At 60.3% G+C, this 92,012-nt stretch carries 75 protein-coding genes, 4 tRNA genes and 1 pseudogene; 19 read left to right on the top strand and 61 right to left on the bottom strand.

Going from position 1 to position 92,012, the window contains the following annotated elements; genetic code table 11:
- Positions 1–54: 54 nt before the first annotated feature.
- Genes hemG through pepQ form a run of 4 tightly spaced genes read right to left on the bottom strand, consistent with a single transcriptional unit; the run spans position 55 to position 4,035 of the window.
- Positions 55–591 (bottom strand): menaquinone-dependent protoporphyrinogen IX dehydrogenase, encoded by a 537-nt coding sequence (hemG, locus tag HA46_RS12290; protein ID WP_084884547.1) that lies wholly within the window; start codon positions 589–591, stop codon positions 55–57.
- 18 nt (positions 592–609) lie between these two features.
- Entirely contained in the window at positions 610–2,061 is a 1,452-nt protein-coding gene (trkH, locus tag HA46_RS12295; protein ID WP_033793138.1) for a Trk system potassium transporter TrkH, read from the bottom strand.
- Positions 2,062–2,086: 25 nt separating this feature from the next.
- Positions 2,087–2,704, bottom strand: a complete 618-nt coding sequence (locus HA46_RS12300) for an IMPACT family protein (RefSeq protein WP_033793137.1) — start codon at positions 2,702–2,704, stop codon at positions 2,087–2,089.
- Entirely contained in the window at positions 2,704–4,035 is a 1,332-nt protein-coding gene (pepQ, locus tag HA46_RS12305) for a Xaa-Pro dipeptidase (RefSeq protein WP_084884549.1), read from the bottom strand. Before pepQ ends, HA46_RS12300 begins: the two co-directional genes overlap by 1 nt.
- Positions 4,036–4,219: 184 nt before the next feature.
- On the opposite strand from pepQ, the gene fadB reads away from it, so the two are divergent.
- Both fadB and fadA read left to right on the top strand, forming a co-directional pair.
- Complete coding sequence (gene fadB / locus HA46_RS12310; RefSeq protein ID WP_084884551.1) at positions 4,220–6,403, top strand: fatty acid oxidation complex subunit alpha FadB; 2,184 nt, start codon at positions 4,220–4,222, stop codon at positions 6,401–6,403.
- Positions 6,404–6,412: 9 nt separating this feature from the next.
- On the top strand, positions 6,413–7,576 hold the full coding sequence (fadA, locus tag HA46_RS12315) for an acetyl-CoA C-acyltransferase FadA (protein WP_033793134.1): 1,164 nt from the start codon (positions 6,413–6,415) through the stop codon (positions 7,574–7,576).
- Positions 7,577–7,642: 66 nt separating this feature from the next.
- Here the strand turns inward: fadA and fre are convergent, their stop codons facing one another.
- From fre to pepE, 3 genes are all read right to left on the bottom strand, one after another.
- Positions 7,643–8,344 (bottom strand): NAD(P)H-flavin reductase, encoded by a 702-nt coding sequence (fre, locus tag HA46_RS12320; RefSeq protein WP_084884553.1) that lies wholly within the window; start codon positions 8,342–8,344, stop codon positions 7,643–7,645.
- A 41-nt stretch (positions 8,345–8,385) separates the two neighbouring features.
- Positions 8,386–9,870, bottom strand: a complete 1,485-nt coding sequence (gene ubiD / locus HA46_RS12325; RefSeq protein WP_033793132.1) for a 4-hydroxy-3-polyprenylbenzoate decarboxylase — start codon at positions 9,868–9,870, stop codon at positions 8,386–8,388.
- A 79-nt stretch (positions 9,871–9,949) separates the two neighbouring features.
- On the bottom strand, positions 9,950–10,675 hold the full coding sequence (gene pepE, locus HA46_RS12330; protein WP_084884554.1) for a dipeptidase PepE: 726 nt from the start codon (positions 10,673–10,675) through the stop codon (positions 9,950–9,952).
- Positions 10,676–10,872: 197 nt separating this feature from the next.
- Between pepE and rfaH the strand changes: the two genes are divergently transcribed.
- On the top strand, positions 10,873–11,361 hold the full coding sequence (gene rfaH / locus HA46_RS12335; protein ID WP_033754660.1) for a transcription/translation regulatory transformer protein RfaH: 489 nt from the start codon (positions 10,873–10,875) through the stop codon (positions 11,359–11,361).
- On the opposite strand, the gene tatD is transcribed toward rfaH, so the two are convergent.
- The 10 genes from tatD to udp all read right to left on the bottom strand — a co-directional run bounded on the left by tatD (position 11,358) and on the right by udp (position 20,678).
- The gene (gene tatD / locus HA46_RS12340) at positions 11,358–12,140 is read right to left on the bottom strand and encodes a 3'-5' ssDNA/RNA exonuclease TatD (protein ID WP_084884556.1); all 783 of its coding nucleotides are present in this window, start codon (positions 12,138–12,140) and stop codon (positions 11,358–11,360) included. The genes rfaH and tatD overlap by 4 nt on opposite strands.
- Before the next feature lie 95 nt (positions 12,141–12,235).
- A complete protein-coding gene (tatC, locus tag HA46_RS12345) occupies positions 12,236–12,994 on the bottom strand; it encodes a Sec-independent protein translocase subunit TatC (protein ID WP_033754655.1) in 759 nt (252 codons plus the stop codon).
- A gap of 2 nt (positions 12,995–12,996) precedes the next feature.
- The gene (tatB, locus tag HA46_RS12350; protein ID WP_033793129.1) at positions 12,997–13,539 is read right to left on the bottom strand and encodes a Sec-independent protein translocase protein TatB; all 543 of its coding nucleotides are present in this window, start codon (positions 13,537–13,539) and stop codon (positions 12,997–12,999) included.
- A 3-nt stretch (positions 13,540–13,542) separates the two neighbouring features.
- A complete protein-coding gene (tatA, locus tag HA46_RS12355; RefSeq protein ID WP_033793128.1) occupies positions 13,543–13,797 on the bottom strand; it encodes a Sec-independent protein translocase subunit TatA in 255 nt (84 codons plus the stop codon).
- Between the two features lie 112 nt (positions 13,798–13,909).
- Entirely contained in the window at positions 13,910–15,547 is a 1,638-nt protein-coding gene (gene ubiB / locus HA46_RS12360) for a ubiquinone biosynthesis regulatory protein kinase UbiB (RefSeq protein WP_033793127.1), read from the bottom strand.
- Entirely contained in the window at positions 15,544–16,149 is a 606-nt protein-coding gene (gene ubiJ / locus HA46_RS12365; RefSeq protein WP_033793126.1) for a ubiquinone biosynthesis protein UbiJ, read from the bottom strand. Before ubiJ ends, ubiB begins: the two co-directional genes overlap by 4 nt.
- Positions 16,150–16,161: 12 nt before the next feature.
- A complete protein-coding gene (gene ubiE / locus HA46_RS12370) occupies positions 16,162–16,920 on the bottom strand; it encodes a bifunctional demethylmenaquinone methyltransferase/2-methoxy-6-polyprenyl-1,4-benzoquinol methylase UbiE (protein WP_033793125.1) in 759 nt (252 codons plus the stop codon).
- Positions 16,921–16,995: 75 nt separating this feature from the next.
- Positions 16,996–18,495 carry a DNA recombination protein RmuC gene (gene rmuC / locus HA46_RS12375; protein WP_084884558.1) on the bottom strand — a complete coding sequence of 500 codons (1,500 nt, stop codon included), beginning with the start codon at positions 18,493–18,495 and terminating at the stop codon, positions 16,996–16,998.
- A gap of 95 nt (positions 18,496–18,590) precedes the next feature.
- The gene (locus HA46_RS12380) at positions 18,591–19,859 is read right to left on the bottom strand and encodes a tetratricopeptide repeat protein (RefSeq protein WP_084884559.1); all 1,269 of its coding nucleotides are present in this window, start codon (positions 19,857–19,859) and stop codon (positions 18,591–18,593) included.
- Between the two features lie 63 nt (positions 19,860–19,922).
- Positions 19,923–20,678 (bottom strand): uridine phosphorylase, encoded by a 756-nt coding sequence (udp, locus tag HA46_RS12385; RefSeq protein WP_033754632.1) that lies wholly within the window; start codon positions 20,676–20,678, stop codon positions 19,923–19,925.
- 302 nt (positions 20,679–20,980) lie between these two features.
- Here udp and HA46_RS12390 point away from each other — a divergent pair, with 302 nt between their 5' ends.
- Positions 20,981–21,808, top strand: a complete 828-nt coding sequence (locus HA46_RS12390; RefSeq protein WP_084884561.1) for a dienelactone hydrolase family protein — start codon at positions 20,981–20,983, stop codon at positions 21,806–21,808.
- A 57-nt stretch (positions 21,809–21,865) separates the two neighbouring features.
- Here the strand turns inward: HA46_RS12390 and metE are convergent, their stop codons facing one another.
- On the bottom strand, positions 21,866–24,142 hold the full coding sequence (metE, locus tag HA46_RS12395) for a 5-methyltetrahydropteroyltriglutamate--homocysteine S-methyltransferase (RefSeq protein ID WP_084884563.1): 2,277 nt from the start codon (positions 24,140–24,142) through the stop codon (positions 21,866–21,868).
- A 142-nt stretch (positions 24,143–24,284) separates the two neighbouring features.
- Between metE and metR the strand changes: the two genes are divergently transcribed.
- Both metR and HA46_RS12405 read left to right on the top strand, forming a co-directional pair.
- A complete protein-coding gene (gene metR, locus HA46_RS12400) occupies positions 24,285–25,211 on the top strand; it encodes an HTH-type transcriptional regulator MetR (RefSeq protein WP_033793120.1) in 927 nt (308 codons plus the stop codon).
- Positions 25,212–25,267: 56 nt separating this feature from the next.
- A pseudogene (locus tag HA46_RS12405) lies at positions 25,268–25,732 on the top strand (YehS family protein); the annotation flags it as partial.
- Between the two features lie 204 nt (positions 25,733–25,936).
- Here the strand turns inward: HA46_RS12405 and HA46_RS12410 are convergent.
- The gene (locus tag HA46_RS12410; RefSeq protein WP_033793119.1) at positions 25,937–26,791 is read right to left on the bottom strand and encodes a carboxylate/amino acid/amine transporter; all 855 of its coding nucleotides are present in this window, start codon (positions 26,789–26,791) and stop codon (positions 25,937–25,939) included.
- Between the two features lie 315 nt (positions 26,792–27,106).
- Here HA46_RS12410 and glpT point away from each other — a divergent pair, with 315 nt between their 5' ends.
- Positions 27,107–28,450, top strand: a complete 1,344-nt coding sequence (glpT, locus tag HA46_RS12415; protein ID WP_033793118.1) for a glycerol-3-phosphate transporter — start codon at positions 27,107–27,109, stop codon at positions 28,448–28,450.
- A 33-nt stretch (positions 28,451–28,483) separates the two neighbouring features.
- Here glpT and yigL read toward each other — a convergent pair whose 3' ends face one another.
- A complete protein-coding gene (yigL, locus tag HA46_RS12420; RefSeq protein WP_084884565.1) occupies positions 28,484–29,284 on the bottom strand; it encodes a sugar/pyridoxal phosphate phosphatase YigL in 801 nt (266 codons plus the stop codon).
- A gap of 51 nt (positions 29,285–29,335) precedes the next feature.
- The gene (pldB, locus tag HA46_RS12425; protein WP_084884567.1) at positions 29,336–30,319 is read right to left on the bottom strand and encodes a lysophospholipase L2; all 984 of its coding nucleotides are present in this window, start codon (positions 30,317–30,319) and stop codon (positions 29,336–29,338) included.
- A 115-nt stretch (positions 30,320–30,434) separates the two neighbouring features.
- Here pldB and rhtB point away from each other — a divergent pair, with 115 nt between their 5' ends.
- Positions 30,435–31,058 carry a homoserine/homoserine lactone efflux protein gene (rhtB, locus tag HA46_RS12430; protein WP_033754609.1) on the top strand — a complete coding sequence of 208 codons (624 nt, stop codon included), beginning with the start codon at positions 30,435–30,437 and terminating at the stop codon, positions 31,056–31,058.
- A gap of 137 nt (positions 31,059–31,195) precedes the next feature.
- On the opposite strand, the gene rhtC is transcribed toward rhtB, so the two are convergent.
- Genes rhtC through pldA form a run of 3 tightly spaced genes read right to left on the bottom strand, consistent with a single transcriptional unit; the run spans position 31,196 to position 34,559 of the window.
- Positions 31,196–31,819: a threonine export protein RhtC gene (gene rhtC / locus HA46_RS12435; protein WP_033793115.1), complete on the bottom strand. Its 624-nt coding sequence runs from the start codon at positions 31,817–31,819 to the stop codon at positions 31,196–31,198.
- 12 nt (positions 31,820–31,831) lie between these two features.
- Positions 31,832–33,661, bottom strand: a complete 1,830-nt coding sequence (gene recQ / locus HA46_RS12440) for an ATP-dependent DNA helicase RecQ (RefSeq protein WP_033793114.1) — start codon at positions 33,659–33,661, stop codon at positions 31,832–31,834.
- 25 nt (positions 33,662–33,686) lie between these two features.
- The gene (gene pldA, locus HA46_RS12445) at positions 33,687–34,559 is read right to left on the bottom strand and encodes a phospholipase A (protein WP_084884569.1); all 873 of its coding nucleotides are present in this window, start codon (positions 34,557–34,559) and stop codon (positions 33,687–33,689) included.
- Positions 34,560–34,745: 186 nt separating this feature from the next.
- Here pldA and HA46_RS12450 point away from each other — a divergent pair, with 186 nt between their 5' ends.
- Complete coding sequence (locus HA46_RS12450) at positions 34,746–35,216, top strand: thioesterase family protein (protein ID WP_033793112.1); 471 nt, start codon at positions 34,746–34,748, stop codon at positions 35,214–35,216.
- 47 nt (positions 35,217–35,263) lie between these two features.
- A complete protein-coding gene (rarD, locus tag HA46_RS12455) occupies positions 35,264–36,175 on the top strand; it encodes an EamA family transporter RarD (protein WP_084884571.1) in 912 nt (303 codons plus the stop codon).
- Positions 36,176–36,346: 171 nt separating this feature from the next.
- On the opposite strand, the gene corA is transcribed toward rarD, so the two are convergent.
- The 8 genes from corA to HA46_RS12495 form a co-directional block, all read right to left on the bottom strand.
- On the bottom strand, positions 36,347–37,300 hold the full coding sequence (corA, locus tag HA46_RS12460; RefSeq protein ID WP_033754593.1) for a magnesium/cobalt transporter CorA: 954 nt from the start codon (positions 37,298–37,300) through the stop codon (positions 36,347–36,349).
- Positions 37,301–37,597: 297 nt separating this feature from the next.
- Positions 37,598–39,760 (bottom strand): DNA helicase II, encoded by a 2,163-nt coding sequence (gene uvrD / locus HA46_RS12465; protein ID WP_084884573.1) that lies wholly within the window; start codon positions 39,758–39,760, stop codon positions 37,598–37,600.
- Between the two features lie 98 nt (positions 39,761–39,858).
- Positions 39,859–40,575, bottom strand: a complete 717-nt coding sequence (gene yigB, locus HA46_RS12470; RefSeq protein ID WP_084884575.1) for a 5-amino-6-(5-phospho-D-ribitylamino)uracil phosphatase YigB — start codon at positions 40,573–40,575, stop codon at positions 39,859–39,861.
- On the bottom strand, positions 40,572–41,474 hold the full coding sequence (xerC, locus tag HA46_RS12475; protein WP_084884578.1) for a tyrosine recombinase XerC: 903 nt from the start codon (positions 41,472–41,474) through the stop codon (positions 40,572–40,574). The genes yigB and xerC overlap by 4 nt, the downstream gene beginning before the upstream one ends.
- Positions 41,471–42,175 carry a DUF484 domain-containing protein gene (locus HA46_RS12480; RefSeq protein ID WP_033793107.1) on the bottom strand — a complete coding sequence of 235 codons (705 nt, stop codon included), beginning with the start codon at positions 42,173–42,175 and terminating at the stop codon, positions 41,471–41,473. The genes xerC and HA46_RS12480 overlap by 4 nt, the downstream gene beginning before the upstream one ends.
- Entirely contained in the window at positions 42,172–42,996 is an 825-nt protein-coding gene (gene dapF, locus HA46_RS12485; RefSeq protein WP_033793147.1) for a diaminopimelate epimerase, read from the bottom strand. The genes HA46_RS12480 and dapF overlap by 4 nt, the downstream gene beginning before the upstream one ends.
- Before the next feature lie 29 nt (positions 42,997–43,025).
- A complete protein-coding gene (gene lptM, locus HA46_RS12490) occupies positions 43,026–43,244 on the bottom strand; it encodes an LPS translocon maturation chaperone LptM (protein WP_033793146.1) in 219 nt (72 codons plus the stop codon).
- A 131-nt stretch (positions 43,245–43,375) separates the two neighbouring features.
- Positions 43,376–45,934, bottom strand: coding sequence for a class I adenylate cyclase (locus HA46_RS12495; RefSeq protein WP_033793106.1), 2,559 nt, complete (start codon positions 45,932–45,934; stop codon positions 43,376–43,378).
- A 317-nt stretch (positions 45,935–46,251) separates the two neighbouring features.
- Between HA46_RS12495 and hemC the strand changes: the two genes are divergently transcribed.
- The 4 genes from hemC to hemY are packed head-to-tail and all read left to right on the top strand — an operon-like array spanning position 46,252 to position 50,289.
- On the top strand, positions 46,252–47,193 hold the full coding sequence (hemC, locus tag HA46_RS12500) for a hydroxymethylbilane synthase (RefSeq protein ID WP_033793145.1): 942 nt from the start codon (positions 46,252–46,254) through the stop codon (positions 47,191–47,193).
- Entirely contained in the window at positions 47,190–47,930 is a 741-nt protein-coding gene (hemD, locus tag HA46_RS12505; RefSeq protein WP_084884580.1) for a uroporphyrinogen-III synthase, read from the top strand. The genes hemC and hemD overlap by 4 nt, the downstream gene beginning before the upstream one ends.
- A gap of 24 nt (positions 47,931–47,954) precedes the next feature.
- Complete coding sequence (hemX, locus tag HA46_RS12510; RefSeq protein ID WP_084884582.1) at positions 47,955–49,088, top strand: uroporphyrinogen-III C-methyltransferase; 1,134 nt, start codon at positions 47,955–47,957, stop codon at positions 49,086–49,088.
- A 4-nt stretch (positions 49,089–49,092) separates the two neighbouring features.
- A complete protein-coding gene (gene hemY, locus HA46_RS12515) occupies positions 49,093–50,289 on the top strand; it encodes a protoheme IX biogenesis protein HemY (protein ID WP_084884584.1) in 1,197 nt (398 codons plus the stop codon).
- A 600-nt stretch (positions 50,290–50,889) separates the two neighbouring features.
- Here hemY and HA46_RS12520 read toward each other — a convergent pair.
- From HA46_RS12520 to trxA, 18 genes are all read right to left on the bottom strand, one after another.
- Positions 50,890–50,966, bottom strand: a tRNA-Pro gene (locus HA46_RS12520).
- Between the two features lie 25 nt (positions 50,967–50,991).
- Positions 50,992–51,078, bottom strand: a tRNA-Leu gene (locus tag HA46_RS12525).
- A gap of 16 nt (positions 51,079–51,094) precedes the next feature.
- Positions 51,095–51,170, bottom strand: a tRNA-His gene (locus tag HA46_RS12530).
- A 94-nt stretch (positions 51,171–51,264) separates the two neighbouring features.
- Positions 51,265–51,341 (bottom strand) — tRNA-Arg (locus HA46_RS12535).
- A gap of 159 nt (positions 51,342–51,500) precedes the next feature.
- Positions 51,501–52,241 (bottom strand): lipopolysaccharide N-acetylmannosaminouronosyltransferase, encoded by a 741-nt coding sequence (gene wecG / locus HA46_RS12540; RefSeq protein WP_084884587.1) that lies wholly within the window; start codon positions 52,239–52,241, stop codon positions 51,501–51,503.
- Between the two features lie 34 nt (positions 52,242–52,275).
- Complete coding sequence (wzyE, locus tag HA46_RS12545) at positions 52,276–53,619, bottom strand: ECA oligosaccharide polymerase (protein WP_084884589.1); 1,344 nt, start codon at positions 53,617–53,619, stop codon at positions 52,276–52,278.
- The gene (gene wecF / locus HA46_RS12550) at positions 53,616–54,683 is read right to left on the bottom strand and encodes a TDP-N-acetylfucosamine:lipid II N-acetylfucosaminyltransferase (protein ID WP_084884591.1); all 1,068 of its coding nucleotides are present in this window, start codon (positions 54,681–54,683) and stop codon (positions 53,616–53,618) included. The genes wzyE and wecF overlap by 4 nt, the downstream gene beginning before the upstream one ends.
- On the bottom strand, positions 54,680–55,930 hold the full coding sequence (gene wzxE / locus HA46_RS12555) for a lipid III flippase WzxE (RefSeq protein WP_084884593.1): 1,251 nt from the start codon (positions 55,928–55,930) through the stop codon (positions 54,680–54,682). Before wzxE ends, wecF begins: the two co-directional genes overlap by 4 nt.
- Positions 55,930–57,060, bottom strand: coding sequence for a dTDP-4-amino-4,6-dideoxygalactose transaminase (gene rffA, locus HA46_RS12560; protein ID WP_084884595.1), 1,131 nt, complete (start codon positions 57,058–57,060; stop codon positions 55,930–55,932). The genes wzxE and rffA overlap by 1 nt, the downstream gene beginning before the upstream one ends.
- A complete protein-coding gene (rffC, locus tag HA46_RS12565; protein ID WP_033793096.1) occupies positions 57,047–57,754 on the bottom strand; it encodes a dTDP-4-amino-4,6-dideoxy-D-galactose acyltransferase in 708 nt (235 codons plus the stop codon). The genes rffA and rffC overlap by 14 nt, the downstream gene beginning before the upstream one ends.
- Positions 57,732–58,613 (bottom strand): glucose-1-phosphate thymidylyltransferase RfbA, encoded by an 882-nt coding sequence (rfbA, locus tag HA46_RS12570; RefSeq protein WP_084884598.1) that lies wholly within the window; start codon positions 58,611–58,613, stop codon positions 57,732–57,734. The genes rffC and rfbA overlap by 23 nt, the downstream gene beginning before the upstream one ends.
- A gap of 22 nt (positions 58,614–58,635) precedes the next feature.
- On the bottom strand, positions 58,636–59,721 hold the full coding sequence (gene rfbB, locus HA46_RS12575) for a dTDP-glucose 4,6-dehydratase (protein ID WP_376746409.1): 1,086 nt from the start codon (positions 59,719–59,721) through the stop codon (positions 58,636–58,638).
- Entirely contained in the window at positions 59,712–60,971 is a 1,260-nt protein-coding gene (gene wecC / locus HA46_RS12580) for a UDP-N-acetyl-D-mannosamine dehydrogenase (protein ID WP_033793093.1), read from the bottom strand. The genes rfbB and wecC overlap by 10 nt, the downstream gene beginning before the upstream one ends.
- Positions 60,968–62,098: a non-hydrolyzing UDP-N-acetylglucosamine 2-epimerase gene (gene wecB / locus HA46_RS12585; protein ID WP_084884600.1), complete on the bottom strand. Its 1,131-nt coding sequence runs from the start codon at positions 62,096–62,098 to the stop codon at positions 60,968–60,970. The genes wecC and wecB overlap by 4 nt, the downstream gene beginning before the upstream one ends.
- Positions 62,095–63,147 carry an ECA polysaccharide chain length modulation protein gene (gene wzzE / locus HA46_RS12590; RefSeq protein WP_084884602.1) on the bottom strand — a complete coding sequence of 351 codons (1,053 nt, stop codon included), beginning with the start codon at positions 63,145–63,147 and terminating at the stop codon, positions 62,095–62,097. The genes wecB and wzzE overlap by 4 nt, the downstream gene beginning before the upstream one ends.
- A gap of 16 nt (positions 63,148–63,163) precedes the next feature.
- On the bottom strand, positions 63,164–64,249 hold the full coding sequence (gene wecA, locus HA46_RS12595; RefSeq protein ID WP_084884605.1) for a UDP-N-acetylglucosamine--undecaprenyl-phosphate N-acetylglucosaminephosphotransferase: 1,086 nt from the start codon (positions 64,247–64,249) through the stop codon (positions 63,164–63,166).
- A 280-nt stretch (positions 64,250–64,529) separates the two neighbouring features.
- Positions 64,530–65,789, bottom strand: a complete 1,260-nt coding sequence (rho, locus tag HA46_RS12600) for a transcription termination factor Rho (protein WP_033754542.1) — start codon at positions 65,787–65,789, stop codon at positions 64,530–64,532.
- A 344-nt stretch (positions 65,790–66,133) separates the two neighbouring features.
- Positions 66,134–66,466, bottom strand: a complete 333-nt coding sequence (gene trxA / locus HA46_RS12605) for a thioredoxin TrxA (protein ID WP_033754540.1) — start codon at positions 66,464–66,466, stop codon at positions 66,134–66,136.
- A 117-nt stretch (positions 66,467–66,583) separates the two neighbouring features.
- Here trxA and rhlB point away from each other — a divergent pair, with 117 nt between their 5' ends.
- Together rhlB and gppA are read left to right on the top strand one after the other, a co-directional pair.
- Positions 66,584–67,876, top strand: a complete 1,293-nt coding sequence (gene rhlB, locus HA46_RS12610) for an ATP-dependent RNA helicase RhlB (protein ID WP_033793089.1) — start codon at positions 66,584–66,586, stop codon at positions 67,874–67,876.
- A gap of 8 nt (positions 67,877–67,884) precedes the next feature.
- A complete protein-coding gene (gene gppA / locus HA46_RS12615) occupies positions 67,885–69,369 on the top strand; it encodes a guanosine-5'-triphosphate,3'-diphosphate diphosphatase (RefSeq protein ID WP_033793088.1) in 1,485 nt (494 codons plus the stop codon).
- A 119-nt stretch (positions 69,370–69,488) separates the two neighbouring features.
- On the opposite strand, the gene rep is transcribed toward gppA, so the two are convergent.
- Positions 69,489–71,510 (bottom strand): DNA helicase Rep, encoded by a 2,022-nt coding sequence (rep, locus tag HA46_RS12620; RefSeq protein WP_033793086.1) that lies wholly within the window; start codon positions 71,508–71,510, stop codon positions 69,489–69,491.
- Positions 71,511–71,584: 74 nt separating this feature from the next.
- Between rep and ppiC the strand changes: the two genes are divergently transcribed.
- Positions 71,585–71,866, top strand: a complete 282-nt coding sequence (gene ppiC, locus HA46_RS12625) for a peptidylprolyl isomerase PpiC (RefSeq protein ID WP_033754522.1) — start codon at positions 71,585–71,587, stop codon at positions 71,864–71,866.
- Here ppiC and HA46_RS12630 read toward each other — a convergent pair whose 3' ends face one another.
- Positions 71,867–73,927, bottom strand: a complete 2,061-nt coding sequence (locus HA46_RS12630; RefSeq protein WP_084884607.1) for an AsmA family protein — start codon at positions 73,925–73,927, stop codon at positions 71,867–71,869.
- Between the two features lie 63 nt (positions 73,928–73,990).
- Positions 73,991–74,764, bottom strand: coding sequence for a cyclic-guanylate-specific phosphodiesterase (gene pdeH, locus HA46_RS12635; RefSeq protein ID WP_033793082.1), 774 nt, complete (start codon positions 74,762–74,764; stop codon positions 73,991–73,993).
- A gap of 280 nt (positions 74,765–75,044) precedes the next feature.
- On the opposite strand from pdeH, the gene kdgK reads away from it, so the two are divergent.
- Together kdgK and HA46_RS12645 are read left to right on the top strand one after the other, a co-directional pair.
- Positions 75,045–75,977 carry a 2-dehydro-3-deoxygluconokinase gene (gene kdgK, locus HA46_RS12640; protein WP_084884609.1) on the top strand — a complete coding sequence of 311 codons (933 nt, stop codon included), beginning with the start codon at positions 75,045–75,047 and terminating at the stop codon, positions 75,975–75,977.
- A gap of 332 nt (positions 75,978–76,309) precedes the next feature.
- On the top strand, positions 76,310–77,182 hold the full coding sequence (locus HA46_RS12645) for an alpha/beta hydrolase (protein WP_084884624.1): 873 nt from the start codon (positions 76,310–76,312) through the stop codon (positions 77,180–77,182).
- Between the two features lie 4 nt (positions 77,183–77,186).
- Here HA46_RS12645 and HA46_RS12650 read toward each other — a convergent pair whose 3' ends face one another.
- The 8 genes from HA46_RS12650 to bcsR all read right to left on the bottom strand — a co-directional run.
- The gene (locus HA46_RS12650) at positions 77,187–78,671 is read right to left on the bottom strand and encodes a M16 family metallopeptidase (RefSeq protein ID WP_084884611.1); all 1,485 of its coding nucleotides are present in this window, start codon (positions 78,669–78,671) and stop codon (positions 77,187–77,189) included.
- A 241-nt stretch (positions 78,672–78,912) separates the two neighbouring features.
- Complete coding sequence (locus HA46_RS12660; RefSeq protein ID WP_033793078.1) at positions 78,913–80,199, bottom strand: dicarboxylate/amino acid:cation symporter; 1,287 nt, start codon at positions 80,197–80,199, stop codon at positions 78,913–78,915.
- Between the two features lie 268 nt (positions 80,200–80,467).
- Complete coding sequence (hmsP, locus tag HA46_RS12665) at positions 80,468–82,495, bottom strand: biofilm formation regulator HmsP (protein ID WP_033793142.1); 2,028 nt, start codon at positions 82,493–82,495, stop codon at positions 80,468–80,470.
- Positions 82,496–82,610: 115 nt separating this feature from the next.
- Entirely contained in the window at positions 82,611–86,078 is a 3,468-nt protein-coding gene (gene bcsC / locus HA46_RS12670) for a cellulose synthase complex outer membrane protein BcsC (protein ID WP_084884613.1), read from the bottom strand.
- The gene (bcsB, locus tag HA46_RS12675; RefSeq protein WP_208857413.1) at positions 86,071–88,362 is read right to left on the bottom strand and encodes a cellulose biosynthesis cyclic di-GMP-binding regulatory protein BcsB; all 2,292 of its coding nucleotides are present in this window, start codon (positions 88,360–88,362) and stop codon (positions 86,071–86,073) included. Before bcsB ends, bcsC begins: the two co-directional genes overlap by 8 nt.
- A gap of 4 nt (positions 88,363–88,366) precedes the next feature.
- Positions 88,367–90,979 carry a UDP-forming cellulose synthase catalytic subunit gene (gene bcsA, locus HA46_RS12680; RefSeq protein ID WP_084884615.1) on the bottom strand — a complete coding sequence of 871 codons (2,613 nt, stop codon included), beginning with the start codon at positions 90,977–90,979 and terminating at the stop codon, positions 88,367–88,369.
- Positions 90,976–91,707, bottom strand: coding sequence for a cellulose biosynthesis protein BcsQ (gene bcsQ, locus HA46_RS12685; RefSeq protein WP_084884617.1), 732 nt, complete (start codon positions 91,705–91,707; stop codon positions 90,976–90,978). The genes bcsA and bcsQ overlap by 4 nt, the downstream gene beginning before the upstream one ends.
- Positions 91,707–92,012: cellulose biosynthesis protein BcsR (gene bcsR, locus HA46_RS21555; RefSeq protein ID WP_425298748.1), on the bottom strand; the 306-nt coding region annotated here is incomplete at its 5' end. The genes bcsQ and bcsR, both read right to left, overlap by 1 nt.

The following is a 92,012-nucleotide window of genomic DNA, read 5'->3' on the forward strand; positions in this document are numbered from 1 at the left end:
CGCTAATTTAAAAAAAATTCTCGCTCGCATTAATTTTCAGCAGATCGCTGTTAATCACGCCGATTTGGCGGGCAATTGAGCGAATTCCTGCGCAAAGCGCCCTACCTGATGCCAGTCGGTATACTCCACCTCTTTCGTTTTATCCGTTTCCCCGCCGGTCATGCGCATAATCAGCTGAATCATCACCCGGTCGAACCAGCGGTAGCGCGGATAGCGCAGCGCCCCGGCGAACACGGCGCAGCAGTCAGGCTGCCACGGTGACTGCTGTAAGAATTTGCGCGTATAGGCGTTGGTCTGCGGCGAGCGCTTCTCCGGCTTGCGCGCGGTCAGGTTCACGCAAAAGAAGCCGCTTACGCGCATCTGCAGCTCGCGCAGATGCGTCTTGACGAATTTCGCCACCGCCGGATGGAAATTGCCGTAGCGGATCGACGCGCCGATCAGCACGCGATCGTATTGCGTCCAGTCAACCGAGTCAGCATGCAGAATATTGAGGACGTCGCACGCCTGCCGCGCTTTCATCTCATCGGCAATATAAGAGGCGATTTCGCGCGCTTGCCCGTCGCGGCTGGAAAAGAGAATTAACGCTTTCATCGTGGCTTCCTGTTTTGCTTATTCACGCCAGAAAGTCGGCGTAAAGAGGACTAATAAGGTAAAGACTTCAAGACGCCCGAACAGCATGGTCGAGATCAGGATCCATTTCGCCACGTCATTCATCGAGGTAAAGTTATCCGCTACTACCCCCAGGCCAGGCCCCAGATTGTTCAAGGTCGCCGCAACCGCCGCAAAGGCGGAAAAGTCATCGACGCCGGTAGCGATAATCGCCAGCATGCTAACCAGAAACACCAGCGCATAGGCCGAGAAGAATCCCCACACGGCTTCCAGGATACGCTCCGGCAGCGCGCGATTGCCGAGCTTAATGGTATAGACCGCATTCGGGTGCACCAGACGCTTCAGCTCGCGCGAGCCCTGCTTGCACAGCAGCAGAATGCGAATCACCTTCAGCCCGCCACCGGTCGAGCCCGCCATGCCGCCGATAAAAGCGGAACAGAGCAGCAGCACAGGCAGGAACAGTGGCCAGCGCGCGATGCTGTCGGTAGTGAATCCCGCCGTGGTCGCCATCGAAACCACCTGGAAAAAAGCCTGATTAAGCGTTTGCCAGCCGCTGGCGTAAACGTTATGAAACCAGAGCACCAGCGTGCAGATGACCACCAGCGTCAGCTGCACGCCGATAAAAGTGCGAAATTCCGGGTCGCGCCAGTAGACGCGCAGGTTGCGATTGCTAATCAGCGAGAAGTGCAGGCCGTAGTTACAGCCGGAGATCAGCAGAAAGACAGCGATAATGGTATTGATGGTGCCGCTGTTGAAATAGCCGATGCTGGCGTCGTGCGTTGAAAAGCCGCCGATGGCGATGGTGGAGAAACTGTGCCCTATCGCATCGAACAGCGGCATGCCCGCCAGCCAGAGCGCCACCGCGCAGGCGACCGTCAGCAACACATAGATCAGCCACAGCGTTTTAGCCGTTTCCGCAATACGCGGGCGCATCTTATTGTCTTTTAGCGGCCCCGGCATTTCCGCGCGGTAGAGCTGCATGCCGCCGACGCCCAGAATAGGAAGAATCGCCACCGCCAGCACGATGATCCCCATCCCGCCCAGCCATTGCAGCATTTGCCGATAAAAGAGAATGGCTTTCGGCATGCTGTCGAGCCCCACCAGCGTCGTCGCGCCGGTGGTGGTCAGGCCGGAAAAGGATTCAAAGAACGCGTCGGTCACGGAGAGATGCGGCTGCTCGGCGAAGATAAAAGGCATTGCCCCCACGCTGCCGAGCACCGTCCAGAACAGCACTACGATCAGGAAGCCTTCGCGCGGCTTCAGCTCGGTACGCTGTTTGCGGTTCGGCCACCACAGCAGCGAGCCGATCGCCAGCGCCATCAAAAAGGTCTGGCTAAACGCGCGCCCGGCACCGTCGCGATAAATTAAAGCCACCAGTCCCGGCACAATCATGGTGACGGAAAAAAGGATCACCAGCAGACCGACAATGCGAGTAATGGCGCGAAAATGCATTCAGCCGTTCCTTAGAAAAGAGTTGTCAGGGTGTTAACGGGTCGAGGCTCAGCGCGCCCCGGCTAAAGTCAGAAAGCGTTTGTTTGAACGCCTCGATGTGCGCATAGGGCAGCGCAAGCGTTAGCGCGATGCGGTCAAGGTAGACAATCTCATCGATACGGCCGTCGAACCTGCCCAGCAGACGTTCGATATCGCCGATCTGAGCATAGTCGCACTTTAGCGCATAGCGTTTCATCGGCACTTTGCGCGTGCGACCCAGCTGCCTGAGTCCTTGCTGTACGCCGCCGCCGTAAGCTTTTACCAGCCCGCCGGTGCCGAGCATAATGCCGCCGTAGTAACGCACCACTACAGCGGTGATCTCGCCGATATCCGCGCCCATCAGCTGCGCCAGCATCGGTTTTCCCGCCGTGCCGGAGGGTTCGCCGTCATCGGAGAAGCCCAGCTGCTGCGAATCGTGCGGCGCGCCCGCGACCCAGGCCCAGCAGTGGTGACGCGCGTCGGGATGCTCGCTTTTCACCTGCTGAACAAAGGCGCGCGCCGCCTCTACGCCGTCGGTATGGGCCAGCAGCGTAATAAAGCGGCTTTTCTTGATTGTCTCCTCGCTGATGCTGACGGCATCAGCGGGAATATCGTAAGCGTCCATCAGGCAAGGTGCAGATCGCGCGTCATGTTCTCAATGCGGTTGGCATGCACCACCACGTTGTCTTCAATGCGGATGCCGCCGTAAGGCTTCAGCGCGTCAATCGCCTGCCAGTTAAGGTGCTGGCTGAACGGACCTTCACGCAGCGGAGCCAGCAGCGACTCGATGATATAGAAGCCCGGCTCGATGGTCAGCACCATGCCCGGTTCCAGCACGCGCGTGCAGCGCAGATAAGGATACTGCGCCGGCGCCGCGAGATGGGTGCCCGCTTCGTCCTGCATAAAGCCTGCGACGTCATGGACCTGCAATCCGAGCGGATGGCCCAGCCCGTGCGGCATAAAGGGTCCGGTAATATTTTCCGCCACTAGCGCCTCTTCGCTTACGCCTTGCGCCAGGTCGAACTTCAGCAGCAGCTTCGCAATGCGCTGATGCATCTGCAGATGATAGTCGGTGTAGCGCACGCCCGCTTTCAGCGTGCCGATCAGCGCCAGCTCTTCGCTATTCATCGCCGCGACCAGGCTGGCGTAAAGCGAATCCTTCTGCGCTGCGTAGCTGCGCGTTAAATCGGCGGCATAGCCAAGGTATTCCGCTCCCGCGTCGATAAGGAAGCTGTGGCGCTTCGCCGGCGGCTGGTGATCAAGCCGGGTGTAATGCAGCACCGCAGCATGTTCGTTAAGGGCGACGATATTGCCGTAGGGCACGTCGATATCGCGATGGCCGGTCGCCGTCAGGTAAGCCTGATTGATATCGAACTCGCTGAGGCCGGAGAAAAAAGCCTCTTTCGCGGCGCGGTGTCCGGCAACGGCCAGCTTTTGCGCCTCGCGCATGCAGGCCAGCTCGTAATCGGTTTTGATGCTGCGGTGGTAGTGAAGGAAATCGATCACCGCTTTCGGGTTGGTGTTGTCGGCGCTGATGCCGAGCTGCGCGGCGCGCTGCACCACCGGCCCGATATAGGCGACATTTTCGCGCTGCGCCGGCAGCTGTTGTCCAATCTCGTCGGCGCTTTTCAGCCCGATCACTTCGACGGCTTCGGTCCAGAAGCTGTTCGGCAGCGGCTCAACGTTATGCCAGTAATCGACCGGCGAGTAGAACCAGAGTTTCGGCTTATTGACGCCGTCGATCCAGAGCCAGCAGTTCGGCACCTGCGTGACCGGCACCCAGGCTTTGAACTGAGGATTCACCTTGAAGGGATAGTCATGATCGTCGAGAAAAACCGTTAGCAGTTCGCCGGAATGAATCAACATCGCATCCAGTTTATTGCGCGCCAGCACCTGCTGCGCCCGCTGTTGCAGCGTGGCGATATGCGTCTGATACAGCGTTTTCAGTGAATCCATTGCTCGCTCTCCCGTGTCGCGAAAATCGCCGCAGTGTAGCACAGCCGCCGCCTGAACGCCGCGTTCCCGACGCTGTGATCCTGTTAGCAAATAAGCAAACTTTGGTTTGCAAAAAATTAACACGAATCCCACACTCCTGATCATCTGGTATGACCAGATCCCCTTTCGCGATCAGGAGACGCACATGCTCTACCAAGGCGATACCCTTTCCCTGCGCTGGCTCGAAGACGGCGTCGCTGAGCTGCAGTTCGACGCCCCCGGCTCAGTCAATAAACTCGACACCCGCACCGTCGCCAGCCTTGGCGAAGCGATCGGCGTGCTGGAGCAGCAAACCTCGCTGCGCGGCTTACTGTTAAGCTCGGCTAAGCCCGCCTTTATCGTCGGCGCCGATATTACTGAATTTCTCTCGCTGTTCGACGCACCGACTGAAAAGCTCAGTCAGTGGCTCGCTTTCGCTAACAGCATCTTTAACCGGCTGGAAGATCTGCCGGTGCCGACCATTGCCGCGATAGACGGTTACGCGCTGGGCGGCGGGTGCGAATGCATACTGGCGACCGATCTGCGCGTCGCCACGCCTGGCGCGCGCATCGGTCTGCCGGAAACGCGGCTGGGCATTATGCCGGGCTTCGGCGGCAGCGTGCGGCTGCCGCGCCTGCTGGGCGCCGACGCCGCGCTGGAGATTATCGCCGCCGGAAAAGATGTCGACGGCGCCAGCGCGCTTAAACTCGGGCTGGTCGATGCGGTGGTCAGCAGCGATAAGCTGCGCGCCGCCGCGCTCGCCATGCTGAAGGAAGCGATCACACAGGGCGACTGGCAGGCGCGCCGCGCGCCGAAGCTGGCGCCGCTGCGCCTCAGCCCGATTGAAGCTGCCATGAGCTTTACCGTGGCTAAAAATGTGGTGCTGCAAACCGCAGGCAAACACTATCCCGCGCCGATCGCCGCGGTCAAAACCATTGAGGCCGCCGCCGCGCTGGGGCGCGACGATGCGCTGAAGCTGGAAACCGCCGCCTTCGTGCCGCTGGCGCAGAGCGATGAAGCGCGGGCGCTGGTCGGCATTTTCCTTAACGATCAGTATGTCAAAGGGCTGGCGAAAAAGTACGCCAGCGCCAGCAGCGCGCCGGAACAGGCGGCTGTGCTGGGCGCGGGCATTATGGGCGGCGGCATCAGCTATCAGTCGGCGTGGAAAGGCGTGCCGGTGAAGATGAAGGATATTCAGCCCCAGGCGCTGACGCTGGGCATGAACGAGGCGAGCAAGCTGCTGAATAAACAGCTGGAGCGCGGCAAGATCGACGGCGGCAAGCTGGCCAGCACCATCGCCATGATTCAGCCTACGCTCGACTATGCCGGTTTCGAGCGCGCCGATATCGTGGTCGAAGCGGTCGTCGAGAATCCGCAGGTCAAAGCGAAAGTGCTGGCGGAGACCGAACAGCATCTGCGCGCGGATGCGGTACTCGCCTCCAATACCTCGACCATTCCCATCAGCCAGCTGGCCCAGGCGCTGCAGCGTCCGGAGAATTTCTGCGGCATGCACTTCTTCAACCCAGTGCCGCGTATGCCGCTGGTAGAGGTGGTGCGCGGCGAGAAGAGCAGCGACGCCACCATCGGCAAAGTGGTGGCCTGGGCGAGCAAAATGGGCAAGACGCCGATTGTCGTCAATGACTGTCCCGGCTTCTTCGTCAACCGCGTGCTCTTCCCCTACTTCGCCGCCTTCGGCCTGCTGCTGCGCGACGGCGCGGACTTCCGTCAGATCGATAAGGTGATGGAGAAGCAGTTCGGCTGGCCGATGGGCCCGGCGTGGCTGCTGGACGTGGTCGGCATCGATACCGCGCATCACGCGCAGCGCGTTATGGCGGAAGGGTTTCCGACGCGCATGCAGAAAGATTACCGCGACGCGATTGACGTCCTGTTCGATGCGGGACGCTATGGCCAGAAGAACGGCAAAGGCTTTTACCGCTGGGAGACGGATCGCAAAGGCAAAGCAAAAAAAGCGGTCGATCCCGAGGTGGACGCGCTGCTTAACCCTGTTTGTGCCGCTACGCGCCTCTTCAGCGACGAAGAGATCCTCAATCGCATGATGATCCCGATGCTGAACGAAGTCGTGCGCTGCCTGGAGGAGAAGATCGTCGCCTCGCCGGCCGAAGCCGATATGGCGCTGGTCTACGGCCTCGGCTTTCCGCCGTTCCGCGGCGGCGCGCTGCGCTATCTCGACACGCTCGGCAACGGCAACGTGGTGGATCAGGCCAGACGCTACGGCGATCTTGGCGCGCTCTACCAGCTGCCTGACCTGCTGCTGCAGAAGGCGCATCAGCGCGAAAGCTGGTATCCGGCGGTTCAACCTATCGACGAAGCGGCGCTGCAAAGCGCCTGAGGACAGAAGATGGAAAATGTGGTGATTATTGACGCGGTCCGCACGCCGATGGGCCGTTCCAAAGGCGGCGCCTTTCGTCAAGTGCGCGCGGAAGATCTCTCCGCGCACCTGATGCGCGAGCTGTTAAGCCGCCATCCAGCGCTTAATCCCGCCACGCTGGACGACATCGTGTGGGGCTGCGTGCAGCAGACGCTGGAGCAAGGCTTCAATATCGCGCGCAACGCCGCGCTGTTGGCGGAAATTCCCCATCGCGTGCCGGCGACCACCGTCAACCGCCTGTGCGGATCGTCGATGCAGGCGCTGCACGATGCGGCGCGCGCCATTATGGTCGGCGACGCGCACGCCTGTCTGGTCGGCGGCGTGGAACACATGGGGCACGTGCCGATGAGCCACGGCGTCGATTTCCATCCCGGACTGGGCCGCACGGTAGCGAAAGCAGCGGGCATGATGGGCCTGACCGCCGAGATGCTGGCGCATATGCATCATATCAGCCGCGAGCAGCAGGACGCCTTTGCGCTGCGTTCGCACCAGCGCGCCTGGGCCGCGACCCAGCGCGGCGATTTCCGCCGGGAGATCGTGCCGACCTACGGACACGACGCCGACGGCGCGCTAAAACGCTATGACGTTGACGAGGTGATCCGCGAGGAGACCAGCCTGGAAGGACTGGCGGCGCTGAAGCCGGCGTTCGATCCGGTCAACGGCACGGTCACGGCGGGCAGCTCGTCCGCGCTCTCCGACGGCGCCGCCGCGCTGCTGGTAATGAGCGAAAGCCGCGCGCGCGAACTGGGGCTGACGCCGCGCGCGCGCGTTAAAAGCATGGCGGTCATCGGCTGCGATCCATCGATCATGGGCTACGGTCCGGTGCCCGCCAGCAAGCTGGCGCTGAAGCGCGCCGGATTAAGCGTGGAAGACATCGATGTATTCGAGCTGAACGAAGCGTTCGCCGCGCAAACCCTGCCCTGCATTAAGGACCTCGGTTTGCTGGATCGGCTGGACGACAAGGTGAACCTGAACGGCGGCGCCATCGCGCTCGGCCATCCGCTCGGCTGTTCGGGCGCGCGCATCAGCGCCACGCTGCTGAACATTATGGAGCGACGCGATGCCCAGTTCGGCCTTGCCAGCATGTGCATCGGCTTAGGCCAGGGCATCGCAACCGTATTTGAGCGTCTGTAATACGTTGGATCACGTTGGAAGTCAGTTCCCGCCCGTCAGGGGCGGGTTTTTTCTGCCTGCGGCGCCTCAAATAAAGGCGAAGGCGTCGCCAAACATCTGCGCTTCTTTGGCGCCGCGCTCGGCGCAAAAGCGGTCACGGGCGATCTTCGCCATCTCAAAACGTCCAGCGATATAGATATCGTGCTCCGCCAGCGTGGCGAAATCCTGCATCACCGCCGTCAATACCGTGCCGGAACGCCCCTGCCAGCCCTCTTCCGGCTGTTCGACCACCGGCACTACGCGCAGATTAGGGTGCTTCACCGCCAGCGCGTTCAGCTCCTCCAGATCGTAAAGATGCTGCAGTTCGCGGCCGCCCCAGTAAATAGCGATTTCGCGATCCGGCTGCTGCGCCAGCGCGGTCAGCAGGATGGAACGCGCATAGGAGAAGCCGGTGCCGCCGGCAATCAACACGATGGGGCGCGAGCTCTCTTCACGCAGCCAGGCGTCGCCGTGCGGAATATCCACGGTAATCTGACGGTCGTCGCGGATACGATCCATGACCGCCATGGCGTAGAGATTGAGATCGGAGGCGCCGATATGCAGCTCGATAATCTCTTTTTCCATCGGGGTCGAGGCGAGCGAGAACGGACGCTTGTCGCGCTCGTCCATCACCACCATCAAATACTGCCCGGCGCGAAAGGTAAAATCCGCTTCGGGTATCAGGCGGACGCGATATACGGTATCGGTAATCGCTTCAACTGAAGTTACTTTACAGCTTAAAATCGTCATGCGTTCCCTCTGTCGGGTCGTCATTAGGGTTGTGCGCGCCGTCAGCGCTGCGGCGGCTGAGTAAAGATGCCTAAGTCATCCCAGATCGCGTCGATGCGCGCCGTTACGGCGGGATCTTTCACGATCGGTCGTCCCCACTCGCGCTGGGTCTCGCCCGGCCATTTATTGGTGGCGTCCAGACCCATCTTGGAACCCAGGCCGGAAACCGGCGAGGCGAAGTCCAGATAGTCGATAGGCGTGTTTTCCACCAGCACCGTGTCGCGTGCCGGATCCATACGGGTGGTAATGGCCCAGATCACGTCGTTCCAGTCGCGTGCGTTAACATCGTCGTCACACACAATAACAAATTTGGTGTACATGAACTGCCGCAGGAATGACCAGACGCCGAACATCACGCGCTTAGCGTGTCCTGCGTACTGTTTTTTCATCGTCACTACCGCCAGGCGATAAGAGCAGCCCTCCGGCGGCAGATAGAAATCCACAATCTCCGGGAACTGCTTAATCAGGATCGGCACCAGCACTTCGTTCAGCGCGACGCCCAGCACCGCCGGCTCATCGGGCGGACGGCCGGTATAGGTGGAGTGGTAGATGGCGTTCTGCCGTTGCGTAACGTGCGTGACGGTGAAAACCGGGAAGTTATCTACCTCATTGTAGTAGCCCGTATGATCGCCATAGGGCCCTTCCGGCGCCATATCGCCCGGCTCGATGTAACCTTCCAGCACGATCTCCGCGCTGGCGGGCACTTCCAGATCGTTGGAGAGGCACTTCACCACTTCCGTTTTATTGCCGCGCAGCAGACCGGCGAAGGCGTACTCCGACAGCGTATCCGGCACCGGCGTTACTGCGCCGAGAATAGTGGCGGGATCGGCGCCGAGTGCGACTGAAACCGGGAAGCGTTCGCCAGGATGGGCCTGGCACCACTCCTGATAATCGAGCGCGCCGCCGCGATGGGAGAGCCAGCGCATAATCAGGCGGTTTTTGCCAATCACCTGCTGGCGATAGATGCCCAGATTCTGCCGCTCTTTGTGCGGCCCGCGCGTGACGGTCAGCCCCCAGGTAATCAGCGGCGCGGCGTCGTCCGGCCAGCACTTCATCACCGGAATGCGCGACAGGTCGACCTCGTCGCCGCTGAACACCACCTCCTGGCAGGGCGCGTTGCGCAGCCGTTTGGTCGGCATATTCAGCACCTGTTTGAACTGCGGCATCTTGTCGAACAGATCGCGGAAGCCTTTCGGCGGCTCAGGCTCTTTCAGAAACGCCAGCAGCTTGCCGACTTCGCGCAGCGCGCTGACCTCTTCCTGCCCCATGCCCATCGCCACGCGTTTCGGCGTGCCGAACAGGTTGCACAGCACCGGCATGTCATAGCCTTTGGGGTTTTCAAACAGCAGCGCCGGTCCGCCGGCGCGCAGCGTGCGGTCGGCAATTTCCGTCATTTCCAGCTCTGGATCGATAGAGTGGCTAATGCGCTTTAACTCGCCGCGCTGTTCCAGCAGCGTGAGGAAGTCTCGTAAATCGTGATATTTCATGCGGCCTTCGCTTCCAGCCAAAGTGAATCGGCCATTATAGGGCCGATTCTTAAGGCGTGTTGGATTTTATGCAGCAACCTCAGTCGCAGCGAAAGGGAACCAGCGCCTGCAGCGCCGTGGCGTCGCGGCAGGCCTGAATCGGCTGATTGTGGCGGAAAACTTTAAAGTCCTCGCCGCGCACGCTGAAGTAAGAGAGCTGGTTTTCATGCACATGCAGAAAACTGCCTTCGCGCAGCGCAATCACCGACTCCTCAGGATTGACGGCGCAAAACTCCGCCAGGCGTTCGTCGCGGGTTTCGCCCATATGTCCGCTGGCATGCGCGTCGAGGTAGTGCGGATTGATCTGAACCGGAAACAGGCCCAGCGCAGGCAACACCACGCTGCTGCGCACAGGCATATCGTTGGTGGTGCGAATCGAGGGCGTCGCGACGTTGCAGCCCGCGCTCCACCCGACGTAAGGCACCCCCCGTTCGCGCACGGCGCGCTGGATCGCCACAATCAGGCCGTTCTCGTGCAGCATCTGGTTCAGCAGCCAGGTATTGCCGCCGCTGACCAGAATCAGCTCCGCCTGCTCAATGGCCGCCACCGGCGTCGCGAAATCCTGCACGCAGCGCACGGCAACGCCCAGCGACGCGCTCAGCTCGGCGGCGCGCTGTTGATGGTCGCCGCGAATAATGGCGTAAGGCACCAGCACCGCCGAACGAATGCCGCGTTGAGCGATCATCGCATGCAGCTGCGGCTGCGCGTAACCAAGCAGCGGCGCATCGTCGGCCAGCTTGCCGTTGCTTAATAAAAACAGTTCCATCGGCAGATCCTTTTCGCAAACGTTATGAGCCACGAGTCTGAACCAGCGCACCGCCGCTCGTCAATTTTCCCGCTTGTGTCGGGCAGTTTGCGGAAACCTCGGCCACTTTGTCCGCTTCGGCATCTTTCCACGCTGCGATGCGCTATAACTCTGGCAGCAGGTTTGCTATTCTTAGCGTCCATTCGATGGGAGCATTTATGGAATCCTGGTACTTACTCTATTGCAAACGTGGACAGCTGTTGCGCGCGAAAGAGCATCTTGAGCGGCAGGAGGTGCATTGCCTCAGCCCGATGATCGCTCTGGAAAAAGTGGTGCGCGGCAAACGGACCACCGTGAGTGAGCCCCTGTTTCCTAACTATCTCTTTATCGAATTCGATCCCGAAGCGATCCACACCACGACCATCAGCAGCACGCGCGGCGTCAGCCACTTCGTGCGCTTCGGCACGCTGCCTGCGACAGTGCCTTCCGCCGTTATCGAAGCGCTGCAAACCGACGTGCCGCAAACGCTGATCGATCCGGAAACGCCGCAGGTCGGCGATGAGGTCATCATCACCGAAGGGACCTTTGAAGGCCTGCGCGCCATCTTCGCCGAACCCGATGGCGAAACGCGCTCTATGCTGCTGCTTAACCTGCTGAATAAACAGGTGATGCGCAGCGTAGACAACAAGCAGTTCCGCAAGCTTTAGGGCAGTCGGAACAGCGCGCGCGCGTTACGATCCACCTGCTCCGCCAGCGCCACCTGCTCTTCTCCGCGCCACTTCGCCACCTGCTGCACGATATGCGGCAAAAAACAGGGTTCATTACGACGCGACGTCGGCCGCGGATGCATATCGCGCGGCAGCAGCCAGGGCGCGTCCGTCTCCAGCAGCAGTCGCTCCGCCGGAATCAGCGGCAGCATCTCACGCAGCGCCATGCCGCGACGCTCATCGCAGACCCAGCCGGTAATGCCTACCGACAGCCCCATCGCCAGACAGGCCTCCAGCTCGTCGCGCGTGCCGGTAAAGCAGTGCACCACCGCGCCCGGCAGCTTCGGCAGCCAGGGCGCCAGCACCGCCGCAAAGCGGTCGTGCGCTTCGCGACAGTGAAGGAAGACCGGCATATTCAGCTCGGCGGCCAGCGCCAGCTGCGCGTCGAAGGCGTACTCCTGCTGCTCGTGCGCGGCAAGGTTACGGTTGAAATCGAGGCCGCATTCGCCAATCGCCACCACCTGCGGCCGCTCTGCCAGGCGCCGCAGCGTATTGGCCGTCTCATTCGACCATTCGCTGGCGTGATGCGGATGCACGCCCGCCGTCGACCAGCAGAAGTCGGGCTGACGCTCGGCCAGCCGCTGCGCCTGCTGGCTCTCCAGCGCATTGGTCCCGGTGATCAACATGCCGGTGACGCCCGCTTCGCGCGCACGCTTTACCACCTTGTCGCGGTCGGCGGCGAACTGCGTGCTGGTCAGGTTTACACCGATATCAAACATAATCTTTCCCATAGCTTATTAAACAAAAACCGCCCAGATGGGCGGTTCGGTAACAGGGTCTACCCGCCAGGTGCGGGAAGCGAACTGATAACGGGTCAGGAATCGGTATGCTGTTCCTCTTCCTGCGCCCGTCGTCCCTTCCCGACGTAGTAACGGGAAAAGAATACGCCGACTTCAAACAGGCAGTACATCGGAATAGCGAGCAAAGTTTGCGAGAAAACGTCCGGCGGTGTGAGCAGCATCCCAACAACGAACGCGCCGACCAGAATATAGGGACGTTTCTTTTTCAGATCTTCCGGCGTAGTGATGCCGGTCCAGCAGAGCAGCACAATCGCCACCGGCACCTCGAACGCCACGCCGAACGCCATAAACAGCGTCATGACGAAGTCGAGGTAGTTGGTGATATCGGTCGCGATAGTCACGCCCTGCGGCGCGGTTTTAGCGAAGAAGCCGAACGCCAGCGGAAAGACGATGAAGTAAGCAAAGGCGACGCCGACGTAAAACAGCAGGGTGCTGGAGAACAGCAGCGGCATCACCAGCCGGCGTTCATGCCGGTAGAGCGCTGGCGCGACGAAAGCCCATACCTGATAGAGGATCACCGGCACCGCGAGAAAAACCGACACGATGATGGTGAGCTTAATCGGCGTGAAAAACGGCGAGGCGACGTCGGTGGCGATCATGCTGGCGCCGGCCGGCATCTGGCTGATCAGCGGCGAAGCGACCATATGATAGATGTCGTTGGCAAAATAGATCAGCGCCATAAAAATCGCAAACACCGCGACAATGCAGTACAGCAGACGCTTACGCAGCTCAATCAAGTGGCTGATAAGCGGTTGGGTATCTTCAACGGCCATGGTTATCGTTCATCACTTGCAGAAGAGGTTGTTGCCGGACTGCGCGGCGCGGCTGACACAGGATTAACAACCGCCGCTGGCGGGTTCGCATCGGTTTTAGCGGTTTCAGCGGTCTCTACCGCCGCTTCCGGCGTCTGCGCCGGCGCGCTGGCCTGAGTGTGGGCCGTCGCTGGCGTTACGGATTCCGCCGCGCGCTGTTGAGGCGCATGAATGGTATTGGCTTCATCCTCGGCTTTTTCGATATCGATGCTCTGCTGCACCGAACGCTTCATCGAATCGGCGGTTTTGCGCAGCTCTTCCATTGACTCTTTCAGCTCCGGCGACATGGTGCCGCGGCTCGCCTCTTCCACCTTTTTCAGGCTGTCCTGCAGCTCCTGCAGCTTCAGCTCCTGCGCCAGCTCGTGCTGCACGTTGGCAGCCAGCGAGCGCATTGCCCGAATCCAGCCTACTACGGTTTTTACCGCAACCGGCAGTCGCTGCGGGCCGAGAACAATCAGCCCGATCACGAACACCAGTACCAGTTCACTAAAACCAATGTCGAACACGGTTTACACCTGCTTGTCGTTTTTGACGTCTTCTTTGTTAGCCGAAGTGTGCTGTTTATCCGCCAGCGTTTTGGCATTGAAATCAGCGTCCTGCTGGTTTGGCTGGTCCTTTTTCTCATCCTCATCGCTCATGGCTTTTTTAAAGCCCTTGATAGAGGAACCGAGATCGGAACCCAGGTTTTTTAACTTATTGGTGCCAAACAGGAGTACAACGATGACGGCAATAATTAATAATTGCCAGATACTGATACCGCCCATGAGATAGTGCCTCTGATGTTGCGAGAGATTGAGAAGAGTAATGTCCGCCAAAAGCCCTGATGACGCCGGGCTTAAGGCTGCGACATTACCGCGATTCAGGCGTGGCTGACAATTAGTTTGTCTTACGCCAGCCGATTAGCCAGGTGACGAAACCCGCCGCCATTAACAGGGCTGGAAAGAAATCCCAGTCCGGGCGACTCAGCAATACCGCCGTGCCGCTGAGCAGCAGGGTCGCGCCGACGCCGAACAGATAGCGCGCTTGATGATGTTGCGTCCGCTGGGCGTGCATATCCTTAGTCAGCTTATCGACGCTGTGCTGCAAAAGTTTATGATGCCGCATGCTTTCATAAAACAGCTCCGGCAGCTCCGGCAGCTTCTCCGCCCAGAAGGGCGCTTTTTCTTTCACCGCGCGCAGAATAGCCGGCAGGCCAATTTGATCTTTGATCCAGTCTTCGAGGAACGGCTTGGCGGTTTTCCACAGATCGAGCTGCGGATAGAGCTGACGGCCGATGCCTTCGACGTAGAGCAGCGTTTTTTGCAGCAGCACCAGTTGCGGCTGCACTTCCATATTGAAGCGGCGCGCGGTGCTGAACAGGTTGAGCAGCACATGGCCGAAAGAGATCTCCGCCAGCGGCTTCTCGAAGATGGGTTCGCACACGGTACGGATAGCGAATTCGAAATCTTCGACGTTGGTATCGGGCGGCACCCAGCCTGAATCGACGTGCAGCTCCGCGACTTTTCGGTAGTCGCGGTTGAAGAAGGCGATAAAGTTTTCCGCCAGATAGCGCTTATCCTCTTTGTTCAGCGAGCCGACGATGCCGCAGTCGATGCCGATATATTGCGGATCTTCCGGATGGTCGTAGCTGACGAAAATATTGCCGGGATGCATATCGGCATGGAAGAAGCTGTCGCGGAACACCTGCGTAAAGAAGACCTGCACGCCGCGCTCGGCCAGCAGCTTCATGTTGACACCGTGCTGCTCCAGCGTCGCCACGTCGGAGATGGGAATGCCGTAGATGCGCTCCATCACCAGCATGGTTTCGCTACAGTAGTCGGAATAGACCTCCGGCACGTACAGCATCGGGCTATCTTCGAAGTTACGGCGCAGCTGAATAGCGTTGGCCGCTTCGCGCAGCAGATTCAGCTCGTCGATCAGCGTCTTCTCGTAGTCGCGCACCACTTCCATGGGACGCAGACGGCGCCCGTCCGGCAGCAGGCGCGGCACCCAGCGCGCCAGGCGATAGATGAGCTTCATATCCGCTTTGATCACCGGCAGGATGTCCGGACGGATCACCTTGATTACCACCTTCTTGCCGGTGGATTTCAGGGTGGCGGTATGCACCTGCGCGATCGACGCCGACGCCAGCGGTTTGATATCGAAATCATCGAACCAGGTTTCTACCGGACCGCCGATCGATTTTTCAATCTGCTCTTTAGCCTTTACGCCGTCGAAGGGCGCGACGCGATCCTGCAGGATGGCGAGCTGGTCGGCGATCACGGGCGGAAAAAGGTCGCGACGCGTAGAGAGCATCTGGCCGAACTTGATCCAGACCGGACCGAGCTGCTCCATCGCCAGGCGCATACGCACGCCGATCTCTTCATCTTTATGCCGGTTAGGCAGCCAAAAAATCGTGCGGCGCCAGAGGCGCAGCGGAATGGTAAGGCGCATGCGGGGGATCAGTTCATCAAGACCGTAAGTCAAAAAAATCCTGATGATGAAATATAAACGGCGAATCTCTCCAAACGTCATTTCGCCTCCAGCTGCGCTAAACGCGCCGTGAGCGCATCAAGCGAACGTTCCATCGCGTCTACCTCCTCAGAAAACCACGCCAGTTCCAGCGCGCCCGGCGCGACGCGCCACTCTTCGGTTAATGCCTGCCCCAGATAATCCTGGCGACGCGTGACCTCGCCGCGTAGCAGCCGCAGGGCGCGCTGCGCCGCCTGGCTGACGCCCTGCGCGGCGATATCGCCGATCCAGGGCGCGAGATATTCGGCCGGGTCCAGTTCCGCCAGGTCGATCAGCGCGGAAAAGCGCTGCACCACCTGCAGATCGCCTTCGACCTGCAGTTCGCCGCTGCGGATCAGGCTGGTCAGCTGCTGTCGATCGCGCAGCTTCGGCAGGGTTTTCAGCTGCGTAATCACGGTGCAGTCGCTGCTGTCCTGCCAGTCGCTCAGCACGTCGAGCTGCTGTTCGCTGAAGACCAGCACCAGCGGATGGGAAAGCTCCTCGAGACGCAGCGTCAGCACCTGTCCCACCAGTCGCTGGCGCGCGGCTTTCAGGCCGCGATCGCGATAGAGCATGCGGTTTAGCGCGGTCTCAAGACCGGCGGTAATCAAGGGCGTCAAGCGCATCACCATATCCGGTTAAAACTTAAATCCACGATGCAGCGCGACAATGCCGCCGGTCATGTTGTAATAAGTCGTGTTCTCGAATCCGGCGTCGTTCATCATCGCCTTCAGGGTCTCCTGATCGGGATGCATGCGGATCGACTCTGCCAGATAGCGGTAGCTTTCGGCGTCCTGCGCCACCAGCTGGCCGACGCGCGGCAAAATATGGAACGAATAGGCGTCGTACGCTTTGCTGAGGGGATCGAGCACCGGTTTGGAGAACTCCAGCACCAGCAGGCGTCCGCCCGGCTTAAGCACGCGGAACATCGACGCCAGCGCCTTCTCTTTGTCGGTCACGTTACGCAGGCCGAAAGAGATGGTGATGCAGTCGAAATGGTTATCCGGGAAGGGCAGCGCTTCGGCGTTGGCCTGCACATAGCTGACGTTGCCGACTACGCCGAGATTGCGCAGTTTGTCGCGGCCCATTTTCAGCATTGAGCTGTTGATGTCCGCCAGCACCACCTGACCGGTGTCGCCGACCAGACGGGAAAACTTCGCCGTCAAATCGCCGGTGCCGCCCGCCAGATCCAGCACGCGCTGACCGCGACGCACGCCGCTGCTGTCGATGGTAAAACGCTTCCAGATGCGATGGATGCCAAAGGACATCAGATCGTTCATCAGGTCATATTTCGCCGCTACGGAGTGAAACACGTCCGCGACTTTGTCAGCTTTTTCGCTTTTGGCGACCGTCTGAAAGCCAAAATGGGTAGTTTCCTGCTGTGATTCATCTGCCATCGGTTTTACCTGTTCCACAAACAATACTTCCCGAAGTGTATCAGAGTCAGGGTAGTCAGGCACGCGACGACCCGTTTATTCGTGGAGCCGCCTCACGCGGGCATCCAGGGTTTCGGCGACGTCGTCAGGCGCCTCCTCGTCGTCCCATGCCTTTTCCGGCATCGCCTGCTCGACTAACTGCGGATTGATTGAGCGTTTAACTTCAACGCCCAGGGATTTAAACGCCTCGCTCTGCGCGATCAGGTTGCCGCGCCCTTCCGCCAGCTTTTTCATCGCCTCGCGGTAGCTGTTGTGCGCCTTATCCAGATTATGGCCGATGCCGCTCATATCATCGACGAATAGCCGCATCTTGTCATAGAGACGCGCCGCGCGGTCGGCGATGCGCTGCGCGTTGCGGCTCTGATGCTCATAGCGCCACAGGTTGTTGATGGTGCGCAGCGCCACCAGCAGCGTCGTCGGGCTTACCAGCATGATGTTCTGCTGCAGCGCCTCGCTGATCAGCTCTGGCTGACGATCGATCGCCAGCAGAAAGGCTGGTTCGACCGGAATGAACATCAACACATAATCGAGGGAGCGTAAACCGGCCAGTTGTTGATAATCTTTACGGCTCAGCAGGCGAATATGGCTGCGCACCGCGGCGACATGCTCCTGAAGCGCCTGCTCGCGCGTCACTTCATCTTCCGCGTTGAAGTAGCGCTCGTAGGCGACCAGCGTCATCTTGGCGTCGACCACGACATCTTTGCCCTGCGGCAGACGCACGATCACATCCGGTTGCATTCTGCCCTGCTGTTCCGACTGCAAACTGACCTGCGTCTGATACTCATGGCCTTCGCGCAGGCCTGACGCTTCCAGCACGCGGCTCAGCACCACTTCGCCCCAGTTGCCCTGAATCTTGTTGTCGCCTTTCAGCGCCCTGGTGAGGTTGATCGCCTCCTGCGCCATCTGCGCATTCAGCTGCTGCAGCTGGCGGATCTCGTGCGCCAGCGTGTGACGCTCGCGCGCCTCCTGGCCGAAGCTGTCATGCACCTGGCGGCGAAAACCGTCCAGCTGCTCGCGCAGCGGCGCGATCAGGCTGTTCAGGCTCTGGCGGTTCTGTTCGTCGACGCGGCGGCCGCTGTTTTCAAAGATGCGGTTGGCGAGATTTTCGAACTGCGCGCTGAGGCGCTGCTCGCTGCTGGTGAGCAGGCGCTGCTTCTCTTCTGCGGCGAACCGCGTCTCTTCAAGGCGGATGGTCACCTCGCGCAGTTCGGCCTCCTGCGCGCTGTTGACCTCTAGCTGGTTGCGCAGCTCGCTGTTGAGCTGTTCGCATTCGCCGCGCCAGTAATCGAGCTGTTGCAGCCGCTCCTGCGCGCCGCTCAGCGCGCCGTGCAGCTGGCGCAGCTCCTGTTCGCGCTGCTGCAGCTGTTGCTGGAGCTGTTCAAGCTGCTGCTGCTGACGCTGCTGCGCCTCCTGCTGCAAACGCCGCTCGGTGGCAAAGCTGGCGGCCTGATGGCCGGCGCGCAGCTGCGCCAGCATCCAGCCGATGCCCAGTCCGGCAAGCGCCAGACAGGCGCTGATAATAATCTGCTGATCCATGATTCCCTCGCGACGCGCATTGCTCGGGAAAAGGTAAAGTCGGCCTGTATGAATGTCCAGACTATTTTCGGGCGGTTATCAACCCAGAGCAGGCGCTACAGCGCTTTGACCTGCAGCTCGCCCGCTTTCCACGCGTCGGTGAGAAAAAACGGCATCGGCATCAGCCATTCGTCCCCTTTTACCCGCGCCGGATACACAAAGGCGTTGCCGCCCCAGGTCAGCTCCACGGACTGCGTTTCGCCCTCTTTCACCGTCGCCTTGCCCGCCATGCTGGCGAAGCCGGCGTTGCTGCCGACGTGAAAGTTATCCATGCGCCAGCGCACCGGCGCGTGCGGCGGCCAGGGCTGCGCCTGATGAAAACGGAAAATCTCATCGTGGCTCAGCAGGCTTTCGCGCACCGTCGGCCACAGCGCGGCCTTCAGGAAATATTGATCGGTAAAGCGCGCGTTGCCGCTGTAGCGGGCGATGAAGTCGCGCATCGCCTGCGCCATATTGCTGAAGACGCCGTTGCAGCCGCCCCACATGCCGGCCAGCAGCAGCTCGGTATGGGAAAAGTAGTCGCGCATATGGTGAAACCAGTACGGCGAGGCAAGCCAGGCGTCGACCGCCGCCGCTTCGCGCTCCGACAGCAGCGAGTCGGCGTCGCGGATGATAAAGCGTTTGACGTCGGGATCGTCCATCACCAGAAAACGCCACAGCGTCGGGTAGATCGCCTTTTCCTGCGACATATCGACCAGATCGACATGCGGCTGGTTGAGGCGCTGCCACACATGCTGCGGCACGCTCTGATCCAGATAAATGCGGCAGCGCCAGCCGGGATAGAGTTGCTGCGCCACCTCGACGTTTTTAATCAACGTTTCGCAGTAGCGCGGCTGATCGCCGTAGAGGCTGAAGGCGATCGCGTTCTGTCTGGGTTTCGTCAGATCGATCGGTTCCGGCCGCGCCGCCGGAAAGGGGTAACGCTGGCCCTGGCGGAAACGCGCGTCTGCGCCGTTGAGCGCTTCCAGGCCATATTTCGCCAGCTCCTCCTGCTTGCCCATCCAGCCGCACAGCTCTGCCAGCCCATCCAGCCAGGTTTCAGAAGCGGTCGCGCGCACGGCGGGCGGCGCCTGATAGATTTTCTGATAGACGCGGTAAGATTTGCTGTAGTGGCCGAGACGCAGCAGACAGAGCGCGTAGTCGCTCAGCACCTGCATCTGGCTGGGCATGGCGCGCAGCACCTCTTCGCAGCAGCTGGCGGCGGCGGCATACTCCTGCTGCGCCATATGCTGGCGAAAGCGCGCGGCGGCGTTTTCAAGGCGCGCCTGCATGGCGGCGGGAGAAGCGGTTAAGGCGGATTTCTGTCGTGGCGGCGTGTGGCGCATCGGGCGATCCTCGCTTTTGCTGTAAAGAGCAGAGGCAGCGCGCAGAGGCGCTGCCTGAAAGCGTTATAACAAACGGCGCGCCGCTTCCACCACAATTTTTACCGCATCGCTCTCGGTCTGCTTCATGGCGGCCGCATCCGGGATCTCTTTCTGGGTGCGGTTGACGATGACGCCCGCCACCATGCCCGCACGCAGCCCCTGGCTGGCGCACATCGTCAGCAGCGTCGCAGACTCCATCTCATAGTTAAGCACGCCCATCTGCTGCCACTCCTTCATCGAGCCCTGGAAGCGGCTGACCACGCGGCCGGAGAAGGTATCGTAACGCTCCTGGCCTGGATAAAAGGTGTCGGACGAGGCGGTAACGCCGATATGGGTGGTCGCGCCGCTCGCTTCCGCTGCTGCAACCAGCGCAGTGGTGCAGGCGAAATCCGCTACGGCAGGAAACTCCAGCGGCGCGAAGTGCTGGCTGGCGCCGTCGAGACGCACCGCGCCGGTAGTGACCAGCACGTCGCCGACGTTAATGTGCGGCTGAATAGCGCCGGTGGTGCCGACGCGCAGGAAGGTACGCACGCCAAGCTGCGCCAGCTCTTCTACCGCGATAGAGGTCGACGGGCCGCCGATGCCGGTGGAGCAGACGACCACAGGCTTGCCGTCCAGCTTCGCCAGCCAGGAGGTGAATTCACGGTGCGACGCCAGAGGCTGGGCGTCCGCCATCAGCCCGGCAATTTTCTTTACGCGCTCCGGATCGCCGGGAACGATAGCCAGGGTCGCGCCCTGCAGATCGGCTTTGGTCAGGCCAAGGTGGAAAACGTCAGACATAGCATACTCCTGAACAGGGAAGTGAAGCGCGCCACTCTACGTCAGCGCAGCGCAAATTTGTGTGATAACAGTCACTATCAAAAATGAATATTACATTTTACATAGATAACAATGAGATCTAAGTCACATAACTAAGCCATTGAGAACGCCATTGCTACAAGCTGTGTGCGTCGGGCTTTGCACCAATGTTAAAGAGGAGAGTGTTTTTGCTTGCTCCCTACTCTGTTCCCGGTCTCTGGTCCAGACGTCATCTGGCCAGGCTATAGTTACGTGATTGCGCTACTGCCAGCACGGAGAAAAAAATGAAAACCGAAGACAATATGGCACAAAAATCATCGACGGGCGGCTTTGCACCTGCAGTACAGCCGACCGCCTCAACCACGATTCATACTGACAGCCACGCTATTCAGGCAGGCGAAACCTCGGTGCCGAGCCAGGGCGAGAATATGCCCGCTTACTACGCCAGACCGAAAGAGGCGAACGGTCCGCTGCCGGTGGTGCTGGTGGTGCAGGAGATCTTTGGCGTGCACGAACATATTCGTGATATTTGCCGTCGGCTGGCGCTGGAGGGCTATCTGGCCGTGGCGCCGGAGCTCTATTTTCGCGAAGGCGACCCGAACGATTACAACGATATTCCTACCCTGTTCAGCGAGCTGGTCAGCAAAGTGCCAGACAGCCAGGTGCTTTCCGATCTCGACCACGCCGCCAACTGGGCCGGCCGCAACGGCGGCGATATTCGCCGTATGGGCATTACCGGCTTCTGCTGGGGCGGCCGCATCAGCTGGCTTTACGCCGCGCACAATCCGCAGCTGCGCGCCGCCGTCGCCTGGTATGGCCGCCTCATCGGCGAGAAAACCATGAAGCAGCAGAAGCATCCGATCGATATCGCCGTGGATTTAGGCGCGCCGGTGCTGGGCCTCTACGGCGGCCAGGACGATGGCATTCCGCTGGAGAGCGTGGAGCAGATGCGTCAGGCGCTGCACGCCGCTAACGCCAAAGCGGAGATCGTCGTCTATCCCGACGCGGGCCACGCCTTTAACGCCGACTATCGACCGAGCTATCACGCCGAATCGGCGCAGGATGGCTGGGCCCGCATGCTGACGTGGTTTAAGCAGTTCGGCGTCGTCTGATTACGCACGCAATAAAAAAGGGGCGCCTCAGCGCCCCGACCTCAACAGCAACGTACCCTAAACCGGGGCATTTTCGCCGCGCAGTTTCTTCGCCGCCTCCACCATGTTCGCCAGCGCCTGACGGGTTTCCGTCCAGCCGCGCGTTTTCAGGCCGCAGTCCGGGTTGACCCACAGACGCGCTTGCGGAATGCGCTGCGCCGCTTTACGCAGCAGATTCTCTATCCACTGGACGCTCGGCACGTTCGGCGAATGAATATCGTAAACGCCGGGGCCGATTTCGTTCGGATACTCAAATGCCTTAAAGGCTTCCAGCAGATCCATATCGGAACGCGAGGTTTCGATGGTGATGACGTCGGCATCCAGCGCCGCGATGGACGCCATGATGTCGTTGAATTCGCAATAACACATATGGGTGTGGATCTGGGTGTCGTCTTTCGCCACCGCGGCGTTAAGGCGGAAGGCGTCTACCGCCCACTTCAGGTAGGCGGACCAGTCGGACTGGTGCAGCGGCAGGCCTTCGCGCAGCGCCGGCTCGTCAATCTGGATAATGCCGATGCCGGCCGCTTCGAGATCGGCGACCTCGTCGCGCAGCGCCAGCGCGATTTGCTTCGCGATGGTTTCGCGCGACACGTCTTCGCGCGGGAAGGACCAGCAGAGAATGGTTACCGGGCCGGTCAGCATCCCTTTCACCGGCTTGTCGGTCAGCGACTGCGCATAGGTCGCCCACTCCACGGTAATCGGCCGCGGGCGGCTGACGTCGCCGATAATCACCGGCGGCTTGACGCAGCGCGAGCCGTAGCTCTGCACCCAGCCGTTTTGGGTGAAGACGAAACCCTCCAGGTTTTCGCCGAAGTACTCCACCATGTCGTTACGCTCCGCTTCGCCGTGTACCAATACGTCGAGGCCCAGGCGCTCCTGCTCGGCGATCGCCTGTTTAATATGCTGCGCAATGCCGGTGCGGTAGCTGGCGCCGTCGATATCGCCTTTTTTGAAATCGAGGCGCAGGCCGCGGATCTCAGTGGTCTGCGGAAAAGAACCGATGGTGGTGGTCGGCCAGGCTGGCAGATTAAAGCGGCTGCGCTGCGCACGGGCGCGCTCGGCGTAGGGGCTGGCACGCTCGGTATCCTGCGTGGAGATCGCCGCCAGACGCCTGCCGACCGCCGCATTGTGAACGCGGCTGGAGTGGGCGCGGTTGCGAATCGGCGCGCTCCAGGCCTCCAGCGAGGCCGCGTCGTTATGGTTGAGCGCGTCGCTCAACAGCTTCAGTTCGCCGCATTTTTGCAGCGCGAAGGCGAACCAGCTTTTTACTTCGTCATCGAGGCGGGTCTCTGCACGCAGATCGATCGGGCTATGCAGCAGCGAGCAAGAGGTGCCGATCCACAGCAGATCGCGCTGGCCGAGCAGCGGCTGCAGGCGCTGGTACCAGCGGCTCAGGTCGGCGCGCCATACGTTGCGGCCGTTGATAACGCCGAGCGACAGCAGCCACGCTGCCGGTAACTGCTGGTTTAGCTGTGCGAGGTCGTCGCGGCCGTGCACCAGATCGACATGCAGCCCCTGCACCGGCAGCGCGCGAATAACTTCAAGGTTCTGGCCGATGCTGTCGAAATAGGTGGTCAGCAGCAGCTTCACGTTGCCCTGCAGCGCCTGGTAAGCGGGCCTGAACGCTTCGCGCCACGCCTGCGGCAGCTCCAGCGATAGCGCCGGCTCGTCAATCTGCACCCACTCGACGTCGCGCTTTTTCAGCTCGGCCAGCACCTGCTGGTAAACCGGCAGAAGGTCATTCAGCAGCGACAGGCGGTCGAACGGCTCGCCTTTGACTTTGCCCAGCCAGATATAGGTTACGGGGCCGAGCAGCACCGGCTTCACCTTATGGCCCAGCGCCAGCGCTTCGTCCACTTCGTCCAGCAGCTGGGTCCAGGCAAGTTTGAAAGACTGGCCTTTTGTGAACTCCGGCACGATGTAGTGATAGTTGGTGTTAAACCATTTGGTCATCTCGGCGGCGGCGGCAGGTTCGCCCGTTGGCGCCCGGCCGCGCGCAATGCGAAACAGCGTATCGAGGTCGATGGCCCCGTCTTTATTCTGATGGCGCGCCGGAACATTGCCCAGCATCAGGCTGGTGGTCAGCACATGATCGTACCAGGCGAAGTCGCCCACCGGCAGCAGATCGACCCCCGCCTCTTTCTGCTGCTGCCAGTGGCGGGCGCGCAGCTCGCGTCCGACCGCCAGCAGCTCTTGCTGAGTCGCTTTTCCCGCCCAGTAGCTCTCCTGCGCTTTTTTCAGTTCGCGACGCAGGCCGACGCGGGGAAAGCCGAGGCTGTGGTTCAGAATTGTCATACGCTGTTCTCCCGATAATTTTTCTTTGGCGTCGTCTGGCAGCCAAAGATGTTTAGCCGTCCAGATGTTTACACCGCTATATTCTGCGGGTAGTGTATGTTGCTCAAGCGCAAATTGTTCAATCTCCATGTGAAGGACGCTCATGATCGAACTTAAGCACCTGCGGACGCTTCAGGCTCTGCGTAATACTGGCTCGCTGGCCGCCGCCGCCGCGCAGCTTCATCAGACGCAATCGGCGTTGTCGCATCAGTTCAGCGATCTCGAGCAGCGTCTGGGATTCCGCCTGTTCGTGCGCAAAAGCCAGCCGCTGCGCTTCACGCCGCAGGGCGAAATTCTGCTGCAGCTGGCGGAGCAGGTGCTGCCGCAAATCCAGCAGGCGCTACAGGCATGCCACGAGCCTTATCAGGCGACGCTGCGCATCGCTATTGAGTGCCACAGCTGCATCCAGTGGCTGACGCCGGCGCTGGACAACTTTCGTCAGAGCTGGCCGCAGGTAGTGATGGATTTTAAATCGGGCGTGACCTTTGATCCGCAGCCTGCTCTGCAGCAGGGCGAGCTGGACGTGGTGCTCACTTCCGATATCCTGCCGCGCAGCGGCCTGCACTACACGCCGATGTTCGACTTCGAAGTGCGCCTGGTGTTGGCGCCCGATCATCCGCTGGCGCAGGTCGAGCACATCACTCCCGAGGCCCTGGCGCAGGAGGTGCTGATGATCTATCCGGTGCAGCGCCAGCGGCTGGATATCTGGCGGCACTTTCTTCAGCCGGCAGGCGTCAGCCCGGCCTTGAAGAGCGTCGACAATACGCTGCTGCTGATTCAGATGGTGGCGGCGCGCATGGGCATCGCCGCGCTGCCGCACTGGGTCGTCGAGAGCTTTGAAAAGCAGGGATTAATCGTGACGAAAACCCTGGGCGAAGGGCTGTGGAGCCGCCTTTATGCCGCCGTGCGCGACGGGGAGCAGCGTCAGCCGGTGCTGGAAGCCTTTACCCGCTTTGCGCGGCAGCACGCCTGCGAACACCTGCCGTTCGTGCGCGATGCGGCGCTTCCCGGCGCGATTTTGCAACGCTGAGCCGCAAATTCCCCTATAATGCGCAGCCTGTTAAACGACCATGAGAAAATCTCACCATGACCAATAACGATATTTTGCGCAGCGTGCGCTTTATGCTGAATTTAAGCGATGCCAAAGTGGTGGAGATTTTCGCACTGACCGACTGCGAAGTCGCGCTGAGCGACGTGCAGGCGTGGCTGAAAAAAGAGGACGACGCCGCGTTTAAACCGCTGCCGGACGTGCTGATGGGCTATTTTCTCAACGGCCTGATTTTCTTCCGTCGCGGCAAAAGCGAAGAGATGCCAGCGCCCTCGATCGAACGCCGCATGAACAACAACATTTTCATGAAAAAACTGCGCATCGCGTTCGATTTAAAAACTACCGATATTCCCGCGGTGCTGGCTAAGGCGAACTTCTCGGTTTCTCAGGCGGAAATCGGCGCCATTTTCCGCAAGCCGGATCATAAAAACTATCGCGAATGCGGCGATCAGATTATGCGTAACTTTTTAAAGGGGCTGACCCTGACGCTGCGCCCGACGCAGCCGGCAAAAGCCAGCCCGACGCAGGCGGCGAAAAGCGCGCCGTCGCAGGCCACGAAAACCAGCCCGGCGCAGTCGGTAAAATCCGCTCCGTCGAAGACGGCGAAACCTCGCCCGGCACAGCCGCCGAAAGACAGAAAATAGTTCCGCCGCCAGGCGCGCGACGGCCGTCAGGGCGACCTTCGCCGTCCTGACGGGATATACGCCTCAGCGACTGCGTATCACCCAGCGCTTATGCACATATAGCGAGGCGAAAATCACCAGCGCGCCAGCGATAAAACTGGGCCAGTGCGGCTTCTGCTGCCAGATAGCCAGATTCACCAGCAGCCCCGCCGGGACATGCATATTGTTCATAATGCCCAGCGTGCCCGCATCGACCTGCGTGGCGCCGTAGTTCCACATAAAATAGCCCAGCCCCGACGCCGCCACGCCCAGCCATACCAGAATGCCCCACTGCAGCGAGGTGGTCGGCAGTTTCGCGGGGTTGCCCCACAGGCACCAGGCGATAATCGCAATCAGCACCGCACCGAGATAAAACCAGGAAAAGGCGGTGTGCTGTGGCATCGGCCGGGTTTCCTGCAGCCGTTTATAGCCCACCATGCCCACGGCAAAGCAGATATTCGCCAGCTGCACCAGCAGCAGGCCGAACCAGAAATGATCGCTAACCTTGTCGTAGCGAATAATCGCCGCGCCCGCGACCGCCAGCAGCGCGCTGAAGGCGTAGCCGATGCGCAGCGGGCGCTTGCTGATCACATCATAAATCAGGGTGACATAGAGCGGCGTCATGACGGTAAACAGCAGGAATTCGGACACGCTGAGATAGAGATAGGCTTCGAAGCTAATCAGGTACATGATGCCGAGCTGCAGCATCCCCACCAGCATATAGAGCAGCAGCGTCGACGGACGATAGCCGCGCCAGCGCAAAAAAGGCAAAAACACCAGCGCCGCCAGCGCCAGGCGCATTAAAACGGAGAACCAGGTGTCCACCTGCCCCGCCAGATATTCTCCGATCAGGCTAAAGGAGAACGCCCAAAGAATAGTGGTAACGATCAGTAACAGCACAGCGTCGATCCTGCATAAAAAGAGAGGCCGCTAGTGTAATCAATGTGCTGCAACGCCGCGGCGCTTTCTGGTTGACAACTGCTCGCAAAAGAAACGATCGGCGCAAACATGAGTGAATGTTTTATAAACGATGCGCGTTTAGCGTCATTTAGTGACATTATCCTGCCGCAATTGTCATAAAAGTGTAACAAATGTGTCAACTATCACAGCCAGCATGCGCGAAAAGCGCCATGATAGACGCGAAAAGGAACATGGCGGCGACCTCTGGAACGCGTCGCCCATTTCCACAATGACGACACGCCTGGGAGGGCAGTTATGCTGAGCATCTTTAAACCCGCGCCGCATCGATCACAGGTAGCGGAAGATCAGGTTGATCCTTTATATCGCCGTCTGCGCTGGCAGATCTTCTTCGGTATCTTCTTTGGTTACGCCGCCTACTATCTGGTACGCAAAAATTTTGCGCTGGCGATGCCCTATCTGGTCGAGCAGGGCTTTTCGCGCGGCGACCTCGGTTTTGCGCTTTCCGGCATTTCGATTGCGTACGGCTTCTCAAAATTTATTATGGGTTCGGTTTCGGATCGCTCGAATCCGCGCGTGTTTCTGCCTGCCGGACTGATCCTCGCCGCCGCGGTGATGCTGTTTATGGGCTTCGTGCCCTGGGCGACCTCCAGCATTATGGTGATGTTCGCGCTGCTGTTTGCCTGCGGCTGGTTTCAGGGCATGGGCTGGCCGCCTTGCGGGCGCACCATGGTGCACTGGTGGTCGCAGAAAGAGCGCGGCGGCATCGTTTCGGTGTGGAACTGCGCGCATAACGTCGGCGGCGGCCTGCCGCCGCTGCTGTTTCTGCTCGGCATGGCGTGGTTTAACGACTGGAAAGCGGCGCTCTATATGCCCGCTTTCGCCGCCATCGCCGTGGCGCTGGTCGCCTTCGCGCTGATGCGCGATACGCCGCAGTCCTGCGGCTTGCCGCCTATCGAGGCGTACAAGCATGACTACCCGCCGGACTACAGCGCCACGCACGAAGAGGAGCTGACGGCGAAACAGATCTTCACCCAGTATGTGCTGCCCAACAAGCTGCTGTGGTATATCGCGCTGGCGAACGTCTTTGTCTACCTGCTGCGCTACGGCATTCTCGACTGGTCGCCCACCTACCTGAAAGAGGTGAAGCACTTCACGCTGGATAAATCCTCCTGGGCCTACTTCCTGTACGAATACGCCGGCATTCCCGGCACGCTGCTGTGTGGCTGGATGTCGGATAAGGTGTTCAAGGGAAATCGCGGCGCGACAGGCGTCTTCTTTATGACGCTGGTGACCATCGCCACGGTAGTCTACTGGTTTAACCCGGCGGGCAATCCCGGCGTGGATATGGCCTGCATGATTATCATCGGCTTTCTGATTTACGGTCCGGTAATGCTGATTGGCCTGCATGCGCTGGAGCTGGCGCCGAAAAAAGCGGCGGGCACCGCCGCAGGCTTTACCGGCCTGTTCGGCTATCTCGGCGGTTCGGTCGCGGCCAGCGCCATCGTCGGCTATACCGTCGACTTCTTCGGCTGGAACGGCGGTTTTCTGGTGATGGTGGTAGGCTGCGTGCTGGCGGTGATCCTGCTGCTGTTGACCATGATTAACGAACGCAAGCACAAGCAGCAGCTGGCGTCATAAAGAGAGAGGCCGGCATTGCGCCGGCCTCTTGCGTCAGGATAAAAACAGCGTGCGCAGCGTATGTGGCACGGCATCATCCGCATTGCTGCCGATCACTTCCAGGTCCGGCAGCCTGTCCTTCAAGCGCTGGTGGGCATTGCGCATAATGCAGCCCTTGCCCGCCATGCTCAGCATCTCCACGTCATTCATGCCGTCGCCGAAGGCGATGCACGCCTTGAGCGAGTGCCCCAGCTGCTTCGCCACCGCTTCCAGCGCGTGCCCCTTCGACACGCCGCCCGCCATCACCTCCAGGCAGGTCGGCAGCGAAAAGCTGACGTTAACGCGATCGCCCCAGCGCGCTTGCAGCGCCAGTTCGAGCGGGATCAGCGCCTCGGGATCGTCGCTGGTGAAAAAGACCTTGCTGATATTGTCGCCCGGCAGCATGCCTGGCTCATACACCTGATAAGTGAATACCGACTCGCGGAAATAGTCCTGCTCCGCCGGATGGGTGCGGCTCATAAACCATTCGTCGTCGCGATAGACGTGCGTCAGGATGGCGGGATTAGCATAGTGCAGGCCGTAAAGCTCCAGCGCGATATCTTCGTCAAGGTTATGGCTGAACACCAGCTCGCCCTCGGCGTTGTGCACGCGCGCGCCGTTAGAGGTGATCATATAAGCGGGAATGCCCAGCTTGTCGCGCATCTGCCCCACGTCGATGTAATGACGGCCGGTGGCGAAAACAAAGTGGATATCGCGCGCCACCAGCTGTTGCAGAATATCGTGGGCATAGGGCGTTAGCCGATGTTCGGGAGAGAGCAGCGTGCCATCCAGATCGGATGCGACGATTTGAAACATGAAAACCTCAGGTATTGTTATAGGCCGTAGCCGGTAAGATAACTTTTCGAATCAGGAATGCGCCTCGAAGAAGTCGACCAGCGCATTCAGCGCTTCGGCGCGCATGACATCTTTTTCAAACAGAATTTCGTGGCGCGCCTCTTTAATAACGCGCGTCTCGCAGGGATGGCCCGCCTGCGCCATCGCCGCGCAAAAAAGATCCTGCGAACGGTTGTCCACCACGCGATCCTCGCCCGCCTGCAGCAGCAAAAGCGGCGTGGCGATGGTGCTGGCCAGGCTCAGAATATTGCGTCCGGCGTGAATGCCTTCGCGCACCCAGTGATAGGTCGGTCCGCCGACGCGGATAGCGGGATCGTCAGCGTAAAAACGCAGGCTGCGGCGATAGCGCTCCGCGCTGTGCGTCAGGCGATTGATACCAAACGGATGCGCGCGCCAGCGTCCGGTGCCGAGCGCATAGCCATCGCGGATCGCCGGTCGCTTCTCCGCCCAGTCGAGGATACGGTTCGCCAGGAAAGAGGGCATAGGCAGCGCAATGCCGAACATCGGGGCCACCAGCGTCACCGCATGAAACGCCTGCGGCTGGCGCGCCAGAAAAAGCGTCAGGATCGCGCCGCCCATCGAATGCGCCAGCGCGTAGCGGTGCTGGTAGTGGCCGCCAACAATCTCTTTCAGATAGAGCGTCTCTAAGTCGTCGACGTAGTGCGTGAACTCTACTACATGACCGCGGTGGGTATCCTGCAGCAGCCGATCGGATCGCCCCTGCCCGCGATGGTCGAGGATCACCACGTCAAAGCCGCAGTGAAACAGGTCGTACGCCAGTTCGGGATATTTGACGTAGCTTTCGATGCGCCCAGGCACGATAAGAATAACGCGCTTATGATGCGGCGCGGTGAAGCGCACATAACGCAGAGTGACGTTTTCCACGCCGACGAATTCACGCTCTTCGCGCCGGTGCCAGAAGTCGAGCAGCGGACCGTGCGCAAAGGCGGCAAAGGCTTTTTCCCGATTGAGCCAGCTCGCTTTATGTCGTTCCATCTATCCCCCTGCAGACGCGCAACCGACCTGTCGCGAGCCGCGCATGCGGCCCGTAGCGTCACGCTTGTTTCTGGCGTATTGTGTCATATTTCCGCCCAGACAGGGAGCGCAACCCATGACCACTGAATGGTGGCTGACCTACCTTCTCACCACCACTATCCTCAGCCTATCGCCCGGTTCCGGCGCGATTAATACCATGAGCACCGGCATCAGCCACGGCTATCGCGGCGCAGCGGCCTCGATCAGCGGCCTGCAGCTTGGCCTGGCAATCCATATCGTGCTGGTGGGGATCGGGCTAGGCGCCCTCTTTTCCCAGTCGCTGCTGGCGTTTGAAGTGCTGAAGTGGGCAGGCGCGGCCTACCTGGTGTGGCTGGGCATTCAGCAATGGCGCTCTGCGGGCGCGATCGATCTTGACGCGGTGGCGAAAGCGACGCCGCGCCGCCGCCTGTTCAAGCGCGCGGTACTGGTGAACCTGACCAACCCAAAAAGCATCGTCTTCCTCGCCGCGCTGTTTCCGCAGTTCATTCTGCCGCACCAGCCGCAGGCGATGCAGTACCTGGTGCTGGGCGCCACCACTATTGTCGTCGATATCATCGTGATGATCGGCTACGCCACGCTGGCGACGCGCATTGCGGCCTGGATCAAGGGACCGAAGCAGATGAAGCTGCTAAACCGGATCTTTGGCGGGCTGTTTATGGCGGTAGGCGCGCTACTGGCAAGCGCGCGCAGAATAGCGTAACGCTGTGAGCGCTTATGCTCAGGCCGTCGGCGGCGCAGTCAGGTTGCGGGCGGACAGCGCGCAGTCGCCGGAGCGTACATTTAGTACGTGAGGACGACGAGCACTGCCCAACCGCAAGCTGACAAGTAAGCCAGGCTCTAACGAGTAAGGATGAGGTGGATGCCGAAACCGGCGAACAGCACACCCGCCACGCCATCAACCCACTTCGCCGCGCGCTGATATTTGTCGCGCATCCACGGCAGGGCGAAAATGGCCGCTACCAGCGTGAACCACGCAAAGGTCTCGCCGACAATCAGCAGGAACAGGCCCCAGCGCTCCAGCGCGCCGATATCATTGCCAACAAACAGCGAGAAGACGCTGCCGAAATAGATAATCGCTTTCGGATTAGAGAGATTGGTGAGAAAACCTTTAAAAAAGCTTCTGCCCTTTTTCGGCAGTTCCACCACCGGCGCATCCTGCACCGGCTGCTTATGGCGCTGACGCGCCGAGCTGAGCAGCTGCCAGCCCATCCACAGCAGATAGAGGCCGCCGCCGACCATGATGATCTGATGCAGCCAGGCCATCTTCTCCAGGATCAGGTGCAGCCCCATCAGCGCGACGCCCGCCCAGATCACGATCCCCAGCGTAATGCCGAGCACGCCCATCATCGCCTCTTTGCGCGAGCGGCTGGCGGCGGTTTGCGAAACAAAAAAGAAGTCCGGTCCGGGACTCATCAGCGCGACCAGATGCACCAGCGCGACGGTGGCAAATAACATCAGCATAGGTAGTGTCCTTTACTCTTCATCATCAAGATGCTCTTTGATCATCACCAGAAAAGGTTTGCCAAAGCGCTCCAGTTTGCGGTGGCCGACGCCGTTAACGCTCAGCATCTCCGACGCCGTTACCGGCATCTGCTCCGCCATCTCAATCAGCGTAGCGTCGTTAAACACGACGTAAGGCGGGATATTCTCTTCGTCGGCAATCGCTTTACGCAGCTTGCGCAGCTTGGCGAACAGCTTGCGATCGTAATTGCCGCCGTAAATTTTCGGCGAGCTGCTGCTTTTCGGCTTCGCCGCGTTAAGGCGCGGCACCGCCAGCATCAGCGGCACTTCGCCGCGCAGCACCGGACGCGCCGCTTCCGTCAGCTGCAGCGCGGAGTGCATGGCGATATTCTGCGTCACCAGCCCAAGGTGGATCAGCTGACGCAGCACGCTGACCCAGTGCTCGTGGCTCTGCTCGCGGCCGATGCCGTAAACCGGCAGTTTGTCATGGCCCTGGTCGCGAATGCGCTGGTTATTGGCGCCGCGCAGCACCTCGACCACATAGCCCATGCCGAAACGCTGCCCGACGCGATAGATACAGGAGAGCGCTTTCTGCGCTTCCACCAGGCCATCATAACGCTTCGGCGGATCGAGACAGATGTCGCAGTTGTCGCACGGCTGCTGACGTCCCTCGCCGAAATAGTTCAGCAGTACCAGACGTCGGCAAGTTTGCGCTTCGGCGAACGCGCCCATGGCGTTGAGCTTATGGCGTTCGATATCCTGCAGCGGGCCCGGCGCTTTCTCTTCCAGGCATTTGCGCAGCCACGCCATATCCGCCGGGTCGTAGAGCATCATCGCTTCGGCCGGCAGCCCGTCGCGTCCGGCGCGACCGGTTTCCTGATAATAGGATTCGATATTGCGCGGTATGTCGAAGTGCACCACGAAGCGCACGTTGGGCTTATTGATGCCCATACCGAACGCCACCGTCGCTACCACGATCTGCAGATCGTCGCGCTGAAACGCCTCCTGCACCCGGGCGCGCTGCGCGCTGTCGATGCCGGCATGATAGGCGCCGACGCTCAGCCCGCGGCTCTGCAGACGCGCAGCGGTGTCTTCGACCTTGGCGCGGCTGTTGCAGTAGATAATGCCGCTTTTGCCGCGCTGATCCTGAACATAGCGCAGCAGCTGCTCGGTCGGCTTGAACTTTTCCACCAGCGTATAGCGAATGTTAGGACGGTCGAAGCTGCTGATCTGAATCAGCGGGTCCTGCATATCCAGCAGATGAACGATATCGTTGCGCGTGGTTTCGTCGGCGGTAGCGGTCAGCGCCATTACCGGCAGCTGCGGGAAACGCTGACGCAGCTGCCCCAGCGCGCCATATTCCGGCCGGAAGTCGTGGCCCCACTGCGAAATACAGTGCGCTTCGTCGACAGCCAGCATCGCAGGCTGCCAGTGCGCAAGGCTCTCGAGGAAGTTATCCATCATCAGACGTTCAGGCGCGATATAGAGCAGCCTGACGCGGCCGGTGCGGCAATCCGCCATCACCTGCTGCTGCTGCTCGCGCGTCATGGTGGAGTTGAGGCACGCCGCCGCGACGCCGTTCGCCAGCAGCTGATCCACCTGATCTTTCATCAGCGAAATGAGCGGCGACACGACCAGCGTCAGGCCTTCCTGCACCAGCGCGGGGATCTGATAACAGAGCGATTTGCCGCCGCCGGTAGGCATAACGACCAGACAATCCCGTCCGCTCAGCGCCGCATTGATGATGGTTTGCTGACCGGGACGAAAATGCTGATAGCCGAAGGTATCCTGCAATACCTGCTGCGCCAGCGCTTCCTGATTATGTACTACCGAGATTGCCACTGTATTCCTGTTGTTTTCCGGAGAGTCAGAACAGATCGTTCAGCATGACGCCGACGCCGAGACGCGTCTGACGATGGTTATAGTCGATAAGCGACTCGCCATAACCGCTAAACACCTGGGTATAGAAACGAACGTGTTCGCTGATGGGATAGCTCCAGCCCAGCGTCGCGCCGCCAAAACCGGTATTCCAGTTGTAGTTGCCCTCCACGCTGAAGATATTCTGGCCGGCGACATAACCCAGTTTCAGACGGTAATAGCCCATATATTTAGTGATATCCGGGTTATCGTCTTCGCTGTCCGGTATGCGGTACCAGGGTTTGACTTCGGCGAGGAAGTTGCCGTTCTGCGCCATCAGGCGCGCATAGACGCGGTTCCAGCTGCGCGAAGTCGGGTCGCTGCGGCCGTTGGACTGGTGGTTAAAGCCTACTTCCACATCGCGCAGCGTCCAGCCGGCGAAGTCGTAATCCGTGGCCCAGCCGAGGAAAATCTGCGGCTCGTAGTTGGTTTCGCGAAACGGCGACGACTCGCCGCGGTTCGACAGCTGCCACCAGGAACGCTGCGTATAGGAGGCGGCCAGCACGGAGTTGTCACCCAGAATACCGCGCCACAGCGGAAATGCCAGACTGAGCTGAAATTTCACTTCATCTTTGCGCGCGTTGTCAGCCCAGTTATAGGAGGAGATCGCCTCTTTATTGATGTCGCTGGTGTAGGTATAGAGCAGATAGTTGCTCTCATACGGATAGAGCACAAACGGATTGTCGTGCTTCTCCAGCAGGTTGGCGATAATGCTGCCGCGTACCTCAGGGGTATCGTGGACCTCTTTAACGGTAGCTTCCTCTGCCTGCGCGAGCGCAGGGAGTAACAGGGCGGCTGCTAACAAGGCGCGATGCTTGCGCATAACTTTCTCCGATGAAGGCTGCGTGTCAAATGAATGGGGAGTCATAAAAAGGAGGCCATTCTACACGCAAAAGGCGGTGAAGATGAGCGCTGATTTCCGAAACTGGAAACCCTCTCGCGCGCGGCTTAGAATACACAACTCGTTAACATTTTACGCCGTTAAAGGCGTATTCGCAGGATTACCGCTATGTCATCACTGCTGCTGTCTCAGCAGGAAGCCCGCCAGATGGTGGGCGAAATTTTTGTTTACCATATGCCTTTTAATCAGGCGCTCGGCCTGGAGCTGGATCGGCTGGAGAGCGACTATGCCGAAATCAGCTTCGCCAGCAAAACCATGCTGGTCGGCAACGCGGCGCAGCAGATCCTGCACGGCGGCGTTATCGCCTCGGTGCTGGACGTTGCCGCTGGAATGGTCTGCGTCAGCAACGCCCTGACGCGCGCGGAGAGCATCAGCGAAGAGGAGCTGCGTCAGCGCCTGTCGCGCATGGGCACCATCGATATGCGCGTCGATTATCTGCGGCCCGGCCGCGGCGAGCGCTTTACCGCCACCAGCAGCCTGCTGCGCGCCGGTAACAAGGTGGCGGTGGCACGCGTCGAGCTGCATAACCAGCAGGGCGACTATATCGCCACGGCGACGGCGACCTATTTGATTGGTTAATCGCGGACGCCGTGCGAAAATCGACTTTTTCCGGACGCTTTCTCTCTATGGATACGCAACAAACTCGCCAGGGCATTGGCTTCGCGCTCGGCGCCTACTTTATCTGGGGTATCGCCCCGGCCTATTTCAAGCTGGTTAAAACCGTTCCGCCCACGGAGATCATGACGCACCGCGTTATCTGGTCGGCGCTTTTTATGCTGGTGCTGATTAGCCTGAGCCGCAGCTGGCCGCAGGTGCGCAGCGTGCTGGCGCAGCCGAAGAAGGTGCTGCTGCTGGCGCTGACAGCCGTGACTATCGGCGGCAACTGGCTGCTGTTTATCTGGGCGGTGAATAACCAGCATATGCTGGAAGCGAGCCTCGGCTACTTTATTAACCCGCTGATTAACGTGGTGCTCGGCATGCTGTTTCTGCGCGAGCGTTTTCGACGGCTGCAGTGGCTGGCGGTGCTGCTGGCGGCCATCGGCGTGCTGGTGCAGCTGTGGCAGTTCGGCTCGGTTCCGCTGATCGCGCTGGGCCTGGCGCTGAGCTTCGCCTTTTACGGTCTGGTGCGCAAAAAGATTCAGGTCGATGCGCAGAGCGGCATGCTGATTGAGACGCTGTGGCTGTTCCCGCTGGCGGCGATCTATCTCTTTGGCGTGGCCGATACGCCGACCAGCCATCTGAGCGCCAACCCGCTGAGCCTGAATCTGAAGCTGGTGGCGGCGGGCATCGTGACGACGATTCCGCTGATGCTGTTTGCTGCCGCCTGCACGCGGCTGCGCCTCTCTACCGTCGGTTTTTTCCAGTATCTCGGCCCGACGCTGATGTTCCTGCTGGCGGTGCTGTTTTACGGCGAGACCATCACGCCCGACAAGATGGTGACGTTCGCCTTTATCTGGCTGGCGCTGGCGGTGTTTATTTTTGATGCGGTGGTGGCGACGCTGCGTAGCCGACGCATAACAAGGCGGCAGGAAGTTTAATCTAACAGCGCCTTCAAAAGCTAAAACGCGAGTGACACGAACCGAAGAGCAAAGCGTCCCGCGCCAGGGAAGGCGCGGGCCGAGCCAGCAGGGATGCGGCTTTTGCGTCTTTGCGATCGGTTCGTGCCACCCGCGTCGGCACTGTACTACCCGCAATGCGGGTCTTTTCAGTTACAGCCAGTTTTTGCGTTTGAAATAGAGATAAGGCGCCAGGCCGGCGAGGATCATCAAACCAATCGCCGCCGGATAACCAAAGCTCCACTTCAGCTCTGGCATAAACTCGAAGTTCATCCCATAGCTAGACGCCACCAGCGTCGGCGGCAGAAACACCACAGACACCACCGAGAAGATCTTGATAATGCGGTTCTGCTCGATATTGATAAAGCCCATCGCCGCCTGCATCAGGAAGTTAACCTTCTGGAACAGCGATTCGTTATGCGGCAGCAGCGACTCGATATCGCGCAGGATCTCGCGCGCCTGCTCCAGCTGGTTGTTCGGCAAACGCGCCTTGCGCACCAGGAAATTGAGCGCGCGTTGGGTATCCATCAGACAGAGCCGCACCTTCCAGCCGATATCTTCCAGTTCGGCGAGACGCGACAGCGCCTGGTCATACTCTTCGCCCTGCTGCCCTTCCATAATCACGCGGCTGAGCTTCTCCAGCGCGCTATAGATATTCTCGATCTCATCCGCCAGCTGTTCGATTTTGGTTTCGAACAGATCCAGCAGCAGCTCAAAGGCGTTGCCGTCGATCAGCGTTTGATTGCGGGCGCGCATACGGTAAAGGCGAAATGCAGGCAGCTCGCGTTCGCGCAGCGTATAGAGCCGTCCTTCGCGAATGGTGAAAGCCACGGTGGAGTTGCCGGCGTGATCTTCCGCATCTTCGTAAAAGAAGAAGGAGTGAATATGCAGCCCGTCTTCATCTTCGAAAAAACGCGCCGAGGCTTCGATATCCTCCAGCTCGGGGCGCGTCGCCAGGCTTTGCCCCAGCTCGCTTTGCACGCGGTCGCGCTCGCCCTCTTCCGGCTCGATCAGATCGACCCATACCGAGGTGGTCAGTTTGTCGTTTTCGTCTTCCAGTTCCAGACGCGTCAGGCGGCTGCGATCCAGTTTAAATGCGCTCAGCATAGCAATACTCCCCATTGCAGACTAAATGGGACAAGGCCGCTGGCCAATCGGCCACGGCAACGCCTGAAGACGGAAACGCTCGTTCAAAAGGTGAATCAGTGCTGACTCGTGCGACGGGATAAAAAAGGGAGGTCGCTGATAACCGCTAAGGCTACCCGCTAAAAGAGGAAGCCTTAGATGTTATTCCTGGTAACCAGGTGACTGAGCCAGCATCGACTGGGCGTATCCAAGGCGTTGTCCTCTCTTGATAATAGTGCGCGCATGTTACGCTGAGACGAAAAAGTCGTCAACCGATGACTAAGCGGTTTCCAGCTTCGCATAAGCGGCCACCAGCCACTTGATGCCCTGCCCCTGAAACGCCACCTGCACGCGGCTGTGCTCGCCGCTGCCCTCCAGATTGATGATGGTGCCCTCGCCGAATTTCGCATGTTTCACGCGCTGGCCCAGCGAGAAACCGCTGTCGCTTTTCGAGACCGGCGCGCCCATACGCTGATGGCTGACCGGCCGACTGACGCTGGCGCGCAGGCGCACCTCTTCGATGCACTCTTCCGGCAGCTCGCCAATAAAGCGCGACGGCCGGTGATAGACCTCTTTGCCATAGAGCCGCCGCGACTCGGCATAGGTCAGCGTCAGCTTCAGCATGGCGCGCGTCGCGCCGACATAGGCGAGACGCCGCTCCTCTTCCAGACGGCCGCCTTCATCAATCGACATCTGGCTTGGGAACATCCCCTCTTCCATGCCGACGATAAAGACCTGGCTAAACTCCAGGCCTTTCGCCGAGTGCAGCGTCATTAGCTGCACCGCATCCTGCCACTTATCGGCCTGGCCTTCGCCCGCTTCCAGCGCAGCGTGCGACAGGAACGCCTGCAGCGGCATCAGATCTTCGTCTTCGTCCTGATAGCTGAACTGGCGCGTCGCCGTCACCAGCTCCTCAAGGTTTTCGATACGCGCCTGGCCTTTTTCGCCTTTCTCCTGCTCATACATCACCCACAGGCCGGAATCTTTGATGACGCGGTCGGTCTGCACGTGAAGCGGCATCTCGGCGGTTTCGCTCGCCAGCGAATCGACCAGCTCGCAGAAGCGCTGGAGCGCAGAGGCCGCGCGCCCCGCCAGCGCTTTGGTTTGCAGCAGTTCGCGCGTCGCCTGCCACAGCGTCATCTGACGTTCGCGGGCGGTCTGACGCACCACGTCGAGCGTACGATCGCCCACGCCGCGCGTCGGCGTATTCACCACGCGCTCAAAGGCGGCATCGTCATTGCGGTTGGCGATCAGGCGCAGGTAGGCGAGCGCGTCTTTGATCTCCTGACGTTCGAAGAAGCGCATGCCGCCGTAAATGCGATAGGGCATGCTGCTCTGCAGCAACGCCTCTTCCAGCACGCGCGACTGGGCGTTGCTGCGATAGAGAATGGCGCAATCCTGCAGGGCGTTGCCGTTCTCCTGCCAGGTTTTGATGCGGTTGACCACAAAGCGCGCTTCGTCCAGCTCGTTAAAGGCGCAGTAGATCGAAATAGGATCGCCGTCGGTGCCGTCGGTCCACAGCTCTTTGCCGAGACGGCCGTTATTGTTGGCGATCAGGGCGTTCGCCGACTTCAGGATGTTGTTGGTGGAGCGGTAGTTCTGCTCAAGGCGGATAGTTTCCGCCGCCGGGAAATCCTGCAGGAAGCGCTGGATGTTCTCGACCTGCGCGCCGCGCCAGCCGTATATCGACTGATCGTCGTCGCCTACGATAATGACCCGGCCGCTGTCGCCCGCCAGCATGCGGATCCAGGCGTACTGAATGTTGTTGGTGTCCTGAAACTCATCCACCAGAATATTGCTGAAGCGCTCGCGATAGTGATTGAGAATATGCGGCTTATGCAGCCACAGCTCATGGGCGCGCAGCAGCAGCTCGGCGAAATCGACCAGTCCGGCGCGGTCGCACGCTTCCTGATACGCCTGATAGATGCGCAGCCAGGTCTGCTCCACTGGATTGCCGTAGCTTTCTATATGTTTCGGGCGCAGCCCTTCATCTTTTTTGCCGTTGATGTACCACATGCCCTGACGCGCGGGCCACTGCTTCTCATCCAGATTCATCGCCTTGATCAGGCGCTTCAGCAGACGCAGCTGATCTTCGCTGTCGAGGATCTGGAAATCCTGCGGCAGGCCAGCATCGAGATGGTGCGCGCGCAGCAGACGGTGGGCGAGGCCGTGAAAGGTGCCGATCCACATGCCGCCCTGGCTGGTGCCGATCAGCTGCTCGATACGGTGACGCATCTCCGCCGCCGCTTTGTTGGTAAAAGTCACCGCCATGATTGAATAGGGCGAGCAGTTCTCTACCGAGAGCAGCCAGGCGATGCGGTGCACCAGGACGCGCGTTTTTCCGCTGCCTGCGCCTGCCAGCACCAGCAGGTTGCTGCGCGGTGCCGCCACGGCCTCGCGCTGTTTGTCATTCAAACCGTTGAGCAGATCAGAAACGTCCATAGGCACCGTTCACTAAAGAAAACAAAAAGCGAACCCTGAATCATTCGGCTTGCAGCAAGAAGCATGATTCAGGGCACGACTGGATAAATCTACAGCCATTATAACAGTGAGGTCAGGGATGCCAATCGCGAAATTTCCACGTGCGGCACCAGCCGCGCATCGGCCACCTGCATCAGGTTGCCGCCGCGCAGGTTGATCCAGCACGCCTGCATGCCGCAGCGCAGCGCGCCAGCCACGTCGGTGGTCAGGTCGTCGCCCACGTGCAGAATGTGCTCCGGCGCGATGCCGAGCCGCTGCGCGGCGAGATGATACATATCCTGGTAAGGCTTCGCGCGGCCATCCGGCCCGGCGCGCAGCGCGAACTGGAAATAGTCGGCGATGCCGAGCTGCTCCGGGCGCGCGTTGCCGTTGGTGATCGCCACCAGCGGCACTTTTTCGCCCAGCGCCTTCAGCGTCTGATGCGTCTCTTCCGGCATCTCGACCTGACTGCGCCAGTGGTGAAAGACGCCCATGATGTCATCGGCGCCCGCCGTCGCTTCCTGCGCGGAGAGACCGGCGTTCAGCAGCGCCAGCTCGACCGAGCGTCGACGCCACTCCGTCACGTCGTGATAAATATCGGGCTCGCGCGCCAGCAGCTCGTCGCGCAGCCGTTGATAATCGAGCGGCGTAAATTCGCGCAGCGATGGATGCCAGGCCTGCAGCGCCGCATGCGCTTCGGCAGTGGTTTTGCGGATCACCGGATAGTTGTCGTAAAGCGTATCGTCGAGATCGAAAGTCATCGCCTTTACGGCGCGTAGCGGACGGTAAAACTTCATTCGTTCTTTCCTCGTTTGGCGCGGGGATGCGCAGCGTCATACACCGTCGCCAGATGCTGGAAGTCGAGATGGGTATAGATCTGGGTGGTAGAGAGATTGGCGTGGCCCAGCAATTCCTGCACCGCGCGCAGATCGCCGCTCGACTCCAGCAGATGGGTGGCGAACGAGTGGCGCAGCTTATGCGGATGAATATGGCTGGCGACGCCCTGCTTCACGCCCCATTCGGCGAAGCGTTTTTGCACGTTGCGCGCCGAAATGCGGCGTCCGCGGCTGGAGAGAAACAGCGCGTCATCCTCGCTGCCAAAGGCGGCGCGCAGCGGCAGCCACTGTTCCAGCCAGGTGACGGCGGTGCGTCCGATCGGCACCCGACGCTCTTTACTGCCTTTGCCCACTACCCAGACGTCGCCCGCTTCGAGATCGACGTGGCGGCAGTCCATATTCACCAGCTCCGACAGGCGCAGTCCGCCGCCGTACATCACCTCCAGCATCGTGCGGTCGCGTACCGCCAGCGGATCGTTAAGGTCGATCTCCAGCAGCTGATTAACTTCGTCGACGTCGATGTTCTTCGGCAGATGACGCGCGTTGCGCGGCGTGGTAATCCCTTTGGCGGGATTGGCGGAGAGTTTGCCCTGGCTGACCTGCCAGTCGAGAAAGCTGCGCAGCGCCGACAGACGCAGCGCGAGGCTGCTGGCGCCCAATCCGGCGCGACGGCTGCGCGACGCCATGCTGCGCACCTGCGCCGGCTCCAGCTGCGCCCAGCTCTCCAGCTTCATCTCTTCGGCCATCTCGCTCAGCGTCGCCAGCTGGCGCGCGTAGTTTTCCTGCGTCAGCGGGCTGAGCTGACGCTCCACCCTGAGGTAGCGCAGGAATTCGTCGACGGCGGCCTGCAGCGCGTTCATGCGCGTTCCACCCAGCGCGACAGCAGCTCCGGCATCATCTGCGCCAGATGCTGCAACAGCAGCGTGCCCATGCCGGCCTGATAGTGCTGGCTGTCGCGGCTGCTGAAGATCAGCACGCCCAGATCGCCGCGCTCGCCCATCAGCGACATCGCGACCGAACCGATCGCTTTAGCCTGCGGCAGCAGCAGCAGCAGTTCGGGCCCGTTCAGGCTGCCAAGAAAATGGTGCTGCTGGCCGAAGCGCTGGATGCGCAGCGGCTCGAACGCCTGGCGCGACAGGCTGAGCTGCACGAATTCCGAGGGCGCGCCCAGCCGCCATTTGTCGGCGAAAAGGCGCAGATTGGCGCCCGCCAGCCCCAGATCGCGCGCCCATCGATGCAGTCGGTTGAGCATCTCCTGCAGCGAATCGGCCGACGCCAGATGGCCCTGCAGCGCCAGCAGCCGATCGAACAGCTCATGGTTGGCGCTGGCCTGCTCCATCAGCAGGGTGATCTCCTCTTCCAGCCGCTGGATATGGTTGCGCTGGCGCGCCATATGCCACTCCACCAGCGACACGCTGCCGCGCACCGGATGCGGCACCGCCATCTGTTCGACCTGGCGGGCGTTGCGAATAAAGAAATCAGGATTTTGCTGCAGATAATCGTTAACGGCCTGATCGTCCAGCAGGATCGTGCTGTCAGCCTGCTCTTCGATATTTTTCATAGATGAATAAACCCATCGTAAACGTGTGTGGCGGGTCCGGTCATAAACAGCGGCTGACCGGCCCCTTTCCAGGCGATGTGCAGCGTGCCGCCCGGCAGATCGACGCGCACCTTCGGCGCCAGGATGCCCTGCTGAACGCCGCAGGCTACCGCGGCGCACGCGCCGCTGCCGCACGCCTGGGTTTCGCCCGCTCCGCGCTCATAGACGCGCAGGCGAATGTGCTCCGCCGACACCACTTCCATAAAGCCGACGTTGACGCGTTCAGGAAAGCGCTCGTGGCTTTCCAGCGCCGGGCCGAGGCTTTCAACCGCGGCGGTCTGCACGCTGTCGACCTGGATCACGCAGTGCGGGTTGCCCATCGATACCGCGCCGAACATAACGGTCTGTTCGGCGACGCGCAGCAGATAGAGATTTTCCGCTTTATTCGCGCGAAACGGCACCTGCTGCGGTTCGAAATTGGGCTCGCCCATATTGACGCGCACCAGTTCGTCCGGCGTCACGCTCAATACCATGCGTCCGGTTTGCGTGCTGACGCGGATTTCGCTTTTATTGGTCAGCCCTTTCAGCCTGACGAAGCGGGCGAAGCAGCGCGCGCCGTTGCCGCACTGCGCCACTTCGCTGCCGTCGGCATTGAAGATACGATAGTGGAAATCGAGATCGGGATCGTAAGGCGGCTCGACGATCAGCAGCTGATCGAAACCGATCCCCAGATGGCGATCCGCCAGCCGGCGAATCAGCTCCGGCGAGAAAAAGACGTTTTGCGTCACGGCATCCACAACCATGAAATCGTTGCCGAGTCCGTGCATTTTGGAGAACTGCATTTTTTGCTCCGCCGGGTGCGCCATTACAATTATTCTGCTGACATGCTGGCGTTGCCGCCGCTCACCAGTCCGTGCGTGTCTGCCTGAGCCGCACGCTGTTGCTGCTGCTTTTTCTGCTGCTCAGCTTGCTGTGGAGTTTGCGTTTTCGGCTGGTCGGCGGGCGGGAAGTAAAGCGGTCCTTTTAGTCCACAGCCTGCCAGGCTCGTCAGCGCCAGCGCCATTGCCAACAGGCTTTTTACTCTCTTCATCTCTTCTGCTCTTTTGTCCTTAACCTGGTTGCTTATCATCGCAGTTGAAGATGGAAAAGCAACAGGAAATCCCCGCAATTCGCGTGCGCGCGGTGACGTTCTAAGGAAAGAGCCGCGCGGCGAGCGCGGCGTCAGTGTACCTGGTAGCGCGGCTGGTAGTCGCCGTTGTCGTTATCCGGCTGTGTGGCGCAAAACTGGGCCAGCGTCTGGCTGCGGAACGGGATCACCTGGAAGCGGTCGCCGGTATTCACGATCTGGTAGAACTGCGGCAGGTTGAAGTTGATAAAGCTGGAGCCGTAGGTAAAGCGATCGTGGGAAGAGGAGTAAAAGCGGCTGACGTCGCGCACCAGCTCCTCTTTGCTGCCTTCGCAGTGGTGATAAACCTCGACGCGGTTGGTTTCATCCAGAATATAGATGTTGAAACCCTGCTCGTCGGTGGTGTCTTCGAAGAAGAACTGAATAATGCCTTCGCTGGCGTAGCCGTTCACGACCGGCGGCAGCGGCGTCTGGTTCGATTCCACTTTGATCGACAGGCCGTGCAGCTTGTTGTTGGAGATCGCGCCGTAGAACTCCACCGCGTTTTCCAGCTTCTGCACCGACACGCTCATGCGCTCGAAGAAAAGTCCCCACGTCTGGCCCGCCATGCGCAGCGCTTTAAAGCGGCCCGGCTCCTGGCGCGTGCTGGAGAGACGCAGCTCAATGCATTCAGAGACCAGCTGCTGAACGCGCGTGCGGATCAGCCCGCGCAGATGCTGGCTGTAGCAGAAGACTTCCACCGTGTCCGGCGGCGAAGCGTCCTGATGCATTTTGCCCAGAATGGTTTTCAACGCCTCGATCATCGCCTGCTCGCCGCTGAAGTGCAGCGTGCGCACTTCGTTCCACGAGTTGCGGTAGAGCAGATCGATGCTGCCGATCAGGCACTGCTGCTGCTGGCCAAAGCTAAAGACGTCGAGCTTGCGGAAGTCGAAGTGCACCACCTGATTACGGAAAGCGGAGGTCGGATCGTGCTCAAGGTTGACGATAATCGCCAGATGGCGGATTTCGCACGGGCTGTAGAGCGCTTTCGGCGTCGGCGCAGGCAGGCGCAGCGGGAAGTGCGACGAGACATCGTTCACCAGCTCCTGCAAACGCGCCAGATCGCAGATTTCGTTACCTTTGATATGCAGGCGCGTTTTGCTGGTCAGCAAGCCGTTGAACCACGCCCAGGCCACCAGCTTATTCAGATAGCGGTTATATTCCAGCGGCTGATGGCTGATGATTGAGCTCATGTCCGGCGCCTGGTTATAGAGATACCAGCCTGAACGATTGGCGCGGCCCGCCGGAACATGAATAAAGGTCAGGTTCTCTTCTGAGAGGTCGGGCGAAATCTGCGGATTGACCAGCGTGACCTTGCCCGGCAGCGCTTCAAAAGCGGCATACAGTTTACGCGTCAGCACGCCGATATCCTGCGGACTCGCGCTGACGCTTAAATTGTTGCGGCGGGCAAAACGGATCAGGTTGCGATAGCTCTGCATCATCGCATCCAGCAGTTCGTTATGCGCTTCGCGCACGCGTTCGATTTTCCAGCCGCCGCGGTTGTCGAGAATCGCCAGTTTTTCCTCGTCCCAGCCCCACTCTTTCACCAGCTGCGACAGGATCTCGCGTCGCCAGCCCGAGCGGCTGCTGGTTTCGTCGGCGCTCAGCTTCTCGCACACTTTCAGGTAGAAGCAGCGGCGCACCAGGTCGAGGCGCGGCTGATCGTCCACGCTGGTCAGGTAGTGCGTCACGCGCTCCAGCATCATGCAGTAGGGATCGAGGCCGAAGCTGACGATTTCGCCGTCGTGCAGGCGCTGTTTGATATCCATCGCCAGCAGTTGGGTGTTGGGATACTCCCAGCTGTAGGCTTCCAGCAGCAGCGTTTTCAGCACCGCTTTATAGGGCGAGTCGATACTTTTATAGAGCTGCCACAGGCTGGCGCCGAAATACTCTTCCGCCGACAGCGTGCCCAGTCCGCCGAGATCGAGCCACTCGTTAGGCGTCAGCACGCCCTGCGCGTAGAGCGACATCACATAGTCGTCGTAGTGATGTTCTTCTTCGCACGGCACCATATTCCACAGGATGCGTTTGCCCGCCATGCGCACGGCGGTACGGTAGAATTCGTCCAGCAGCAAAATATGCTGCGTCGAGCCGCAGTCTTCTCCGCCAAGACTGCCGCTTTCGTTATGGCGGAAGCGGTTTTCATCAATCAGGAAGAAGCTGACTTCCACGCCCATCGATACACACCACTTCTGCAGCAGTGTGCATTTGCGCTGCAGGTTGAGGCGCTCTTCGTTATCCAGCCATGACTGGTGGCAGACCCATATATCCAGGTCGGAGACGCTGTTCTGCCCAACCGATGAGGTGCTGCCCATGGAGTAGATGCCGGTGATCGGCATTTCGCCGGTGGGCGATACGTCCAGCGTCAGCTCGCGGCTGCCCGCCAGTTCACGCATCAGCAGAAGCTGGTTTTCTTCAGGCGTGAAGAAACTGATGCCGCGGGGAACGTTACCGTCGAAGTAACCCGGCATCAGCGGATGATGATAATGTAGTAAGGTCGGCAGCAGACTGTATACGTGCTGGAAAGCAGGTCCCATCGCAGCCAGCGCGCGATCGACACGCAGCTGATTAATGGCATCCAGTCTCTGTTTCAGTGTCTCAATGTAGAGGTACAAGACGTTTCGCCTGATTGTCCCAGTGTTTAAGCAACCTGTTTCCTCAATCCGCCGCTTAGTAATCGAAAAAGTTGGACGAATTATTGCTGGAAACGTGATCAATCTAACACCTGGCAGATTGACCGTAAAGAAAGTTGCGCTACCTAACAGTTTAGCACGTTCCTGTTCGCTTCCTGCGCTTTCGGACGCCGGCGCCCGCTTCATCCTCTTTTGACTGGCGAATCTTCCCGCCAGCCCGGTCAAATAATCCGTTGAAACTGTCAGCTATCAGCCGACAATGATAGGATATTCGGTGAACGATCAAAATGGTTAACAGCATGTTAGACAAAATTTTCAGAATTGCTACAAGACAAAGTCCTCTCGCGCTCTGGCAGGCACATTATGTCCAGCAACGCCTGATGGCCGCGCATCCGGGCCTGCGTGTGGAGCTGGTGCCTATGGTCACCAAAGGCGACGTCATTCTCGACACGCCGCTGGCGAAAGTCGGCGGTAAAGGACTCTTTGTCAAAGAGCTTGAGCTGGCGATGCTGGAAGATCGCGCCGATCTCGCGGTCCATTCGATGAAAGATGTGCCCGTCGCCTTTCCCGAAGGATTAGGGCTGGTCACGATTTGCGAGCGCGAAGACCCGCGCGACGCTTTTGTCTCAAACCACTACGACTCGCTCGACGCGCTGCCGCAGGGTGCGGTAGTCGGCACTTCCAGCCTGCGCCGTCAGAGCCAGATTAGCGAACGCCGCCCGGATCTGGTGATTCGCTCGCTGCGCGGCAACGTTGGAACGCGTCTGTCGAAACTCGACGCCGGCGAGTATGACGCCATTATTCTGGCGACCGCCGGACTGAAGCGTCTGGAGCTGGAATCGCGCATTCGTCAGCCGCTGCCGGCGGAAATCTCTCTGCCCGCCGTCGGCCAGGGCGCGGTTGGCATCGAATGCCGCCTCGACGACAGCGTACTGATTAACCTTCTTCAGGCGCTCAATCATGACGATACCGCCGTCTGCGTCAAAGCCGAGCGCGCGATGAACACCCGGCTGGAAGGCGGCTGCCAGGTGCCGATCGGCAGCTTCGCGCTGCTGGAAGGCGACCAGCTGTGGCTGCGCGGCCTGGTCGGCGCGCCGGACGGCAGCGTGATGGTGCGCGGCGAACGTCGCGGCCCGCGCGCCGAGGCGGAAGCGATGGGCATCTCTCTCGCCGAAGAGCTGCTCGGCAAGGGCGCGCGTGACATTCTACGCGAGGTCTACCAGGGGCAGCCGCCGGTATGACTATCCTGGTCACTCGCCCGGAACCCGCCGCCAGCGCGCTGGTGACTCGCCTGCGCGGCCTTGGCCGACAGGCCTGGAGCCTGCCGCTGATTGAGTTTGCGCCGGGCAGCGACCTCGATCGCCTGCCGCAGCAGCTTGCCGCGCTACGCGGCGGTGACCTGGTTTTCCTGCTTTCTCAACAGGTGATCCACTATGCGCCGCCTGCACTGATCCGTCATCAAGCAGCGTGGCCTGCGGACGTAGACTATTATGCAATTGGTCGCAGCACCGCGCTGGCGTTTCATACCGCCAGCGGTCGCCACGTCGATTATCCGCGCGCGCAGGAGACCAGCGAAGCGCTGATAAACCTGGCAGCGCTACAGCGCGTATCCGGTAAGAAAGCGCTGATTCTACGTGGAAATCCAGGACGTGAACTGCTGGCGGAAACGCTGGCCGCTCGCGGGGCGGAGGTCTCATTCAGCCAGTGCTATCAGCGCTGCCAGAGGCACTACGACGGCCCAGTCGAAGGGCGACGCTGGCGCAACCGCGGCATCACAACGCTGGTGGTCAGCAGCGGTGAAATGTTACAACAGCTGTTTTCTCTGTTCCCCGCGATCGATCGCGAGGAATGGTTATTGCGCTGTCGACTGGTTGTCGTCAGTGAACGTTTGGCTACGCTTGCCGGAGAACTGGGCTGGCAGGATATTCAGGTAGCCGATGGTGCCGATAACGACGCGCTGCTGCGCGCGTTACGCTGAACTTACTCATGGGATGTGCCACAGATGACGGAACAAAAAGCGACCTCCGCCACGGTTGAAGAGACTACGCCAGCGGCAGACACTTCGCCCTCTTCTCGCCCGCAACCGCCGCGCGACAAAAAGAGCGGCGGTATGGTGCTGGGCGCGGTGGCGATTGTCATCGCCCTTGCGACCGGCGCGGGTTTATACCTTAACGGGAAACATCAGGCTGAACTTCAGGCGCAGGCGAATCAGAGCCTGAGCGACAAGCTGGACGCCTTGCAGCAGCAAGCGGGCAGCGACAAACAGCAGTTGACTCAGCAGCTTAGCGGCGCGCAAACCGCCCTGAACGACGCGCGTACCCAGCAGGCCGCCACGGCGAAGGAGCTGGAGGCTCTGCGTGAAAAGGTCGCGACAATCTCCAGCAATGACGTGAACGCCTGGCTGGTGTCGCAGGCCGACTACCTGGTGAAACTGGCGGGCCGCAAGCTCTGGAGCGACCAGGACGTCACCACGGCGGCAGCGCTGCTAAAAAGCGCCGACGCCAGCCTGGCCGATATGAACGATCCGAGCGTCACCAGCGTGCGTCGTGCGCTGACGCAGGATATCAGCGCCCTTTCGTCCATCGATCAAATCGATTACGACGGTATTATTCTGAAGCTGAACCAGCTCTCTAACGGCGTCGACAACCTGCGTCTGGCGGATAACGACAGCGACGACGCGCCGATGGACAGCGACGGCGGCGAGCTGACCTCTTCGCTGCGCGAATGGCGTCAGAACCTGGTGAAAAGCTGGCATAACTTTATGGATGACTTCATTACTATCCGCCGCCGCGACAATACGGCGCAGCCGCTGCTGGCGCCGAACCAGGACGTTTATCTGCGCGAGAACATCCGCTCGCGTCTGCTGATCGCTGCGCAGGCGGTGCCGCGCCATCAGGACGAAATTTATAAGCAGTCGATCGACACCGTATCCAGCTGGGTGCGCGCCTGGTACGACACCAACGATCCCGCGACCAAGGCCTTCCTGGCGCAGCTGGATGAACTGAGCCAGCAGAGCATCAATATGAACCTGCCGGACAATCTGGAAAGCCAGCCGCTTATCGATAAGCTGATGCAGACGCGCGTGCGCAACCTGATTGCGCAGCCTTCCGTCGCCGCTGAACAGCAAGGAGGCTAAGCGCATGCTTAAGGTATTTATCCTGTTCATCCTGCTGATCGCCGGTATTGTGGTCGGTCCGATGATTGCCGGCCATCAGGGCTATGTACTGATTCAGACCGATAACTGGAATGTAGAAACCAGCGTCACCGGCCTGGCGATCATTCTGATCGTCAGCCTGCTGATTATTCTCGGCGTCGAATGGCTGCTGCGTCGTCTGTTTCGCACCGGCGCCCGTACTCGTGGCTGGTTTACCGGCCGCAAACGCCGTCGCGCGCAGCGTCACACCCAGACCGCGCTGATGAAGCTGGCCGAGGGCGATCACCGCCAGGTAGAGAAACTGCTGTCGAAAGACGCCGATCACGCCGAAGTGCCGGTGGCCAACTATCTGCTGGCCGCCGAGGCGGCGCAGCAGCGCGGCGATGAGATCCGCGCCAACCAGCATCTTGAACGCGCCGCCGAACTGTCGGACAACGACGTGATTCCGGTTGAGATCACCCGCACGCGCATTCTGCTGGCTCGCAACGAAGATCACGCCGCGCGTCACGGCATCGATCGTCTGCTGGAGGTCGCGCCGCGTCACCCGGAAGTCCTGCGTCTGGCGGAGCAGGCTTACGTACGCACCGGCGCATGGAGTTCGCTGATCGACATCCTGCCTGCGATGGAGAAATCGCAGGTGGGCGATGAAGAGCATCGCGCCCATCTGCAGCAGCAGGCGTGGCTGGGCCTGATGAATCAGGCGATGGCCGATCAGGGCAGCGAGGGCCTGAAGCGCTGGTGGTCGAATCTGAGCCGTAAAACGCGTCAGCAAACGGCGCTGCAGGTGGCGATGGCAGACCATCTGATTGAGTGCGACGATCACCAGACCGCGCAAGATATCGTGCTGGACGGCCTGAAACGCCACTATGACGATCGTCTGGTGCTGCTGATGCCGCGCATTAAAAGCAGCAACCCGGAAGCGCTGGAGAAAGCGCTGCGCCAGCAGATCAAGCAGCATGGCGCGACGCCGCTGCTGCACAGCACGCTGGGGCAGCTGCTGATGCGCCATGGCGAATGGCAGCAGGCCGTCGAAGCGTTCCAGCAGGCGCTGGCGCAACGCCCCGATGCGTTCGACTATGCGTGGCTGGCGGATGCTTACGACCGTATGCATCGTCCGGAAGAGGCAGCGAAAATGCGCCGCGAAGGCTTACTGCTGACGCTGAAAAACAACCCGAATGCTTAATGTTGTTGTTACTTGTTTACGCCGGGCTTGCCCGGCTTTTTTTTGCCCTTTATCCGCCGCAAAAAAAACACCTGCCAGAGGCAGGTGTAAGATCAGGTCGGTAAGACAACCCTGAGGTATCCGACTCAACGGTGTGTCTGTTGACCCTGCAAGGCGCTAGCGATGCAGGCAGGCAGACAACGGATACCCAAAAGTGGCTCTGCATCATTCCCAGGTTTATGCAGCATCAGCAGACATAAGAGGTGGAATGAGCATCTACGCGATAATTATTGCACAGAGCGTGCCAGGATACAGGAAATATCATAAAGATATTATTTTTCAATAGCCTACATTTTACCAAGGGCGAAAAAATTCAGGAAGCGTTGGTTTTCGGCGACAACGCGTGGAAAAGATGTCTCTCTTTAGAGACGAGGAACAGGCCCGCCTGCAAAATGCTTTTAAATCAGTGTGTTATCAGTCTCCAAAAAGAGACATTTCTTGCTCCGCGCTGTCTGCTGCGCAACGTTGTCTCGCTACGCTCGGCGCAAACCTCCTTCGGAGGTTCTCATCCTCTTTTCTACAGACGAAAAAAAACCTGCTTTTTCAAGCAGGTTTATAAAATGGTCGGCGAGAGAGGATTCGAACCTCCGACCCACTGGTCCCAAACCAGTTGCGCTACCAAGCTGCGCTACTCGCCGATAATTTTTATTGTTTTGTTTTGCCTGGTGCGAAGAGAGGGACTTGAACCCTCACGTCCGTTAAGACACTAACACCTGAAGCTAGCGCGTCTACCAATTCCGCCACCTTCGCGTATCCCAGCAAAATCTGGGGTGGCTAATGGGACTCGAACCCACGACAACTGGAATCACAATCCAGGGCTCTACCAACTGAGCTATAGCCACCACAATTCGTTATGTTGCAAGCCACCGACCTACACCATGTAACTCTTTACTAACGCGGTAATGTAACCACCGCAGCTCCTGCGCACAAACTAAATGGCGCGCCCGACAGGATTCGAACCTGAGACCTCTGCCTCCGGAGGGCAGCGCTCTATCCAGCTGAGCTACGGGCGCGTAGCGCCGTTGCGGATGGGCATACTACGGACTTGGGGTGATGCTGTCCAGTGCTTTTTTAATAAAAAAACGCGTTTGATTACGCTTTGTGCATTTCGTCGAGTAATGCAGCACTCTGGCTATTTCCGCAGCGAAAAAAGACCGAAGTAATCAGTAATATCAAAGATCGCCGCGCCAGTGATAGCGCAAATATTTAAGCAATTTTAGCTGGCGACGCAGCCGGCTGGGCTGCCGAATCAAACGATAGAGCCATTCCAGCCCCAGGCGCTGCCAAATCTTCGGCGCGCGCTTTACGTGGCCGGTAAACACGTCGTAGGTGCCACCTACGCCCATATAGAGCGCGTGCGGCCAGCGTGCGCGACAATCGCGCATCAACAGCTCCTGACGCGGCGAGCCCAGCGCGACGGTCACGATACGCGCGCCGCTGGCGGCGATGCGGGTAAAAAGCGCGTCGCGATCGGCAGGCGCGAAATAGCCGTCCTGCGCGCCGACGATATTTACATTCCACTGCCGACGCAGCTTATCGCAGGTCTCATCCAGCACCGCCTGACGCCCACCGATCAAAAACACCGGCGTGCCCTGCCGTCCGGCGCGCTCCATTAACGCCTCCCATAAATCGGCGCCCGCGATACGCTGCACCTCGGCCTGGGGGTACTTTTTACGAACAGAGCGCACGATGCTGATGCCGTCGGGATATTTGAATTCCGCCTCCTGCAACAGCGCGCGCAGCGCGTCATCGTGCTCGGCCGTCAGCATCTTCTCGGCATTGAGCGCCACTAACGTTCCGCTGCGCGCCGTCTCGCCCGGCAGCAGAAAATCCACAAAGGCGGACATACTGTCGAAACCATACAGCGACACGCCGCGAATCTCATACTGCGGCGCTTCCGGTAACCTTGTCATGGTTGAGTTTTATCTTCCTGTTATGCCAGAGGCGTTAAGTGAGGCTATGCACAGCCTGGCCGCCGCGACGTCGAATCAGCCCGGCGCGATGCAGCAGCCAGTAAAGCATCTTCGCCACGCCGAGGCAGGCCAGAAAAATCAAAGCGAAAAAGACCACGCGTGAGCCGAACGCGTCCAGCCCTTCGCGCGCCAGCACAATCATATTAAACACCGCGCCAAAGCAGAAACTCTGCATGATTGCGCCGCTATAGCGATTGTCGGCGTCGCGCCCGCGCAAATAGAGCGTATCGAAGCCTTTGATAATCAACCCAACCGCCACCGCGCCCGGCAAGATAAACCAGGCGCCGCCCATCACCACCAGCGAACCCAGCAGCGTAGGCGAAATCGCCAGACCGGAATGGTTGTTTAGCACTTCCCAGGTAAAATAGTTGGCGCTGTTGAGCACCATCGACGGCCTGCCCGGCCATAGCCAGCCGGGTATATAGACATAAAAGTCGCGCCATATGGGCGCCAGTCCCTGAAACTCGATCTTTGAATAGTTCTCCAGCAGCAGCGCCAGATTCTCCCAGGGCGAAAAAGTGTCGCGCGTCAGATAAAGAAAGGTGTAAACCGCCTCTTCGCCAAACACGTTCAGGTTATAGCGCCGCAGCGCCAGCCAGAACATGCCGCCTATCGCCAGCACGCCCGCTGCCGCCAGCATCCACAGACTGATCCAGCCGCGCGTAATGCCGATAAACAGGAACAGCGCGAACGCGATAATAATATTGGCGCGCGTGCCGCCCACCAGCGCGTAGGTCAACAGGCCAAATGCAACCGTGACCACCAGAAACAGCAGCCAGTTGCGCTGCGTCGGCCGCAGAAAATAGAGGATCAGCATGGCCGGGATAAAGAAATAGAAAAAGCGCTTCAGCGCCACGCCAGAGACTTCGCTGGAGAAAATCTGGTTATAGGCGGTCAGACGGAACAGCAGAAAGCCGTTGTGCAGGAAAAAGACCGTTACCGTGCCGATCGCGACCAGCGCCAGCAGCACGCAGGTCAGATGCGTTTCGACGCGGTTCATCTGCAGCCATGGCCGGGCGCGCGGCACCGTGGCAGGGCGCAGCCGCACCTTATAACTGACGTAGTAAACGGCGTAGAACGCCGTCGCCGACAGCAGCGCCTGCAGCAGATACTCCGGCGGCACCACCTCAACGTCGAAGCGGAACGCCAGCACGCTGGTTAGCGGAAAACCGAAATAGAAAGTCAGTAAAAACAGCAGCGTAAAAAAGAGGTGGAAATTAAAGCGCACGCGCCTGAACTCCCGCCAGGTGAGGGTCAGAATAAAACCCAGCGACAGCAGATAAACCACCAGCAGACCGCTGAACTGCATGAGGTTCATAAGGACTCCCTTTCACATTGGCGCAGCGCCTCGCGCCAGCCCGCCACATAGCCCGGCGCGAAAAAGGCGATGGTCTGTTTATCGCAGCTCGCCAGCTGTCGGCGCGCTTCCGCGACGCTCGCGCGATCCAGCGCATCGCCGCTAAACAGCACCGGCAACCCCTGCTCACTGATATCGCGCCAGAACGGATTGCGCCGGTTCAGCACAAAAGGCACGTTAGCCTGAATCAGCAGGCAGAGCGTGCCGATGCCCTGCTGGCGTTCGAACATAAAATAGCCTAAATGGCAGCGGGCGAGCAGCGCTAAATAGTCATCAAAGGCGAGATTGCTGCGCAACAGCTCGACCTGTCCATCTGGAAACAGCGTCGCGGCGGCCTGCTCAACGTTGCTAATGTAGGCGTCATTGTCAGGCGGATAGCCCAACGGCACCACGACGCGCGTCTCCTCGCCAAACTGCGCTCGAATCGCTTTGAGGCCGTCGATATGGCGATTGCTGGCGTCGCCGGAGTTGCCCAGCAGCACGGTAAAGCGCGCATCCGGCGCGCTTTGCGGCGCGGCGGCAGGCATTCTCGTCGGAAAATAGAGCAGCTGGGACGGCACGCGCGGATGGCGCTGCTGATAATGGTGTAAATCGCCGCGGGTGGCGAAAACCCGGGCGACGCGCCCCTGCGCGATGCGGCGCAGCAGATAGAACAGGCGGAACTTCAGGCTGCGCGACTCTTCATAAAGATCGGCGCCCCAGACGTGCCAGTAGATCTGGCTGGGGCGGATCTTACCGCTCAGCAGCGCCAGCCAGATGCCTGGATTAAATTGCCCGTGGCAGAAAAACCGCTGCTCGCGCCTTTTTGCCCGCGCCGTCAGCGCCTGCGCCAGCGCCTTTTTCGACGCGAAGGTCTCAATGTCGAGATGGCTGAAGGCGGCGAGCGCGGCGGGCTGTTGCGTCACCACCATAAAACGGCGCGGCCGATCGGCTGGCAGCTCAACGCTCAACACCTCGTTGAAAAAGCGCAGCACCGTCTGATTGTGATGAGGGATATCCGATCCCAGAACGTGGATTAACGTCATTTTTTTCGATAATAAATCATAAAAGCGCCGCAGCAGAGCGCGAAATAAACGAGATAGGTCGCCATATAGGCCTGCGCCGCGCCGGTTACGCCCGACAGCGGGATAAGCCAGCGTGAAAAGAGCGTCAGCAGCGCGAACTGGCTGATTTCGGCCAGAATATAGAAGCGCAGCGACGCCTTAGCAATCACCAGATAACCGAAAACATAGGCACCCACCTTGAACACGTCGCCGCACAGCTGCCAGACGAAGAGATCGCGCATGGCGTGAAACGCCGGAGAAAAGAGCAGCCAGATCGCCACGTCGCGCAGTAGCCAGACGCAAAAGCCGACCGCCGCCACGGCGGGCAAGACAAAGCGCAGCGCGCGCATGATTTCACGCGCGATATCGCGTTTCTGCTCCAGTCGCGCCAGCGTCGGCAGCAGCCAGACGCTGAAGGTAGCGGTGATAAACTGCAGCCAGGCATCGGAGATGCTGGTGACGCCCTGCCACAGGCCGACCTGCGCCCAGCCGTCGTGCTGCGCCAGCAGGTTGCGCATCATTATCCATGCGACCGGCAGCGTCACCGAGGTAATCAGCGCCATCAGGGTGAATTTCGCCAGGCTGCGCGCCAGTTCCGGCTGCCACTGCGGCTTTAGCCAGGCGAGCGGCAGCGGCACGCGTCTCTTTAGCAAAACGAAGGCGGGAACAGCCACCAGCGCAGGCACCATCGCAAAGCCCGCCAGCGCGCCCGCATAGCCGCCTGTCCACCAGCAGAGCACGTAGGCCGCGACGCCGATAAGGCTGCCGACGATCAGCGCCAGCGCGTTGCCGCGCGCGTCGCGATAGCCTTTCAGCAGCGCCAGCGCCAGGTTGGCCCAGGCGATGCCGAACTGCAGGAAGGCGACGATGCGCACCACATTCGCAAAGCGCGTATGGCCAAACAGCGCCTGACTAACTGGCGCGGCCGCCAGCAGAAAAACCAGCGCCAGCAGCGTAGAAAAACCCAGCACCATCGCCGATGCGGTGCCCAGCAGCGCGCGTAGCGGCTCCGGCTGATGCTGATACTTCGCGACGTAGGTGGTGACGCCGTTGAAGATGCCTGCGCCCGCCAGCACGCCAAGCACGGTAATCAGCTGGCGAAAGTTGCCCGCCTGCCCTACCCCTTCCGGGCCAAAACTCACCGCCAGCAGTTTCACCACCAGCAGACCAGCAGCGATTTTCACCAGCGTGGACGATGCCGTCCACACCGACGCTTTTGCCAGCGACATCAGGCGAAGAAACTCAGCAGGGAACTGATAACCGTATTCTGGTTATTGTCCGTCAGGTTGTAAAACAGCGGCAGGCGCAGCAGGCGCTCGCTCTCGGCCGTGGTGAAACGCTCTTCGCCGTGGAAGCGGCCGAACCGTTGGCCAGCTGGCGAGCTGTGCAGCGGAATATAGTGGAAAACCGTCAGGATCTCCGCCTCTTTCATCCAGCTAATCAGCGCCTGGCGATCGTCGCTGTCGCGCAGTTTGATGTAGAACATATGCGCGTTGTGTTCGCAGACGTCAGGCAGCGACGGCAGCTGAATGCGCCCTTGCGCCGCCAGCGGCTGCAGCGCGTCGTAATAGCGCTGCCACAGGCGCAAACGCTGCTGATTGATGCGATCGGCCGCTTCAAGCTGCGCCCACAAATAGGCCGCCTGCAGATCCGCCATCAGATAGCTCGAGCCGATATCGCGCCAGGTGTACTTATCCACCTGGCCGCGGAAAAACTGGCTGCGGTTGGTGCCCTTCTCGCGGATGATTTCGGCGCGCTCCACCAGCGCCGCATCGTTGATCAGGGTCGCGCCGCCTTCGCCGCCTGCCGTGTAGTTCTTGGTCTCATGAAAGCTGAAGCAGCCGATATGGCCGATAGTGCCCAGCGCGCGGCCCTTGTAGCGCGACATCACGCCCTGCGCCGCATCCTCAATGACCCAGAGTTGGTGTTTCGCCGCCAGCGCCATAATGGCGTCCATTTCGCAGGCCACGCCCGCGTAGTGCACCGGCACGATGGCGCGCGTTTTCTCTGTGATCGCCGCTTCGATTTTGCTTTCATCGATATTGAGCGTATCTGGACGAATATCCACGAAGACGATGGTCGCGCCGCGCAGCACGAAGGCGTTGGCGGTAGAGACGAAGGTGTAGCTCGGCATAATCACTTCATCGCCCGGCTGCAGATCGATCAGCAGCGCCGCCATCTCCAGCGAAGCGGTGCACGACGGCGTCAGCAGCACTTTTCTGCTGCCGAAGCGCTGCTCCATCCACTGCTGACAGCGTCGGGTAAAGCCGCCGTCGCCGCACAGCTTGCCGCTGGCCATCGCCGACTGCATATATTCAAGTTCGCTGCCGACAACCGGCGGCGCGTTAAATGGGATCATGACCTTTCCTGTAGAACCAGTAAGCGGTGCTTTCCAGCCGGGCACCGCTGCGTAAATAGAGCCGCATCGCCGGCAGGTTGCTGAGCTGCGTCGCGACGCGCAGACGGCCGAGCTGGCGGACGCGTCCCCAGTCTGCGCCTGCCAGCAGCAGGCGCTGCCCGACGCCGTTGCCCTGCGCATGCGGCAGCACGCCCAGCAGCCCGACGCGCGCCTCGCCTTCCGTCTCGCGCAGCGAGATAAAACCGAGCAGCGCGCCGGTCTCGTCGCTGGCGATCAGACACTGATGATCAAAGGTGCCGCGCACCGCGTTTTCAATCCACTGGGCGTAAAAGCGCGCGCTGGCATCGGCGTCGAACCAGGGCGCGCGAAAGCGGCTCTGTACGAAGATCTGCGACGCGGCGGCGCGCAGCGCGCTGATTTGCGACTCGCGAGCGATGCGGATACCGCTCTGCCGTTCGGTGCGTTTAATGTTGATGGCCAGATCGGCTTCGCCTTCCGCCAGCTGGAACCCCTGCTGACAGAGAGCGTCGATCGCCTCAAGCCGGTCGGCAGGCACTTTGATTTGCCATAAGTCGGCCGGATGGCGCAGCGCCTCGCTCAGCGGCAGGTCCCCGTCCAGATCGAGCCGCGCCGTCGCACAGCTGAAGAAGGCGCTTTCCCACGCGAGGGGATTAATATTGACGCGGACGGGCATGTAACAGATCCAGCAGATACTGGCCGTAGCCGGTTTTCGTCAGTGCTTCTCCGGCGGCGCGCAGCTGCTCGTCGCTCAGCCAGCCGTTGCGCCAGGCGATCTCCTCCAGACAGGCGACTTTGAAGCCCTGTCGCTTTTCCACCGTCTGCACAAAGGTGCTGGCCTCGATCAGGCTGTCGTGCGTGCCGGTGTCGAGCCAGGCGAATCCGCGGCCTAACAGTTCGACGGAGAGCTGGCCGCGCGCCAGGTACATCTGGTTGATGGCGGTAATTTCCAGCTCGCCGCGCGCGGAAGGTTTCACCTGCTTTGCAAATTCGACGACCTGATTATCATAAAAATAGAGGCCCGTTACCGCCCAGCGCGATTTCGGCGCGCTGGGTTTCTCCTCGATAGAGAGCGCGTTGAAGGCCTCGTCAAACTCCACGACGCCAAAACGTTCAGGATCCATCACCTGATAGCCAAACACCGTCGCCCCCTGCTCGCGCGCGGCGACTTTTTTTAGCTTCGGACTAAAGCCCTGGCCGAAATAGAGGTTGTCGCCCAATACCAGACAGCAGCGATCGCCGTCGATGAAGCGCTCGCCGATAATAAACGCCTGAGCCAGTCCGTCCGGGCTTGGCTGCACCGCATAGCTGAGATGGATGCCGAATTCGCTGCCGTCGCCCAGCAGGCGCACGAAATGGTCGCGATCCTCAGGCGTGGTGATGAGCAGAATGTCGCGAATGCCCGCCAGCATCAGCACCGACAGCGGACAGTAGATCATCGGCTTGTCGTATACGGGCAGCAGCTGTTTAGAAATCGCCCGCGTAATGGGATGAAGGCGCGTGCCTGAGCCGCCTGCCAGAATAATACCTTTCATCGCTTTCGCTCCTCCGACGCCGTCATGAACGCGACGCAGCCAGGCCTAGCCGCTCGCCGCGATAGCGACCGTCCAGAATAGCCTGCCACCATGCCTGATTTTCCAGATACCAGCGCACGGTTTTGTGCATACCGCTGTCGAACGTTTCCTGTGGCGTCCAGCCTAGCTCGCGCGCAATTTTGCTGGCGTCGATAGCGTAGCGCTGATCGTGACCGGGACGATCCGCCACAAACGTGATCAAATCGCGGTAGTGCCTCAGGCCAGCCGCTTTACGCTCCGGCGCCATTTGCTCCAGCAAATCGCAGATGGTGTTGACCACGTCGATATTGCGCTGCTCATTATGCCCGCCGATATTATAGGTCTCGCCAACCTTGCCGCCGCTCACGACGCGATAGAGCGCGCGCGCATGATCCTCGACATAAAGCCAGTCGCGAATCTGCTCGCCGTTGCCGTAAACCGGCAGCGGCTTGCCCGCCAGCGCATTGATGATGGTGAGCGGGATAAGCTTTTCCGGGAAATGGCAGGGGCCATAGTTGTTTGAGCAATTGGTAACGATAACAGGCAGGCCATAGGTACGCAGCCAGGCGCGCACCAGATGATCGCTGCTGGCCTTGGTCGCGGAATAAGGGCTGCTCGGCGCATAGGGCGTGGTTTCGGTAAAAAACGCGTCCGGATCCAGCAGGTCGCCGAAAACTTCGTCAGTGGAGATGTGGTGGAAGAGAAACGCCTCGCGCCGCGCCGCTTCCAGTCTGTTCCAGTAGCTGCGCGCCGCCTCCAGCAGCTGGTAGGTGCCGACGATATTGGTTTCGACGAAGGCTATCGGACCGTCGATAGATCGGTCGACGTGGCTTTCGGCCGCCAGGTGCATGACGCAGTCGGGCTGATAGCGCGCGAAAACGGCATCCAGCGCCGGACGATCGCAAATATCCACCTGTTCGAAAGCGAAGCGCGCATCCTGCATGACGCTCGCCAGCGAGGCGAGATTGCCGGCATAGCTGAGCTTGTCGACCACAACGATGCGGTGATCCGTCTCTTCGATAAGAAAACGCACCAGCGCCGAGCCGATAAAGCCAGCGCCGCCGGTGATTAAAAACTGTTTCACCGCCATACTCCCCGCGTATCCACAATCCAGCTTTGCGTGACCTGCGACGCGTCAACGGCGCGGAAGTGATCGTGGTCCACCAGCATCACCAGCACGTCGGCCTGAGCCAGCGCCTGCTCGCGTGAAACCAGCGCAGCCTTGTCGGCGAGCGCGGCAGGCAGCGCGGCGATATGCGGCTCTACCACCCAGCTCTGGCCGCGATGCCATTCGGCGATCATCTGCGCTACCTGCATCGCCGGGCTTTCGCGCAGATCGTCGATGTTGGGTTTAAACGCCAGCCCGAAGCAGGCGATGACAATCTCATCGGCGCGCTTGCCGCTCTGGGTCAGGCAGTCCGCCAGCGCCGCCTTGACCTGATTCAGCACCCAGTGCGGCTTGCTGTCGTTCACCTCGCGCGCGGTGCGGATCAGCCGCGCCAGCGACGGATTTTGCGCCACGATAAACCAGGGATCGACCGCAATGCAGTGCCCGCCGACGCCAGGCCCCGGCTGCAGAATATTGACGCGCGGATGGCGGTTCGCCAGCGCGATCAGTTCCCAGACGTTAATCCCCTGATCGGCGCAAATCAGCGACAGCTCATTGGCGAAAGCGATATTAACGTCGCGGAAGCTGTTTTCCGTCAGCTTGCATAGCTCCGCCGTGCGCGCGTTGGTCTCCACGCATTCGCCCTGCAGAAAAATCCGGTAGAGCGCGCTGGCCTGCGCCGAGCAGGCGGGCGTCATGCCGCCGATCACGCGGTCGTTGTGAACCAGTTCCTGCATGATTTTTCCCGGCAGCACGCGCTCCGGACAGTAGGCGATAAAGATATCGGGCGTACCGCCGTGCTGCGGGAACCGCAGATCCGGGCGCGTCACCGCCAGCCACTCCGCCATCTGCTCCGTGGCGCCGACCGGCGAGGTGGATTCCAGAATCACCAGGTCGCCCTTCTTCAATACCGGGGCGATCGATTCCGCCGCCGCCTTAACGAAGCGCAAATCGGGCTGATGATCCGCCATAAAGGGCGTCGGCACGGCGATCAGGAAGGCGTCGGCCGCTTCGGGCTGCGTGGTGGCGCGCAGAAAGCCCTGTGTCACGGCGTCGTGGACCACTTTGTCCAGCGCGGGTTCGACAATATGGATCGCCCCGCGATTAATGGTGTCTACCGCGTGGGCGTTGATATCGACCCCCACGACCTTTTTCTTTTGCGACGCGAAAACGGCTGCGGTCGGCAGCCCAATGTAGCCCAGTCCAATCACGGAAATGGTGTCAAAACTCATAGGTCAACTCGGGTATCTTTTAAGGCTTGCAGAATGCGCTGACAGGCATTGCCGTCGCCGTAAGGGTTATGCGCGCGGCTCATGGTTTGCCAGGCCGCTTCGTCGGTCAGCAGCAGGCCGACTTCGGCCACGATTTTCTCTATGTCGGTGCCAACCAGCTTCACGGTGCCGGCGTCGACCGCTTCAGGCCGTTCCGTCGCGTCGCGCATTACCAGCACCGGTTTGCCCAGCGAAGGCGCTTCTTCCTGAATGCCGCCGGAGTCGGTGAGAATCAGCCAGGCCCGGTTCATCAGCCAGACGAAAGGCAGATACTCCTGCGGCTCGATCAGCACGATATTGTCGATGCCGCTGAGGATGCGGTTAACCGGCTCGCTGACGTTGGGGTTAAGGTGCACCGGATAGACGATCTGCGCGTCGGGATGCTGCCGGGCGATGCGCGCCAGCGCGCTGCAGATACGCTCGAAACCTTCGCCGAAGCTTTCGCGACGATGGCCGGTGACCAGCACCAGCTTCTTCTCGCTGTCGAGGAAGGGATAGCATCCAGCGAGCTGCGCGTTGAGGCCGGGATCGGCGATAACCCGGTCGCGCACCCAGAGCAGCGCGTCGATCACCGTATTGCCGGTAACGAAGATGCGCGCGTCGGGCAGATTTTCCGCCAGCAGATTCTGGCGCGAACGTTCGGTGGGCGTAAAGTGCAGCCGGGCGAGATGGCCGGTCAGCTTGCGGTTGCCCTCTTCCGGCCACGGCGACGTCAAATCGCCGGTGCGCAGCCCCGCCTCGACATGGGCGACCGGGATCTGCTGATAAAATGCCGCCAGGCTGGCGGCGAGCGTGGTGGTGGTATCGCCATGCACCAGCACCACATCGGGTTTGAAATCGAGCAGCACGGTTTGCATACCCTGCAAAATGCGGCAGGTGATCTCCGTTAATCCTTGCTCAGGGCGCATCACGTTCAGGTCATAATCTGGCTGCAGCGCAAAGAGGCGCAGAACCTGATCGAGCATTTCGCGGTGCTGCGCGGTGACGCACAGGCGAGAGTCAAACGCAGGATCCTGCGCCAGCGCCTGCACCAGCGGCGCCATTTTTATCGCCTCCGGGCGAGTCCCGAATACTGTAAGCACTTTCACGCGGTTTCTCTCGCTGCTCTGACGCCGGAACGACGCGCCAGCGCCACGCCTGCGCCCGTCAATGCGCCTAACGCGCCCCACATAATCATCATAAACAGGCGACGCGGGCTGTCGCGCGAAACCGGCTCTTCCGGCGTACGCAGGTAGCGATAGGTCTGGAAAGTGCGGTTCAACGTCGGACCGGCGCTCAGCGTGGTGAGCATCGCCCTGTTTTGATCATAGCTGATATCGTAGCTCGGTCCGGTCGCCTGCAGGGTTTCCAGCTGCGCCTGCAGCTGCGGCTCGCCCAGCAGGAAAAGGTCGCTGTCGGCGATCGGTTCGCGCGCGTCGCGCGAGCGGTTTTCATGAATGCCCTGCTGGCTGGCGACCTTCAGCGCCTGCTGCAGACGATGCTGCTGACGCTGGAACACGGCGTTCGCCACATCTTCCTGACGCTTTACCTGCGCCTGCAGCTGCTCGCTGCGCGCCTGCCAGGCGCCTTTCAGCTCGCCGTTAAGGTGGCGCGCCGCGCGCTCGCTGGCAAAGGCGATATACTGACGCAGCAGGTTGTTGGCGTCCCCTGCAGTTTCCGCAATGAGCTTAACGCTGTCGCGCGTATTGCGCGCCGCGTCGGCAGGCAGAAACTGGATATTGGCGACCATATCGTCAAGCAGCGCGGCGTCGTTATGGGCGTTGCCTGAGCGGCGGCTTTTGTAATATTCCGTCTGCTGCCAGAAGTCGCGGCGCGTATCCCAGGCGCCCAGCTGCATAATAAATTCCTGATAGACCTCATCCATGATGGTCGGCGAGGGCGCCGCCAGATTGAGCGTATTGTTGCGCACGTCGAGATTGTTCAGAAACTGCTCCTGCGCATAGTAATCGCCGAGCATATTCACCGTAGGACGATCGGTAATCGCCGTGGTGCTCCACGCCTGTCTCATCAGCAGCGAAGCCAGCCAGGCGACCAGCGCGAAAAGCAGCGCCAGCCCGATGATCCAGCGCTTGCCGCGCCATAACGCGCAGCCAAGGCCGCGAATATCCAGTTCGTTATCTGCAACCTCAGAGGTCATCACAAGGCAATCCTTATCAGGGTAATTTTTTCTTAGCGTCGCGATGAGCGTTCAAACGACGCTTTATACGACGGATCAGGCGCGCCACGCGCCAGGCGTGTTTCAGGCAGTAGCCGTAAAACATAAAGGCCATCATAAACAGCACCAGCATCACCCACTCGGGGATAAAGGCGAGATATTCGCCGAGCACGCCGATACCGGCGAGAATAGCGGCCGCCACGGTAATCAACACAAAGGCCTGGCGCGACGTAAAGCCGGCGCGCATGATCAAATGGTGAATATGCTGCCGGTCGGCGGAGAAGGGGCTCATGCCTTTGCGCAGGCGACGATACATAATCGCCACCATATCCATCAGCGGAATGGCGATCAGCCAGAGCGCGGTCACGGGCGTAATCGGATGACTCAATCCCTGCGTGGTTTCCAGCAGAATCCAGATAATGGTGAAGCCAATCATGGTGCTGCCGGCATCGCCCATAAAGACTTTATAACGGCGGCCGAGGAAACCAAGATTCAACAAGATATAAGGTATGGTGGCGGCAATCATTGCGAAGCACCACACGGCCAGGCTGTACTGGCCGTCGAAGCAGAGAATAATGCCCATCGCCGCAAAGGTGACCGATGAGAGCCCGCCCAGCAGGCCGTCGATGCCGTCCACCATATTAAAGGCGTTAATCGCCGCCCAGACGGCGAACAGCGTCAGCACGTAGCCGAACGGCCCGACCACCAGCTCAACCGGGCCGATAATAAAGCCGAGGCTGAGCAGATAAAGTTTGGCCCCCACCATCATCGCTACCGCCACGGCGGCCTGCACCACGGCGCGGATTTTTACGCTGATATCGAAACGATCGTCGAGCGCGCCGACCAGCACCAGCAGACCAGCGCAAATAAGATAAAGCGTGGCGTGCGGCAGATAGAAACGGGTGATGAGAAACATAAAGCAGATGCCGGCGTAAACGGAAATGCCGCCGACCAGTGGAATGGCGCCGTGATGACGTTTACGGGAATTAGGCGTGTCGACCAGACCTATTTTTTTAGCCGCTTTGCGCGCAAAAAAGATAAAGACTAAAGAAAATAGAAAAGTAAGGCCCAGCTCAGTACTCATAGTGAGTAAATTCACGTTTAACGCTCTCAGCTAAAATCAGGGACAGGATAAACAAACTGCATGTTTTTGCCTTTCATCCCGAGTCCGAATTCTGCTTCCGACCACGCGCGCATGGTTGTTTTTTGCGCGCTGCCGCCGCAGTCATTATAAATGCTCCTGCCAGCGGTAATCCTAATGCGCACAAATAAAAAACGCCACGTTAAGACGTGGCGTTAGGGCGAATTCCTGCGCATTTAGGCTAAAAAAGTCGGTTTCGCCGTCTCGATTAGCCAGCGCGGAATTACGAGCGCTTCATCATATCGAAGAATTCGTCGTTGGTTTTGGTCATCGCCAGTTTGTTGATGAGGAATTCCATCGCGTCGATTTCGCCCATCGGGTGAATAATCTTGCGCAGGATCCACATCTTCTGCAGCTCTTCCTGGGAAGTGAGCAGCTCTTCTTTACGCGTACCGGAGCGGTTGTAGTCAATCGCCGGGAAGACGCGTTTTTCAGCGATTTTACGTGCGAGGTGCAGCTCCATGTTACCGGTGCCTTTAAACTCTTCGTAAATCACTTCATCCATCTTCGAACCGGTATCAACCAGCGCGGTCGCGATGATGGTCAGGCTGCCGCCCTCTTCCACGTTACGCGCGGCGCCGAAGAAGCGCTTCGGACGATGCAGGGCGTTGGCGTCGACACCACCGGTCAGCACTTTGCCTGAGGCCGGCACCACGGTGTTATAGGCGCGCGCCAGGCGAGTGATGGAGTCGAGCAGAATGATCACGTCTTTCTTATGTTCAACCAGACGCTTCGCCTTCTCGATCACCATTTCGGCAACCTGAACGTGGCGTGAAGCCGGTTCGTCGAAGGTTGAGGCGATAACTTCGCCTTTGACCAGACGCTGCATCTCGGTAACTTCTTCCGGACGTTCGTCGATCAGCAGCACCATCAGCACGCAGTCTGGATGATTGTAGGCGATGCTCTGCGCGATATTCTGCAGCAGCATGGTTTTACCCGCTTTCGGCGGCGCGACGATCAGACCACGCTGACCGCGGCCGATCGGCGAAGCCAGATCCAGCACGCGTGCGGTAAGGTCTTCCGTCGAACCATTGCCACGCTCCATGCGCAGACGGCTGTTGGCGTGCAGCGGCGTCAGGTTTTCGAACAGAATCTTGTTACGCGCGTTTTCAGGCTTGTCGTAGTTAACCTCGTTAACCTTCAGCAGCGCAAAATAACGCTCGCCCTCTTTCGGCGGACGGATTTTGCCGGAGATGGTGTCACCAGTGCGAAGGTTGAAACGGCGAATTTGGCTGGGAGAAACGTAGATGTCGTCGGGACCGGCGAGGTAAGAGCTGTCTGCGGAGCGGAGGAAACCAAATCCGTCCTGCAATATCTCCAGCACACCATCACCGAAGATGTCCTCGCCGCTTTTCGCGTGCTGTTTGAGGATGGCGAAAATAATATCCTGTTTGCGCATGCGCGCCAGGTTTTCCAGCCCCATATTTTCGCCGAGGGTTATCAGCTCAGAAACCGGCGTGTTCTTTAATTCGGTAAGATTCATAGTGATGGGTTCTTAAACTCGGGGTAATTCTCGAAATGTTGGTCGTGAATGGTATGGCTTAATATTCCATGCCTGTTAATGGCGCTTTCAACTCTTCTCGACGATCATCGTCAGGGATGGCGACTGGAAGCGAGAGAGACGGTTGAAATGCGATGCCAAAGTTGGTGCTAACCGTCAGAATTGCTAAACCGCTGTATACGGAACGTGCTTCAGGGTTTAACAAAGGAAATCTTTAAGATGCAAACTACAAGGTAAGTGCGTAATGCAGTGAAAGTAACTTAGCACGCTAAAATGCGAACGTCCAGCAGTGGAAGAAAATTCGCCACCGCCGAACGTTCTCGCCCTTACGCCAGGTTGGCGTTCAGGAACTCTTTCAGCTGGCTTTTAGACAGCGCGCCGACTTTAGTCGCGGCGACTTCACCGTTTTTGAACAGCAGCAGCGTCGGGATGCCGCGGATGCCGTACTTCGGCGCGGTGCCCGGGTTATCGTCAATGTTCAGCTTGGCGATAGTGAGCTTACCGTCGTACTCTTCGGCAACTTCATCGAGAATCGGGGCGATCATTTTGCAAGGACCACACCATTCAGCCCAGAAATCTACCAGTGTGACACCTTCTGCTTTCAGCACGTCTGCATCGAAACTGTCATCGGTGAGGTGAACGATTTTATCGCTGCTCATGTATTACTCCACAAGATTATGCCTGGCGAATTGGCGTAAAGTTTACCAACGAAGGTTGACTTTATTTCATCGGATACGCTTTCGTAAAGCGATAGTAAGCTGATATTCTACCACACTATGAGCAAAACACACTTAACAGAACAGAAGTTTTCCGACTTCGCCCTGCACCCTCTGGTCGTGGAAGCCCTTGAAAAAAAAGGCTTTCATAACTGCACGCCTATTCAGGCGTTAGCTCTGCCCTTTACGCTCTCAGGACGTGATGTCGCAGGCCAGGCGCAAACCGGTACCGGCAAAACGATGGCGTTTCTGACGTCGACGTTTCATCATCTTCTCACTCACCCTGCCCAGGAAGGCCGTCAGATCAATCAGCCGCGCGCGTTGATCATGGCGCCGACGCGCGAACTGGCGGTGCAGATCCATGCCGACGCCGAACCGCTGGCGCAGGCCACCGGTCTGAAGCTGGGCCTGGCTTACGGCGGCGACGGCTACGACAAGCAGCTGAAAGTGCTGGCCGACGGCGTCGATATTCTGGTTGGCACCACCGGCCGTCTGATCGATTACGCAAAACAGAACCACATTAACCTCGGCGCAATTCAGGTGCTGGTGCTGGACGAAGCCGACCGCATGTTCGATCTCGGCTTCATTAAAGATATCCGCTGGCTGTTCCGCCGCATGCCGCCTGCGACGCAGCGCCTGAGCATGCTTTTCTCCGCCACGCTCTCCTGGCGCGTGCGCGAACTGGCTTTCGAACACATGAACAACGCCGAGTACGTTGAGGTGGAGCCAGAGCAGAAAACGGGTCACCGCATTAAAGAAGAGCTCTTCTACCCGTCGAACGAAGAAAAAATGCGCCTGCTGCAGACGCTGCTGGAAGAAGAGTGGCCGGATCGCGCTATCGTCTTCGCTAACACCAAGCATCGCTGCGAAGATATCTGGGGCCATCTGGCGGCGGACGGCCATCGCGTCGGCCTGCTGACCGGCGACGTGCCGCAGAAGAAACGCCTGCGCATTCTGGACGACTTCACCAAAGGCGACGTCGATATTCTGGTGGCCACCGACGTTGCGGCGCGCGGCCTGCATATCCCTGCGGTCACGCACGTCTTTAACTACGATCTGCCTGACGATCGTGAAGATTACGTTCACCGTATCGGCCGTACCGGTCGCGCGGGCGCCAGCGGACACTCTATCAGCCTGGCCTGTGAAGAGTACGCGCTGAATCTGCCGGCGATTGAAGAGTATATCGGCCACAGCATTCCGGTGAGCAAGTACAACAGCGACGCGCTGATGGACGACCTGCCGCCGCCGAAGCGTCTGGCTCGCGCCCGCACCGGCAACGGTCCGCGCCGCGGCGGCAACAACGCGAATCGTCGTGGAGCGCCGCGTAACAACAACCGTAAACGTTCGGGTTAATCCACATTATGCTAAGCGCATCGTCACTTTATGCTGCGATTGATCTGGGATCCAACAGCTTTCATATGCTGGTGGTGCGCGAAGTTTCCGGAAGCATTCAGACCGTCGCGCGCATTAAGCGCAAGGTGCGTCTGGCTGCCGGCCTGGATAAAAATAACCATCTTTCCGTCGAAGCGATGACGCGCGGCTGGGAATGTCTGAAGCTCTTCTCCGAACAGCTGCAGGATATTCCTTCCGAGCAAATCCGCGTAGTCGCGACCGCCACGCTGCGCCTGGCGGCCAACGCCAGCGAATTCCTGTTTACCGCACAGCAGATCCTGGGCTGTCCGATTAACGTTATCAGCGGCGAAGAGGAAGCGCGCCTGATTTATCAGGGCGTCGCGCACACCACGGGCGGCTCGGACAAACGGCTGGTGGTCGATATCGGCGGCGGCAGCACCGAGCTGGCCACCGGCGACGGCTCGCACGCCTCCGTGCTGTTTAGTCTGCCTATGGGCTGCGTAACCTGGCTTGAACGCTTTTTTAGCGACCGTCGTCTGGCAAAAGAGAATTTCGACGCCGCCGAGCAGGCCGCAATCGACATGCTCCGCCCTATCGCCTCGCCGCTGCGCGCTCACGGCTGGGAAGCCTGCGTCGGCGCCTCTGGCACCGTACAGGCGCTGCAGGAGATTATGGTGGCGCAGGGCATGGATGAACGCATCACCCTGAGTAAGCTGCAGCAGCTCAAACAGCGCGCCATTCAGTGCGGCAAGCTGGAAGAGCTGGAGATCGAAGGCTTAACGCTGGAGCGCGCGCTGGTTTTCCCCAGCGGGCTTTCAATTCTGATTGCGGTATTCCAGGAGCTCGGCATCGAAAGCATGACGCTGGCGGGCGGCGCGCTGCGCGAGGGGCTGGTTTACGGCATGCTGCATCTGCCGGTCGATCGCGATATCCGCAGCCGCACGCTGCAGAACGTCCAGCGTCGTTTTTCTATTGATGTGGAACAGGCGGCGCGCGTGCGTCAGCTGGCCGATGTCTTTTTTCGACAGGTGAGCGCGGTATGGAAACTGGATCAGCGCTGCCGCGAGCTGCTGCTCAGCGCCAGCGCGATACACGAAATCGGCCTTAGCGTCGACTTCCGCCAGGCTCCGCAGCACGCCGCCTATCTGGTGCGCCATCTCGATCTCCCCGGCTTTACGCCCGCGCAGAAAAAACTGCTGGCCTGCCTGCTGCAGAACCAGAGCGGCAGCATCGATTTAGCGCTGCTGACCCAGCAAAACGCCCTGCCGCCGCGCCTTGCCGAACGCCTCTGCCGTCTGCTGCGACTGGCGATCATCTTCTCCAGCCGTCGTCGCGACGATACGCTGCCTGCGGTGCGCTTACAGGCTGACGACGATACGCTGCATCTCACTCTGCCGGCAGGCTGGCTGGAAGCGCACCCGCTGCGCGCCGAGCTGCTGGACCAGGAGAGCCATTACCAGTCCTATGTGCACTGGCTGCTGCAACTATCTTAAAGCCGGAGATCAGCGCTTATTCAGGGAAAGATACTCATGACAGCACCGTTAAGCGGTCTATTACGCGTATCTTTCCCTGGTTAATAAGCTGATAAGGCGCAGCGAAGCAGAAACAATACTTAGCCCTTTTTCGCCTTCTCCAGCATCGCCCGCAGTCCGGCGACCCGCGTTTGCCCGGTTTTCATCCGCTCTTCGGCGCTGACGACCTTGCGCTCGGTTTCCCAGACGACATCATCCTGCGGCAGCTCCAGCAAAAAGCGGCTCGGCTCCGGGCGCACCAGCTCGCCGTACTGGCGACGCTCGCGGCAGAGCGTAAAGGTCAGCTCTTTCTGCGCGCGGGTAATGCCGACATAGGCCAGACGTCGCTCCTCTTCGATGTTGTTCTCATCGATGCTGCTCTGATGCGGCAGCAGCCCTTCTTCCATGCCGACCAGAAAGACGTAGGGGAATTCCAGCCCTTTCGAGGCGTGCAGCGTCATCAGCTGCACCTGATCGAGCTCTTCGTCGCTCTCGCCGCGCTCCATCATATCGCGCAGCGTAAAGCGCGTTACCACCTGCGTCAGCGTCATCGGCTCATCGATATCGCTGCCTTCAAGCATCTCCGTCATCCACTGAAACAGCGTATTGACGTTCTTCATGCGCATTTCGGCCGCTTTCGGACTGCCCGACGTTTCGAACAACCAGCTTTCATAGTCGATGCCGCGGATCAGATCGCGCACCGCATTGACCGGCTCGCGCTCGGTCATCTGCACGATCTCCTGCAGCCAGTGGGTAAAGCGCTGCAGATGTTCCAGGCCGCGCCCGCTTAACGTCTGCCCCAGGCCGACGTCGAAACTGGCGTTAAACAGGCTTTTGTTGCGCAGGTTCGCCCACTCGCCCAGCTTTTGCAGCGTCGCCGGGCCAATCTCGCGACGCGGCGTGTTGACGATGCGCAAAAAGGCGCTGTCGTCGTCCGGGTTGGTAAGCACGCGCAAATAGGCGAGCAGATCTTTAATCTCCGGCCGCGAAAAAAACGAGGTGCCGCCAGAGATGCGATAGGGAATGCGGTTCTGCATCAGCATCTTTTCAAACACGCGCGACTGATGATTGCCGCGATAGAGAATCGCGTAATCTTTATACTGCGTTTTATTGATGAAATGGTGTGCGATCAGCTCGCCCGTCACGCGCTCCGCCTCATGATCCTCATGGTTCGCGGTCAGCACTTTAAGTTCGCTGCCGAGACCGAGCTCGGAGAAAAGCCGCTTCTCGAACACGTGCGGGTTGTTGGCGATCAGGATATTCGCCGCTTTCAGGATGCGCTGCGACGAACGGTAGTTCTGCTCCAGCTTGATCACCTCCAGCGCCGGGAAATCCTCTTTCAGCAGCACCAGATTCTGCGGCCGCGCGCCGCGCCAGGAGTAGATCGACTGGTCGTCGTCGCCGACCACGGTAAAGCGCGCCCGCGCGCCCACCAGCAGCTTCACCAGCTCATACTGGCTGGTGTTGGTGTCCTGATACTCATCCACCAGCAGATAGCGGATGCGCTGTTGCCAGCGTTCCCGCACCTCCTGATTGCGCTGCAGCAGCAGCGTCGGCAGCAGGATCAAATCGTCGAAGTCGAGCACGTTGCACGATTTCAGATGCTGATCGTAGAGGCTGTAGCAGTGGGCGAAGATATTGTCGCGCTCGCCGCGCGCCAGCGCGGCGGCGCGCGGCGGATCGATCAAATCGTTCTTCCAGTTGGAGATGGTCGAGATTAGCTGCTGCAGCAGCGTCTTGTCCTCTTCCAGCCACGGCTGCGTCAAATCTTTCAGCAGCGCCAGCTGGTCAGTATCGTCGAACAGCGAGAAATTGGACTTCATGCCCAGCGCGGCGTATTCGCGCTTGATGATCTCCAGTCCCAGCGTATGGAAGGTGGAGATCATCAGGCCGCGCGCCTCTTTTTTCCCCAGCGTCTGGGCGACGCGCTCTTTCATCTCGCGCGAGGCTTTATTGGTAAAGGTAACCGCCGCGATATGGCGCGCCTGATAGCCGCACTCGCGGATCAGATGGGCAATCTTATTGGTGATGACGCGGGTTTTGCCCGATCCCGCTCCCGCCAGCACCAGACAGGGGCCGGTAACAAACTCGACGGCGCGTTGTTGGCTGGGGTTTAAACGCATAGTAAAAAATCGCTCAGTAAAAAGAGAGGAGGATGAAATAATGGGCGGCCAGTATACACAATCAGAGGACTATCATGGCGAAAACCGCGGCGGCTTTACACATCCTGGTGAAAGAGGAAGCGCTGGCTAACGAACTGCTGGCGAAGCTGGAAAAGGGCGCCAGTTTTCAGCAGCTGGCGAAGAAACACTCGACCTGTCCTTCCGGACGCAACGGCGGCGATTTAGGCGAGTTTCGACAAGGCCAGATGGTGCCGGCCTTTGATAAAGCGGTCTTCACCTGCCCGCTGATAAAACCCTTCGGGCCGGTGAAAACCGCATTTGGCTATCACATCATTAAAGTGCTTTACCGCAGCTGATCACTTTTTGCTTTTCATCTGCTGCAGCACGTTGCTGCACTGGTTATCCTCGTTGTCGCTTGGGCTGATCAACGCCAGCAGCGCGGCGGCAGGGCCGACCACGGTGCCGAGCGCAACGGCGGCCGCGCCGCGCGCCAGCAGCGGGCCGGTTTTAACCCCGGCGTCAGGATTTTTAAAGGTGCCGCGAACGTAAAGCGGCGAACGCAGCGTCACGATGCGGATGCCTTTACTCTCTGGATTGATCGAGAGATCCAGGCGCTCGCTGGCGAAGTTGGCGTTGCCGGTGACGTTGATGACCGCATTTTCGGTATCAAACACGAACAGGTTCGGCGTCGCGACGCCGTTTTGCAGCTTCACATCCGTCGCGGCGCAGTTGATACGCACCTCATCGTCGCCAAACAGCTTGCCGACCACATAGTTGCCGACGTTCAACCCGGCGATCTCCATCAGGCTGCGGCTGATCAAGCCATTGTTCATCAGCAGCTTCAGCTGGCCGTTGCTGGTCGCGAGCAGATCCGCCACCGAGTTGCCGCTGCCGGTAAAGCTGGCGTCGCCGTTTAGCTGCCCCAGGCTGCGCTGCATCGCTTCCACATTGGGGAAGAGCTGACGCAGATGCAGACGACGCGCGTGGATGTCGGCGCGGCCGCGCATCGGCGACTTATCCCCTTCCAGACGAATCGTGCTGTTCAGCGTGCCGCCTGCCATGCCGAAGCGCAGCGGATCGAGCAGCAGATCGCCACCTTTCAGCTGCAAATGGGTGTAAAGGTCGCTCAACGGCAGCGAATTGCCATGTTCGATGCGCTTGCCGGTGAACTTCACGTCGGCGTCCATAACGTCCCAGCTTTTGGTGTCGAAGGTGTCATGCGGCAGAACGCGATCGGCGGGCTGCGTCGTTTTTTCGCCGCGTTTCGCCTTCGCCTGCGCGGTTTTCGCGCTGCCTTTGCCGGAGTCGACGCCGATAAGCGGGCCCAGATCCGCCATACGCAGCTGCTTCGAACTCAGCTCGCCCACCAGCGCCGGTCGCGGTTTTCCCTGAGTGTAGGTGAGCGTGCCGTGAATATCGCTGTCGCCGATATGGCCGTTAAAGTTTTCGTAATGGTATTCCGGCCCTTTTTTGCCGGCGAAGCGGGCGGTCAGGTGGCCGTCGGTTTCATAGGGCGGCGTATCGGGCAAGAGCACGCCGGTCAGCCCATAGAGATTGGCGAGCGTGTCGCCCGAGAAGCGCAGCCGAACGTTCACGCCGCCAAGATTCATCGGATCCTGAATGCCGCCCGTAACCTGCACGCGCGTAGAGCCGTTACGTATATCGGCCTGAATCGGGAACGGCGTGTTTTTGCTGCGCAGCGAGAGCATGCCGCCGGTTTTGCCTTCCCCTTCCAGCTGCTCGTTGTTATAGGTGCCGCGCGCCTCCCAGCCGAAAACGAAGTCGCCTGCGCCTTTCTGCGCGTCGCTGCCGCCGGCAATCTGTCCATAAGGCACCGGCTTGCCGAGCGGATTGATTTTTACCGTCACGTCGGCTTTATTGACCGCATCGCGGTAACGCAGCTGGCCCTGGTCGAACAGAATATTGTCGAGGCGGAATGACCAGGCGGATGGCGCCGCGCTGGCATCGGGGTTCTCGCTGTCGGCGAGATTGAAGGTCCAGTTGTTCTTTTTGTCAGCGGTCTGAATCAGCCGCGCATCGGGCTGCTGAAGTTTGATCCACGGGAGGTAAAGTTCTTTATGCAGCAGCGCCAGCGGCGACAGGGTGGCATCGACGCGCTCCAGATGCACCATCGTTACCTCCGCCATTTCAGGCGGATTACCTAATATAATGTCCTGCGCATGCACATGCGGCCAGGGTATCCAGCTACGCCAGCCCGGCTCATCGCGGTTGCGCTCCCAGGCGACGCCCAGATCGCCGCGAATCGCGAACTGGCGATTCAGTTCCGTCGAGACTTTCTGGTTGATGGTGGGCTTGAGACGATTCCAGTCAAAGGTCGCGATGATGATGATCACCACCACGATCAGCAATAAAAAAATCCCGACTATCCAGCTAACAACTTTTCCCGTGCGCGACATCTCGCTTACTCCTTGCCTGTCCACAGTCTCCGTTAAAGATAGTCGAGACGTTGTGGAACGGCATCAGACAAGCTGAAGCGGCAGATGATTAAGTTGCGAAAAGGGGACCGGCCTTGAAAAAAAGTAGCCCTGCGCTGCCATTGCGGGCGAGCAGCACACCTGCCGCCACTCCTCCTCGGTCTCGACGCCTTCGACGATCACGCCGTTACAGTAACGGTTAATCAACGCCAGCAGCATCGAGAAGAGCGCCTGGCCCTCTTCGGTGCGGCGCAGCAAGATAAACAGCTCGCGCGACAGCTTGATATAGTCGTACTTAAGCTCCGTCAGCGCGGAAAAGTTGGCCATACCGGATCCGAAATCGTCCAGCCACAGCGGCCCCAGCTCCGGCATCTGCGCGATCATCTCCTCCTGCGGCAGCGCGTGATGTTCGGTGAGTTCGAAGCGCACCCACGGCAGCTCGGTAATCAGGCGTCGAATCGGCGGATGCTGCTGAATCGCCATCAGCGTCGGCCCGTCGATATTCACCGACGCCACAATCTGGTTGTCGCAAAAAAAGGGCTGCCACTCTTTCAGCAGCGCCAGCTGCTCATGAACGACGTGCAGACGCTGATTAATTGCCAGCGCCTCAAAGTAGGCCTCCGGCGAGAGTTTTTTTTCCGGCGCGGTCGGATGCGTGACGGCGGTCAGGATTTCAATTGCCAGCAACCGGCCCGATACCTGGTATATCGGCTGGAAAGTGTAGAATCGTTGGCATTGCTGCCAGAAGAGACGCGCTTCCTGCTGTGGGTTGATGTCAGTTGAAGAAGGTAGCCGATGACTAATATTCTTCATCACCATGGTTTTTTCCTGGTTGGTGGCAAGTGCCATGTGTCAGCGCAGCGGCGAGTCTCAGCTGTGCCCGCCCTGTCTCTTTCCGCCTGCTGGCCACATAAGACTACAGAGTGTACCAATCCGTATCGGGCGCAATCGTGAAAAAAAGCCCGGCTTTGGCCGTTAAATCGCCGCGAAGACAGGCTTTTTTTACCTTAAGTGGAATTAAAACGGCGTTTTAAAAATAGTTGACGTCTGCCATACCAGACGCGAGACTAAGGCACTATTTCACTACAGGCCAAAAACCATGACGCATAAAAAAATAGCCATTATCGGCGAGTGCATGATTGAGCTGTCCGAGAAGGGTGAGAGCATTAAACGCGGCTTCGGCGGCGATACGCTGAACACGGCGATCTATCTGGCGCGCCAGGCGGATGAGACGCAGCTCAGCGTCGATTATGTGACGGCGCTGGGCATTGATTCCTTCAGCGATCAGATGATCGCCGCCTGGCAGCAGGAGAAGGTAGGCACGCGTCTGATCCAGCGGCTGGAAAACAAAATGCCCGGCCTGTATGTCATTGAAACTGACGACAAAGGCGAGCGCACTTTCTGGTACTGGCGCAGCGATGCCGCCGCGCGCTACTGGCTGGACGCGCCGCAGTCCGCCGCTATCGTCGACGAGCTGGCGCGCTACGACTACCTCTACCTGAGCGGCATTTCGCTGGCGATCCTGCCTGACGACAGTCGCGAGAAGCTGATGGCGCTGCTGGATCGCTGCCGCGCTAACGGCGGTCAGGTGATTTTCGACAATAACTATCGTCCACGCCTGTGGGCCGACAAAGCGAGCGCGCAGCAGGCCTATAGCGCCATGCTGCAGCGCACCGATATCGCCTTTTTGACGCTGGATGACGAACATCTGCTGTGGGGCGAGCACCCTTTAAGCGCGGTGATTGCGCGCACGCGCGAGGCCGGCGCCAGCGAGATCGTGATTAAGCGCGGCGCCGACTCTTGTCTGGTGGCGATCGGCGACGACGCGCTGATTGACGTGCCAGCCGTCCGTCTCGATGCGGCGCGCATCATTGATACCACCGCGGCAGGCGACTCTTTCAGCGCCGGCTATCTGTCGCAGCGTCTGACGGGCGGCTCGCCGCAGGCCGCCGCCGAGCGCGGCCATCTGACCGCCAGCACGGTGATCCAGCATCGCGGCGCGATCGTTCCGCTGGAAGCGATGCCGGCATAACGTCCGCCCCGCGTTGCGGGGCGTGCGACCTCTCCCCGACGAACGCTCGGCCGAAACCGCCTTAAATTTGCCTTATCGCCCGACAGTTGACGACCAGTTGCCGTTAAGAGAAAAATTAACGCCGGCCCTGATTTTTACCCATGCGACAGACCGCTTTTCACGCCTGAAATCCCGCTTATTCTTTATTCCAGGCATAGTCTGAATCCGCCGCTCCGGGCCGTTTTCGGATGGACGACCGCCGCAAAAAAGACCATCTTTTCCTCAACAACAGCAGGACGCTGTTAGCCGGCCGCGATAAAAAACGACAACATTCCTCGCATCAGGACCGTTTTATGCACACAGAAATTATCAATATCTGGCCCAATGGCGACGCGCCAGGCGCCAGCGATTCGCGCGCGCAGTCGCAAATCGTCGATCTGGCGAAAGAGTATGAGCCTTACGATCGCGCGGCGACCGGCGTGCGCTGTCCGGAGATCGCCATCTGGCATCCCGAAGAGTCCAACGGCATCACGCTGCTGGTGGCGCCGGGCGGCGGCTATCAGCGCGTTCTGATCGACCGCGAAGGCAGCGCGCTGGCGACCTTTTTCACCGCGATGGGCTATACCCTGGCGGTAATGACCTATCGCCTGCCCTATGACGGTCACCACGAAGGCGCAGACGCGCCGCTGGCCGACGCGCAGCGTGCGGTGCGCGTGCTGCGCGATCGCGCCCAGCGCGGCCTGAACGGCAAATATATCGTCATGACGGGCTTCTCGGCAGGCGGTCACGTCGCCGCCAGCCTGGGCACGCGCTTCGCTGAAAAAATCTATCCGGTGCAGGACGCCGCAGACAGCTTCTCGCCGCGTCCCGATGCGATGGTGCTGGTCTATCCGGTGATCAGCATGCGCGACGGCGTGGCGCATGAGGGTTCGCGCACGCGCCTGCTGGGCGCCTGGCCCGATGCGAAAACCATCGAAGCCTATTCGCTGGAGACGCGCGTCCACGCGCAGACGCCGCCGACGCTGCTTATTCACGCGGCGGATGATGAAACGGTCTCGGTGAACAACAGCATGGCGTTTTTCAGCGCGCTCCGCGAACACAAGGTGCCCGCAGAGCTGCATTTTTATCAGAAAGGCGGCCACGGATTCGGCATCCGCGGCGTTGCGGATCTGCCCCTTGCCAGCTGGCCGATGCTGGTGACCGAGTGGCTCAGGGCGAAAACCTGACCTGTCAGGAGGAAGGCGGCGCGCTATCGCTGGCGCCGCTCTCCTGCGGCGCGGCATCGGCGGCGGCGGGCGGCGCCATCACCTTGTCCCAGATAGCCTGCAGGCTCTTCACGTTGGTTTCGGCTTCGCCTTCCGGCTGCATCAGCACCAGCGTAACCTCCTGCGACAGTTGCTGACGCAGCTCCTGGTTCAACCGATCGCGCGTCAGCTCGCTCAGAAACGCCTGACGCAGCTTCTGATACTGTTCCGGCGCGATATCCACCACCGCGTTCTGCTGCGAACGCAGGCGCTGGCTCATCAGCACGTCGGTATCGGTGCGCGCATAGGTGGCGAACAGCTTGTTCAGCTCCAGCAGTTTCTGCGCCATCAGCGCGTCGAACTCCTCCTGCGGCAGCCCTTTGTCGCGCACCACGGCCAGCTCGCGCGACACCAGGTTCAGCCCCGACTCCAGCGCATCGTTGCGCGCGTCGAGATTAACCGAGCACTGGGCACGCTGGTAGAGCACGCGGCAGTCGAAACCGATCTGCAGGTTCTGCGCTTTGCTGTCGCCCAGCGTGCGCTGCAGGTGCCAGAACAGCGCCTCGCGCGCCAGATCGCTCTGCCAGTAACGCTGCAGATTCTGTGAGTCGCGAATCGGCTGCCAGGGCGTATCCCAAATCAGCGCCAGACGATCCTGGCTCATCGCGCCGTTGACCAGATTAATCGGCTGATGCGGCAGCGGCGACAGCGTCGGCAGCGGCGCGGGATTGCTGCGCTTGCCGGTCAGCGAAGAGAAAGCTTTGTTTATCTGCTCCGCCAGGCTGCGACTCTCGACGTTGCCCACCACATAAAGCGTCATGGCGTCCGGCGTATACCACTGCTGGTAAAAAGCGTTCAGCGCGTTGAGGTCAATCGGCGCGCGCGGCTGTTCGGCCGGGTCGTGCGCCAGCAGCGTCGACCCCTTCAGGCGGTAGCGCCACAGCACATCCTGGGTATTGGCGGGCCAGGTCGCGACAGGATCGGAAGCGCTCAGGGCGGTGCTGACCACCTGCTCGTTAATGGACATTTTGCCCGCCGTCGCCGCCAGCCAGTTAAGCGCTTCTTTCAGCAGCTCCGGACGGTTGTTGGGCAGACTAAGGTTGTACTGGGTAAAGTCGTAGGAAACGATAGCGGGCGGCAGCGGATGCTGCGGATCCATGGCCTGCTGCCACAGCGCGCGCTGCTGGTTGGTGTCGAGCGCGGCGTTGTGCACCATCGCCAGACGCGGCAGCAGGTGGCTGAAGCCGGTCTGCTGGGTGGTCTCTACCAGCGAGCCGGCATTCACCACCATACGCAGTTCAATGCGATCGCTGGGGCGCTGCGGCGTTGTCAGCAGTTGCCAGCTTAATCCGTTATCCAGTTTCCCTTCTTGCCAGGCTGGATCGGGCTGCAGCGTTTCGGCATACGCGCCAAAACTGGCGGCCACCCACGCCACCCCCCCAACCAAAAGCCGAATTCTGGTGCCCTGCATGTGAACCTCTAATCTAAAAGTCGTTATCACTGGCACGTTTCGCCGTTGTAATACGCGGTGAGTTTTTCTCGTTTTAGCCGCGTCGTTTTTCGACAACAGAGTCTTTGACCACGTGAAGGCCAGGAAGTCGCGCAACGAAGTGAAAAACCATGAAAAAAATAAGTGGGCATTATTATGCAAATGCCCGCTGTCAGGGCAAGCGACAGCGGGCATTTAGAGGGATTTTGCTGTAAAGCGGTACTTAAGCGGAGGTTTCCGGCAGTTTTTTCGCTTTCGCCTTGCTGGAAAGCGTCGCTTTCAGCTGGTTTTCATCAAGCTGGCCAACCCACTTGGCCACTACCACCGTCGCCACGCCGTTGCCGACCAGGTTGGTCAACGCGCGCGCTTCGGACATAAAACGGTCGATGCCGAGGATCAGCGCCAGACCTGCCACCGGCAGATGGCCCACCGCCGACAGCGTCGCCGCCAGCACGATAAAGCCGCTGCCGGTCACGCCCGCCGCGCCCTTCGACGAGAGCAGCAGCACCACCAGCAGGGTAATCTGATGGAAGATGTCCATGTGCGCGTTGGTCGCCTGCGCGATAAATACCGCCGCCATGGTCAGATAAATCGAGGTGCCGTCGAGATTAAACGAGTAGCCGGTCGGGATCACCAGCCCCACCACCGATTTCTTACAGCCCAGCTTCTCCATCTTATCCAGCATGCGCGGCAGCGCCGACTCAGAGGAAGAGGTGCCGAGCACGATCAGCAGCTCCTCTTTGATATAGGCGACGAAGCGAAAGATATTGAAGCCGGCGACGCGCGCGATAAGCCCCAGCACCACCACCACGAACAGCGCGCAGGTAATATAGAAGCAGACGATGAGCTGGCCGAGCTGCACCAGCGAACCGACGCCATATTTACCAATGGTGAAGGCCATGGCGCCGAACGCGCCGATAGGGGCGAGGCGCATAATCATATTGATGATGCCGAAGATCACCTTCGAAAAGCTTTCAATCACGTTGAAGATCAGCGTGCCGGAGCTGCCGAGGCGATGCAGCGCAAAGCCGAACAGAATCGCGAACAGCAGCACCTGCAGGATATTGCCGCTGGCGAAGGCGCCGATAACGCTGCCTGGAATGACGTCGAGCAGGAAGGCGATGACGCCCTGCTGTTCCGCCTGCTGGGCGTAGACTGCGACCGCCTTCGCATCCAGCGTCGCCGGATCGACGTTCATGCCCACGCCCGGCTGCAGGACGTTAACCACCACCAGACCGATAATCAGGGCAATGGTGCTGACGATTTCAAAATAGAGCAGCGCGACCGCACCGGTACGCCCCACCGCTTTCATGCTCTCCATGCCGGCGATCCCGGTCACGACCGTACAGAAAATCACGGGCGCGATGATCATCTTGATCAGCTTGACGAAGCCATCGCCAAGCGGCTTCATTTGCGTGCCTAACTCCGGATAGAAATGGCCTAACAGAACGCCGATGCCGATGGCTAACAGCACCTGAAAATAGAGGCTTTTAAACAGTGAGGTTTTCATAACAGGTGTCCACTACAACAGGGTTGTGAGGTTGTCGTTTTATTGTGTCCGCAAGCAGCGCGCGCCCCGGCGCTGGCGGTTGGCAAAAAATAACACCCTGTTAACGGGATTAATACAGGCTTACAAAGGCCAAGGGATTTCTGGAAACGCAACTATGAACTGAAACGCTTCAGCAAGACCTTTTGTAACTAAAAAACGCGCAAAATCAATGAATCAGGCGGCGATTAGCGCCTGAGAGGAAATATGCAGGAAGACGCCAGAAGATCGCCTACTGCTCGGCTGCGGGCGCATCCTCGCCGCCGGCGGACGTCGGCAGCCAGGTTTGAGTAAAGCGTTCCAGCGACAGCGCCTCGGCATAAAGATAGCCCTGACCGATATGAATGCCGCGCGCCAGCAGCCAGTCGCGCTGCTCGGCGGTCTCCACCCCTTCGGCGATCACGTCGAGATCGATAATCTCGGCGATGGCCGCCACGATGCGCACCATGGTGTCGTCATCCGGCAGCGCGGCGACGAAGCTGCGGTCCATTTTGAGCTTGCTGACCGGCAACGATTTAAACTGATGCAGGTAGTTGAGGTTGGAGTAGCCCATGCCGAAATCGTCCAGCGCCACCGCGACGCCCGCCGTTTGCAGCGAACGCAGCAGCGCCATCGCCATTTCGGCATCGCCCATCTGCGCGGTTTCGGTAATCTCCAGCACAAAGCTGCCGGGCGCAATCTGATGGCGCTGCAGCAGGCCCTGCAGATGATGCACCATGCTGGCGTCGCGCAGCTGCACGGCGGAGATATTAACGCTGAGCGGGATAAGTATGCCGCGCTTCTGCCAGCCGGCGAGAATGCGACACGCCTCTTCGAACACCCAGCGTCCGATGGCGGCGATAACGCCGATCTCCTCGGCGCTGGCGATAAACTCTTCCGTCAGGCCGTAGCTGCCGTCCGGCATACGCATGCGCAATAGCGCCTCGGCGCCGGCCAGTTCGCCGGTTTGCATGTTGATTTGCGGCTGCAGGAAGAGCCGGAACTGCTCGTCCTGCAGCCCCTGCAGAATGTCATGCTCCTGCGTCAGGCGCTTCTGCGCACGCTCGGTCAGCGCCGCGTCGAAAAAGAGGATCTGGTTCTTGCCTAAATGGCGCGCCGACATCATCGCCGAGGTGGCGCGGTCGAGCTGCTCGTTAGCGGAAAGCGGCTCTTCGTCATAGAGCGCCAGACCGATGCTGGCGTTGGGCCGCAGCTGCAGCTGATGCAGCGTCACCGGCTGGTTCAGGCGGATCATCAGATTGCGCGCCAGGCGCATAGCGCGAAACGGCGTACCGGCGCGCTTCATCAGCAGCGCGAAGTCGCTCGGCCCGGTTTGCGCCAGCAGCGTATGGTCGTCGACGGTGCTGCGGATCTTCTCGACCAGCGTCAGCATCAGGGTATCGCGCTGCTCGTCGCTCAGCACGCCGTTGGCTTCCTGCAGCGTTTCGATGCGGATCACCATCAGCCCGAATCCTTTGCTGTGGCTGCGGATATGCTGGTCGAGCAGCGCCAGGAAGAGCGCGCGATTGGGCAGATCGGTAACGGCATAATGGGTGGTCAGCCGGCTCATCTCGTCATGCACCGACTCCAACACCTGCTGGTTGCGGTTATAGCTGCGGATTAGCATGCCGATCTCATCGTCGCGATGGCTGGCGGGCAGCGCCAGCTTGTGGGTCAGGATCGCCTGCGGCGGCAGCTCCTGCAGCTCTCGCGAGATGCTGCGCAGCGGATGAACCACCAGCCGGTTGATGCACCAGCTGATCGCCACCGACAGGATCAGCGCCAGCAGCAGATAGGTGGTGACCATGGTGGAGACGGTGCTGAGAATAAACTGGTAAACGCGCGTCGAATTCGCCTGCAACACCAGATAGGCGAGCGGCTTGGGCGAGCCGCTGCTCTCCACTGAATAGAGCGGCAGAGTGATCTGTACCGGCAGTTCGAACAGGCGGGCGATAAACAGCGGGATGGGCTTTTCGTTTTCGAAACTGGCGTGCAGCGCCTGAAAGGCATTGGGCAGCACCACGTCGGCGCGCGACAAGACGCCGGCGGGCTTCAGGGTTTGCAGGATCCGCTCGGCCTGAGCGATATCCGCTTTTAAGACCGCCTCGGAGAGCGGCTGGCGCACCGTATGGGCGATATTCTCCATCTGCTGGGCATAGTCGATCCTGCGCTGCTGCACAAAATGAAACAGTTGAATGACGATAAAGATAGACACGGTAATCAGCGCCACCGCGGATACCGTCGCCATTTGCTTTATCGTAAGTGAACGGCTGACGCGCAAAATCTTCTCCAGGCTAAAAAGCACAGCTATCAGACAGGAAAATGCGCAGCAAGTATATCCTGGAACTCACTTTTTTTACTGCCTGCCAGAGTCCGAGTTTTGCGCGGGCCGACGATTATTTAAAATCTGCGTAAGGAATTAGCGGCTCCGGCGGCATATCAAGATCGCCGTCCCAGCCGGCGGCGGAGTAGCGCACATAGAGCAGTCCGTGGCTTGGCGTATAATCCTTTGCCTGCTGAATATCGACTCCTGCGCCGATAAACCAGTGCGGCGTAACGCGGCGCTCGACCACGGCCTGTAAAGTATAGCCGACGCCGCCTCCGCTGCTGCTCGTCGAGGTCGGATTGCTCGCCAGGGTAAAGCCGGGATTAACCGGATAGCGCTGCTGCGCGTCGGTTTTCGAGTGCGACCAGGAGACGGAGCCGCCCAGATTGAACGACCAGTTCTCGGTGCGCTGCCGCCAGGTAACGGGCACGGAAAGCGAGAGATACTCCTGCGGGCTGTAGTAGCCGCCCTGGCCGAAGGTGTAGTCGCTGAGATCCTTCTGATAATGCCAGAGCATGGTGTTGAGGCCCACCGTGGCGCGGCGATTATCGCTATTGATCATCTTGTAGTAATAGCCCGCCATCAGCCGCTCGCGGCTGTTGTCCGCCACGTTCTCGCCGGTGATCTGATGCGCGCTGATATCGGCCCAGACGCCGTGCGCGCCGCCGCGATCGTAGCTCAGCCCGACGCTGCCGCCGGTCGCCACCACGCCGCCCCAGGTTTTGCCGCCGTTGGCCGCCGGATCGCGCGCGCCCGCCCAGGCGAGCAGCGAGCTAGAGATGGGCCGCCGCGAGGCGGTGAGCGTTACGCCAAGCTCTTTAACGTCGGTTTTCCAGCTGACGCCGCCGACCCAGTTGGTGACCTCGAATCCGAGAGGCGTGGTGCCGAGGTCCGCCGACCAGACATCATTGCTCCAGCCGACGCCCAGCGCGGTGCCTTCGTCGCGCTGGCTGGCGTAGCGGCTGCAGCCGCCTGAGTTGGCGTCGTCGCAGCTGCCGAAGGTCTCATCAAACGTGCCGTTGCTGGTAGAGAAGGTGCCCGCCGAAAGCTGAACGCGATCGAGCCGGAAGAAGCCGCGCCCGTCGGCGAGCGGCGTTTCCGCCTGCAGCATGGTGGTATGGGCGGTAAAATCGGAGACGCCGGCGGTGCCCTTGTTGCGCGAATAATCCTGCTCCAGCATCAGCGTGGTGTCCTGCTGACGATAGAGATCGGCCGCGTCGCTGCGGATGCTGCGCTTCAGCCAGTCATCCTGCGGGTTATTGCGCGTCAACCGGCTGACGCTCTTGTCGTCTCCGATGCCGCTGGCGACCATCGCCTGCTGATAATCAGCCAGCGCGGCGTCAGGCTGTCGCTGCATGCGCTCCAGCCGCGCCGCATCGCGAAACACCAGCGCTTTGTCTTGCGAAGGGGGCTGCGCCGCGGCGCGCTGCTTCAGGCCCGTGAACTGCGCGGCGGCCTGCGTGAGGTCGCCAACCGCCTGCCACGCCAGCGCCACGCGACGATCGCCATTCAGGCTCGCCTGCGCGGCCGGCAGCGTTTTCAGCGCCGTACGCGCCTCGCTGTTGCGCTTCAGCGCCACCAGCGCTTCGATACGCCCGAGCGAGGCGTCGCCGTTATCGGCATCCCGCTTGAGCACCTGTTGATAAGCCTCAAGCGCCTGCTGCGCGTCGCCGCGCGCCAGCGCCCAGTCGGCCAGCGTCAAATCGCGGCGGCTGGAGGCGGGCTGCTGACGCAGCAGCGCGATGGCGTCGCTCTCCTGCCCTGCCGCGCGTAGCGCCTCGGCGCGCGCGAACAGCTTATTCTGCGTCAGGCGATCCGCCAGCTCGCGCATATTGCTGCTCCATTGCGCCTCAGGCAGACGGCGCAGGGTCGCCAGCGCCGCCTCGTCGTTGTCATTGCCGGAGAGATAGAGCGCCGACGCGTAGAGCGCGGTCGCGTCCTGCGGATGCTGCTGCAGCGTCGCCATCACCGCGTCCGCCTGCTGCGGCGCGCCGCCGTTGCGCAGCGCGCCGGCCAGACGGTAGCTGAGCCAGACGTCGTCCGGCGAAAGCGCCTGCGCCTGGCGATATTTCTCCGCCGCCTCGCGCCAGCGGCTCTGCTGCGCCAGCGCGTCAGCTTCGGCGCGCAGGCTGTCGCTGCGCAAAGATCGCAGCGTGTCGGCCAGCGCGCGCTGCTGCGCGGCGGGCAGACCGTTAATAAAGGCCATGGCGCGCGCCGGCGACTGTGCCTGATAAAGTCCCGCCAGGCGGCGAACCGCGGTAGTGTTGCTGGCGTCGAGGCGCAGCGCGCGCTGCCAGAGCTGCTCGGCGCTCGGCGCGTTGTTGCGCGCCAGCGCCACATCTCCGAGGCCAATCAGGGCGTAGCTGTCGCTGCTGTCGAGCGCCTGCGCCTCGCGATAATGCCGCTCCGCGCCGTCGAGATCGTGCTGCGCCAGCGCCTTGTCGCCCTCATCGATCGCCTGCCAGTAGCGGTTGGTCTGCAGCAGCGACTGCCACTTGCCTACCTGCGTGCTCTGCTGACCCGCCTGAATCGCGCGCTCCAGCCAGAGAACGGCGGCGGCGCGGTTATTGGCGCGCGCCTGCGCCTGGCCCATCGCGCCCATCAGGTCGGCATCGTTGGGGTTCGCCTTGAGCGCGGCGTTCAGCGCCGCGATAGCCTCGGCGCCGCCGCCCGCGTCCACCAGCGCCAGTCCGCGCATGCGCTCGCGGTAGGCGGGATCGGCGAGCTGCGCCTGCTGCTTCGCCAGCGCCTCCTGGCCCTGCTTCTGGGCGTCGCCGTCGGTGAACACCTCCAGATAGGCTTTCAGCTGCGCCACGCTGCTCTCGCTCACCGGTTGATTATTGATCTGCTGTAGCCAGAGATCTGCCGCGGCGTCGCGTCCGGCGCTGCTTTTCGCCAGCTGCTTCAGCTGCTCGACCGCCTGGGCCGGCTGCTGGCGATCGAACGCCATACGGGCGAGCTGCAGCTCAACGCCGATATTGCCGGGATAGCGCTGTTCCAGCGCCTGAAGTTGCTGATACGCCACGCCCTCCTGGCCCGGTATGCGCGCCAGCAGCCGCCAGTACTCCAGCGCAATATTCGCATCGGGAAAGACGCCGTTGAACAGCGCGTCGTAGGCGCTTTTCGCTTCCGCAAGGCGGCCGGAAGTGGCGAGCAGGCGCGCCTCCTGCAGCTTCTGCCGTCCGTCAGAGGAGATCAGCGCCAGGCCGACGGCGGACTCGCGCGTCGCCGCCGAGTCGGGCGCGACCTTTTTCAGCCGCGTCAGCAGCGTCTGCGCGGCGGCAACGTCGCCCTGATGCAATGCCAGGCGCAGACGCGCCGCCAGCACCTGCGGATTATCGGGATCGATCTTCTCCAGCCGGTAGAGCGCCTGCTGCACCAGATCGTATTTATTGGTCGATTCGCCGGTGCGGACCTGCGACAGCAGCCACTCCACCGGCGAGACTTCCGGCCCGGCGCCGGGCGCGGCCAGACCCGGCAGCGCGCCCAGCACGCCGCTCAGCAACAGGCTCGCCCGCAGCGCGCTCGATTTATTCATCTTCATCATCAAGCAGGCGGCGGCGCGTAATGATGCGCATCAGGCGCCAGGTCATCAGCGCGAACAGCACCACGACAAATACCGCGCAGAGCGCCAGCCAGAACGGATGGGTCGCCAGCATCGTCCACAGGCGCTCCCACCAGGGGAGATGGCCAACGAAATAGTTGTCGCCGACGCGCAGGCTGTTGACGCCCGATTCGCGAATAACGGCAGCGGAGCCGAAAATCGCGGCGCGCTTGCCGCTGTCGGTCAGCGCATCGTTCAGCAGCTGCCAGCTGCGTGGGCTGCCGTCGGCCAGCAGCGCCACCACGCTGCGCTGATCGTTGAACGGCGACTGGAAGCCGATCACCGTCGCCAGCGGGCCGCGCGACCCCACGGCGGTGGTGCTTTCTGCCGCGCGATCGCCTTCGCTGACGCTGCCGGCATCAAGGGCAGCCTGGCGCGTCGGCGCCTTTATCCAGCTGCCTGCGGCGTCGACCAGCGCTGCGATCCGCCGGTCATCCTGCAGATCTTTCGGAATGTCGCCGATCATCAGCAGATCGGCGTCCTGCGACTTCGCTTTGCTCCAGTCGTCGCTGAACTGCACCCGCAGCGCCGGATAGCCGGTCTGCGCGCCGATATTGCCCAGCGCGTTGAGCAGCGTGCCGACCTGCTGCGCGTCGGGTTTCGGCTGCACCAGCACCAGCGTTTGCGCCAGATCGGCGTAGCGCGTAAAGGGGAAGCCCGCGCCCGCAAATGCGCGCAGCGACGGCATTTCGATGTAGTGACGGTAGCCGGAGAAATCGACGCTGGAGCTATCATCCACTACCACGTGATGGCTGACCGGCGTAACGTTCTCGCAGCGCCCGTCAGCCGTGCCGCTGATAATGGTGTTGGCGTAGTCGAAGTCGAAACGCAGCTGGTTGACCACGCCGAGACGCAGCGCAGGAATCGTCAGCTGCCGGTTGTTGTCCTGCAATCCCTGGATTAGCGGAATACGCAACAGTTGCTGGCCGGCGGTATTTTTCGGCGGCAGCGGATAATCCTGGATGAACTGGTTGTTCAGGTGTACGGCCAGGCGCGAACCGTCCGCCTGGAACGGCGCGGTGTAGCGATAGCTCAGGTCCATGTCGATGCCGCGCGCGCGCACCAGAAAGAGATCGGGCGGCAGATTAAGCGTCAGACCGATGGGATTGAGCTGCATGCCGTCGGACTGCAGCTGGTTTTCATACTGCGTCAGCTCGGCGAAGGTGGTACGCCGGTCCGTCCGCACCCAGTTTGGCGCGTCGTAGGCTTTGCGCGGCGCCAGCAGTTTTACGCTATCGATAGTCGAGGTGTCGCCGCGCAGCAGCAGCTCGCCCTGAGCGATGCCCTGCACCGCCGTCAGCAAATCCTCGTCGTTGCGCCCCAGAATCAGCAGCATTTTTTCATAGGGATTGTCGGGCTGGCTGACGATTTCCACCGTGGGCTTGTTCACCGGCGGCAGATCTTTCAGGAAGTCGGGACGAGCGTCGTTGGTGGCGAACACCACGGCGTGCTGCTGCTGCGGCAGCGTGTTGTAGAGCACCGGGAAGTTCTGGCCGCGCCACGCGGCTTTGCTGCCGAACCAGGAGGCGAGCATCGCCGCGGCGCGCTGCTGCGCCACGTCCGGCTGCGCGGCGAAGACCACCGGCAGCGTCAGCGGACGCTTATCGCGCGCGTCGAAGAAGGGCTCGGGAAAGTGCGACAGATCGTTCTTCAGCGGCAGCTTTTGCAGCGTTAAATCGAGGCCGCTCTCTTTGCCGATATCGAGCCAGATAGTGCTGTTGGCGGGGTTCTCGCACACGTTGGTGTAGTGGCCCACCAGCTCAAAGCGTACGCGGTTGAAGTCGCTGATAAAACGGGGATCGATCGCCAGCTGGGTCTGGGTCTCTTTGCCGAGCTGCTCCGGCGTAACGGTGATCAGGCCGATCAGCTCGTCGTTGAGATAGACCTTGAGCTGCGACAGCGTCGGCAGCAGCGCGGGCGAGGGGCGATAGCTGAGATTAAGCAGTGCGCGGGTCACCACCTCGTCGCTGCGCACGCCGAACTCAATCTGGCCGCTCGGCTGAGAGCCGCGCAGCGTCATGCTGCCCGGCGGCGGCGCCAGCTGGGTAAAGTCGAGCCGGCTGTCGCGCAGCGGCGCGCCGGGATCCTGGGGCGCGGTCTGAACCGACGCCGCCTCGGCAGGATTCGCCAACGCGGCGTCCTGCGCGGCGGCACAGCTTAGCGTTGCGGTGCCCAGCAGCAGGGCGGTAAACCAACCGTTCACTCTCGTCATCGTCATATCATCAACTCAATACGTTTTTTGAAGCGGGCGCCCGTCCAGTGCCCTGCGGCAACAGCGAGGCCAGCCAGCTCAGCCCAGCGGTAAGCAGGTTAAACAGCCGACGTAACTGCGGCGGACCATATTCCGCCAGGCGCAGATAGCCTTTAAAGCCGAGGATCATGATATCCGCGAGGCTCTGCACCGGTTTATCTTCCGGGAAACCGTCCTGCCACAGCGCCCAGGTATCGGCGCGGGCGAAGGTGCACTGGATAAATTCGATATGCTGCTGGGTCGTCAGCTGGTGCAGACGAATGCCGGCGCGCAGGCCGAAGACGCGCTGCACGCGGCACGGAAAGCTGAACTCCTGCTGGCCGCGGCGCAGCAGCAGCCAGACTTTTTCATCTTCCTTCAACGCATTCGACTCGCGCAGTTCGACGCCGACGCCGCCGTCGGAGTAGTCGCGCAGCGTACAGGGCAGCATGTGGCCATCTTCGCGCGCGATAGCGGCAGGCATGGCGATCTCCACGCGGTGCGCCTCGCGGATTTGCCGCGCTTCGACGGAAACCGCCACCGCGCCGCCGAGGATCACCATGTTATAGATGACCCACACCAGGCTCACCCAGACCGTCAGCACCTCGTTGGCCGGCCCGTAGTTCATGCGCCAGAACGCCATCGCCACGCCCGCCAGGTTGAGCAGCACCAGGAACATATAGGGTTTGGTGATCACCCAGTCGAGATGGTGCTCTTCCACCAGGCCGCCTTTCGCCGTCACGTTGAATTTGCCTTTGTGCGGGTTGAACAGGGCCACGGTGGTCGGCCGGGCGATATACCAGGCCAGCACGGTTTCATACACCTCGCTCCAGAAGGAGTGACGCCAGCGCCCCTGAATGCGCGAGTTAGTCAGGCTGGTGTGCAGCATATGCGGCAGCACATAGATAGCGATAGCCAGCGCGGGCGCGTAGATGATGTAGGCGTGGCAGAGCAGAAACGCCAGCGGCGCCAGCAGGAAGATCAGGCGTGGAATGCCGGAGAGAAAGTGCAGCATGGCGTTGGCGTAGCAAAGGCGCTGCACCCACTTCAACCCTTTGCCGAACAAGGGGTTATCAAGACGGAAAATCTGCACCATGCCGCGCGCCCAGCGAATACGCTGGCCGATATGCGCCGACAGGCTCTCGGTCGCCAGCCCCGCCGCCTGAGGAATGCGGATGTAGGCGGAGGCGTAGCCGCGCCGGTGCAGGCGCAGCGAGGTGTGCGCATCTTCGGTCACGGTTTCTACCGCGATGCCGCCGATCTCATCCAGCGCGCTGCGGCGCAACACGGCGCAGGAGCCGCAAAAGAAGGTGGCGTCCCAGGTATCGTTGCCGTCCTGCACCAGGCCGTAAAACAGCGAGCCTTCGTTCGGCGTTCGGCGGAAGCGGCCCAGGTTGCGCTCAAAGGGATCGGGCGAGAAGAAGTGATGCGGTGTCTGCAGCATCGCCAGCTTCGGGTCCTTGATAAACCAGCCGATGGTCATCTGCAGGAAGGCGCGCGTCGGCACGTGGTCGCAGTCGAAAATCGAGACGAATTCGCTGCGGCAGCGCGTTTTCAGCGCATGGTTGATATTGCCCGCCTTGGCGTGCTCGTGTGTCGGACGCACCACGTAGTTTACGCCGACGCTGGCGGCGAACTCGCGAAACTCTTCGCGTCCGCCGTCGTCGAGCAGATAGATATTGAGCCGATCCTTCGGCCAGTCGATACCCATCGCCGCGTAAATCGTCGGCTTCACCACGCTGAGCGGCTCATTGTAGGTCGGCACCAGCAGATCGACGCTCGGCCACTGATCGAGCGTGTCAGGCATCGAGACCGGCTGACGGTTAAGCGGCCACAGCGTTTGAAAATAGCCCAGCACCAGCACCACCCAGGCGTAGGTTTCCGCGACGATCAGCAGCAGCCCGAATATCAGGCTGAGCGGATCGTCCCAGTTGAGCGTCGAGGTATAGCGCCACCACAGATAGCGGCAGGAGACGGTCAGCGACAGCACGATCAGCATCATGGTCGGGAAGCGGCCCGGCACGCGCCGCACCAGCATCGCCAGGCTCCAGAGCAGCACCACGAAGATAAACTGCGTCATCAGCCCGAACGGCTGGCTGATGCAGAGCAGCGCCAGCAGCGAAGCGAACAGCGCCGCGCCGATAAAACAGAGGCGGCGCGCCAGCGGCGAGAGCCGCTGCAGCCGCTGTTCGAGGCGCGCGTCGACGTTGCCATTCTGAACGCGCGCGGAGAGCGTATCGAGCCACTGATAGCCGCGCTGCCGCCAGCGAAACAGCGGCAGGAAGCCTTTGAAACGCTGCCGCTCGCTGCGGCCGCTGCTGTCCTGCGGCAGAATCACCACCAGCCACAGCGTCTGCACCAGATAGCGCAAAATATCCAACGGCCGCGGGCGCTCCGGCGAGATATGCGGATAGAGACGGCGGCGATCCTGAATAATGCGCTGCCAGCCCGGCGTTTCGAAACGCAGCAGCGCCCAGCCCAGCGCGCACCAGAACAGATTCAGGCCGCTGGCGAAGCGGGACGCGCCGCGCTCGCGCGCCGTGACGTAGCGCGAACGCAGCGCCTGCCAGACCGGCCCGGTCAGCAGCCAGCGCAGCGGATTCATGGCTGCTTTCCGTTCAGATGAAGCAGCAGCCAGTTCGCCAGCGTAGTGATCTCTTCGCTGACCAGCGCATGGGGACGATACTCCCCTACCGGCTGCTTCATCATCAGCGCTTCCGCCAGCGCTTCGTCGCGATGGATAAGCAGCGGAATCAGGTTATTCAGCGACGCGACCCACAGCTGATGCAGATCCTGCTGCAGGCGACTGTTGGCGTTGAACTGATTGATCAGAAAGCGCGTATGCGCCGTAAAAGGCTGCTGATACAGGCGGAGATGACAGTTGGCGTCAGGCGTCAGCACGCGCACTACGCCGTCGAGCCGCGGATAGAGAGCCTCATGCCAGGGCAACGAATCTGCGGGCAGATCAAAAATCACCCAGCGATAGCGACGCTGCAGGTCCGCCAGCGCGTCGAGCAGCGGTGTAGCGATCGCGGCGTCCTGACGCAGCAAAGTAAAATCTTTTTGATGAGTAAGCGAGCCATGAGGCAGCAGATCAGGGCCATCGGGGTAGCGCAGCGCAGCGCCCTGCCAGGCGCCGCCGCCGAGCAGCGCCTGCATCCAGCCTTTTTCCGGCAGCGCGGGCAGGTTAAAGTGCGCGCCGAGCTGGCTCGATGGAGAGCCGTCAATCAGCAGTACGCCTTCGCCCAGCGCCGTCAGCGCCCAGCCGAGCGCGGCGCCGATAGAGGTGGCGCCCGTACCACCGCGTATGCCCTGCAGCGCGATCAGCGGCATTAGCGCGACCGTCCCGGCTGTTCCGTCGAGGTTTCGGCTAACAGCGGCCAGCGCGCGACAATGTTCGCCAGCCGCTCTTCACGAGCGATGTCGATATAGCGAAAAGCCTGCAGAGAAAAAGCGTCGCGCAAGGCGCTAATATCATCCTGACGTTGGTCGTCGGACGCGACCAGAGTATAAGCATTTTCATTTTTCATTACTTTTCGCCACGGATAAAACAACGTCGGGTAAAAGATGGTTATATTCACGCAGGCGTTAAATCGACGCCGCCTGAATCGGCGCGATGATAGATCAATGCGAACCGG

The organism is Pantoea septica (assembly GCF_002095575.1).
In the GTDB taxonomy this organism is placed as follows: domain Bacteria; phylum Pseudomonadota; class Gammaproteobacteria; order Enterobacterales; family Enterobacteriaceae; genus Pantoea; species Pantoea septica.

Bases quoted from the DNA above. Each gene is read 5' to 3' on its own strand.
- hemG (WP_084884547.1), bottom strand. From the start codon at position 591: ATGAAAGCGTTAATTCTCTTTTCCAGCCGCGACGGGCAAGCGCGCGAA.
- trkH (WP_033793138.1), bottom strand. From the start codon at position 2,061: ATGCATTTTCGCGCCATTACTCGCATTGTCGGTCTGCTGGTGATCCTT.
- HA46_RS12300 (WP_033793137.1), bottom strand. From the start codon at position 2,704: ATGGACGCTTACGATATTCCCGCTGATGCCGTCAGCATCAGCGAGGAG.
- pepQ (WP_084884549.1), bottom strand. From the start codon at position 4,035: ATGGATTCACTGAAAACGCTGTATCAGACGCATATCGCCACGCTGCAA.
- fadB (WP_084884551.1), top strand. From the start codon at position 4,220: ATGCTCTACCAAGGCGATACCCTTTCCCTGCGCTGGCTCGAAGACGGC.
- fadA (WP_033793134.1), top strand. From the start codon at position 6,413: ATGGAAAATGTGGTGATTATTGACGCGGTCCGCACGCCGATGGGCCGT.
- fre (WP_084884553.1), bottom strand. From the start codon at position 8,344: ATGACGATTTTAAGCTGTAAAGTAACTTCAGTTGAAGCGATTACCGAT.
- ubiD (WP_033793132.1), bottom strand. From the start codon at position 9,870: ATGAAATATCACGATTTACGAGACTTCCTCACGCTGCTGGAACAGCGC.
- pepE (WP_084884554.1), bottom strand. From the start codon at position 10,675: ATGGAACTGTTTTTATTAAGCAACGGCAAGCTGGCCGACGATGCGCCG.
- rfaH (WP_033754660.1), top strand. From the start codon at position 10,873: ATGGAATCCTGGTACTTACTCTATTGCAAACGTGGACAGCTGTTGCGC.
- tatD (WP_084884556.1), bottom strand. From the start codon at position 12,140: ATGTTTGATATCGGTGTAAACCTGACCAGCACGCAGTTCGCCGCCGAC.
- tatC (WP_033754655.1), bottom strand. From the start codon at position 12,994: ATGGCCGTTGAAGATACCCAACCGCTTATCAGCCACTTGATTGAGCTG.
- tatA (WP_033793128.1), bottom strand. From the start codon at position 13,797: ATGGGCGGTATCAGTATCTGGCAATTATTAATTATTGCCGTCATCGTT.
- ubiB (WP_033793127.1), bottom strand. From the start codon at position 15,547: ATGACGTTTGGAGAGATTCGCCGTTTATATTTCATCATCAGGATTTTT.
- ubiJ (WP_033793126.1), bottom strand. From the start codon at position 16,149: ATGCGCTTGACGCCCTTGATTACCGCCGGTCTTGAGACCGCGCTAAAC.
- ubiE (WP_033793125.1), bottom strand. From the start codon at position 16,920: ATGGCAGATGAATCACAGCAGGAAACTACCCATTTTGGCTTTCAGACG.
- rmuC (WP_084884558.1), bottom strand. From the start codon at position 18,495: ATGGATCAGCAGATTATTATCAGCGCCTGTCTGGCGCTTGCCGGACTG.
- HA46_RS12380 (WP_084884559.1), bottom strand. From the start codon at position 19,859: ATGCGCCACACGCCGCCACGACAGAAATCCGCCTTAACCGCTTCTCCC.
- udp (WP_033754632.1), bottom strand. From the start codon at position 20,678: ATGTCTGACGTTTTCCACCTTGGCCTGACCAAAGCCGATCTGCAGGGC.
- HA46_RS12390 (WP_084884561.1), top strand. From the start codon at position 20,981: ATGAAAACCGAAGACAATATGGCACAAAAATCATCGACGGGCGGCTTT.
- metE (WP_084884563.1), bottom strand. From the start codon at position 24,142: ATGACAATTCTGAACCACAGCCTCGGCTTTCCCCGCGTCGGCCTGCGT.
- metR (WP_033793120.1), top strand. From the start codon at position 24,285: ATGATCGAACTTAAGCACCTGCGGACGCTTCAGGCTCTGCGTAATACT.
- glpT (WP_033793118.1), top strand. From the start codon at position 27,107: ATGCTGAGCATCTTTAAACCCGCGCCGCATCGATCACAGGTAGCGGAA.
- yigL (WP_084884565.1), bottom strand. From the start codon at position 29,284: ATGTTTCAAATCGTCGCATCCGATCTGGATGGCACGCTGCTCTCTCCC.
- pldB (WP_084884567.1), bottom strand. From the start codon at position 30,319: ATGGAACGACATAAAGCGAGCTGGCTCAATCGGGAAAAAGCCTTTGCC.
- rhtB (WP_033754609.1), top strand. From the start codon at position 30,435: ATGACCACTGAATGGTGGCTGACCTACCTTCTCACCACCACTATCCTC.
- rhtC (WP_033793115.1), bottom strand. From the start codon at position 31,819: ATGCTGATGTTATTTGCCACCGTCGCGCTGGTGCATCTGGTCGCGCTG.
- pldA (WP_084884569.1), bottom strand. From the start codon at position 34,559: ATGCGCAAGCATCGCGCCTTGTTAGCAGCCGCCCTGTTACTCCCTGCG.
- HA46_RS12450 (WP_033793112.1), top strand. From the start codon at position 34,746: ATGTCATCACTGCTGCTGTCTCAGCAGGAAGCCCGCCAGATGGTGGGC.
- rarD (WP_084884571.1), top strand. From the start codon at position 35,264: ATGGATACGCAACAAACTCGCCAGGGCATTGGCTTCGCGCTCGGCGCC.
- corA (WP_033754593.1), bottom strand. From the start codon at position 37,300: ATGCTGAGCGCATTTAAACTGGATCGCAGCCGCCTGACGCGTCTGGAA.
- uvrD (WP_084884573.1), bottom strand. From the start codon at position 39,760: ATGGACGTTTCTGATCTGCTCAACGGTTTGAATGACAAACAGCGCGAG.
- yigB (WP_084884575.1), bottom strand. From the start codon at position 40,575: ATGAAGTTTTACCGTCCGCTACGCGCCGTAAAGGCGATGACTTTCGAT.
- xerC (WP_084884578.1), bottom strand. From the start codon at position 41,474: ATGAACGCGCTGCAGGCCGCCGTCGACGAATTCCTGCGCTACCTCAGG.
- HA46_RS12480 (WP_033793107.1), bottom strand. From the start codon at position 42,175: ATGAAAAATATCGAAGAGCAGGCTGACAGCACGATCCTGCTGGACGAT.
- dapF (WP_033793147.1), bottom strand. From the start codon at position 42,996: ATGCAGTTCTCCAAAATGCACGGACTCGGCAACGATTTCATGGTTGTG.
- lptM (WP_033793146.1), bottom strand. From the start codon at position 43,244: ATGAAGAGAGTAAAAAGCCTGTTGGCAATGGCGCTGGCGCTGACGAGC.
- hemC (WP_033793145.1), top strand. From the start codon at position 46,252: ATGTTAGACAAAATTTTCAGAATTGCTACAAGACAAAGTCCTCTCGCG.
- hemD (WP_084884580.1), top strand. From the start codon at position 47,190: ATGACTATCCTGGTCACTCGCCCGGAACCCGCCGCCAGCGCGCTGGTG.
- hemX (WP_084884582.1), top strand. From the start codon at position 47,955: ATGACGGAACAAAAAGCGACCTCCGCCACGGTTGAAGAGACTACGCCA.
- hemY (WP_084884584.1), top strand. From the start codon at position 49,093: ATGCTTAAGGTATTTATCCTGTTCATCCTGCTGATCGCCGGTATTGTG.
- wecG (WP_084884587.1), bottom strand. From the start codon at position 52,241: ATGACAAGGTTACCGGAAGCGCCGCAGTATGAGATTCGCGGCGTGTCG.
- wzyE (WP_084884589.1), bottom strand. From the start codon at position 53,619: ATGAACCTCATGCAGTTCAGCGGTCTGCTGGTGGTTTATCTGCTGTCG.
- wecF (WP_084884591.1), bottom strand. From the start codon at position 54,683: ATGACGTTAATCCACGTTCTGGGATCGGATATCCCTCATCACAATCAG.
- wzxE (WP_084884593.1), bottom strand. From the start codon at position 55,930: ATGTCGCTGGCAAAAGCGTCGGTGTGGACGGCATCGTCCACGCTGGTG.
- rffA (WP_084884595.1), bottom strand. From the start codon at position 57,060: ATGATCCCATTTAACGCGCCGCCGGTTGTCGGCAGCGAACTTGAATAT.
- rffC (WP_033793096.1), bottom strand. From the start codon at position 57,754: ATGCCCGTCCGCGTCAATATTAATCCCCTCGCGTGGGAAAGCGCCTTC.
- rfbA (WP_084884598.1), bottom strand. From the start codon at position 58,613: ATGAAAGGTATTATTCTGGCAGGCGGCTCAGGCACGCGCCTTCATCCC.
- rfbB (WP_376746409.1), bottom strand. From the start codon at position 59,721: ATGGCGGTGAAACAGTTTTTAATCACCGGCGGCGCTGGCTTTATCGGC.
- wecC (WP_033793093.1), bottom strand. From the start codon at position 60,971: ATGAGTTTTGACACCATTTCCGTGATTGGACTGGGCTACATTGGGCTG.
- wzzE (WP_084884602.1), bottom strand. From the start codon at position 63,147: ATGACCTCTGAGGTTGCAGATAACGAACTGGATATTCGCGGCCTTGGC.
- wecA (WP_084884605.1), bottom strand. From the start codon at position 64,249: ATGAGTACTGAGCTGGGCCTTACTTTTCTATTTTCTTTAGTCTTTATC.
- rho (WP_033754542.1), bottom strand. From the start codon at position 65,789: ATGAATCTTACCGAATTAAAGAACACGCCGGTTTCTGAGCTGATAACC.
- trxA (WP_033754540.1), bottom strand. From the start codon at position 66,466: ATGAGCAGCGATAAAATCGTTCACCTCACCGATGACAGTTTCGATGCA.
- rhlB (WP_033793089.1), top strand. From the start codon at position 66,584: ATGAGCAAAACACACTTAACAGAACAGAAGTTTTCCGACTTCGCCCTG.
- gppA (WP_033793088.1), top strand. From the start codon at position 67,885: ATGCTAAGCGCATCGTCACTTTATGCTGCGATTGATCTGGGATCCAAC.
- rep (WP_033793086.1), bottom strand. From the start codon at position 71,510: ATGCGTTTAAACCCCAGCCAACAACGCGCCGTCGAGTTTGTTACCGGC.
- ppiC (WP_033754522.1), top strand. From the start codon at position 71,585: ATGGCGAAAACCGCGGCGGCTTTACACATCCTGGTGAAAGAGGAAGCG.
- HA46_RS12630 (WP_084884607.1), bottom strand. From the start codon at position 73,927: ATGTCGCGCACGGGAAAAGTTGTTAGCTGGATAGTCGGGATTTTTTTA.
- pdeH (WP_033793082.1), bottom strand. From the start codon at position 74,764: ATGGTGATGAAGAATATTAGTCATCGGCTACCTTCTTCAACTGACATC.
- kdgK (WP_084884609.1), top strand. From the start codon at position 75,045: ATGACGCATAAAAAAATAGCCATTATCGGCGAGTGCATGATTGAGCTG.
- HA46_RS12645 (WP_084884624.1), top strand. From the start codon at position 76,310: ATGCACACAGAAATTATCAATATCTGGCCCAATGGCGACGCGCCAGGC.
- HA46_RS12650 (WP_084884611.1), bottom strand. From the start codon at position 78,671: ATGCAGGGCACCAGAATTCGGCTTTTGGTTGGGGGGGTGGCGTGGGTG.
- HA46_RS12660 (WP_033793078.1), bottom strand. From the start codon at position 80,199: ATGAAAACCTCACTGTTTAAAAGCCTCTATTTTCAGGTGCTGTTAGCC.
- bcsC (WP_084884613.1), bottom strand. From the start codon at position 86,078: ATGAATAAATCGAGCGCGCTGCGGGCGAGCCTGTTGCTGAGCGGCGTG.
- bcsB (WP_208857413.1), bottom strand. From the start codon at position 88,362: ATGACGATGACGAGAGTGAACGGTTGGTTTACCGCCCTGCTGCTGGGC.
- bcsA (WP_084884615.1), bottom strand. From the start codon at position 90,979: ATGAATCCGCTGCGCTGGCTGCTGACCGGGCCGGTCTGGCAGGCGCTG.
- bcsQ (WP_084884617.1), bottom strand. From the start codon at position 91,707: ATGCCGCTGATCGCGCTGCAGGGCATACGCGGTGGTACGGGCGCCACC.